Origin of the sequence: Pseudarthrobacter sp. NPDC092439, assembly GCF_044754945.1 — a bacterium.
Classification (GTDB): Bacteria; Actinomycetota; Actinomycetes; order Actinomycetales; family Micrococcaceae; genus Arthrobacter.
The window spans coordinates 57,369-169,905 of the sequence record NZ_JBIVQB010000007.1 but is presented as its reverse complement, the minus strand read 5'-3'; the positions used below and the strand labels follow the sequence as shown (position 1 = coordinate 169,905).

Here is a 112,537-nt window from a genome sequence, read left to right as displayed (position 1 = left end):
AGGCATCCGGGTTCGTCGCCACCAGGCGCGCCCGGCGGTGCTGCCAGAGCGCATCGAAGGCGATCTGGAGCTTGCGGTAGTCGAAGCTCCGGTCATAGCTCGCCACCACGACGTCGATCTCGCGGGGGTCCTCCGTCAGCCGGAAGCCGGCCGAGCGGATGGCCTCCTGGAGCGGCTCTTCGCCGATGACGAAGACTCCTGCCTCCGGCGCTTCCTTCCGCAGCCACGCGACGATGGTGACCAAGGGGTTCACGATGCGGTCGACGGGAGTGGGAAGGCCCAGCCTGGTCAGCTTGTCCGCGTACATCTGCGGGTTCTTCGTGGGGTTGTTGGAGAGGAACAGTGTTTCCCGTCCGGCCTCCCGGAGGCCGTGCACCAGCTCCGCGGCACCCGGCAGCAGCTCGTCGCCGAGGTAGATGGTGCCGTCCAGGTCGAAGAGGTAGCCTGCGTAGGCCCGCACGGGCCTGGCGGTCAGGGTGGTCGGGGCCGTCATCGGGTTGCCTCCGCAAGTTTGGCGAATACAGCCCGGTTGGCCGGGTAGATATCGCGGTAGACGTCGTAAAGCCGCTCATAGGCTGCGGCCGCGGCGGGTTGGGGCTCGTAGGAGAGCCCGGTTCCGCTCATCGCCTTTGCGGCGGTGTCCACGGAGTCGTGGATGCCGACGGCGGCCGCGGCCAGCATTCCCGCGCCCAGGCAGGTGCTTTCCGGGTCGCGCACCACGGACACGCTGCGCTGCATGACGTCGGCGATGATCTGGCACCATACCGGGCTGCGGGATCCGCCGCCCAGGGCAACCACTTCGGCCACCGGTTCTGCCAGGGCCTTTTCCGCGCCGGTCGTCAGGAGCCGCTGTTCGAACGCGAGGCCCTCAAGCAGTGCCCGGTACACGTGCGCCTTGCCGTGAATCCCCGTCAGGCCCACCAGGGCACCACGTGCATTGTGGTCCCAGTACGGGGTGAGGGCACCTGTCCAGTACGGCAGCGCCAGCAGGCCTTCGGAACCCGGGGGCAACGCCGCCGCCGCGGTTTCCAGTATCTGCTCGGGGCTCAGCCCCAGGCCGAGTCCCTGGGCGTCGAGCCCGGAAAACTTCTCGACGAACCAGCCCAGGTTGATGGTCCCGCCGCCGATGAAGGTCTCGAGAGTATAGGCCCCTGGGACCGCAGCCGAGAGTGTCCTGTACTCCCGCGCATGGGAATAGTGGTCCGAGAAGGTCCCCGACACGATCCCGCTGCCCAGGTTGAGGTAGGCCCGGCCGCCGGTGGTGGCGCCGGCACCCAACTGCGCGCACTGCCCGTCCCCGGCGCCGGCCACGACGGCAACTCCCGACGGCAGGCCCAGGCGCGCGGCGGCGTCGTCCGTCAAATTGCCAAGGACGCTGCCGGGTGGCCGGAGCCCGCTGAGCTGACCACGGTGGAGCCCCACCGCGGCGACCAGGCCGTCGTCGTAATCGAAGGTGGACATGTCCACCAGGCCCAGCGGGTCTGCCGATGCCCACGAGGTGAGCCACGCGCCGGTGAGGCGCTGGACCAGGAACCCGTGGACATCCACTACCTTGCCGATGCGGGCCATGGTGTCCGGTTCATTGGCCGCGAGCCAGTGCAGCTTGTACCAGGCCGGGGTGGGGTTGGCGGGTTTACCGGTGAGGCGGTGCACCTCGTCGGTGCCGAAGGCGGCCACCTCCGCGGTGGCACGGGTGTCGAGCCACAGCATCGCCGGCCGGAGCGGAATGCCGTCGTCATCCAGGCAGACAAAGCTTTCCCGCTGATGGGTGATGCTCAGGGCTCCGATGCGGGAGGTGTCCACCGTCTGGGCTGCCCGCCGGATCGCTTCAGCCGAGGCAGTCCACCAGTCCTCCGCGTTCTGCTCGCCCCAACCGGGCCGGGGCTGGCTGAGGCCGAAGGCGCAGCGCGCCTGCGAGAGGGCTTCTCCGCGCGCGTTCCAGACAACGGCCTTGGCCGCCGTGGTGGAGCAGTCGACGCCGATCACATAGTCAGGCTGCACGGTTTCAGTTCCTTCCCGCTTCGGCAGCTGCGGCGGCGCGGGCGGCACGCTCCAGCACCTCATCCACGTCCGCGCCTTCCCACCAGCCGAGGAGCGTCAGCATGTCCACCACGGTGAAGCGGTTCCGCATGAGGGCGCAGTTCTCCACCGCCCAGCGGCCCAGTTCGGCGTCCACCGACGGCTCAAGACCGGACAGTGTGACGGCGGCTCCGGCGCCCGCGAGCGCCGCGGCGAGGGAGTCTGCGGGCCGGACGAGCCCGCGGAGTTCGTCCCGGACGTCGGCCCAGCCCTCCAGCAGCGCTCCGACGCGGGGCAGCCCGCGCCCCACGGTATCGAGTTTGGCGGAGTAGTCGCGCCAGCATTCTTCGGCCACGCGCAGGGTCGGATCGACGCGTTCGAAGGCGCCGAGGACCTTCCGCCTTGCGGTTGCATGGTCCAGGGTGGCCACGTCCGGCCGGGTTCCGGGCGCCGCGGCGAGCCTTTCGAACAGCATGTCCCAGGCGCTGGCGGCGATGACGGAACCGGCCCCCACCTGGGCGCCGTGGAAACCGATGGGCTGGTCGTGGGCGCCATGGTACTGGTCGAGCATGTGGCTGATCAGGTGTTCCACGCCGGAAAGGACTGCGGTGGTCCCGGCGACGCCGGTGACGATGCCGCGCAGGGCCAGGGCGCGGGCGAGGGCACCCACGGATTCCGGCTCTGCCTCCCGGACGCCGGAGCTCCAGTTTTCCAGGTCCTTGCCCACCATGCCGAGCAGGCGCACGGCGCTGGGCTTGTAGGTCGGATCGGTGCCCACCAGGTAAGCCAAGCGCCAGTCCGCCGGGGCAACCAGCATGGACGTCATCTCTCCGAACCCGGCACGGTTCATGGCTTCGGGCGCCTCTGCGATGACGTCCGTGTCGGAGATAACGGCGTCGGGCCAGCACGAGGGGACCGTGCGCTTCACGCCGTCCCGCAGGACGACGGAGACGTCGTCGGTGTAGCCGTCCACGGAGGCCGCCGTCTGTACTGACACCAGGACCGGCGTGGTTCCGGCAGCCCCGGCGCGCTGGACGGCCACCTTTGCGATGTCGCTGATGGTTCCGCCGCCGACGGCGACCACGGCATCCGCGCCGAGGACCACGCCGGCAGCCTCGTCGAGCACGCTGTCCACGACGTGCAGTTCGGCGTGCCCGTCGTCCAGCACGGTGCGGACCACGGCGAACCGGGCCGCGAGCTGGGCCTGGATCAGGTCTTTGACGTCCTCCCCGGAGCGTACGATCCGGGTACGGTCCACCAGGAGCGAGACCCGGGGCCGCGTGCCCTGGTTCTCTGCGCCCTGGCTCTCCGTGCCCTGGTTCTCTGTGCCGTCAGGCTGCGCGGCCGGCAGGAGCCGGGTGACCTCGTCGGCCACTGCCGCAACGGCGCCGGGGCCGATGATGAGCTGCCGGAGTCCGCAGGGGGCGAGCGTCTGGTCGGGGTCGGCCCCGGCAAGCAGTTCCTCTATGGGCTCTACGACGTAGGTGTCGGTGGTCATGGTGTCCTCTCGGAACAGGGGTGCGCCGTCAGGCGCCGTGTCGGGAGCGGCTGGCCCGGTCGGTCAGGACGGCGATGATGATCGCGACGCCGATGACCACCGGCTGCAGGTTCGGGGAAACGTTCAGCAGCGACATGCCGTTGTTCAGGACGCCGATGATGAGGAGCCCGATGAAGGTGTTCAGCATGCCGCCGGAGCCGCCTGAGAGGCTTGCGCCGCCGATCACGACAACGGCAATGACGTTCAGGAGGTCGGCTGTACCGGCCGTGGGCTGGGCAGAGTCGAGCCGGGAGCCGACGATGACGCCGGCGAGGGCTGCGAGGAAGCCTGCCACAACGTACACGCCGATCTTGATGCGTGTGACGTTGAGCCCGGAGAGGCGCGCCACTTCGGCGTTCCCGCCGATGGCGTAGAGGGCGCGGCCGGAAGGACGGAAGCGGAGCCAGTACGCCGCGATGAGGAACGTGGCCACCATGATGATTCCCTCAAGCGGGAGACCCAGGATGTCGTTGCTGGTGATGGCCAGGTACCACTCCGGGAAGCCGTTGATCGGGTTGCCGTTGGTCAGGTAGAGCGCCAGGCCGGCGGCAGCGGACATCGTGGCCAGGGTGGCAACGAAGGGCTGGATGCGGCCGTAGGTCGAGAGCACGCCGTTGATGAAGCCCACGGCCGCGCCAACGGCGAGACCGAGAATGACGCACAGCTCGAACGGCAGGCCGGCGGAACGGTAGAGCCATGCACTGGTCATGAGCGACAGGGCCAGCGTGGACCCCACGGACAGGTCGATGCCGCCGATAAGGATGACCAGGGCTGCGCCAACGGCCATGATGCCGATGTCCGCGTTTTGCGTGATCACGTTGGAGAGGTTGCGCCACGTCAGGAAGTACGGCGACATGATGGACAACGCGACCATCACGGCGACGAGGCCGATGAGCGGCCCCGGCACGCGGCGGAGCACACTGGCGGCAATCCCGCCGGGGCCGCGGCCCGCTGCCCCGTCCCGCCTGCTGTCCGTTCCCGAGCCTTCCGGGGCCGGGCCTCCGCGTCCTGGGGACCTCTTTTGGATGGAGTGATCCGTTGTGGTTCGCATGGCTGCTGCTCTTTCTACTGCTGGGAACTAAGGGGGGAGGCCGTTGATTCCGAAGAGTGCACGGCGAGTGACATGACGGACTCCGGGGTTGCTTCGCCCCGGCGGAGGATTCCTTTTTGCCGGCCCTGCGACATCACCAGGACCCGGTGCGAGAGCCCCAGGACCTCGTCAAGCTCGGAGGAGACGACAATGACGGACATCCCTTCAGCCGCGAGGGAGCGGATGATTTCGTAGATGGCCATCTTGGCGCCGACGTCGACGCCGCGGGTGGGTTCGTCGATGATGAGGACCTTCGGATCCTTGACCAGCCATTTGCCGATCAGGACCTTCTGCTGGTTGCCGCCGGACATCGACTTCACCGGGAGGGCCATGTTGCCGCGGACATCGAGGCGCCGCGCCTGTGCCCCGGCGACGTCGCGCACCACCTTGCGGGTGATCAGGCCCTTGCGGGCGAGGTCGCGCTCCCAGGGAAGGGTTACGTTTTCCTCTGCCGTGCGGTCCAGGTTGAGGCCCTGGCCCTTGCGGTCCTCAGGAACCATCACCACTCCGGCACGGATGGCCGACTGGGGGCTGCTGCAGGGAAGCTTGCGGCCCTCCAGGAGGACTTCGCCCGAATCCGGCCGGTCCACACCTGCGATGGCCCGGACCACCTCGGTCCGTCCTGCACCGACGAGGCCCGCAATCCCGAGGACTTCCCCGGCCGCCAGTTCGAAGTTGATGTCCGCGAACACGCCGCGCCGCCCGAGATCCCTGACCTCCAGCACGGTGGTTTCGCGGCTGGGCTGCGGCGGAACGTGCTCGTAGGTGAACTCGCGTCCCACCATCGCGTTGATGATCTTTCCCTTGTCCACGTCTCCCGAGCTCCAGGACTGCACCCGTGAACCGTCACGCAGGCACACGATTTCGTCGGCCACCTCCCGGACCTCGTCGAGGCGGTGGGAGATATAGACGACGCCGGCGCCCGCGGTCCGCAGGGCACGGATCCGGTCGAGGACGTGCTCGGTTTCCGACTCGCCAAGCGAAGCTGACGGCTCGTCGAAGACGACGTACCGCGGGCGGCGGCTGAGGGCCTTGGCGATCTCGATTTCCTGCTGCATGGCCATCGAGAGGCCGCGGACTGGGCGGCGGACGTCGAGGTCCACGCCGAGTGAATCCAAGGCCTTCCGTGACTCGCGGCGGACAAGTTCCCAGTCCACCCGGCCGAAGCGGCGCGGGAGGCGTCCGAGGAAGATGTTCTCGGCGACGGAGAGGTCCTGGATGAGGCGCGTCTCCTGGTGGATCAGCGCCACACCCTGCCGCAGGGCCTCGGCGGGGCTGGACGGAGCGTATTCCGCCCCGTCCAGCCGCATGGTGCCGCCGTCGGGCTTCACCACGCCGGTGATGATCGAGCTGAGCGTGGACTTGCCTGCGCCGTTCTCGCCCACGAGTCCGACGACCGTGCCCGGTGCGACCCGGAAATCGACTGATTTCAGGACCGTCACCCCGGAGTAGGCCTTCATCAGGCCGGTGCCCTCGAGGCCGGCAGAAACTGGTTGAGTGGTCATGGCAGGATCACTTGAAGGACTGGGCGTCCGGGCCGTAGAAGTCTTCGACCTTGTGCTTGGTGACCGTTTCCTTGTTGATCAGCACCGTGTCCTGGTACTGCTCCTTCGGGATGTCCTGGCCCTTGCCCTCCATGAGCGCCACAGCGTTGCGCACGGCGAGCTGGCCCATCATGTAGGGCTGCTGTGCCATGGTTGCCTGGGTCAGGCCGCTCGCGACCGCATCGAACATGGTGGGGAAGCCGTCGATGCCAACGGAGAAGATCTTCTTGCCGGCGGCCTTGGCTGCCTTGGAGGCACCGAGGGACATCGCGTCGCTCTCGCCGAACACGGCCTTCAGGTTGGGGTTCGCCGTGAGGATGTTCTGGGTGGCCTTGTAGGCTTCGGTCTCATCCCAGTTCGCCGTTTCCTCGGCGACGACCTTGATCTCCGGCGTCTCCTTCAGGGCCTTCTGGCATCCCTCGGTGCGCTGGATCTCCGCGGTGGACCCGAGCACGCCGTGAAGGATAGCGATCTCGCCTGAGCCGCCGATCTGCTCAAACATCCACGTGCAGAGCTCGTAGGCGGCCTTGACGCTGTCGGTGGCGATGTAAGTGGCGAGATCACCCTGTCCGGACTCAGGCCGCTGGTCCACGGCAACCACCGGCACGTCGGCCTTGTTGGCAGCACGGACGCCCGCAGCCGCCGCGGTGGAATCCTGGGAGGTGAAGATCAAGGCGCCGATCTCCTTGGTCAGGAGGTCGTTGACCTGCTTGACCTGGGCCGAAGAGTCGTTGTTGGCGGAAGTGATGTTCACCTCGTAGCCGAGCTTTTCCGCCTCGTCCTTGATGCCCGCCACCTCAGCCACATAGAAAAGGGACTTCTGGTCCGCCACGGAGACGCCGATCACCTTTTTCTGGCCCTCGGCAGCCGGGCCGCCCCCTGTGCCACAGGCCGCAAGAGAGAACGCCGTGAGTGCGGCGGTGAGAGCGGCGCCGCCCCAGCGGACCATCTTTTTGGAAGTCATCTTTGTCTCCTCATGCCGAGCGACAGGTCGTCGCTGAAATTTTTATGCAGTGCACCAATTACTATGCACTCGATAATGAGGCCTGGGTCACATCCCTGTCAAGACGGTGGGGAAACCGTTGCCTGTGAGCCGTGAAGGGACTGGCTTCTGACACGCAAAAGGCGGGTGCCGCCGTCGTGGATTCACGACGGCGGCACCCGCCTTATGCTGGTTGCGTCAGCCGAACAGCGCGGCCACCCGCGTCAGCGTCTGGAAGACGCCATAGGCCAGCGGGATTCCCACCAGGGTCCAGGCAATGGCGAGCCTCCCGGCGGAGACTTTGACGGGCGCCTGCGCCCCGGGCGTGTATTCAGTGCTCATCTCAGGCCTCCATTGCAGCTTCGGGTTCCCGGCCGCGGTCGTGGCGGGGTTCATGGAATCGGTGGTCAACGGGCTTCACCATCAGGTTCGCCAGGAAGCCGATCACCAGCAGGGCCACCATGGTCAGCAGCGCCGGCTGGTAGGACGCGGCGGTCAACTCGCCCGGCTTGCCCTGGGCGTCCAGGAACGCATTGACGATCAGCGGCCCGGCCACGCCGGCGGCAGACCACGCGGTCAGCAGACGGCCGTGGATGGCGCCCACCTGGAAAGTGCCGAACAGGTCCCGCAGGTAGGCCGGAACGGTGGCGAACCCGCCGCCGTAGAAGGAAATGATCACGAAGGCCAGCGCCACGTAAAGGACCGTGGTGCTGGAGCCGGCCAGCGCCAGCACCGTGTACAGGACGGCACCGACACCCAGGTAGACCATGTAGATCCGCTTGCGGCCGGTGATGTCCGAGGTGGAGGACCACACGAAGCGGCCCACCATGTTGCCGATCGAGAGCAGGCCCACGAAGCCGGCGGCGACCGCGGCGGTCACCGCGGAGACGCCGTCGGACTGGCGGAAGAAGTCCTGGATCATCGGCGCGGCCTGCTCCAGAATGCCGATCCCGGCGGTGACATTGCAGAACAGCACAATCCAGACCAGCCAGAACTGCCTGGTCCTGATCGCATTCCTGGCCGAGACGTTCTCCGTGGTGACCAGTGCGGCCTTCTTGACCTTGGCCGGGTCGAAGCCGGCAGGCCGCCACTCTTCCGCGGGGACCTTGATGGTGAACGCGCCGAACAGCATATAGGCCAGGTAAACGACGGCCAGGGTCAGGAAGAGCTTGCCCACGGCGTCACCGCTGGCAACCCAACCCTGGGCTCCGGAGCCGGGGTCGTACATCTTCAGGAGGGCCGTGGAGACCGGGCTGGCGATCAGCGCGCCGCCGCCGAAGCCCATGATCGCCATGCCGGTGGCCAGGCCCGGGCGGTCGGGGAACCACTTGATCAGCGTGGACACCGGCGAAATGTAGCCGATGCCCAGGCCTATGCCGCCCACTACGCCGTAGCCGAGGTAGACCAGCCACAACTGGTGCGTGAAGATGCCCAGTGAGCCGATCAGGAAGCCACTGGACCAAAAGACAGCGGACGTGAACATGGCCTTGCGCGGGCCCTTCGTGTCCACCCAGGTGCCCATGATCGCCGCCGACAGGCCCAGCATCACGATGGCGATCGAGAAAATAATGCCGATTTCGGTCAGGCTGGCTTCGAAATGCTTGACCAGCGCCGTCTTGTAGACGCTGGTGGCATAAGCCTGGCCGATGCACAGATGCACCGCGAGCGCCGCCGGCGGCACGAGCCAGCGGTTGAAGCCCGGCGGGGCGATGGAGTGGTCACGGTCCAGTAAGCCCATACATTTTCTCCTGTTTATCGACGGCGTCAGAGGCCAGTGTGCCAGAGGCGAAAGACCCTGATTGGCCCACGCCTCACGCAATCATGATGCAGATCACACACGAATGCATGGCAGCCGCGCCGAGCGGTAGGAATTACACGACGAACGGCTCCTCAGGGCGCGGGGCACCTCGGGGCGTCCGCCCCACCGGCTTGAGTTCGGAGGCCATCCGCAGCGCGTCCCCGAACGCAACCCCGTCCAGCCGTTCCACCAGGCGCTTTGCCTGGCGGACCACCCTTCGGGTGTGCGCCGAAGCGTCCCCCGACACCGCGTCCAGGACCGTGTCCAGGCGTTCCCTCGCCGCCCCGTCGATTGGCGCAGACTGGTCGCCAAGCCAGGTGCCGGCGTCGTGCAGCAAGCCGTTCAGCGCATCCTGGACCTCCGGCCGCTTTGCGGCAATGTCCGCGAGCGCCGGGCTAGCCGTCGTGAACTCCGCCCACCATGCTCCCAGCCCGGGAAATTCGCGGAAGCCACCTTCCCGGAAGGCCCGCATCGCCTCGAAACTGCCGGTCTGTGCGGCATCCTGCGGGGAGCCGCCGGCAGCATTGACTGCGAACAGCGACTCGAGGCTGCAGTCCACCTGCGGAAAGCCCCGGAAGACCCCGCGCAGCTCCCAGTCCCCGTCGCCGGACTCGTCACCGGACCAGCGCCGGCTGAAGTTGATGGCCGGGGTGTCCACCAGTTCATCGGTGGTGGTGGTGAACGCCTCTGTACCCACGCTGTCGTCGTTATTGCCGAAGGTGCCGTACCAGATGAGCTGCCAGCCGGACATGGCGTTCTTGACCGCCGCACGAACCGAAGACGCCGCGGATTCCTTCACCACCTCGATCTGGTCCTTGATCTGCTGCGGGGTGGGCGCGGCCAGCGCGCGCTGGAAGCTGGCGGCCACCTTCACCACCGCAAGATGGACCGCGTCCACGAACGCCGCATAGCCGGTGTCGGCCAGGGAATCCGGCCAGCCGTCCTCCTCCATCACCGAAACCACGACGCCGGCAATGGCGGGAACGTCGTCAGCGCCCAGGAGGGAGCGGAGGACCGCGTCGTTAATGGGTATGGGTTTGAGCTTGGTGGACCAGCGGCCCACCGCATCCGGAACCGGCACGTCGTCACCGGCATCCACGTCGGTATCACCGAGGTTTCCGTGGCTGCCGCTGCTGGACACGATTGTCGGCGAACCAATGAGGCCGGAACCGGCCTCGACGGCGAAATTGTCGCCGTCGACTTTGAAGAACACCGTCCAGATGTACGGCTCGGCGTTGCCCAGGCCGTCTCCTTCGTCGTGGCAGTGCAGTTCCTGCAGGACGGTCTCGAGGTTCAGAGTCGGGCGCATGGGACTACTGCCCCGCCCCGTCGCCGGGCGACCGCTGGTCCTTTTCCTCGACCAGCGGGCGGTGCACCGGCCTGCGAATTTGCCGGCGGGCAGTCGACTGGATGCGCGGGAGGGCGGCGGTGACGCTCAGGCCTGAAACGGCGGAGCCCTCACAGCGGCCGGAGGAGCTCAGCTGGCTGGTGAAGCACATCCGTCCGCCACCGTAATGGGTAGTGCCAAAGATGCCGAAGGAAAAAGCCCACCACGTATAGAGGGTGCCGTTTTCACAGCCCTTCAGATGGCTGGCCACTCCGTACCCGGTCTCCTCGACCCAACTGAAGTCGTAGCACCACTTGGTGACCTGGCGGGTGCAGGTGTCGAACCATTCCCACGGCCAGCCGCCAGGACACCAATAGCGCTCGGTAACAACCACTTGCTGCGGCATTGCCGCCTCCTGAGAAAAATGTGCGCGCCACTGGGGCCGGGCGGGCAGCCCGGGACGGCGGATCACGCGAATGAATTACAACCGGTTCCTGTGACGGAGCCGAGGCAGGCGAAGAAGCCTGTTCAGGAAGGCTGCGCGCTGTTCGCAGCCCGTGCACGGCGGAATGCCGGCCAATGTCGTTAGGTCTTTGACCGCATCGCCCAGTCCGATGGTTTCGCCACCGGTGATCCGAGTCAGGGATATGCGCCGGTCTTGCCAGTGGCGTGATCTCGCGGGCCATTCGCGGACATTTTTCTGGACCATTGCCCATCCCCTACGGACACCATGTGGGGTGGTTTCCTGCCCTCCGGCTACCGCCCCTGCTTGAAATCTTCCTCCGGGCAGTGGTACCCGTCAACAGTTTTTTCCATCGATTTACTAAAGTCATGGTCCACTCTTGTTTCGCCTGGCCGGTTGCTTCGAAGGGCGCTTGGGAGCATACTGTTAGCGAAGCTAATTAGCAGTGCTAACCATTAAGGAAGCGCGCCTCCTCCATGACCCGGAACCCCAACGACACCCTCGCCATTGACCTCCGCACCGCCGTGATGCGCACCTCGCGCCGGCTCCGCGTCGAGGCCACCGGCGAGGCCATCACCCCCGGCCAGTACACCGTTCTGGCCGTGCTGAACGAAGACGGACCCCGCACCCTCCGCGCTCTCGCCGAGCGGGAACACGTGCAGGCTCCGTCCATGACCCGGATTGTCAACGCCCTCGCCGGCCAGGGTTTCGTCACCCGGAGCACCGATCCCGACGACGGCCGCCAGGTCCAGGTGGAGATCACCGACGCGGGACGCACCGTCCTCGAGGAGGCCCGGAACCAGAGGACCGCCTGGCTGGCCCGGCGCGTGGCCGGCCTTAGCGAAGACGACCGCCGCACCCTCAGCCGCGCCGCCCGCATCATGCAGGAACTGAGCGGCAAATGACCCCTATGTTCCGCGCCCTGGAAAACCGCAACTACCGGATCTGGGCAGGCGGAGCACTGGTGTCCAACATTGGGACGTGGATGCAGCGGGTGGCCCAGGACTGGCTGGTCCTGACCGTCCTCACCAACCACTCCGGCACGGCCGTGGGCTTCACCACCGGGCTCCAGTTCCTCCCCATGCTCCTGCTGGGTCCCTACGGCGGCGTTCTCGCGGACCGATACCGCAAACGCATCCTCTTGCTTTGGACCCAGCTGGCCATGGGAGTCACCGGCCTGGCCATCGGCCTCCTGGTGGTCACCGGCACCGCACAGCTCTGGCATGCCTATCTCGCCGCGTTCAGCCTGGGCATGGCCAGTGCCCTGGACGCCCCGGCCCGGCAGGCTTTCGTGTCCGAACTCGTGGGCCAGGAGAACGTCTCCAACGCCGTGGCCCTGAACTCCGCGTCCTTCAACACCGCCCGCCTCACCGGTCCCGCCATCGCCGGGGTGCTCATCGCGTGGGTGGGAACCGGTCCTGTATTCCTGCTCAACGCAGCCAGCTTCGCCGCCGTCGTGGTTTCCCTCTTCCGCATCCGCACGGCCGAGCTCTCCCCCGCAGCACCGGCCGTCCGCGGAAAGCGGAAGGTTGCCGAGGGCCTGCGCTATGTGCGGCGGCGGCCGGACCTGATGATGATCATGATCCTGGTAGGCGTGCTGGGTGCGTTCGGCATGAATTTCACCATCATCAACGCGCTCATGTCCACCACCGAATTCCATGCCGGCCCGGGCGAGTTCGGCCTGCTGGGCTCGATCATGGCGGTGGGCACGCTGGCCGGTGCACTGCTGGCCGCCCGACGCGCCGGACCCCGCCTCCGGTTCCTCCTGGGCGGTGCGCTGGGCCTCGGTTTCTTCACGCTGTTGGCCGGGGCTTCGCCGTCGTTCTGGCTCTACGCCGCAGCGCTGGTCCCGGTGGGGCTGGCAACCATCACCTTCCTGAACAGCTGCAACACCAGCATCCAGCTCTCCGTCGAACCGCAGTTCCGCGGCCGGGTGCTGGCGCTGTACCTGGCGGTCCTGCAGGGCGGGACCGCGCTCGGCGCGCCGCTGATGGGCTGGGTGGGCGGCGAATTCGGCGCGCGCTGGGCCGTCGCTGCCTCAGGTGCCGTGGTGCTGCTGGCCGGGTCGGCGGCCGTCGTGGCGGTGACAAGGCGCAGCCGGCTCACCCTCCGCGGCGTCTTCCGGCTGGCGTTCGGGGGCTGACCGGCGTAAACCGTACCGCCGGGCTGCCCCGCCATCCAGCGTGCAGGCAGCTGAGCTGCGGCGACACAGTTCCGGAACCGGGCCCGCGGTGTGATAGTCCGGAGGTATGCTTCCCGAATCCAAGCCTTCCTCGCCGGCGACCGGCGCCGAAGAACGCAACGCCCGCATCGCCGTCACCCTGTTCCCGCTCCTGATCCTGGCGGGAGGAGCCATAGCCCTTGCATCGCCGTCGTCCTTCACCGGGCTGGCACCGTGGATCAGCCCGCTGCTGGGGCTGATCATGTTCGGCATGGGCCTGACGCTGACGCCGCCGGACTTCGCCATCATTGCCAAGCGGCCGGTTCCGGTGGTCATCGGCGTGGTGGCGCAGTACGCGGTCATGCCGTTCCTTGGCTGGCTGATTGCGGCGGCGCTGGGCCTGCCGCCCGCGCTGGCGGCCGGCGTCATCCTGGTGGGCTGCTGCCCGGGCGGCACGGCGTCCAATGTGGTGTCCTACCTGGCCAAGGGTGACGTGGCACTGTCCGTGGCGATGACCAGCGTGTCCACTCTGATCGCTCCGCTGCTGACCCCGGTCCTGGCGCTGTGGCTGGCCGGCCAGTACATGCCCGTGGACGCCGGCGCGATGGCGTGGTCCATTGCGCAGATCGTGCTGTTCCCCGTGATGGTGGGCCTGGTGATCCGGCATTTCGCCCCCGGACTGGTTTCCAAAGCCCTTCCCGCCCTGCCGTGGATTTCGGTGCTCGCAATCACCCTGGTGGTCACCGCGGTGGTGGCCGGCAGCGCGAAGGCGATCTTCGCCGCCGGCCTGCTGGTGCTCGCCGCCGTCATCCTGCACAACGGCCTGGGATACGCCCTCGGCTACGGCGCCGCCCGGCTTTTCAAGCTTCCAGTCCCGGCCCGCCGCACCACGGCCATCGAAGTGGGAATGCAGAACTCGGGGCTCGCCGCAGGACTCGCCCGGCAGTATCTCACCCCGGAAGCAGCCCTGCCCGGGGCCATCTTCTCGGTATGGCACAACGTGTCCGGTGCCGTGCTGGCGGCCTATTGGCGCCGCGGCACCCGGGCCGGGCATGCCGGCGAACCGGTTCCGGTGGCCGTCACCGAGTAGCCCGCGCCCGGTCAGCCCTCGCAGGCCACCCCGTCGCCGTCCCCGTCCAGGCCCGAACGGTAGCCGGGCGATCCGGCATAAAGGGGCGCCGCACCGGCGTCGTACGCTTCCGCGCAGTTGGCGAAGTAGACGTCGGCGGTCCCGGCAGGCGCCACCGACGTCGGCGCCAACTGGCCCGGGCAGCCGGCCAGGACAGCGGCGATCGTGTCGTGTTCGGCCTGCGTGACCCAAAGGCTGTAGCGCGCCTTCACGGACACCTGCCGCGCCACATACTCGCACCGGAAGCCCTTGTTGCCGGGCAGCCAGGTGGCGGCGTCGCCGTCGCCCTTTTGCTGGTTGGTGGGGCCGTCCGTGGCCTGGAGGTTCAGCGGATCGTTGGCGAACGCGGTGCGCACTTCCGCGCTGAGCTGCTGTGCACCCTTCTGCCAGGCGTCGCTGAGGGCTACCACGTGGTCGATCTGGACGGCGCTGCTGGTGGTGGTGCCGCGGACAAAGCTGATCACAGTGCCGGTATACGGGTCGGCGAGGGTGCCCGACTGGACCTTGCACGGAACGCTGTTGACATACGTTTTGTCAGTCAGGTCGCGGTTGAGGATGTCGTTGCGGGTGTCGCAGCCGTTCTGGTCGACGTCCGCCCAGGTGGGCCCGAACAGCGAGCGCTCGTAGCCCGTCTTCGGCGCACGGCCCTTGACGGGGAGAGTGGCCAGAAGGTCGGCGGCCTGGACCGCCGGCTGCGCGTCCGCCGTCGTGCTTTCTGCGAACGCGGGCATTCCGGTGGTGAAGAACCCCAGGAACAGGGAAAGTACGACGGCGGCGGCGCACTTTCTGGCGGCCAGCAGGGCGCGGGAGCCGGGCAGCGAGTGGTGGTTGGGCATGGCAGATTCCCCCAGGTAGGTGCCGTAAATGGTGTCCGGCGCGGACGAGTTCGTCCCGCGCCAGCGACGAGCCTACCGGGCTGCGTCCGCCGGATTGGGCGGTTCTGGCCGACCTTGGCCAATGCTTCCGGACTCCTGCGCGGATCCTGCGCTGCCGGGCACGGGCCGGGAAATTTTCTCCGAGATGTTGATTATCAGCATACTTACTATTAATCTCGAATGAGGGAGTACGCACTACCGCTCCCAGGGGCCGCCCATAGCGGACCCGCCACAACCGGGGAAAACCCCCGGTGCGCGATACGGGCTACTGGGGGTCCGTGAAACGCCTCCCTCTTGCTCTGCCGCGCGTGGTTCAGCAGTTAAGAGCAGAAGGAGAAAGTCAATGCGAAAGCTCTCGATGATCACCTTGGCAGCTGTGCTGACCCTCGGCGGTACTGCCGTTGCCACCCCCGCCCTGGCAGATCAGCCGGGCCCGGGAGACAAGCAGTGCATCCCTGGCCAGAACGGCAACCCGCACCCCGGTTTCAAAGCCGGAGCATGCTCCAACCGCTAGCAGTTTCACGCCGGCCTGGCCGGACACCAAGGGACCCTTCCCCGCGGGGGAAGGGCCCCTTGGCACGTCCGGGCGGCCAGCCTCCGTCAGGACATCGGCAGGTGCCGGCACATCGCTTCCCGCACGCGCGGGGCAGGCGCGGATGGCTTCCGAAGCCTGCCGTTACGGCAGCGACGAGATGTTCAGGATGTTGCCCTCGCTGTCAAGGAACCAGGCTGCCTTCCCCAGGTCCGGGAGCGTGGCAATGCCGTTCTCGGTCTTGAGGCCCGGGAAGTCGTACTCCTCGAAGACGACGCCGCGGCCCCGCAGCTCTTCGACCTCGCGGTCAACGTCGCTGGTGGCCCAGCCCATCTGCGTGTTTTTCGCGGTCCCGGCGTTATCCGTCCGGTAGAGGAGGAAGCCGGAGCCGTTGCCGCAGCGGTATATGAGGTTGTCCTCGTCGACGACGGTGGCAGGCTCCAAACCCAGCTTGTCCCGGTAGAAGTCCCTGGCCCGGTTAATGTCCTTGGCCGGCAACACGGGCATGACATCCAGATCTTTGAGCATGACGATTCTCCTTGCCGCATGTAATGGCGATGCTCTCCCCCGGTTCGGTCCCGCCGTTGCAGCGGCCCGGGCCGCGAGGCCGCCCGTCGCGCCGTTTGCCGGGGCGGCCACCTGCTTACGAGGCCATTATGGGACTGAACGCGTGCAAGCGGAATAGCCACCGCAACGTAGGGTCAGGGGAGCACCACGTTGACCGGGTCCTTGCCCTCCTGCAGCAGCCCGATCTGCTTCCGGACCAGCTTGACCATGCGCGGCAACATGGCGGAACTGGCGCCCCCGACGTGCGGGGTGATCAGCACACCGGGGCTGGTCCAGAGCGGGTGGTCCGCCGGCAGCGGCTCCGGGTCGGTAACGTCCAGGGCCGCACGGAGCCGCCCCGAGGAAGTCTCGGCCAACAGCGCGTCGGTGTCCGCTACGGGTCCGCGGGCCACGTTCACCAGCAGGGCACCGTCCGGCATCGCCGCCAGGAACTTGGCATCCACCAGCTGCCGGGTCTGCTCGCTCAGCGGCACGCTGACCGCCACGATGTCGTGCAGGGGCAGCTGTTCGTACAGCGAATCGATCCCGTAGATGGTCCCGGCGGCGTCCTCGCGGGCCCGGCTGGCCATCCGCGTGATCACGGTTTCGAACGGCAGCAGCCGCGCCTCGATCGCCTTGCCCACTCCCCCGTAGCCCACCAGCAGCACCCGCCGGTCCGCCAGGCTTGGCCGCTGCGCGTTGTCCCAGACACCTGCCGCCTGGTTGCGCGCGAAATCGGGGAGCCCGCGCTGTGCGGCGATCATCATGCCTACGGTGAGCTCAGCGGTTGATGTCTCATGGACCCCCGCCGCGTTCGCGAAAACGCAACCCGGGGGCAGGACGTCCGCCACACCGTCGTACCCGATCGACTGGCTCTGCACCAGCCCCACGTCCACGCCTTCCAGCGCGGCCAGCACGGACGACTTGCCCATGTACGGCGGAACCACCAGGTCCAGCCGGCCTTCGGGCGCGGGACCGGACAGATCCCACAGCACAAACTCCACGCCGGGCATCGGCTCCAGCGCCTCCAGCAGGTTTTGTTCAGGCAGGCTGACCCGCAGCGGCGCGCTCACGCTGCCGCCTCCCCGAAGCAGCCCGGAACTGGTGGGACAAAGTGCATGGTGGCCTCCCGGCGTCGGCAGCCCGCCGCTTCCACAGCGGGCGCGGTCATCCCCTCCAACTTACTTTGAGCCGCCTTGGAATGACAGGCGTAACACGGCTTAGCGGAGGCTGTCATGTCCTGACGGTCCCGCCGGTGATCGCACCGGCCGGGAAACACACATACCCGCCCGGACCCCGCGGCCAGGCCTGGCCGGACCCGCGGCCGGTCGCCAGGGTATGACAACTTCGTCAAACTTTTTTCTAAAACCCGTAACCCCAGTGACCGGATTTTCGATCCAGTAAGTGCGGGGACATCCCGCGAAGTTGAACGCAATCCATAAAATTCGTCAACGGAGGGTCTCATGTCTTACTTCACCTTTTCAGGCAACAAGCTGGTTATGACCGCACTCGCGGCGGGCGCACTGGCCGTCGGCGGCACTGGGGTCGCGGCAATGGCCGACTCACACGGGGACACCCCGGTGGCGCCGATTACGGAGTCACCGGCGCCCGATCCCACTGAAACTGAAGCCCCGGAGCCCACCCCCACGGAGACTGAAACCGAATCTCCGGACCCGGAACCGACCGGGACCGAAACGGCTGAGCCGGAACCTACCGATGCCCCGGAACCCGAGCCCACGGAAACGGGTGACCCCGAGGAAAGCCCCACCGCCACCCCGGTTGGCCCTGACGTCACCGGACCGGCAGCCGTGGGCCTGTGCAACGCGTTCGAGCACGGCGGCCTGAGCTCCACCTCCACCGCCTACACCGTCCTGATGGAGGTGGCCGGCGGCGATGAGGCGATCGTCGACTACTGCGCCACCATCCCCGCCCCGCAGGACATCGATGACGGAAGTGTCGACGACGGCACGGACGACGGCACGGATGACGGTGAGGGCACCGTGCAGCCGCAAAACGTTGAGTTGCAGAACGAAGGCGCGCCGGCCTCCAATGGCGCTAACGGCGGCCACGGTTCGCCCGGCTCCAGCGGTGGCGCAGGCCACCAGGGCAACAGCGCCAAGCACTCCCACCACGGCTAGGAGTAGCCTGCTTTAAGGAGCGGGCACGCCGCACCGGGGCGGTTTTTTCCTCCCGGTGCGGCGCCATCCCAACGATGTCCCGCAGGGGTATCTGCCGCAGGGGGGCGGATGCAAGAAGAGATCAGCCATGAGGCACAGGCGCAGCGCCAGGCCGGTGAGGGCGCCTTTTGTGCTGTGTACAGGGAGCTCGCTCCGGCGGTCCTGAGCTACCTGCGCGCCCGGGACGTCGAAGATCCCGAGGCCATGACCCAGGAAGTATTCCTGGCACTCTACCCGCAGTTGGACGGGCTCGACGGCGGCGCCCGCGGAGCCAAATCCCTCGCCTTCTCCATCGCCCACGCCCGCTACGTGGACGAGTGCCGGCGCCGGGTGAAGACCCCCTTCAGCACCGGTTACGACCCCGATGCCGACCCGCGCCGTGCCGCTTCCGCCGAGGACCAGGTGGTGGCCGCCGCGTCCACCGAGAACGTCAAAGAACTCCTGGGGACTCTGCAGCCGGACCAGCAGGAGGTGCTGGCACTGCGGATCGTCGCCGACCTGTCGCTCGAAACCACTGCCGAAATCATGGGGAAAACCACCGGCGCAATTAAGCAGCTCCAGCGCCGCGCCCTCTGCCGGCTCCGCAAACTCCGTCCCTCTTTGAAGGAAGACGCGTCATGACCAGTGAACACACCAGGCGGAGCCGCCGCCTCGAGGACGGGCTCTACGTGGACGCGCTTCTCGCCGAAGCGGGCTTCGACGCGCGGTCCGCGGACGACGACGGGCTGCGGGACGCGCTGCTCCGGCTGCGGTCCTTCCGGACTACTGAGGTTCCGGTGCCGTGCGCGGAGCTGGCGGCGTTGATGGACGGGGCCGAACCCGGTTTCGCAAAGGTGATCCCGCTGGCAGGCCGGACACGGAAGCGTCCGCGGAAGAAGCAGGCGGCCCTCACCAGCCTGGCCGTGGCCGCTTCGCTGGGCATTGCCGGCGGAGCTGCCGCGGGGAACGAAACCGTCCGGCGCCATGCGGAGGGGACCATCGACACGATCGTCCGGTCGTTCTCCCCGCCGGTCCGGACTCCGGCCCAGGCGCCGGCCCCGGCCCCCGCACAGCCGGCGGAAATACCTGATCCGGCTCCCGACGCCGTACCTTCCCCTGCAGCAGTCCTGCCGCCGGGGACGTCCGCACCCGACGTAACTCCGGGCCACATCGGAACCCCCGGCGGCGCCGGTGCAGGCTCGGGCAAGGAGCCCTCCGCGGAAGCGGAATACGTCCCGGGCAGGGCAGCCGCGCCGTCGCCACGCGCACAAGAAGCGGACGGGATTCGCAAGCCCTCAAGCGGCACCGCACCCGGGACACCGGGCCAGCCCGGCACGCCGCCAGCGGCGGCAGTTCCGCCGGCGGCAGCAGTTCCGCCGGCGGCAGAGGACGTGCCGGAACCGAAGGTCAGTCGCGGTACTTCGCCACGGTGAACAGGAATGTCGAGTCCTCCTCAGCGTCCAGGCTGTGCAGTCCCGGCGGAACGATCAGCAGGTCCCCGGGCTTGCCCTGCCAGGACTCGGCCCCCGCGTGGAGCCGGATGCAGCCGCTGATCACATAGAGAGTGGCGTCGCCTGGATTCTTGTGCTCGCTGAGCCGGGTCCCGGCTTTCATGGCGAGCACCGACTGGCGCAGGATCTTCTCGTGGCCCCCGTAAACGGTGTCTGCGGCGCGGCCGTTAGTGGCGGCGAGCGCCGCGCTGAGCTGCTGACGGGCCAGGGCTGCGATCGATATTTTCTGCATGCGCCCAAGGCTACCCGTGTCTTGACCCTCCCGGGGCGCCGCCAGATACTGGGAGTACTGCCGCAGTTGAGCGCCGTTCCTTGCGCTTCCCCTTCCGAGATTCCGGCCGGACCAGCGACGCTCCGGCAACCAGTGGCGAGGCCACCCATGGACCTGACAACACCGCCTCCTGCAGAAGACCACACCGCCGAGGTACTGAATAATCTGCGGCAACAGCTCAGCGGACCGCTGCTCGAACCGCACGACCCAGGTTATGACGAGGCCCGGCGGGTGTGGAACGGCATGCAGGACCTTCGCCCGCGCGCCATCGCCCGCGCCGGCTCCATCGCAGACATCGATCCCGTCCTGGCCGCAGCCCGCAGCACGGGCCTGGTGCTGGCCGTGCGGGGCGGCGGACACAACATCGCGGGCCACGGCAGCGTGGAGGGCGGCCTGGTGCTGGACCTCGGCGGGCTGCGGCGCGTCACGGTGGACGCCGAAGCGCTGCTGGTCACCGCTGAACCCGGTGCCACGCTGGCGGACATTGACCAGGCCACGGCAGCCCACGGCCTCGCCGTCCCTGTGGGCGTCATCAGCCAGACGGGAATCGCCGGGCTCACCCTGGGCGGCGGCGTGGGATGGCTGACCCGCAGCAACGGCCTGACGCTGGACAACCTCGCTTCCGCCGACGTGGTGACGGCCACCGGTGAACACCTGCGTGCCGGCCCGGAGGAAAACGGCGAGCTCTTCTGGGGACTCCGGGGCGGCGGCGGAAATTTCGGCGTCGTGGCCTCCTTCACCTTCAGGGCACGCCGGCTGCCCGGTCCCGTCCTGGGCGCCAACCTGTTCTACCGGCCCGAGCACTGGAAGGAAGGCCTGCAGCGTTTCGCGGCCTGGGCCACGGACCTGCCGGAGGACATGAATCCGATCCTCAGTTTCCTGGTTTTCCCGCCGGAGTTCGGGATGGGCGCGGCACCTTGGATGATCATCGGCTGCGCCTGGGCGAACGCGGACCATCAGCCCGGGCTGGAACTCATCGGCAGGCTCCGCGATGCGGCACCCCCTGACCAGGACGAGGTGGGACCTGTGTCCTGGCCGGAGTGGCAAAGTGCGATGGACGGGCTCTTTCCAAAGGGCTCGCGTGGCTACTGGAAAAACGCCTCTTTTTCGCGCCTCGACGATGAAGTCATTGACGTGGTGATTGGCTTCGCTTCCAAGGTCGCCTGGCAGGGCACCGGAATCGACATCCACCTGCTGGGCGGAGCCTTCGCCCGCGTCCCGGAGCAGGCAACGGCCTACCCCAGCCGGGCGTCCCGCTACCTGCTGAACATCTACGGGTTCTGGCCCAGCTCCGAGGACGACGCCCGACTCACCGAATTTGCCCGTGCGGCCCACGGACGGATGCAGCCTTTCGCCGAACAGGGGGAATACCTTAACTTCCTGGGCAGCGAGGAGCGGCCGGACGTCCAGGCGGCACGCCTGACGTACGGCCCCGATAAGTACGGGCGTCTCCTCAGCCTCAAGCAGCGATACGACCCGGACAACCTCTTCAGCCGCAACCACAACATCGTGCCATCCCGGTTGCCTGACGCTTAGCCCCGATTTCGCCCCGCACGCGGCCGGTTGATAGTGATTAAGGGATGCGAGACCTACTCAACCCCGCCATGCCCTTCATCGCCGTGACGGTTGCGGTGGCTGCCGGGCTGGTCCTGTCCTGGCTGCTCCGCCGGATCGTCCTCCGGCTCAACCGCAAGCGCCCCGGGCTGCGCACCGCCTCCCGGGTGGCCCGCCAACCCCTGCGTCTGGCACTGTGCCTGGTCGGCGTCCGCGCCGCGCTGGGACTGACGGCGGCGCACGAAAGCTGGCACGCCGCCGTCGACCATTTCCTGCTCATCGGCCTGATCTCGTCCCTGGCCTGGCTCGCGGTGGCGGTGCTGCTGATCCTCGAGGCGGTGGTGCTGGACCGCTACAGCGTGGACGTGGCGGACAACCGCAGGGCCCGGAGGCTGCGGACGCAGACCATCCTGGCGCGGCGCATCGGCGTAGCCCTCGTGGTGGTCATCGCCGCGGGCTCGGTGATGCTGACGTTTCCCGCCATCCAGGCGCTGGGCGCAGGGCTGCTGGCGTCCGCGGGGGTAATTTCCATCGTGGCGGGCCTGGCCGTGCAGACGTCCCTGGTGAACGTGTTCGCGGGCATGCAGCTGGCGTTTACGGACGCCATCCGGGTGGACGATGTGGTGGTAGTCCAGAAGGAGTGGGGCCGCATCGAGGAAATCACCCTTACATACGTTGTGGTGCATATTTGGGACGACCGGCGCCTGATCCTGCCCTCGACGTACTTCACGACGACGCCGTTCGAGAACTGGACCCGCCGCCAGTCGGCCGTCATGGGCACGGTGGAATTCGACCTCGACTGGCGCGCCCCCGTGGAGGATATGCGCGCCGAGCTCCGCCGGGTGCTGGCGGACACCGACCTCTGGGACGAGCGCGTGGGCATCCTGCAGATTACCGACGCCACCGGCGGATTCGTCCGCGTCCGCATCCTGGTCAGCGCCGCGGACAGCGCCGCACTTTTCGACCTGCGCTGCCTCATCCGCGAAGCCATGGTCACCTTCCTGCAGCAGGGCCACCCGGAGTCGCTTCCCCACCAGCGCTGGGAAAAGTACGACGGCGGTACCTCCTCCCGGCAGGGTTTGGAACGCCGCCCCGACCGGGGTGAGTCGCAGCTGTTCACCGGGTCGCTGGAGGCCGTGGAACGTTCGCGCGCGTTCAGCGGCCCCGGCGAGGAAGTGTTCGAGGACCGGGACAAGCACCTGGCTGCGCGCAACTGACGTGGGCTGGTACGGCCTCGGTGGCGCCGCCGGCCGGTGCGCAGCTTCCGCTGGCCGGTCCGGCGGCTATTCCGCCCGTGGCCGCCACACCAGGAACACCGCAAGCGTCGCCGCGCAGAGGGCCAGCATGGCAGCCACCATGCGCGCCCAGCTGTCCTGGTGCACGCCGTCGGACGCGAACACTCCGATCATCACCGTGGCCGTGATCGCACCGACATACCGGCACGTCTGGTAAATTCCGGCAGCGACCCCACGCTTCTGCGGACGGCTGGAGATGAACATGCCCTGGTTCGTCGCGATGCCGAGCACGCCGTAGGGCATGCCCATGAGCGCCGTGAGGACCACGACGACGGGAATCACCAGCGTGCTTGTCAGGAGCCACATCAGGGCGGCCACCAGCGTCAAGAGGACGACGCCGGCAATCAGCACGCGCCGGACGCCGAACCTTCCCATGGCGCGCACGGCCCAAGGGGTGGCCACGACGGACATCGCCGCGAGCGGCAACATGAGCAGGCCCACGACGGCTGGGCTGTATCCGCCGGACTCCTGCAGGAGCTGCGGCAGGCCGAAGAAAACGAAGTAGTAGACGCTGCTGAACACCGCGAAGCCCAGGTAGACCAGCATCAGCGGCCGGTTCCTGCCCAGCAGCCGCAGGTCCAGGAACGGCTTGCCGAACCGAAGCTCACGCCAGGCGAACAGTCCACCGATGACAGTTCCGGCGGCGAGCATCCACCAGCGGTAGTCCGGCGCGACATTCAGCGCCGACATCATCACCAGCAGCATCGCCGCGATGAAGGCGGTGATCCCGGGAATATCCGAGTCCCGCAGCAGCTCGGCCATGCTCCCCCGCTCGCGGGAACCGTCCGGCGGCGCGGCCTTCCGGACAATCAGCAGGGCCGCGAGCGCCAGCGGCACGTTGATGAGGAACAGCGCCTCCCAGCCGACCAGGCCCACCAGCAGCCCGCCTGCCACCGGGCCGACGGCGGCCGCGGAGGTGTTGGCCATCTGGATCCTGCCGAGCGGGCGGGCGGCTTCAACTTTGGCCCGGGCGGCGATGGCCCCCACCATCACCACGGCACTGGGATAGGCGGCCGCTGTGCCCAGCGCCATGACGGCCCGCGCGACGCACAGCAGGCCGAAGTTGGGCGCGAACGGCGCCAGCGCGCACGTCACGGCGACCAGGGCCATCCCCAGCAGGAACATCCGGCGGGGCCCGAACCGATCCGCGAGGCGGCCCATTACGGGCTGCCCGGCGGCGGAGGCGAGGTAGAAGGCCGTAATGACCCACGTGACACCGGCGACATCGAGCCCGAAATCGGCGCGCAACACCACCAGGGCCACGGCAATCATGGACGAGTTCAGCGGGTTCAGGGCCGTGCCCAGGCTCAGGCCGGCGACGGCCAGTGCGGTCCGGGGCTCGTTGCTCACGGTAACAGTCTGGTCTACGCGGGACTCCCGGGCGAGTTCATGACCCGCCCCCGACGCGCCGATCCGCCTTCGCCCCACATATGCGAAAGCGCACCTCAGATACGAGGTGCGCTTTCGGATACGCCTGTCAGCTCAGGTAACCGTTCGGGTTCAGGACGTACTTCGTTGCAGCGCCCGCGTCGAACTCCGCATAGCCCTTCGGTGCGTCCTCCAGCGAGATCGCCTTGGCGTTGACATTCTTGGCAATGTTCACCCGGTCATGCAGGATGGCCATCATCAGCTGGCGGTTGTACTTCATCACCGGGCACTGGCCCGTGGTGAAGCTGAGCGATTTGGCCCAGCCAGTGCCCAGGCTCAGGCTCAGCGACCCCTTCTTCGCTGCTTCGTCAACACCGCCGGGATCTCCGGTGACGTAGAGCCCGGGAATGCCCAAGGCGCCACCGGCAGCCGTGATATCCATCAGGGAGTTCAGCACCGTGGCCGGAGCTTCCTCCGCGTCTTTTCCGTGTCCCTGCCCGCGCGCCTCAAACCCCACCGCATCCACACCACAGTCCACCTCCGGGACGCCGAGGATCTGTTCGATCTGTTCGCCCGGGCCACCCTTGGTCAGGTCAACGGTTTCACAACCGAAACTGCGGGCCTGCGCCAACCTGTCAGGGTTAAGGTCGCCGACAATCACGACGGCGGCGCCCAACAGCTGCGCGCTGGTGGCCGCAGCAAGGCCTACCGGTCCGGCACCGGCGACATAGACCGTGGAACCGACGCCCACGCCGGCTGTCACGGCACCGTGGAATCCAGTGGGGAAGATGTCTGAGAGCATTGCCAGGTCAAGGATCTTCTCCATGGCCCGGTCCTTGTCCGGGAACTTCAGCAGGTTCCAGTCCGCGTAAGGCACCAGCACGTAGTTGGCCTGGCCTCCCACCCAGCCGCCCATGTCCACGTAGCCGTAGGCACTGCCGGGCCGGTCCGGGTTCACATTCAGGCAGATGCCGGTCTTGCGCTCCTTGCAGTTGCGGCACCGCCCGCAGGCTATGTTGAAGGGCACCGAGCAGAGATCGCCGACCTTGATGAATTCGACATCGCGGCCGACTTCAACCACTTCTCCCGTGATTTCGTGTCCGAGCACGAGGTTCGCCGGTGCCGTGGTGCGGCCGCGCACCATGTGCTGGTCCGAACCGCAGATGTTCGTGGCCACGGTCTTTAGGATCACCCCGTGCGGCACCGGGCGACCCACGTTGTCCGGATTAACACCCGGCCCGTCCTTCAGTTCAAAACTTGGGTAGTCAATGTCGATAAGTTCGACCTCGCCGGGAGCCTTATACGCGACTGCCTTGTTCCCTGTCATTTGTCTCTCCTCTGGCCAGGCTGACCGCGTGCGGACAGCCATGATTACTGGGTAGTGACGCGCCCCTTCGGCCAGGACTGCGAACCGGGCACCAGCCGTTGTCTTCGGCTGGGTCGTGGCGGGACGCTCTCACCGGCGCGGCCGATGGTCAGTGGGGTCCGCCCAGTCTAGGCACGGAGGAGCGGCAGCGCCAGAGGTAGTAAGCCGGGCTTCCTATCGACACGCAGATTCGGGTTCGACGCGCATGCGCAAAGGCGCACCTCAGATATGAGGTGCGCCTTTGAATAGCCACGTCGAGAGCAACTTTGCGCGTCCAAAACGGACGTTTCCGGAAGCGGCTAGGCCCCGCCGGGCTGCTCCCGCACCAGCCCGAACGGCACGGCGGGGTGGGCACGGACCACGTAGCAGCCGTCCCCCACGTCGGTGATCATGATGCCGGTGCCGTAGCGCTCGGCCGCCTCCTCGACGGTCCGGACCGCATCCGCCAGGGCCTGCTGCAGCTGGGCCTTGTCCTTGACCCGGACCTCCACCATGCCGGCGCTTCGCGCTTCCGGGGCAGCGTTGACCCCGGTGGATGGAGGAACCTGGGCGGCGCCGGTGGCAGGACTGCCACGGCCGGCGCGTCCCGCCGTCGTCCGCGGACGCCCCTCGGCGCGGGGACGCTCACGCAACCTACTCACCTCCGGCTCCACTGCCGCCGCCGGCCAGGCGCTCCGCCGTCAGCCCGGCCGCAGCCGCCCAGGCCTGCGGGGAGCCGGCGTGGTGATACGTGACCGGGACCGGGAAGCCGGTCCGGGAGAACCCGCCGAACAGCTCCGGGAGCGTATTGCCGAAGTGCGCGGCAGCATCCCGCATGCCGCCGGCCACCTTGCGGGCCTCGTCGAGGAAACCGTAGGCGGCCATGCCTTCGGCGGCGAGCATCGTGTCGTGCGGCCACACGGACCCGTTGTGGTAGGACATCGGGTGGTAGTAGAACTGGCCCTCGGCGAGGGTCCGGATGCCCCAGCCGGTGAAGAAATCCGGCTCGAGCAGCCGGGTAGCCACGGCGCGGGCGTCCTCCGGGTCCAGGATTCCGGCCCACAGCAGGTGGCCCGCGTTGGACGCCAGGGAATCCACCTGGGCACCTTCACCGTCCACGGCGAGAGCGGGGAAATCGTGGACCTCCATCCAGAAAGCCTTCCGGAAACGGGCTTTGAGCTCGTCGGCGAGGACGCGGAGGGTCTCCGCCCAGGCGGTATCTCCCCAGTGCTCCGCAGCGACACGGGCGCATTCGCGCAGGCCCCGCCACGCATAGCCCTGGACCTCCGCCAGGGCGATGGCACCCTCGGGCTGGCGGCCGTCCGCTCCCGCCACGGCGTCGAACGAGTCCTTCCAGCCCTGGTGCAGCAGCCCGTTGGGGTCCGGGGTGTAGCGGAGGAAGCCGGTGGCGCGGAGGCCGCCGTCCCCCAGCATCCAGTCCACGGCCGCGCGTGCCGGCGCTTCGAGTTCGCGCAGCAGCGCCGGGTCCTTGACCTGGCCCAGAGCCATCAGGAACAGCGGCGTTGAATCCACGGTGCCGTAGTAGCGGCCGTAGGGAACGGCGCCCAGCTGGGCCAGTTCGCTGATACGAACCTCGTGGACCATCTTGCCCGGCTGTTCCACGCGGGACGGATCATCGACGGTGCCCTGCGTCGCCGCCATGGCCCGCAGGACGTCGGCCAGGAGTTCAGGCCGCTCCGCCCGCGTCAACAGCGTGGACAGCAGCGAATCCCGGCCGAACAGCGTCAGGAACCACGGAAGGCCGGCTGCGGGGATGGTCAGCTCCGGCTTGACGGGGCAGGGCATGAGCAGCGAGTCGAGATCGGTCAGGCACTGCCTGCGGAGGGCGCTTCCCTCAGGGTTGCGCACGACGCCGGCACCGGCTGCCGTCCGGTCAGCACCTGCGGCTGTGGCTGCGTTGGCCGTGCTTCCGGCTGCGGTGGACCGCGCCGCAATGCTGAGGCTGCGGGACTCGCCCGGGCCCACCGGCAGCTCCCAGGAAAGCACCGCGCCCACGAAGCGGTCCGCTGCCGGCTCCCGGCGGACCGACGGCGGGATGCTGGCGGTTACCCGGGTACCGGCGGTGAAAGTACGCCCACGGTAGGTGTGCCGGTAGTCGAAGTTGAGGGAGCCGTCGTCGTCCACGGAGAGGCTGCTGGCCGCGCCGCTGAGGTCGAAGGTGCGCCCGTCCGTCCGGACCGTGAACTGGTCCGCGAAGTCCGTTCCGGCGCGCAGCACCAGCCGCGTCGTGATCGGTTCGCGGCCCAGGTTGCGGATGGAGAGGGTCTCGGTCAGGCCTGCCGCGTCCAGTTCCTGGCTGCGGAAGACGAAGAGATCGTGGGTCTGGTTGCGGCGAGCCACGGGGCTGAGTGCGGTGTCGCGGCGGCCCGGGCTACGGACTGTTCCGACGTCCCAGAAGGTGGAGTCGTCGATTTCCAGGATCCAGCGGGACAGCAGTCGGGTGTCCGCCACGTAGAGGCCTTCGGTTCCCTGCGCCGGCGCGTCGGCGGTGCCGACGCTGCCGTCCGCCGCGCCGCGCATCATGGCGCCATGGGCCACCAGGACCGAGACGGCTGAGGGAGGAGGAACGGCGGTCATGACGGGCTCCCGTGGTAAGTGGTTTCGAGGGCGAGGGCGGCGGTCCAGCTGAAGCTCCGGGTGCCGTGCGCGGCCCCGGTCCAGGGGTCCACGTATTCGGGGAAGTCCTGCTCCGCGGCAAGCCGGGCAATGTTGTTGCGGAGGAAGGCGGCCTTCCCGGTGTGGCCCTGCTGCTCCAGTGCGACGGAGACCATCCAGCTCATGTTGAACCAGGCCGGGCCGCGCCAGTACAGGGCGGGGTTGTGGTCCTCTGCCGTGGCATCGTAGCTGGGCACCATGAGGGCGTTGTTCCCCATGAAGCGCGGGCCGTAGAGGGTCTCCAGCAGGGCGTCCGCGTGCGGCAGTTCCGTGAGCAGCAGCGGGATGAGGCCGTTGACGGTGGCTTTGTGGACCATGGTTCCGTCCGTGGCGTCGCGGGCGGAGTAGCAGCCCAGTTCCGGAACGTAGAGTGCCTCCAGCGCAGCGCTGATCCGGCCGGCCCGCTCGAGGTGCGCCTCTGCAGGCAGCCCGAGTTCAGTGGCGATCTCCGCCAGCGCCAGTTCCGACACCGCGAGGAGGGTGTTGAAGAGCGGATCCTCCATCAGGAAGGGATAGTCCGGATCCGCGTCATCGCAGTTGTGGTCGCGGTAGCGCTCCGCCATCCAGAAATATTTACCGTACTCCTTCTGGCTGGGGCGCTCGCCGGCATCCGCGTGCTGCAGGTCAGGCCGGTTCAGGACGGTCTTGCAGTCGCCGGGGATACGCTTCATCACGGTGTCCCACAGCGGGGAGTTGTCCGTGCCCGACTCCCAGGGGTGGACGATGCATGCCAGCCCCGATCCGTTGCGGTCGCGCCGCCCGGAGAGGTATTCGTGCCAGTGCACCAGCTTGGAATAGTTCCGTTCCAGGAAGGAGCGGCGCCTTGATTCCGCGGGGTCGGCCTGGTGGATCTTCCAGACGGCCCAGGCGTGGTTGGGCGGCTGGACCAGTCCGGCAGTTTCAACGTGCTTCGGGGCGCCGGGGATCCGGCTGGACTGCCAGAACGAGGCGCCGGGGGCGTAATCCGCGTCGCGGTAGGGATCGAAAATGATCTGAGGCAGCCTGCCGTCGTCCCACTGGCCGGCGAAAAGGGCGTCCATCTCCTGGCCGGCCCGCCGCGGGGAAATCCGGCTCAGGCCGATGGCGATGAAGGCTGAGTCCCAGCTCCACTGGTGCGGGTACAGGCCGCCGGCGGGAACCGTGTGGGTCGTGCGCCAGTTGGCTTCCAGGACGGCAATGGACCGGGCGGCAATCTGCCGTGCGCCGACCGCAGCCGCGGCACCCGCGGCCGTTCCGCCGTCGTCAGTTGTGGCAGGGGTGTTCACAGGTACCTCCCCAGCAGCGCGGGGACGCGCGGGAGAACGTCCGATGCCGGCCCGGACAGCCGCGATTCAAGCGCCACGGTTCCCTGGTAGCCGATCGATTTCAGGGTGGCGCCGAACAGCGCCCAGTCGATGTTTCCTGCGCCCGGCTCGAGCCGGTTGGAGTCGCTGGCCTGGACGTGGCCGATGAAGGCGGCGGCGGCCTGGAGCGCGGCGGCCGGGTCGCTTTCCTCGATGTTCATGTGGTAGGTGTCCGGGGCGAGCTTCACGGACTCCAGCCCGACGAGCTTCAGCAGCCGCACGCCGTCGGCAAGACGGTTGACCATGTGGTCCTCGTAGCGGTTCAGCGGCTCAAGGTAGATCTCCACGCCCTCGGACGCGGCGTGCTCCCCCAGCGCGGTGAAGGCTTCCACCAGGACGGCGGTGTCCTCCTCGTCGGTGCGGGGCGGGACGAACGGCGGGAGGCGCTTGGAGAACATGCCGTAGGACGCGGGCGTCATCACGCCGCGGCCGCCGATCTCCGCCATGACGCTCAGCTGGGATTTGAGCTGGGCGACGGCGTCCTTCCGCAGGTCAGCGTCGAACGCGCCGACGAAGTGGGTCATGTCCACACAGGCGGTGGGCATGACGACCCCGGCCTGGCGCGCCCGGCGCAGTTCCGGCAGCCGCGCCTGGAACTGCAGGTCCCCGGCGGAGCGGAGCTCGATCCCGTCATAGCCCCAGGCCACGGCCTGCTCGAATTTCTCTTCCAGGCTGATGCCTGGAAGGTGCTGCTCCTGCACGGTGATGAGGGTCATGGGAACTCCAATACAACCTGGAGGGCGGATGCGGCATCCGTGTCCAGGAGTTCGTAGGCCTTGGCTGCATCAGCCAGGGGGAAGGTGTGGGTAACAAGCGAGGGGGCGTCCACCAGCCCGCGGGCGAGGTGGTCCGCAACCGTCTGCTGCAGCCGGGGGACCGTCCAGCGGGAACGGAGCCGATTGGGGACGGAACCGATCTGTGAGGCCAGGAGCTGGACCCGGTTGTGGTGGAACTCTTCACCGAAGCGAACACCTGCAGCCTCGCCCTGGTAGAACCCTGCGGCGATGACGGTACCGTCAGCTCCCACCGCGCGGGTTGCCTCATGCAGGGCCCTGTAGTTTCCGCTCAGCTCGATGGCCACGTCCACGCCCGCCCCTGCGGTGATCCGCCGGATGCCTCCCGCGAGCTGCGGAGTGGGCGCAAGCGCATGGCCGGCACCCCATTCCAGGGCCTTGTTGCGCCGCGCTTCGATGCCGTCCACGGCTATCACGTTGGCGCCATTCAGCACCGCGAAGCGGGTGGCCAGCAGGCCAATGACTCCTTGGCCGAAGATGGCCACCGTGGAACCCGGTCCGAGGTCGGCCGCAAGCACAGCACTCAGTGCGATGGCGCCCACCCGGACGAACGCCCCGGACATCGGGTCCACGCCGGGTGGCAGGACGTGGCCCCGCAGCTGCTCTGCCGCGAGGATTCCTTCGTCCCGGTGGCCCCAGATGCCCCAGACCACGTCGCCGGGCTGGACGGGCGGGTCCGCTTCGGCACCTTCAGTTCCGGCGCGGACAGACGGGGCAACCTCCACCACTTCGCCCACTTCCGAGTAGCCCCAGCCGTCCAGCGGATATCCAAGGGACTCCTGGCCGGGCTCGAAGAGGCGGGACTTTGGGTCCCACACGGAGGTCAGGTAGGGGTTGGTGCCGCGATAGGCGGTCAGCTCGGTGCCGGCGGAGATACCGGAGTAAATGGTCCTGATGCGGACCTGGCCCGGCTCAAGCGGCGCGGGAGGCTGATCAATGATGGCGACGCTGCGGGGCGCCGCTATTCGCAGGAATCGGGACACTGTGGGGCGGTCCTTTGACGTCGGAAAGAGTGGATGCACTCATGTGATGCAATCGACATTAGCATAAGAACTAGCCCACTTGTGTATAGAAATTATGCAGAATCTGCAGTACGTTTTTCCCATGACTTCCTCCCCTGCTCCTGCCCCCTCAGCGGCCAGCTATCCCCCGGTCCGGGTCGGCTTGGTCGGCGCGGGCCAGTGGGCCGCCACCATGCACGCTCCGCTCCACACCGCCGGAGCCGAAACGGAGTTGGTGGGCATTTGGTCCGGCGGCGGCCGCAGCTCTGCCGCGCTGGCCGCGCAGCACGGAGTCCGCGCATTCGAATCCTTCGAGGAATTGCTGGCTTCCTGCGAGGCGGTCGACTTCGCAGCTCCGCCCACCGTCCAGGCCGCGCTTGCCCCGCGGGCAGCCGATGCCGGCCTGGCGCTGCTCCTGGAAAAGCCGCTGGGCGGCTCGCTGGAGCAGGCGTCAGCGGTGGCCGAGGCCGTGCGGCGCAACCGGACGCCGAACGCGGTCGTCCTCACCAAGCGGTACCACCCGCGGACCCGGTCCTTCCTGGCCGCCGCTGCCGAACTCGGCGAGGAGGCGCCGGTGCTGGGCATCACCGGAACCTACCTTCACGGCGGTTTCCTGGCCGGCGGCTTCCTGAGCGCAGGTCTGCCTTCGGGCCAGCGAAAGACGGGCTGGCGGGACGAGCTCGGCGCCCTGTATGACCTTGGCCCGCACCTGCTGGACCTGATGGAGCTTGCGGCAGGACCGATCGAGGCGGTCAGCGCCCACGGCAGCCGGGACTACGCAGCGCTGACGACCTTCCATGCCGGCGGTGCCACCGGCCAGGCGTCACTGTCCGGATCCGTGCAGCTGCCGGCGGTCAGGACCAGACTCAGCGTCTACTCCCCCGCAGGGACCCTGGACTACACCACCGAGGGGATGGACCATGCAGAATGCTGGCCCATCCTTCGCCGGGAGTTCGCCGACGCTGTCCGGCTGGGGAGGACGCCCACCGTCGATGTGGAGCGGGCCGTGCAGATCCAGGCGATCGTTGAAGCCGCCGCCCTGTCCGCCCGGGAGGGCGGCCGCCGGATCGCAGTTGAGCGGACCTAATAGCTGTGCACGCTGACCGGCAGCTGGACCACCCGCGGTTCGGGACCCGCCTTACCTTCCAGCCGCTCGAAGAGCATCCTGGCGGCCGCGGCCCCCAGTCGCCGCGGATCGTGGGACATCACTGTGAGCGGAATGCCCAGGAGGTCGGCGAGCTCCACATCATCGAAGCTGGCCAGCGCCGGCACGCCGGCATCGTGCCCTTCCGTGCGCCACTCGCAGATGGCGCGCAGCGCGCCCACCGTGGTCCGGTTGTTGGCCGAAAAGAAGGCTGTGGGCGGCTGGCGGCAGGCCAACTGCCGGTGCACGGCGGCTGCCGCCAATGCCGTGTCCCTGACGGCGGCCAAAAGGCCTTCATCAAACGCCGTGCCGGCGTCCTCGAGGGCCTGCCGGAATCCCTCGTAGCGCCGCTGCGCCGTGGACGTGCCCGCGAGGTCGCCGATGAATCCGATCCGCCGATGGCCCTGTGCCAGCAGCACCGCGGTTCCCGCCGCAGCCCCGTTCACGTCGTCCACGAGGGCGGCGTCGTATTCCGTGTTGCCGACGGTCCGCGTGGCCAGGACCACGGGAAGCGCACCGGCCCCGGGAAGGGCCCTCGCTCCGGGCACGCTCTGTGCGGCAAGGTCCCGCCCCGCGGGCACCAGGATCACGCCTTCCAGCTGGCGGTCCGCGAACTCCGCCAGGAGCCGGTCTTCCTTCCCGGGATCGCCACCGCTGGTACCCATGACGATTTGCCTCCCGTATGCGGCCGCAACCTCCTCGACACCGAGGGCGAACTGCCCGTAGTAGGGGTTGGCGAGGTTGGTGACAGCCACCCCGATGAGGCCGGTGGGCTTGCGCAGGCGGGTGTTCCGCGCGCTCTGGTTGGGCCGGTAGCCGAGTTTTTCCACCGCAGCGCGCACGCGGTCCTGCACCTCGGGGCGGACGTTGCGGCCGCCGGCCATGGTCCGGGAAACCGTCATCGGGCTGACACCGGCCAGGGCTGCGACGTCCCGGACGGTGGGCGCAGAGTTGGCAGTGGTGCCGGACATTTTTTCACCCCGAAGACTTGCAATGGACGTGCGCCGCGGCCGCTTCGCGCCGGACGCTGTCAACGTTACCAACAGCCAGGAGACACCGCGTGAACCATCCCCTTCCACCAACACCCGTGCTGGAAATTGGCGGCACGCATGTAACCGCCGCAATGGTCCATGGTCCCGGTGGCGGGTGGCGGGTGGCACAGGACAGCATTGTGCGGCGCGGCCTCGATGCACATGCTCCTGCTGGCGGCCTCCTGGACGCGATCGCGGCGGCAGCTGCGGGTTTGGGCGCCGCCCACAGCGGAGCCTGGGGGGTGGCGCTGCCGGGGCCCTTCGATTACGCGGCCGGGGTGGCGCTGTATGAGCACGTGGGAAAGTTCGATGAGCTCAAGGGCGTGGATGTAGGTGCGGAGCTGGCCCGAAGGCTCGGCACGACGGCCCGCAGCATCAGCTTCCTCAATGACGCCGACGCCTTCGGAATCGGCGAGGTGGCCCTTGGCGCTGCGGGCGGCAGCCGGCGCGCCGTGTGCATCACCCTGGGAACCGGCGTGGGTTCGTCATTCCTGGCCGACGGAGTCCCGGTGAAGAGCGGCAGTGAAGTACCGCCGGAGGGAAGCTGCTACCTGTTGACGTATGGCGGGCTCCCCCTCGAGGACACCGTCTCCCGGCGTGCGATCCGTCGGGCCTACGCGGCCGCAGCCGCGCCCGGGGAAAACCACGACGCCGGCACCCCGGACGTGCGGGAAATCGCCGGAGCCGCCCGGGCCGGGGACCCTATGGCGGCAGCGGTGCTGGACCATGCCTTCGGGGCGGCCGGCGCCGCCGCCGCTCCTTACCTCAAACGTTTCGGGGCAGAGGTGCTGGTGGTGGGCGGGTCCATGACCGGATCCTGGGACCTGGTGGAACCCTCCCTCCGGCGGGGCATCGCCTCGGTGGAGCCGGGCCTGGTCCGACTCCCCCTCCGCAAGGCCGAACGCTCAGAGGAAGCCGGGCTGGTGGGTGCCGCCTACTGGGCGAGGGCGGCCGGCAACGCCGTCTGAGTCCCGCGCACAAAGGCCTTCACGGTACCCAGCTTCCGGCCCACGCCGCTGCCGTGCGGACGGATCGTGTAGGCACCCACCGACGCCGGGATGATGAACGTTTCGGCGTAGCTGACCACGAAGGGTTCAAACGCGCCGTCCGGGCTCTCGACAACCGCCTCGGGGCCTTCCACCAGGTTCAGCACATTCACCGTGCCCTGCGTATGGTGCTCCACCACATCGGTGAACCAGTGCCTGCGAACCTCGATGAATTCCAGCTCGTGCAGGCCGGTCCGTTCCTCAGTCCAGCCCGGCCCCGACCCGATCTGTTCCACTTGGTCAAGGAGCTGTTCGCGGGCCCATTCGGTGTCGCGTTCCCACTGGATGTTCCGGCTGGCGTGGTCCACGTGGATGGGCCTGGGGCGGCCGTCGAGTCCCAGCCGGCCCCAGTCCCACATCTTAAACGTAAAGATGTAGGGCGTGGCCGAAATCTCCAGCACCATCGAATTGGCACCCGAGCAGTGGACTGTCCCGGCGGGAATGGAGAAGTGGTCATGCTTCTTGGCCGGGAACGCGTTGACGTAATCTTCGGCCGGGAAGGATGTGCCGCCGTCGGACGCTTTCCTCAAGGCCTTCAACATGTCATCCGGATCCGTACCGGATTTCAGCCCCAGATACACCACCGCGTCGTCGTCACAGTCCAGGAGGTAGTAGCTCTCATCCTGCGTGTAGTGCATGCCGAAGCGGTCCTGGATGTAGTCCGTCAGCGGATGCACCTGCAGCGAAAGGTTGCCGCCTTCCATGGTGTCCAGGAAGTCGAAGCGGATGGGGAACTCGGCGCCGAACCTCGCGTAGGTCTGCTGGCCAAGGAGCGCCTTGGGCTGGGTGAACACGACGTCGATGGACGGCAGTTCGATGACTGTCCCTCCGACGTCGAGCAGGATGCTGTTCTCCTCCGGCACGCAGTCAAAGCACCAGGCGTAGTTGTCCGCGTCGCTGTCCAGGCCGATGACATGCTTCATCCACTGCCCGCCCCATACGCCGGGGTCGAAGAAGGGCACCACCCGGAACGGCGCCGACGCCGCGGCCGCCATTCCGCGGTGGAACGTGTTCCCGGTGATGAGCGTGGCCTTGGAGGTGCTGCGGTTGGTGTCCAGGACGTAGTCCAGCTCGCCGAACAGCTGCCGCTTGTGCCGGTCCGCCACGCGCCACTCAACGAAGAAGCTGCGCTTGTACTTGCGCAGGTTGTCCTCGCCGCCGTTGTCGCAGCGCCAGTTCGGAGCACCGGCACGTTGCCGCTGCTGCAGTTCCCAGCGGGCCATGTCGGCCAGCACCAGGGTGCGTTCCGGCAGCGGCACCAGCGCCGCCCCCCAGCCCACCAGGACCACGGGAGCGTCCGCCGACGACACTTCCGTCGCGAGCGCGGCAAGCCTTTCGGCGTCGTAGAAGTCGCGTAGGGTGTGGTGGCTGAGAACGCCGAAGACCCTGTCGTCGGTGAGGTTGGCCTCGATCAGGGCGTCGATTTCCGCGATGGGCCGGGCCGCCCGCTCCTCTACGTCGAGAAGGCGGTGGCCGGGGAGTGCCTCGGCGATGCACCGCTTCAGTTCCGGGAGGTCCGTGCCAGGGTAAGTGTCCACCACGATGGTCCGGGTGCCCCGGGCGGCAATTTCCCGCCAGGCGTCTGCGCCTGACCAGGCGCGGTGGTCGCCTGGAACGGTCACGGTGGGGAACTTGTCGTAGCGCCGGGGAGGATTGTGGCTCATGGTCTTCCGATCGGTTTGCTTGGTTTGATAACGTTACCAGAACCGCCCGGCGCCTGCCGGACGGAGCCAGGAGAAGGGTGGTTGCCGCAATGCGGCTGATGGTTTCCTACGGACATTCGTGGATTGACGGGGACGGCGCGTCCGCACCGGAAACGTGCCTGGCGGCCCGGGTGGCGGCCGGTCTGGGACTGGAGCTGGACAACCGCGGCGTCGGCGGCAGCAGCAGCACCGGAACGGCCGGCCTGGTACTGGCTGACCCTCCCCCGCCGGCCGCCCTCTACCTGCTGATGACGGGACTGAACGATCTCCGCCTGGCCGGGCAATCGGCGTCGGCCCTTGCGGACTATGCCGAGTCGCTGCGTACCGTCCTTGGCGCGGTCCGAACGGCGGCGCCGGAGGCTTTGGTAGTGGCCGTGGTCCAGCCGCCCCTGCTGGACTTCAGCCTCTACCCCCCGCACAACCAGGGCTCCAACATACTGGTGGACACCTACAACGAAGCACTGCGGCAGGCCATAGCCGGAAATTCCCAGGCGGTGCTGGCGGAGGCTCCCGACTGGGACGCGGCCACCATGCTGGACGACGACACGGTGCATCCGAACGACGCGGGCCATGCCTGCCTGGCCCGCGCCGTCCTCCGCGTGGCTACTGCTGCATGGCAATGACCAGGCCCGCCCAGCTCTGGGGCACGGCGCCGAGGCCGCGCCCGTTCTCCGGGTTCCAGTATTCGGCCCAGCCGCTGGCCATGGCGCCCTTCGCCGTGACCTCCGCCATGGCCTCGGCTTCCCGCGCCATACCCTGACCGAGGAAAGCCCGCTGGAACAAGTAGTTCAGCGGGGGCCAGGCCGGGCCGCGCCAGTAGGTGTCCGGATCGTAGGCCGGGTGCTGCCGGGCCACGTTCGCCGGGCCGAACTCGGCCCCGAAGCGGACCGGGTCCCACAGCTGGGACAGGGCGGCGCGGGCTTTGTCCGGATCGGCGGTGACCAGGGCACCCATGACGCCGTCGCTGATCGGGATGGCGGCCGAAGGTCCGCCGCCGACCACTGCCAGGTCGGACCACAGCTGCTCGCCGGCATCCCACAGATGCTCGTCCATCGCAGCCGCAATGGCGTCCGCCCGGTCCGCCAGTTCCTTGTCTCCGGTCACCAACGCCAGTTCGCGCATGTTGAAGGCCGTGTAGGCGTTGAACGCCGCGGGGCACGCTACAAAGCTGGTGGACCAGCTTGCGGCCCCGTCATCGGAGAACGTTACCTCCTTCATCCGCTCTTTGTTCCAGGCCGTGCGGGCCGGACGGCTGTACCCTTCCCTGGTGCGGCCGGGGGCACCCCAGTCGTCCCAGCGCGGCGAGTGGTCGTTGCCCGCTTCCCAGGGATGGACCACGTAAATGAGGTCCTCGGGGGTGCGCCGGTTGTCCCACAGCCAGTCGAGCCCGGCCTTTGCCCTGGCCAGCGTTTCCGGAGCCAAGGCGATGCCGGCGTCCGCCAGCAGTTTGATCGTGTGGCCAAACATGGGCGGCTGGGTGAGGGAGGACGTCCGGGTGAGGGGGCCCAGCCAGGTGTCCGGGCCTTCTCCGCCATACCGCATGTGCGGGACCATCCCGTTCTCCAGCTGCCCGGCCAGGACAGCATCGAGTTCCTTGACGGCGCGGGCATCCCCCAGCTTCGCCCAGATGATGGCGTGGAAGCAGGAGTCCCACAGCCACAGATGCGGATAGGTGCCGGGGTTCGGCACCGAGTAGCCGTGCTCCGGCCGCCAGTGCGCCTCGAGAAGGTTCCGCACCTCTTCGGTGAGCGCCGCCGTCGTGCTTTCCTGCATGTTTTCCTGTGCGTGTTTGCCCGTCACCCCTTCTCAGCTCCCGCTGTCAGGCCCTCGGTGAGAAGTCGTTCGGCGGCGAAGAAGATAATGATGATCGGCAGCGTGAGGATCACGGAACCGGCCATCAGGACCGTGGCAGGCACCTCAATACTGCCGGCCAGCTGGGACAGGCCCAGTGAGACCGTCCAGTTGGGGCGCGAGTTCACCAGGAACAGCAATGCGAACAGGAATTCGTTCCACGCGATCATGAAGACGAACAGGCCGTTGCTTACGATGGCCGGCATGGCCAGCGGCAGGCTGATCCTCCGCAGCACTCCCAGGCGGCTGCAGCCATCCAGCGCGGCGGCTTCCTCAAGGCTGGTGGGGATGGTGTCGAAGTAGTTCCGCAGCATATAGATGGTCACCGGAATCACCTGTGCCACGTACACAATCAGCAGCGCCACCAGCTGGCCGCGGAGGCCGATTCTGGTGAAAAAGGTGAATAGCGGGATGGCCAGCAGGATGCTGGGAAACAGGTAGACCGCCAGGAACAGGCCGCTCACCTGGCGGCGGCCGAAGAAGTTCAGCCGACTGATGGCGTAGGAACCCGGGATAGCTACCAGCAGCGAGATCAGCACGGTCCCCAGCGCCACGATCGCACTGTTGCCCATGAACTTCAGGAAGCCATGACCGCCGTCCTCCTGCGTGGCCATGATGGACGTGTAGGCGCTCCAGTTCAGTTCCTGGAATGGAATCACCAGGGAGCCGGGGTCGCTCAAGAGCGATTCCAGCGGCCGGATGGACAGGATGAACATGTAATAGAACGGGAAGAGCGTCACCAGCAGCAGCCCGATGATCACCACCCACCGCAGGACGCCGAACACCTTGGTCTCCACTACATCGCGGGACAGCCCGGGGCGCTCCGCCCTCTTAGAGGAAGTGCGCCTGGTCTCAACGGGTACCGCCATCAGGAGACCTCCTCTTTCCTGGTGAAGAACTTGATGTAGATGCCGACGAACAGGCCCAGGATGAGTGCAAGGACCAGCGCCTGCGCGGACGCCGCACCGATGTCGCCGCGGGCAGTCAGGAAGTTGTAGACCGTCACGGCCACCACTTCCGTGCCGGCGCCGCCGCCGGTGAGCAGGTAGATGTCGTCAAAGCTGTTGAACGTCCAGATGAAGCGCAGCACCGACAGCATCGCGATGGTGGGCAGCAGCTGGGGAAGGATGATGTAGAAGAACCGCTGGATGGGTGTGGCGCCGTCCACGCGGGCGGCTTCCTCCAGGCTGTCCGGCACCGCGTGCAGGCGGGCCGTCAGGAAGAGGAAAGCGAAGGGGAAGGAGCGCCAGGCCTCGAAAAGAATCACGGCGATGAGGGCCGTGGGTACCTCAAGCTGCATGCCCAGGAAGCTGACTTCCCGGACGCGCTCACTCAGGAAGGGAATGGACTCCTCCCAGCCGAAGAGCCGCTTGCCCCAGTAGTTGACCACGCCGAACTGCGGGTCAAGCATGGTGGCCCACGTGAACGTGACAGCCACGATCGGTGCCACGTAGGGCAGCAGCATGGAGGCCCGGATCAGCGTCCGGCCCTTGAAGGGTTTGCGAAGGGCCAGCGAGGCGACCAGGCCCAGCAGGATAGCGCCGGTGGTGCCCAGGACGGAGTACGCCAGGGTAGTGCCCAGCGCCTGGAAGAACGAGCCCGAAAAGACCTGGTCAAAGTTGGCCACCGTGTACGGGCCGAAGAGTCCGACGGAGCGGATGTTCAGAATCCGGACCTTCTGGAAGGCGAGCAGGATGGTCCAAAGAATCGGCAGGACCACCATGACCAGAACCAGGACCAGGGTGGGCGAGAGCAGGGTCAGGCCGGCCCGCTGTTCCTCCCTGGCCATGGGGGAACGCCGGGGCCGGCGCCCCGGCAGGGCGGCGGCGCGTGCCGCCTGCCCTGCCGGGGCGTCCTTATTCAGTTTCACTTCAATGAACCCTGGATGGAACGAAGGGTCTCGGCGGCCTGCTTGGCTGCCTTCTCCGGGTCAACGCCGCCGGAGGTGACGTCACTGACGGCCTTGGCAACCGGGAGTTCACCCAGTGCCGCGCCCACCAGGTCGCCCTGGCCCTGGGTGATGCCCCAGCGCTTCAGCTCGTCCGGGCCCTTCTGGAGGATGGAGAGCACGTCCTCGGAGTAGAACTTGCCCAGCGGTTCCTTGCGGTCAACGCCGGCAGGCATGTCCTTCCACTTGTCCGCGTACTCGGTGCCGTTGTCGGCGTTGCCGGCACGGACCGGGAGCCGGCCTTCGGGAGCGATGGACAGCCAGTCCGCGTAGCCCGTGCTCATGAAGTACTCCACGAACTTCTGGGCGGATTCAGTGGCTGAACCCTCCGTGATGGTCCAGGAGACGACCTCACCGAACTGGGCCGGCTGATCGCCATCCGGGCCCTGGATGCCGGTGACTACGCCGGTGTTCTTGGACAGGAAGGCGGGGTCGGCCTTGCACTCGGGGCAGGTGGGCATGGCGTCGTCGCGGAGTCCGGCCATCTCATCGAGGATGAACGTGGACCAGATCGCCATGGCGGCCTTGCCGGAGAAGTACGCCGCACGAACGGTGTCCACGTCCTGGGCACCGGGTACCGAGTAGTTCTTCAGGGTGTCGCGGTAGAACTCCAGTGCGCGCACGCACTCGGGGCTGTCGAAAGTGATGTCCCCCTGGTCGTTGACCATTTCGCAGCCATTGCCCTGGGCGATGTGCTCGAAGGTCTGCTGGGTAAAGGCTTCGCCCGGCTTGTTGGCGGCCACCAGGCCGGCAAGTTCCGGGGAATCCAGCTTCTCGGCTGCGGCCTTGATGTCGTCGTAGGTCTTCGGCGCCGTGATGCCGGCCTTGTCGAAGAGGTCCTTGCGGTAGTAAAGCAGCTGCTGCCAGGACGAGTCCGGCACGCTCAGCTGCTCATCGCCGTCGCGTGTCAGCTCGAGGGCGCGCGGGGTGAAGGTGTCTTCACCGAGGGTTTCCACCACAGCCTTGTTGGCGGCGGGGTCAACCAGGTCGTTGGCAGCGAGGGTGCGGACCTGGGCCAGCGAGATGGAGCCGATGACGTCCGGCAGGTCACCGGCCGCTGCGGAGGAGGTCAGGACCTGGTTGAACTGGTCCTCCGGAACGCCGACGAGTTCAACCTCAACGCCGGTTTCCTCGGTGAACTTGGCGATGATTTCCTTGGTCTTGGCCACACGGTCCGGGAGGGTATCCGCGGTCCAAACGGTAATAGCTTCAGCGTTGCCGCCGTCGGTGGAACCGCCGTCGGATTCACCGCCCTGCGTACAGCCTGCAAGCATTGCCACCGACAGCGACGCTGCGGCGAGCACGGCCAGTTTTGATCGGCCTCTGGTTATGGTCACTTGGATGCTCCTGTCTACGGCGGCACCAGCACCGGTGCCGCGGGATTCGCGCCTCAGCTTCCGCTCCTCCGCCCGGACCGCGCCGGCCGGATGGAATGACAGTTACTGGAAATTTCCGGCAGTGAGCGCAGTCACAGTCGGAACTTGTGCCTAAAGGCTATCCAAATGTTGTCTAGCTGTCTAGCATTAGCTGCAGAATGATTCGGCTTGAAGATCGCCGCCTTCTGCGCTTCAACAGCGTCAAACCCCTAGGATGGCAGGAATGCCTTGCGACAAAAGGAGCCGCAAATGTACGTGGGACCCGGTGATGTCCTGCACCTGATCCGCTCCGGCAGGGCGCGGACCCGTGGGGACATCCAGGAAGAGACCGGCATGTCCCGGATGACGGTGGCCCAGCGCGTGGACGCGCTCCTTCGCGCCGAACTGATCCGGGAAGCGGGCTCGGCCCGGCCCTCGGGCGGCCGCCGGCCCACCGACCTCGCCTTCAACCTACAGCACTCCTGCACTCTCTCCGCTTCCGTGGAGACGCGTTCCAGCCGGGTGGCCCTCACGGACCTCGGCGGTGAGATCCTTGTCGACGAGCATCTGGACATTGCCGTCACCGACGGCCCGGAGAAGGTCCTGAACGCCATCACCGCCGCCGGGCAGCGCCTGTTGAAGCGCGCCAAGGTGCCCATGGCAAAGATCTCGGGCGTCGGACTGTCCATCCCCGGGCCCGTGGACCCGCAGACGCTTCGGCCCAGCCAGCCTCCGATCCTGCCTGGGTGGGATGCCTACCCCATCGTGGAACTGGTCCAGGAGTCATTCCCCGTTCCGGTCCTGGTGGAGAACGACGCCGATGCCATGGCTGTGGGTGAGTACAGTGCAGGGTTTGCCGGAGTCAGTTCGCTCTGCCTGGTCAAGGTGTCCACCGGCATCGGCACGGGCCTCGTCATCCATGGCCGCGTGTACCAGGGCGTGGACGGCGGCGCCGGCGACATCGGCCATGTCCGGCACCCTGCATTTGCCGGGCTGGTGTGCCAGTGCGGCTCACTCGGCTGCCTGGCCGCCGGAGCCAGCGGCGGGGCCGTCGCCCGCCAAATGACGGACCTCGGCATTCCCGCAGAGTCCGGCCGCGACGTACGCAGGCAGCTGCTGGCGGGAAACGTGGACACGATGCGCCTGACCCACGAGGCCGGGCAGCGGCTGGGCGAGGTCATGGCCACCGTGGTGTGCCTCCTCAATCCCGCCGTTCTGCTGATCGCCGGGGACCTCGCATCGTCTTCCCTGATAGGCGGCATCCGCGAAACGCTTTATCCCATGTCGCTGCCCCGCGCCACGCGGCACCTGGACGTGCGGCTGGCGGCCCTCGGTGAGGACGCCGCCATCCGCGGCATGTCGTCGCTTCTCGTGAACGAGGTCTTCTCGCCGGCGGCAGTCAACGCCCGGCTCGGCTGAATTTCGCGGGTCCTCGTCCGGGAGTCCGGTGACTTCTTTGCCGAAGCCTTGTAGTGTCGGCGTCAGTACGGCGGGCCTCGACAGGCGGCCCGCACCCAAGCGTTGAAGGAGCGGAACATGGCTGTGAGTGAGCACGAAGCCCAGGTACTTGACCAGTGGAGCAACCGGCTGGCCCAAGCACTGCAGATCCTGGACCTCAAGGTGGACCAGGAACTGCTCCTCGACCTGGCCCGGGAGTCCGCGGATTCCGTGATCCATGCGGCAGCGCCCGTCACCACGTTCCTGGTGGGCTACGCGGCCGGACTCGAAGCCGGCACAGGCAGCGCTGGTTCGAAGGACGCGTCAGCCGCCGCGGTGGAGAAGGCAGCGCGCGTCGCCTTTCAGCTTTGCAGCGACGGTGCCGACGGCGGTCCCGCCAGCCGTGGCTGGGCGGACACGGCGCAGTAAGCCATTCAGCCCGTACCGGCGGGGCTCAAAAGCATGAGCGGCGCCGGCCCGCACAGTCCGTGCTGGCCGGCGCCGCTCATTTCCGCGGTCCGGCTCAGCCCACCGGTTCCAGCTTGACGATGACGGCCTTGGACACGGGCGTCTGGCTTCCTTCGGCCACGCTTTCCAGCGGCACCAGGACGTTGGCCTCCGGGTAGTAGGCAGCGGCACATCCGCGCGCGGACGGGTACGAGACCACCCGGTAGTTCCTCAGGACGCGCTCCACATTGTCTGGATGAACGCCCCGGACATCCACATGGTCGCCGTCCGAGATCCCCAGTTCAGCCAGGTCCTCCGGATTGACGAACACGACTTCGCGGCCCTTCTTGATGCCCCGGTACCGGTCGTTGTGGCCGTAGATGGTGGTGTTGAACTGGTCGTGGGAGCGCATGCTCTGCAGGATCAGTGTGCCGTCCGGCCGCTGCACGTGTTCCAATTCGTTGACCGTCAGGATGGCCTTGCCGGTAGGGGTGTTGAACGTCCGCGAATCCCGGGGACCGTTGGGCAGGATGAACCCGCCGTCCTGCCGGATCTTCCGGTTATAGTCCTCGCAGCCGTTGACCACGCGGGAAATGTGCTCACGGATGAGGTCGTAGTCCTTTTCGAAGCCGGCCCAATCGGCCGTGGTCCGGCCGCCCACCGTCGCTTCGGCCATCCTGCAGACGATTGCCACCTCGGACAGCAGGCCGGGGGCTACGGGTTCCACGGTGCCGTGCGAGGCATGCACCGCACACACGGTGTCCTCCACGGAGACAAACTGCGGGCCGGACTCCTGCCGGTCGATCTCGGACCTGCCCAGTGTCGGAAGGATCAGGGCCTCGGTGCCCGTTACCGTGTGCGAGCGGTTGAGCTTGGTGGAGATCTGGACTGACAGTTCGGTGTTTTCCATGGCGGCCTCGGCCGCCGTGGTGTCCGAAATCGCCCCCACGAAGTTGCCGCCGAGGGCGATGAAGGCCTTGATGCCGCCATCGGCCATCCGACGCACTGTCTCCACGGCGTCATAGCCGTGGCTTCGGGGCGGTTCGAAGTTGAATTCCTTGCCCAGGGCATCCAGGAAGGCCGGCGGCATCTGTTCCCAGATACCCATGGTGCGGTCGCCCTGGACATTGCTGTGGCCGCGGATGGGCGAGGCGCCGGCCCCCGGTTTGCCGATATTGCCGCGCAGGAGCAACAGGTTGATGATCTCCTTGATGGTGGCGACGCCCTTTTTCTGCTGGGTGATACCCATGGCCCAGGTGATGATCACCTTGTCCGCTGCCAGGTAGCGGGCAGCAAGTTCGTCAATCTCTTGGGCCCGCAGGCCGGTGGCCTCCAGGACCGCTGCGTCGTCCAGGCCCGCCAGGTGGGCGCGGAGTTCCTCCAGGCCTTCGCAGTGCTCTTCCAGGAATGCATGGTCCAGCACGGTGCCAGGATTGGCGGCCTCGGCGTCCAGCACGCGCTTGGAGACCGCCTGCAGCAGCGCCATGTCCCCGCCGATCCGGACCTGCAGGAACTGGTCCGCCAGGTCAGTGCCGCGGCCGATAATTCCTTTGACCTTCTGGGGGTTCTTGTAGCGCATCAGCCCGGCCTCCGGCAGCGGGTTCACTGCCACGATGCTGCAGCCGGCTTCCTTGGCTTCCTCCAGGGCGGTCAGCATCCGCGGGTGGTTGGTTCCCGGGTTCTGGCCCATGATGATGATGAGGTCGGCCTTGCCGAAGTCGTCGTAGGACACGGTGGCCTTGCCGATGCCGATGGTCTGGCCCATGGCCCAGCCGGAGGATTCATGGCACATGTTGGAGCAGTCCGGCAGGTTGTTGGTCCCGTACGCGCGGATGAACAGCTGGTACAGGAACGCGGCCTCGTTGGACGTGCGGCCGCTGGTGTAGAAGGCGGCCTCATCAGGGCTGTCCAGTGAAGTGAGCTTGTCCGCCACGATGCGGAACGCCTCGGCCCAGGTGACGGGGCGGTAGTGGTCCTCCCCCGCCTTCCGGTACACCGGTTCGGTGAGGCGGCCCTGCATGCCCAGCCAGTATTCGGACCGCTGCCGCAGTTCGCTGACGGGATGCCCGGCCCAGAAGTCGCTGCCGATGACTACCGGGGTGGCTTCCCAAGTAACGGCCTTGGCGCCGTTCTCGCAGAACTCGAAGGTCTTGCGATGGCCCGGGTCTGGCCAGGCGCAGCTCATGCAGTCGAAGCCGTCCTTCTGGTTCAGCGCCAGAAGCGTCTTTCCCGCCCGGCCCACGCCCATATGTTTGAGCGCCGGCTGCATGGAGTAGTAGACCCCGGGAACCCCGGCAGCCCAGGTTTTGGGGTGCCCGCTGACTTCCAGTTCGGACTCGTCGGCTTCTTCGACCTTCGGGTTTTCACGCGTCACGCGACATGCTCCTTGGCTTGGTCCTGGCCCGGGTACCCGCGGCACATGCCGGCGGACCAGATTTCTCCAGACTTGTTCAGGGTGCGCAGGAAGTCAAGGAGGGCCCACGGTGCGCGGCGGCCGGGTTGCAGACCAATTCACGGATTTTGTCCACATAGCGGATTTTCCATGGCGACGACGGAACCTGGCCCGCGTACGCTGGATTCCACGGCTGAAGCAAGCGGCCGCTGGAACCACCGTGCGGAGAAGCCAGATGCCGGACCACCATGACCTCAGCGCCCTCGCGGCGTCCGCCTTCAACCTGCCGTGCCTGCGTGAGGGCCAGCTGGCCGGCATGGCGGCCCTGGCCGCGGGCCGCGACGTCCTCGCAGTGATGCCCACCGCGTACGGCAAGTCGGCCATTTACCAGGTGGCGGCCCTGTACCTGCACCAGGGCGGCGGAAGAGCCGAGGGCGCTCCCGCCGTCGTCGTTTCGCCGTTGATTGCCTTGCAGGAGGACCAGGTGGACGGGCTGCTCGAGGACCTCGGGACGGACGCCGCGGTCGCCATCAATTCTTCCCATGGCGACGCGGAGGTGGAAGCAGCGTGGCAGGCTATGGAGTCGGGAAAGGCAACGTTCCTCTTCCTGGCACCGGAGCAACTGGCCAAGCCCGCCACGGTGCAGCGTATCGCAGCGCTCGGCATTTCGCTGTTTGTCGTGGACGAGGCCCACTGTGTCTCGTCCTGGGGCCACGATTTCCGCCCCGACTACCTCAGCCTGGGCGAGGTGCGCAGGCAGCTGGGGAATCCGCCGGTCGCAGCACTGACAGCTACGGCTTCCCCGCCGGTACGCGACGAGATCGTGGAACGGCTGGGGATGGCGGACCCGCTCATCCTGGTCCACGGGTTCGACCGGCCCAACATCAGCCTGGACGTGATCCGACACCACGAAGACAAGATCAAGCGCCAGGCCGTCCTGAGCCAGGTGGCTGCACTTGCGGGCGACGGCCACGGCCTCCTGTACGCTGCCACGCGCAAGGACACGGAAGTTTACGCCTCCGGACTCGTCGCTGACGGGCTGCGCGCAGAGGCCTATCACGCAGGCCGTCCGGCACGGGAACGCGAACGAATCCATGAAGACTTCCTGGCGGACCGCCTGGACGTGGTGGTGGCCACCACTGCCTTTGGCATGGGAATCGACAAGCCGAACGTGCGTTTCGTGGTCCATGCCGACATTCCGGAATCGCTGGACGCCTACTACCAGGAGATCGGCCGTTCGGGGCGGGACGGCGAACCTGCGGCGGCAATCCTGCACTACCGCTCGGAGGACCTGGGGCTGCGAAAGTTCTTCACCACCCGCGCTCCGGACCCGGACGCCCTGCTCGCGGTGCTGAAGGCGCTCAGGTCAGCGGGCGGGCCCACACCCCGGAGCGCGCTCGCGGAACAGACCGGCATGCCGGCGCGGCGGATTACCGGCCTGGTCAACCAGCTCGAGGAAGCCGGAGCCGTGGCGGCAGGTAAGAGGGGCGTCCGCCTCATGTCGGCGGAGAACCTTCCCACTGTGGTGCGCACCGCCGTCGAACTTTCCGAAGCCCGGCAGAACGTCGAGCATTCCCGGCTGGCCATGATGCGCGCCTACGCCGAGACCGATGGCTGCCGGCGGCAGTTCCTGCTGGGGTACTTTGGCGAGGATCTGCCACAACCCTGCGGAAACTGCGACAACTGCGTGGAAACGGCTGCCGCCAGCAGCGCCAGGGAACCGGCAACGCACGGCGCCGCCGGGCCGGGAAGGGAGGCCGGGCTTACCGGCGCAGTGGATCCGGCGGTTGCGCAAGCTTTTCCCCTCCAGTCCGCAGTGGTGCACAAGGAGTGGGGCCCGGGCCTGGTGATGCGGCATGAGGATGACGTCATCACCGTGCTCTTTGAGCAGGAGGGCTATAAGACGCTTTCAACCCCGGCCGTCATCGAGCACGAACTTCTGAAGCCTGCTTAGGTACGCTGGTAGGGACTCCAACGAAAGGTCCGCCGCGTGGAAGTACCCACTTATGTCTGGACGCTGACCGTCGCCGGAATCGTGGCGCTGCTGGCGTTCGATTTCTTCTTCCACGTGCGCAAGGCCCACACTCCTTCGCTGAAGGAGGCGGCCATCTGGTCGTCCCTGTATGTGGGCATCGCGCTGCTTTTCGGGCTCGGCGTGCTGCTTTTCGGCGGAACCACCATGGGCGCCGAATACTTCGCGGGCTACATCACAGAGAAGGCGCTGTCCGTCGACAACCTCTTCGTGTTCCTGATCATCATTTCCAGCTTCAGGGTGCCCCGGGCTGACCAGCAAAAGGTGCTGCTGTTCGGCATCGTCTTTTCGCTCATCGCGCGGACGGCCTTCATTTTCCTTGGCGCTGCCCTGATCAACAGCTTCGCCTGGGTGTTCTACATCTTCGGATTGATCCTCCTGATCACGGCCGGCAACCTGCTCCGCCCCGACGACCACGACGATGACGCCGAAGGCCTGGTGGTGCGGCTCGCGAAGAAGTTCCTGCCGGCGTCGCAGCACTATGACGGCGACAAGCTTTTCACCGTGGAAAACGGCAAGCGCGTGCTCACCCCGATGCTCCTGGTCATGGTGGCGATCGGCGGCACCGACATCCTGTTCGCACTCGACTCGATTCCCGCCATCTTCGGGCTCACCCAAAACGTGTTCATCGTGTTCACGGCGACTGCGTTCTCACTGATGGGACTGCGCCAGCTCTTCTTCCTGATCGACGGACTGCTGGACCGGCTCATCTTCCTGTCCTACGGCCTGGCGGCCATCCTGGGCTTCATCGGCGTCAAGCTGATCCTGCACGCACTGCATGAAAACACGCTGCCGTTCATCAACGGCGGCGAGCACGTGGACGTCGTCGAGGTCAGCACCGGCGTATCCCTCACTGCGATCCTGGGAGTGCTGCTGGTCACCGTCCTGGCGTCGATCTTCAGCCCCAAGGGCAAGGCCAAGAACGCCGTCTCCAATGCCCGCCGGCACGCTACGGACTACCTGGACCTGAACTACGAGACGGACATGGTGGAGCGGGACAAGATTTTCGCCCGCATGGTGCGGGAGGAAGAGCAGATCCGCAACCTGCCCGAGAAGTACAAACGGCTTATCCGGAACGAAACGGAATTCACGGACCTGCTGCGCCGGGCCCGTGCCGAGCATGACAAGGCCCAGGTGCGCGCCGCCAACGGCGGCTAGCACCAGCGCCCCGGTCCACACCCGAACAGCGGCAGCGGGGTTCGCAGGCGCGCGCTGGCAGCCGAGGTCTTCGGGCGCTGCCCGCTTTGTCAGTGCCGGTTGCTACGTTTATTCCAGGGCCCGGGCAACCGTCCGCCGGCCCGGCTGTCGATGGGGAGGCCCCGTGTTTCTGCTCGAAGCCGCCGGCAACGGCGGCCCCGGATCACCGCCGGACCTGGTGTTTTCCGCCAGCGACCTGGTGGCGGCCAGCGAATGCGAATACCGGACCCTGCGCATCCTGGATGAGAAGCTGGGCCGCTCTCCCAAGGCCGGGTTCCCGGCCGACGATATGCAGGCACGTGCCGGCGTCCTGGGCGACAGGCACGAACAGGAGGTCCTGGCCAGCCTCACCGCCAGGTACGGAGTGTGGGACGCGTCGCGGGGTGCCGGGGTCTACTCGCTGGAGCGCGGGCCCAACACCCGCGGCGATCTCCAGGCGAGGCATGCCGAGACGGAACTCGCGCTCCGGTCCGGGGCCGACGTCGTCTTCCAAGCCACTTTCTTCGACGGTGAGTTCCTGGGGTATGCCGACTTTCTGGTTAATGAGGCCGCGGGGTCCGGGACGCCGGGGCGTTATGAAGTCTGGGACACCAAGCTGGCGCGGCACGCCAAAGTGGGCGCGCTGCTGCAGTTGGCCGCCTACGGTGACCAGCTCATCGGGATGGGCCTGGACCCCTCCCCCGTCGTCACACTGGTGCTGGGCACCCGCGTAGGCGACGACTGGCTGCGCAGCACGCACTCACTTCCGGACCTGCTTCCGGTTTTCCACGAACGACGGCGGCGCTTCCGCCAGCTGACGGCCACCCACCGCGAGAGCGCGGGGACGGTTCAGTGGCAGCAGCCGGGTGTGGTCCACTGCGGCCGCTGCGATTACTGCGCCGAACAGGTCCAGGCGCACCGCGGCCTGCTCATGGTGGCGGGGATGTCCGTGGTGCAGCGGCGGAAGCTGCTCGCCGCGAACATCGCCACCATCGACGAACTGGCCGACATGCCGGCTGCCGTGGCACAGGGGGCCGTGGCCCGGCTTCGGGCCCAGGCGCGCATGCAGCTGGGCCTTGACCCGGTAGCCGGGTCGCGCACCTTCACCAAGGACGGGGAGCCCCACACGGTGTCCTTCACGGTGTTGCCGGAGAACAGCATCGGCTCCCTGCCTGCCCCGAGCCCGGGTGACATTTTCTTCGACTTCGAAGGCGATCCGCTGTGGCAGGACCCGGCCACAGGAGTGTGGGGCATCGAGTACTTGTTCGGGGTGGTCGAAGCACCCGCGCCCGGGACCGGCAAATGTCCCGGGGCCGGAACGGAACCGGTCTTCCGGCCCTTCTGGGCCCATTCCCGTTCCGGCGAGCGCAATGCATTCCTCGCCTTCCTCGCCTACGTGGAAGAGCGGCGGGCCGCGTACCCGGACATGCACGTCTACCACTATGCGCCGTACGAGAGGACTGCCCTCCGGAATCTCTCCCTGGTCCACCAGGCCGGGGAGGACACCGTGGACCAGTGGCTGCGGGACGGCGTGCTGGTGGACCTCTACGCCACGGTCCGCCATTCGCTGCGGATTTCCGAAGCCTCCTACTCCATCAAAAAGCTCGAACCTCTCTACATGGGCGACAACCTCCGCTCGGGCGATGTGAAGGACGCCGGCGCCTCCGTGGTGGCCTACGCCGCTTACTGCGCGGCACGGGATGCCGGGCGGCAGGAGGAGGCCGAGACGGTCCTGGCCTCCATCGCGGACTACAACCGTTATGACTGCCTGTCCACGCTGCGGCTGCGGGACTGGCTGCTGGACATTGGTGGAGCAGCCGCAGGCACGCCCGGCAGCGAAACGTCAGGGAAGGCCTCCAGTGATCCAGCCGGTGAGTACCCTAAGAATCCCGGCACTGAGTCCACGGGGGAAGCCGCGGACGGAATCCTCACCGAGTCCGGCGGGGAATCCCGGCTGCGCCGTTACCTGTCAGTGCTTCCGGACGATCGTCCGTGGACGGACGACGAGCGTGCCATCGCCATGGTGGCGGCGGCCACGGGCTACCATCGGCGTGAGCGCAAGCAGTTCTGGTGGCAGCACTTCGACCGCGTCGAAGCGCCGCTGGAAAGCTGGTCGGAGCAGCGGAACGTGTTCGTTGTCTCCTCCGCCGAGGTTGAGCAGGACTGGGCTCTGGCGAAACCTCGCGAACGGATGCGCAGCAGGGTGGTGCGCCTGCGCGGCACCATGACGGAGGGATCGGATTTCCGCGCCGGTTCCACCTGGTGCCGACTTTTCGACGCTCCCCCGCCGCCGGGCATGGCCGCCCCGGATGCTGCCGCCGATGCCCGGGCCTATGCCTTCGGCACCCGGATCACCGACCTCGTGCCGGCACAGGACGACCCCGCTCAGGTCCTGGTTACGGTAGTGGAGCGTGAGACCGGCAAGGTTGCGGCGTACCCGGACTTTCCCGTGGCCCTGACGGAGGACCAGCCCATTCGCACCCCCGGCATCGAAGCCGCCCTTGCGGAGATCGCGGACAGCGTTGCCGCCACATTCCCGGACCTGCCCGCCCACCCGGGCCTGGACATCCTGCGCAAACGGCCGCCCCGGTTCCACACGCTCACCGCCCCGGTCCCGGTGCGGTACAGCCCGGACGGCACGGCCGGCTACGCCGCCGCCATCGCGGAATCATTGCTTGACCTGGACCGGTCCTTCCTGGCCGTGCAAGGGCCGCCCGGTACCGGCAAGACCTTCGTGGGAGCCCACGTCATCGGCAGGCTGGTGGCCGAGGGATGGAAGATCGGCGTGGTGGGCCAGTCCCACAACGTCGTGGAAAACCTGCTCTGCCGGGCCGTCGACACCGGCGGCGTCAGCCCCGCAGTCGTCGCCAAAAAACTGGCCGACCGCCACGAGGTGCCGTGGAACCACACACGGGACGGGGACGTCGCCGCGCTGCTCGCGGCTCCCGGCGGATGCCTGGTGGGCGGAACCGCGTGGGTCATGACCGGCAAGGAAGTTCCCGCAGGCTCCCTGGACCTGCTGGTCATCGACGAAGCCGGGCAGTTTTCCCTTGCCAACACCCTGGCAGTGTCCCGCGCGGCACGGCGGCTGCTGCTGCTGGGCGATCCGCAGCAGCTGCCGCAGGTCACGCAGGGCGCGCACCCGGAGCCGGTGGACGAGTCAGCACTCGGATGGCTCGCTGCCGGACATGCCACGCTGCCGGCCCCGCTCGGGTACTTCCTGGCTGACTCATGGCGGATGCATCCGGATCTTTGCGGCAAGGTCTCGCGGCTGAGCTACGACGGCCGGTTGCAATCCGCCCCTGCGGCGTCGCTCCGGTCCCTGGAAGGACCGGCCGCCGGGGTGGAAACTGTCTTCGTGGACCACACGGGTAACACCACCTCCTCCGTCGAGGAGGCCGGCGAAGTGCTCCGACAGGTTCACCGCCACCTTGGCCTGAAGTGGGTGTCCGGACCCGACGCGGAGCCGCGCCCCCTGGACCAGCAGGACGTGCTGGTAGTGGCCGCCTACAACGCCCAGGTCCACCTCATCCGGAAGACCTTGGCCGACGCCGGACTGCCCGGAGTACGGGTGGGCACAGTGGACAAATTCCAAGGCCAGGAAGCGCCTGTGGTCATCGTGTCCATGGCCTGTTCGGCGGTGTCGGAAGCTCCGCGCGGGGCGGATTTCCTCCTGAACAGGAACCGCATCAACGTCGCGGTGTCACGCGGCCAGTGGCGTGCCGTGATCGTGCGCGCTCCGGAGCTGACCAGCTACATGCCGCACAGACCGGCGGCCTTGGAAGAGCTGGGCGCGTTCCTGGGGCTCAGCGGGCGCTGAACTCCCGGAACGTACCCTCTGCCGCGGTAAACGACTGGTCCACCCGTTCAACTCGTCCGGGCGCGTGGCTGGAACGCAGCCAGTCGAGGAGGCTGGATACCTGCTCTTCCGGCCCTTCGGCCACCACGGAGACGGAACCGTCGGCGAGGTTTTCCACCACGCCGGTGAGGCCCAACTCCTCGGCTTTGCCCATGGTCCGGAAACGGAATCCCACGCCCTGGACCACGCCGTGGACCCGCGCGCTCATCCGCACCGCGCCGTCTGACGGACCGCTGTGCCTGCCCATGGTGCTCCCCTCCCGCGCCGGCCCCGGCTGCTCAGGTGATGATGACCTGCTAGTTGATGGTGATGTCGCGGGTGCTGTGGTTGTAGCGGATGGTCACCGTGCCACCGCTGTGGTGCAGTTCGTGGTTTGCGCCGTCGAAGGTGCCGAATGCGCCGTAGTTCTCGTCCCAGGACCGGTTGAGGGCGATCTTGAACGTGTAGTACCCGGCGGGGAGTTCAGCGCTCTTCTTCCAGAGCTGGTCCAGGAAGTCGAATTCCATTTGGGCTTCGTCGTACTGCGGTGCCCAGTTTTCCGGGGCTCCCAGGATCGTGTTGAAGTCGCCGGCTACGGCCACGGCCTCAGGCTGCGGCAGGGTTTCGACGTCGGGACCCTCAAGGGGCTCGGCGGCGGCGCCCGGAGCGGCGGCTTCAGCCGGCGCTGCCTTGCCCTTGCGCACGGCTTTCACCACGGGCTCGACGGCGTCCTCGATAACCTTCGCTGCCTTGCCCACCGCCTCGGCGGCCTTCTTCGCCGGGGTCCGCTTGGCGGTCTTCTTCGCAGCTCCCTTGTCCGCGGCCTTTGCCGCGTCCGCACCTGCGCCGGTCGCTGCTACCGGAGCGAAGCTGCGGACGAATCCGGCGGGAGCCTCGGGAACGGGAGTACCGGCCGGAACCGGGGTGCCGGCGTCGAGCGCGGTGGCGAAGGAGACCGCATCCGGGAAGGCGACCGTGGCACGCATTCCGTCCTCGGTGATGGTCCAGCCGGAACGGCCCTTGACCAGCCAGCCGGCCTTGACCAGCTTGGCCGTGGCAGCGGTGAGGGTCTTGTGGCCGCGGGGAATGCCACCGCTGAGAAGCTCGGCCTCATGCTCGTTGAACGGCACCCGGGCCGTGGCCTCGGCCAGGACCTGTCCGGCGTTCAGCGCATCGCCTGACCACACACCCTCGGTCAGGACATCCAGCACCGTCTTGAGTCGAAGGAAGGTGTTTTCTGCGGTGGACTTGGCCATGATTCCCCTTTTATAAAGCGATCGGTCTTAGGCATCTTGCCAACTGCCGGTTAATTCGCGCGACTTGAAATGGTTAACTCTGCGTGTCATGACCATCTATGAAGCGGTCATCGCAACAAGTGAGGCGGAGATCCCGGTAGGGGCTGACTGCACAACCCGCAGACATGGGTGCCGCCCTGCACTCTCCAGACACGCCTGCGGGAACCAGTTTAGCGGCATCGCGCACCGGTTGTTGCGTAGGACACAGGACAGGGCGGCAGTGCTGCGCGGCGCCCTACAGCCCGTTCAGTTCGTCCAGCAGCTGGGCCTTCCGCTCCTCGCTGGCGAAGGACGAGTGGACGGAATTCGCGGCGAGCCGGGCCCGATCGAAATCGGAGAGCTCTAAAACGTCCTGAAGCTGGGCGAAGTTATCGTCCACATAGCCGCCGAAGTACGCGGGATCGTCTGAGTTGACCGAAACGTTCAGGCCTGCGGCGAGCATGGCCGGCAGGGGATGGTCCGCGAGAGTGTCTACGGCACGAAGCCGGACGTTGGAGAGCGGGCAGACGGTCAGCGGGATGCGGGCATCGACCAGGCGTTCCACCAGGTCGGGGTCCTCCATGCAGCGGATGCCATGGTCGATCCGTTCCACGCCCAGTACATCCAGGGCCTCGATAATGTACGACGGCGGACCCTCCTCGCCTGCGTGCGCGGTCAGCCTCAGGCCCGCCTCGCGCGCCCGGGCAAAGACCCGTTCGAACTTGGCTGGCGGGTTGCCCACCTCTGCCGAGTCCAGGCCCACGGCCCCGATGGGAGCGCCCATGGCCAGCAGTGCCTCCAGGACCTCCAGCGCGGAGTCCTCCGGCAGGTCCCTCAGGAAGGCGGCAATCAGCATGGTGGAGATTCCGTAGTCCTGCATGGAGCTGGCCAGGACGGAGGCGACACCATTGACGCAGGTCTCCAACGGAATGCCACGGGACAGGTGCGCCTGCGGGTCCATCATGACCTCCGCATGCCGGACACCCGCAGCGGCAGCCCGTTCCAGGTACGCACGCGTCATGTCCGCGAAGTCCTGCTCCGTCTGCAGCACCGCCATGTTGGCGTAATAGAGGTCCAGGAAGGACTGAAGGTCGGTGAACTCGTAGCGCCGGCGCAGCTCGTCCAGACCGGCATAGGGCAAGTCGATGCCGTTGCGCTCAGCCAGGGCAAAGATCAGTTCCGGCTCCAGGGTGCCTTCGATGTGAAGGTGGAGTTCGGCCACCGGAAGCAGTTTGGCGGGAACGGCCGCCTGGTCCGGGAGCTCTGACACAGCCGGGCCATCCGCAATGTTATCCATCCGGTCAGGATAGTGCGCCCGGACGGATCGTGCCTCGTCCAGCCGACCACCAGCTTCCACCCAGGTTTGATCTCGATTTGATAACGGCCCCGCCATGTCCTAGCGTGAAGTGCATGCCCGCCCGGCGGGCCCATGAATGCCCGGCGCTGCCTTCACCCAACTGCCCAACGGCAGCAGCCGAAGTTGACCTCTATTCGTCAGGGGCGGGCAGTGGCGCGATCATCTTCGGGGACGGAGCCAGCGCTGGTGGCCTTCAGGAGCATCACCATCATGAAAAACACCACTTTCCGTACTGCCGCGCGCCGCGGGATGACCGTAGCTGCCATTTCCGCAGCAGGCCTCGCTCTCTCCGCCACTGCCGCAAACGCCACCACCAGCTCCTCCACCTGGGATGCCCTGGCCGAGTGCGAGAGCGGCGGCAACTGGTCGATCGATACCGGCAATGGCTTCAGCGGCGGACTGCAGTTCACCGACTCCACCTGGTCCGCATACGGCGGCACCGGCGCGGCATCTGATGCCACCCGCGAAGAGCAGATTGCCGTAGCTGAGCAGGTCCAGGCTTCACAGGGCTGGGGCGCCTGGCCCTCCTGTTCCGCCCAGCTGGGCCTGAGCGGCGGCGCGACGGGCACGGTCCAGGCAGCCCCGGTTGAAGCCGCTCCGGTCCAGTCAGCCCCGGTGGAGAGCGTGCCGGTACAGAACGCCCCGGTGGGCACCCCTGGCGCCGCGCACGCAGCCGAGGTGGCACTGAGCGGCGAGACCCACACCCTCGCCGCCGGCGAAACGCTGAGCATCGTGGCTGAAAAGCTGGGCATCGAAGGCGGCTGGCAGCACTTGGCCGACGCGAACGCGGACACCATCGCTGACCCGGACCTCGTCTTCGAAGGCCAGGTCCTGCAGCTCCCCGCGTAATCCAGCACCCGCGGCTGCGCCAGCAGTTGCACCGCCCGCCCAGGGCGACCCAATATCGGGCCGGCGATAGACAAATTCCGTTGGCCACAAAGCACGACGCCGGCACCCCCAAACGGAGGTGCCGGCGTCGTGCTTTAACTGTTGCTGCCCCGAACCGGGACGGCCAGGGGAAACGGATGTTGGGCCAGCGCGTCAGCCGGCTGCGGGAAGTTCCCGGACGATGCGCACTTTCCAGGCGGAGTCGTCGCTGGTATCCAGCAGCGCCACCGTGCCGTGCGCAAGGTTCAGGGCAACTCGCTTGACGGCAAGCAGTTCAAGGTAGAGCTGCTCATTCATCCGGCTGGGAGTGTCGATCATGTACTTCACGGCGTCCCGCACCTTGCGGTAGTTGGCACTGCGTTCGCGGTGCATGTGCAGTTCCAGCGCGGAGCGCTGGCGGATCCTGGGCTCGTGCCGGTTGATGAGGGTCACCGCCACATGCACGCCGACCACCAGCGCCAGCGAAACGCCGTAGATCCACCAACCGCTCGAGAGCAGGAACAGGGGGAGGTTGCCGATGGCGACGATTGCGACGATTACGCGGAGCGCTGCGATCCTGCGCACGGTGCGGGCGACTGCCGCCATGCCGTCACGGAAGCGGTGCTGCTCGTGGAGCGCGGCGGCCGGGTCCAGGGTGAACTCGTCAAGGACCAGGATGCCATTGGCCTCCGGGGCGAGCATTTGGCCGTAGCGGGGCAGCGGGGCCGGTGCTTTTTCAGGGATAAATTGGGATGCAGTAGTCATGGGAAGCTTCCAAAACGCTGGGGTGGTTGCGGAGATCTTAGTGCACCCGAAGCGCCGCCGTATGCGTGCGTCCATTATTCGGACACCTCGCGCAAGGATGTGTCCGCGGGCACTGCAATTGGAACATCGGCCGGTTGCCGTCAGACTGAATGGATGCAAACCTTCCTCCCGCACCCTGATTTCCGGCAAAGCGCCGCCGCCCTGGACACCGCCCGGCTCGGAAAGCAGCGCGTTGAGGCGCTCCAGATCCTGCGTGCACTGGTCATTCCGGAATACGGCTGGCAGACCCACCCCGCCGTGCGCATGTGGATGGGGCACGTGCCCGCGCTCACCATGTACGGGCTGGCGATGGTTGAGGAGTGGGAGCAGCGCGGCCACCCGGATAACACCCGTGCCAACATCACCGAGTTCGCGCCCCAGGCCGCCCACCCGGACTACGCTGCGAAGATCACCCTGCCGCCGTGGCTGGGTGATCCTGATTTCCACCTGAGCCACCGCTCGCGGCTGCTCCGCAAGGAACCGGCCTTCTACGGCTCCGTCTTTACCGATGCCACCCCGGACCTGGATTACGTCTGGCCCGAACCGCGGCACGAGTTCCTGCCCCAGGAGCCGGAGGGTGAGATCCTCTGGATCCTCCGTTCCCCGCACGACGATGTCGACCCCGCCACGCTGGACACGGTCGCCCTGCCCTTCGTGAACCGCAGCGCCGCTGCCGCGGCTGAGGAGTACTCCCCGGTCTACATCGAGGACGGTTCGCGCCGGCCGTCGAAGCAACCCAAGAAGGCTGCACCCAGGCCCAAGCTGAAGAAGCCCACCCGCAAGCGTCAGGCGCAGGAGGAAGCGTTCTCCACCCTTCCGGGCAAGACCCCGGTGGCTGTGCCGTTTGAAAACGGCTCCAAGTTCGCCGTGGGCCAGGTGGTGGGCCGGCCCATCACGCTGGAGGATGGCCGGTTCGGCCGGAACTTCACGGTCACCGAGATCATCGACCGATCGGCCTTCACCTACCCGGCATTGTTGCAGGACCCACGGGTGTTCTTCCCGGTGGAGGCTCCGTAATAGCATGACGATCCTCTTGGCCGGCTGCGGAGACCTGGGCGCCGAGGCAGGGCTGCGGTTCGCCGCGCAGGGGCACCGCGTTGTCGGGTGGCGGCGCAGCCCCGCGAAACTGCCGCCTGCCATCGAAGGCGTGGCGGCTGACTTGAGTGCCCCCGATCTTCCCCGGGTCCCGGCCGATACCAACGCCGTCGTAATTGCCGTGGCAGCTGACTCCCCCAGCGAGGAGGCCTACCGGGCCGCCTACCTGGGCGCTGTGAACCACGTGCTGGATGCGTTGATGCGTGACCGCGTCGCGCCGCAACGGGTCCTGTTCGTCTCTTCCACCGCGGTGTACGGCGACGCGGGCGGCGACTGGGTGGACGAGAGCACCATGCCGAACCCCGGGGGATTCTCGGGCCGGGTCCTGGTGGAGGCGGAGGACCTGCTGCATACCCGGCTGGCGGGCACCGGGACTGCGGCGGTGTCGCTGCGGCTGGGCGGCATCTACGGGCCGGGCCGCACCCGGCTCATCGACCAGGTGAAGACCGGATCCGCCGTCATCCCCCGCGACGTCCGTTACACGAACCGGATCCACCGGGATGACGCGGCAGCCTCGATTGTGCAGTTGTGCAGCATGACGGCGGACCCCGCGCCCCTCTATGTGGGGGTGGATGACGCCCCCGCGGACCTGGGCTCCGTATTGCGGTTCCTGGCAAACGAACTGGGACTCGCTGAACCGCCCGTGGGCGACGCCGGGCCTGCCCGAGGTGGCAATAAGCGCTGCCGGAACACCCTGCTGCGGAGCACCGGCGTGGACTTTGTGTTTCCCACCTTCCGTGAGGGGTACCGGAGTGTCCTGGCGGGGCACGGAACCAGGCACCCTTAGGAGAACGCCGTTAGCGGCCCCGGAAGCTACCGGACGGCTGCCGTGGCAGCCACCCGGTGACACGTCAATGTCCCCGTCCGGGCGGGTTGTCCACATAGGGAAATTGGCCGGTGACGGCGGGCGCTGCCGTTTGACAGGGTTGAGTCGTGGAAGCATTCGGGCAAGCTCTTGCGGGGAATGGCGCGGACGACGCCGGCACGCGGCTTGGCGTGCCGGGCCGCCTTCACGCCGTGGCCGTCTCCGATTTCGGGGGCGCTGACCCGGCTGAACCGGAGCTGGGCCCTGATCTGGCCCGTTGGGTGGAGCGCGCTGGTGTCCTGATTTCGGCGGCAACTTCCGTGGCGTCGGCGTCGCTGGATGCGGTGTCCTACGTGGAGGCTGCCCACACAGCCGGCATGGTGGAGGAACTCGCCCGGAGGGTGGAATACCTCCAGCTTCTGGCGGCGGGCGCAGTGGAGCGGACCCGGACCCGGGCCATCAGTGTGGCAAATGCAGCAAGCGCAGCGGGCCGGCCGGACGGGACGGCCAGGACTTCCCCCGCGGACGACGGTTGCCGGGACGCTTCCGAATTCCTCCGAATCAGCCTGCGGATCCCCAGGCAGGAAGCGCGCCGCCGGCTGGCCTTGGCGTGCCAGGTCCTGCCAGCCACCGCCCTGACGGGCGAGATTGTCCCGGCCTCCCGAAGCCATCTGGCTGCCGCACTTATGCCAGAGGTCTGTGGCCCTGAGCAGCTGCCCTCCCCCGACACGGCGGACGAAAAACTGCCCCGCCTGGCCGCGCCACAAATGTCCTCATACGCCGGAACCGTCATCAGCGCCACTTTGGACCGGCTTGAACAGCTCACCACTCCGGCGGTCCTGGACCGGATCGAACAAGACCTGAGCCGGACCGCAGGGTCCGCCGACCCGGACTTCCTGGTACGGGTGGCCCGGCGCTGGGCCGAGACCGTCGACGCCGATGGCACCGAGCCCAGCGAAGAGGCCCTTCGCCAAATCCAGGGTGCGTTCATCCGGAAGCCCCGGCACGGCCTTCACCACATCGAGGTATTCGCCACCACCGACCAGTTCGAGCACCTTCTCACGGTCATGAACGCGGCGACCAATCCGCGGGCGAACGTCGAGGCAGGTGGGGCCAAGGAGGCGATGGAACCCCGGAGCTTCTCCGACGGCAAACCTCCCGGGGCCGAGGTCCGGCTCGACCTTCGCTCCCGCCCGCAGAAGCAGCTGGATGGGATCGTAGCTGCGGTCAAGGCGGGACTGTCCACCGATGCACTGCCGGCAACTGGTGGGCGCAGGCCGCAAATTATGGCCACGGTCCACTACAGGGACCTGTTTCCGCAGGAGCCTCATGTGGGGGCCGGCACCGGAGCGTTCGCCTTCACAGGACCGGTGGCCGCCGCGAGCCTCCGCAAGCTGGCGTGCGACGCGGACATCCTTCCGGTCCTCTTGGGTTCCAGCAGCGAAGTCCTCGACCTCGGCCGCAGGACAAGGCTGTTCACGACGGCGCAGCGGACTGCGCTGACGGCCCGCGACCAGGGCTGCACGTTTCCCAACTGCACCATGCCCGCTCCCTGGTGCGAGGCACATCATGTCCACTACTGGTCCCGGGGCGGCGCCACGTCGGTAGACAACGCTGCGTTGCTTTGCTCCCATCACCACCACGTCATCCACAAGGAGGAGTGGGGTATCACCATGCGCAACGGCATCCCGTGGTTTACCCCGCCGGGCCATATCGATCCCAGGCGGACGCCCCAGCGGAACCGGTATTTCAGTCCGCCGCCGCTGCCGAGGTCCACTTAGCTTTTTGCGCGGCTTTTATGGCTCTCCGGTCGCTTCGTCCTGCCAGCCGAAGCCTTCACGGAAGGTTGCTACCAAAGTTCCCACTCCGGCTTGCAGTGAGTTGGACGGGTCAAAGTAAAGGGACCCCTCCGTGGCGCGGCTGTGTCCGATGAGCTGTTCGGCTTCGAGCTTGGCTTCGGGGACCGTGGCACCGACGATGCCGGTGCGTGCAGGCAGCTCGGAGGCATGGACGTGTTCGGCGCGGGTCTCTGACAACGGGATGGTCGTGCCGGAATTGATCTCATCATGGGGAAACTCGAACTCGTCCGCACCGGCAGGGGCAGGAATTGTGTACTCCAGGAAATAGGTCATACGCCCACCATTACAGAAAAACCCGCACTGCCGAAAGTCGAACACCGCTCCTATACTTGCGGCATGTTGATGTCGTTGTGGTTCGGCGTCATTGCATCCAGTGCCCTGTTGCTGGGTGCCCTCATCGGTGTACGCTTCGAGCTTCCAAAACGGCTGCTGGCCATGCTTCTGGCTTTCGCTGCCGGTTCGCTCATTACTGCCTTGGCGTTCGAACTGTTCCAGGACGCCTACGAACGCGGCGGCATCATCAGGGCTGCCGCAGGCTTGCTGCTGGGGGCCGTGGTTTTTACTGTGCTCAGCGCATTCCTTGACCGCTGGGCCCAGCCAGGACCCGCGGAAGAGGCCGCCCCTGCGGACGAGGTGCGAGGCAGTGCGAAGCTGGACACGGGAGCCGCCGTCCAGGAGAAGCCTGCAACCGCAGCCTCAACGCAGGGCGCCGCCGGGCTGGCCTTGCTGGCGGCAGTAACCCTCGATGGAGTTCCGGAGAACATAGCGCTCGGGGTCTCACTGGGGGAAGGGACCGGCGGGCTGGCGCTGTTGGCGGCCATCTTCGTCTCGAATCTCCCCGAGGCGTTGGTCGGAGCGGCATCGATGCGCAGCCAGGGCCGCTCCGCCGGGAGCATTATCGGGCTCTGGGTGGCTTGTGGCATCCTGCTGGTGGCCGCCGTCGTCATTGGCGCCGGCCCACTGAGCGGGACAGACCCGGAAGCCATCTCCCTGCCATTGGCGTTCGCCGCCGGGGCCGTGATCGCTTCGCTCGCGGACACCCTGATGCCCGAAGCCTACGAACACGGAGGTCCGGCGGTGGCACTCAGCACTGCGGCCGGCTTCGTCCTCGCCTTCGTGCTTTCGCTCGCCTGACATCTAGCCCGACGGGCGACTACTTACCCAGGCCAGCCCTGCGAAGCGCCTCAGCCATGGCCGTGTTGGCCGGATCCGGATCCGGATCCGGATCCGGGACCGCCCTGCCGGGGGCCTTTCCGGGAGCCTTTCCGGGGGCCCGTGAAGGCTTCTTGCCGGATCCCGTTCCGGGCCTTTGGGCCAGACCCGTGCCGGATCCCTTCGGGCCCGGCTGCCCGACACGGGAGTCATTTCCGCGCTGCCGCGAGGCATTGCCGGAAACGGCACCGGGCTCGTCGTCGAGCCTCAAGGTCAGCGAGATCCGCTTACGTTCAGGGTCCGCTGCCAGGACCTTGACGCGGACAACCTGGCCGGACTTGACCACCTCACGGGGGTCGGCGACGAACCGGTCGGCCAGCGCCGAAACGTGCACCAGTCCATCCTGGTGAACACCGACGTCCACGAAGGCACCGAAGGCCGCCACGTTGGTGACCGTCCCTTCAAGCACCATTCCCGGCCTGAGGTCCGAGATCTTCTCAATGCCTTCAGAGAACGTTGCCGCAGCAAAGGCCGGGCGGGGATCGCGCCCGGGCTTGTCGAGTTCCGCCTGGATGTCCCGGACGGTGGGCAGCCCAAACGTGTCGTCCACGAATGCGGCGGGATCCAGCGAAGCGGCAGGCGCCGAGCCGGCGGCCGCGCGGATCCGCCGCGCCACAGCGTACGCCTCAGGGTGCACGCTGGACGCGTCCAGGGGCTCGGCTCCCCCCGTGATGCGCAGGAACCCGGCGCACTGTTCAAAAGCCTTCGCACCTAGCCGGGGGACCTTCTTCAAGTCTGCGCGTTTGGCGAAGGGGCCGTTCTGGTTGCGGTACGCCACGATGTTCTGGCTAAGGAGCGGCCCGACGCCGGCCACCCGGCTCAGGAGCGCCGGCGAGGCTGTGTTCACGTCCACGCCAACGGCATTCACGCAGTCCTCCACCACAGCGTCCAGGCTGCGGTCCAGTTTCGCCGCCGTGACGTCGTGCTGGTACTGGCCCACGCCAATGGATTTCGGGTCGATCTTGACCAGCTCGGCCAGCGGGTCCTGGAGGCGCCGGGCAATTGATACTGCACCGCGCAAGGACACATCCATTCCGGGCAGCTCGGCGGCGGCGAGCGCGGAGGCCGAGTAGACGGAGGCGCCAGCCTCGGACACCACGAGCTTTTGTGGCTTCCGGTCCACGTCCGGCAGCAGTTTGATGAGGTCAGAGGCCAGTTTGTCCGTTTCGCGGGAGCCGGTGCCGTTGCCGATGGCGATAAGTTCGACGTTGTGCTGCCGCGCCAGCCGGGACAGGGCGGCGAGGGCTTCGTCCCATTTCCTGGCCGGTGCGTGCGGGTAAACAGTATCCGTCGCCACCACCTTTCCGGTCCCGTCCACAACGGCTACCTTCACGCCGGTGCGCAGGCCGGGGTCCAGTCCCAGGGTTGAGCGGTTGCCGGCCGGGGCAGCGAGGAGGACGTCGCGCAGGTTGGCGGCGAAGACGCGGACCGCCTCGTCTTCCGCGGCGGCAAACATCCTGCCGCGCAGGTCAGCCGTGAGACGGGCCAGGACGCGGGAACGCCAGGCCAGCTGGGCGGTCTGCACCAGCCAGGCATCGGCCGGCCGGCCGCGGTCGGCAACCCCGAGGAACCTGGCTACCGCAGACTCGTAGCGGGTGCGGGCGGCGGCCAGGGCGCCGTCGTCCGCGGGGTCTGCTTCAGCCAGATCGAGGTCAAGGATCCCGTCCTTCTCACCCCGAAGCAGCGCCAGCACCCGGTGGGAAGGCATGCCGGCGGGGGCCTGCGCGAACTCGAAGTAGTCGGCAAATTTTTGACCTTCAGACTCCTTGCCCTTCTTCACCCGGGAGACGAGCCTCCCCTGGGTCCACAGCCGTTCGCGGAGGGTCTCGGCAAGGTCTGCATCCTGCGCGGCACGCTCCACGAGGATGGAACGGGCTCCGGCAAGAGCGGCCGCAGAGTCATCGATGGCGTGCTGTGCATTGCGGTACTTGGCGGCCTCACGCTCGGGGTCAAGGTCCGGATGCTTGACCAAGGCGTCCGCGAGCGGTTCCAGCCCGGCTTCGCGCGCGGCCTGTGCCTTGGTCCGGCGCTTGGATTTGAACGGGAGGTAGATGTCCTCCAACCGGGACTTGGTGTCAGCGGAGAGGATTGCCTTCTTCAGTTCGGGCGTCAGCTGGCCCTGCGCGTCAATCGCATCGAGGATAGTACGACGGCGGTCCGCCAGTTCGCGGAGGTAGCGGAGGCGTTCGTCGAGCTCGCGGAGCTGGCCGTCGTCCAGCGTCCCGGTGGCTTCCTTGCGGTAGCGGGCAATAAACGGAACGGTGGATCCGCCGTCGAGCAGTTCGACTGCCGCTTTGACCTGCCATGGCTTTACGCCGAGCTCATCGGCCAGCTGGGCGTGGATTGCCCCGTCTGGGCGGTCTGTCGACGTTGACGTTGGGGCTGGGGTGCGCGGCAGTTGGGTCACCAGAACATCTTGCCGTATGCGTCCTGCGCGCTCCACCGGGGCGCCAGGTCTCCTGCTGCTGGGGGCTGTTCCGCTGCGGCACCAAAAGTGCTGTGATGGAACTGCCGTCACCGGCTCCGCTGCTCGAGGAAGAGGCACCCATGAGGGAACTGCTGGTCGTATTTCAAGAGGGGTTCGAGGACGCCAACATCACCTTGACGGTCAATGGCAAGCAGGCGCGGAGGGATGTTGGGGTGTCAACAAATCCTATTCTGGGCATCGCTGCGGAAGTCTCGGTGGAGCTCCCGGCAAAGGGCGCACAGGTGGGAGTGGAGGTCACTAACCGCGGGCTGAAGGCCATCAAGAAAGTCACTGGCAGGCCAAGGAGCGTCCTCGTTTCCGTCGAGGACGGAAAACTGGTGATGCGGGAGGGGACCGGCCGGGAAGCGTTGCTTTAAGGGCTACCCGGCCGGCAGGTCAGCCCCGGTAGGCCGGGTAGTCCGTGTAGCCCTCGGCGCCCGAGGCGTAGAAGGTGGCGGCGTCCGGCTCATTCAGCGGCAGGCTTTCCCGCCAGCGGCGGGCGAGATCCGGGTTGGCGAGGGCGGGCCTGCCCACCACCACGGCATCTGCGTGGCCGGAGGACACCAGACCGGCTGCCTCGTCCCGCGTAGTGACAACAGCGAAGCCGGTGTTCACCAGAAATGTGCCGCTAAAGCGGGCGCGAAGGTCCTGCACCAGCTCGCCCGATGGGTCGTGGTGGAGGATGCTGAGGTAGGCGAGGTTCAACGGTGCGATGCTGTCCACGAGCACTTCGTAGGTGGCGCGGACATCACCCCGGTCCGTTTCGGCAATGCCCTGGACGTTGTGCTCGGGCGAGATGCGGATACCCACCCGGTTGGCACCCAATGCGGCCACCACCGCGTTAACGGTTTCGATGACGAAGCGCGCCCGGTTCTCCGGAGAGCCGCCGTAGCTGTCGGTCCGGACGTTCGAGTTGGGCGCCAGGAATTCGTGCAGAAGGTAACCGTTGGCGGAGTGGAGTTCCACGCCATCGAACCCTGCCTCCACAGCATTAAGCGAGGCTGTGACGATTTCCTGGATGACCACCGGAAGTTCATCCGTGGTCAGGGCATGCGGCACGGGGTACGGCTGCTTGCCCGACGGGGTGCGGACTTCGCCCTCGATGGCCACCGGGCTGGGCGCGACAACGTTCTGGCCGCCCGTGATTTCAGGGTGCGAGACCCGGCCTCCGTGCATGATCTGAGCGAACATGCGGCCGCCCTCGGCGTGCACGGCGTCCGTGACCTTCTTCCAGCCGGCGATCTGATCTCCAGTCGCGATGCCGGGCTGGCCGGCGTAGGAGCGGCCGGCGATAGTGGGATAGATTCCCTCGCTGATGATGAGTCCCAACGAAGCACGCTGACGGTAGTGTTCCGCCACGAGCGACCCGGGAATGCCGGCCTCACCGGCTCGGAGCCGGGTCAGGGGCGCCATGACCAGACGGTTGGGAAGCTCGAGTTCGCCAAGGATCAAAGGGGAAAACAGCATGCGCGGTTCCTTTCAGGGACAGAAGCGGTACTGCCATTGCCAACCTCACGGACCGGGCTGCTATTCCGGGTGGGACAGGGGTCACAGGGGTGGGCCGGACGCCCGAAAGGTTTTAGGCAACGCCAGTTCCTACGAACCCGGACAACCCTGCCCACTCGGATTCACGTTGCAGTCGTCTGCGTAGTTACGCGTGATTGAACGCCAAACGCTGATCGTTTGGGGGGCGGCACTGAACTGGCCTTCTCCAGGAATCGGCAGCGGAGGTCCGTCGTTGACGGAGTACGTCCCCCGGAAACTGGTGGTCATGACGACTTGGAAGTCCCCTGTAGCCCCGTAGGCGTGGCTGGTCCTGGTTTTCTCACCCCAGCGATCCTGCGGTAAGGGTCCGCCCATGGAAGGCTGGGGCCCAAAGACCGCTCCATCGCCGTAATTCCATGTGTACTGAACTGGCGTGGCCACGACATGAACCTTCTGGCCGAACATGGTGATGTCGAACTGTTGCTCTCGAGCGTCAGCGTAGAAATTGGTCTCCGCTCCCCGCAGCGTGTGCGGGCTCGGCTGGGCAACGACGGCTCCAGCGTCAACCGGCAGGGCTTCGAATCGTTTCTGGATGGCACCGGCAATCCGCGGAAGAACGTCTTCCGGCTTCGGATCATAAAGGCATGTGGGACCCGAATGGCGAGCCCAGACAGCACCCGGAACCCCTCGGGGCTTCGACAGCCACACAACCGGGATTCCGTCCTCATCGTTGGGGCCGTTGGTACATTTCAGTTGAGTGCGGAGGCACACCGAGTCGAAATCCCCGTCGCCCAAGTGGCACTGCAGCTCGTATTTGTAATCGTTTGGGTCCGTGGGTGCTTGGCCTGGAGCCAGCCGCACCGGAAACCCGGTTTCCTTGTCAAGGATCCATTTGTCTGCGCCAACATGAATCCCACGGTCTACGTAACCAAAATCGATTTTCTTCTCATCGCCAGCCACCGCCTCGTCCGCCAAGACCAGTTCTCCGCTGGTACTGATGAGAATCAACGCAAGTAGTGCCGCGCCCAGGCTACGCTTATTCATCGCGTCTAGCCTATGAATCCGATCTCATCCATGGCCCAGCCGTCAGGGCCAAAAGTGGCACTTGCGCGGCTACCACTGTTAGTGGAGGGCGTCGGATCTTGATACAGAGTTCCGTCCGGCCTTCTTATTTCAACATCCTGCTGAATTACCTGCACGACTGAATATGCGTCCTGTCCCGGCGCAAGCCGGGCCGTTATGGCAGGAGTCTCAATCTTGCCCCCGACCACCCAACGGCCCTCGCCCCATGCTTCCTCAATACCTTCACGAAGGCCAGCGCAAAAACGGCACCCCGGCGCAGAAGCACCCGCGAGAGGTCGGGTATCACCAGTCTGATAGCCGTAGTCGAGAAGCTGATACCAATACTTGGTAAACGCTTCCAGCCCCTCTTTAGTCTTCGTCTTTGCGACGGCCGGAAGTACTGGCACCGGCACATTCTGCGCCGGCCCGGATGCACTGGCCGGTTTATAGGCAGGAGCGGCCGTCAGGGTCGGCATCGGGGAGGGTGAAGCGCTCGCTGCCGCAGACTGGGTGCTCTCGGGGCTGGCTGCGGGACCAGGTGCAGGGCCAGCGCATCCAGCGAGCATCAACGCCGCTGCCGCAACCACTGCGACGCCGCCAAGCGATGCATGCTTAGAGATAACGTGCGTTGTCATGGGCCGCTACTCCCCCAATAGTCTTCAAAACGGCGTGCTCCGGACGGTGATTCAAGAGTAGCCCAGCTCACATTCCCTCAGTCAAAGTTATCCACAGCCACTCGTCCTCGGTTCTACCACCCCGGCGGCCTAGGAGGAAGTCACATTCGGATGCCGCTGCGAGGCAAACCGCAATACAAACCCTTCCCCGCCGGCTTGTGGCCCTCCAACAAAAACAGCCCACCCACCCCAAACTACGGTCAGAAAGAGAGACTCACTGCCCCACCAGTTAAGGAACCTCAATGACGATGCCCCCGCAGCAACTCACCCACCCGATCCTCGAAACAGCGCGCCGGCAGGTCCTCGAAGACGGGGTCGGCCTCAGCGAGGCGCAGCTCATCGACGTCCTCCGCCTCCCGGACGAGGCCCTACCGGCCGCCCTGGACCTGGCCCACCAGGTCCGCCTCCGACACTGCGGGGTAGACGTCGAAGTCGAAGGCATCATCTCGATCAAGACCGGCGGCTGCCCGGAAGACTGCCACTTCTGCAGCCAGTCCGGCCTCTTCGATTCCCCCGTCCGCAGCGTCTGGTTGGACATTCCGGAACTGGTCAAAGCAGCGAAGGAAACCGCCGCCACCGGCGCCACGGAGTTCTGCATCGTCGCCGCCGTCCGCGGCCCGGACATCAAACTGATGAACCAGATCAAGTTCGCCATCGACCGCATCAACGAGGAAGTGGATATCAACATCGCCTGCTCCCTGGGCATGCTGACCCAGGGCCAAGTGGACCAGCTCAAAGAATGGGGTGTGCACCGCTACAACCACAACCTCGAAACAGCACGCAGCTACTTCCCCAAGGTCGTCACCACCCACACCTACGAGGAGCGCCTCGAAACCTGCAACATGGTCAAGGACGCCGGCATGGAACTGTGCTGCGGAGCCCTGATCGGCATGGGCGAAACAGTCGAACAGCGCGCCGAACTCGCCGCCCTCGAACCCCACGAAGTTCCGCTCAACTTCCTCAACCCGCGCCCCGGAACCCCGCTGGAAAACCAGGAGATTATGGACGGCAAGGACGCCCTGCGCGCCATCGCCGCCTTCCGCCTTGCCATGCCCCGCACGGTCCTCCGCTACGCTGGCGGCCGCGAACTCACCCTCGGCGACCTCGGCACCCGCGAAGGCCTCCTGGGCGGCATCAACGCGGTCATTGTCGGCAATTACCTCACCACCCTGGGCCGCCCCGCAGACGCCGATCTCAGCCTCCTCGTGGACCTCAACATGCCCATCAAGGAACTCCAGAAGACCCTATGAACCGTCCCGTGACCGTTCCCCAAACGCCCGCCGCACCGCGTTATTGCGGGCACTGCGGCGGGGACCTGCAGGAGGAAGCGTACGACGGCGGCGTTGTCCCGCCGTCGTACGCCCACCAGGCAGCCGCCCACCCAGGGTGCGCCCACCACCTGGAAATGGAACCGCCCCGGTACTGCGGCGAATGCCGCCGGCGCCTGAAAGTGCAGGTGTCCCCGCTCGGGTGGCGCGCGGAATGCAGCCGGCACGGCATGATCCTTTCCTGACAGGCACAAGATGAAAGAAGGGACTTCCGGCACTGGCAAACTTCTACCGAACGTAGAAGGATGAGTCCATGATGTTCGAACATGCAGATGCAAATCCCGTACTGGAACTCAACGACGAGCAGTCCTGGAAGCTGCTGGAAGGCACAAGGCACGGCCGGCTGGTGGTCTCCGTGGCCGGCGAACCTGACATCTTCCCCGTCAATTACCTGGTTTCCAACCGGAAGGTGTACCTCCGGACGGCGCCGGGAAACAAGCTCGCCCAGCTGACCATCAACGCCAAGGTTCTGTTCGAAACAGACGGCATCCTCTCCGAGGAGGCCTGGTCCGTCGTCCTTCGCGGCACCGCCCGGGTGCTGACCAACTCGAGCGAACTCGCCGCCGTGGAGGAACTCGGCCTGAAGACGTGGGTGCCCACCCTCAAGGACTTCTATGTGGAGATCGAGCCGGTCTCCATCAGCGGCCGCCATTTCGTTTTCGGCGAGCAGCCCGAGCGGGAGATCTGAATCCTCCTAGACTGGATCCATGGCGGACAAGCTCACACCTGAGCAGCGCAGCTGGAACATGTCCCGCATCCGGGGCAAGGACACGAAGCCGGAGCTGCTGGTGCGCCGGCTGCTGCACGCCAAGGGCTACCGTTACCGGCTCCACGGGCGGGCCGGGAGCCGCCGCCTTCCGGGCAACCCGGATCTTGTGTTCGCCGGCCGACGCAAGGTCATCTTCGTCAACGGCTGTTTCTGGCACTTCCACGACTGCCGCGCGGGCCTGCACGCTCCTCAAGCGAACGCCGCCTTCTGGGAGGCCAAGCGCACCCGCACCCGGGAGCGCGACGCCCGCCAGCGCAGCGAACTCGAGGCCGCGGGATGGGAAGTGCTCACGGTATGGGAATGCCAATTGAAGGACAGTTCGGCGTTGGAGAACCGACTGGTGCAGTTCCTGGACCTCCACCTCAACATAAGCCCGCAATCCCATCAAGAAACCCACAATTCTCTGCCGGACCATCCCCAGGCCCCGGGATCGGACCTACCCTGAGATGGAGCGGAGGGCCTCCGCCGACCGCTTTGTTCCCCGGCTGGTCTCGCCGCAGGACACCGGACCCGAAAGGACCGTCGTGGGCGCAGCTGATGATGTCTCCAGGCCCTTGGTGGACCAGTCCGTGCTGGACCGGTTGCGCGAGGAGCTGGAAGATGACGAAGGTTATTGCAGGATGTTCGTGGCTGACTTCATCCAGTGCCTGCCGCAGCGGATCGGCCGGCTTCGCCTGGCGCTCACCACCGGGGATCTGGACGGGTCAGTGGATGCGGTCCTGAGCCTGAAAACCTCCAGCCAGATGGTGGGCGCCGAGCGCTTGGCCGGCCTGGCCACCGAGCTGGAAAGCGAGATCCGCACGGAAGCCCGGGAAGCCGACGTAGCGGTGGCCCTCCCCCGGCTCGCAGCCTCGTTTCTGCGGCCCATCAGCCAGTGCAGCCGGCTGACCACACACCGGCTCCAGACTCAGTGTTCGGCCGGTGGCCCGCCCGGCGCCAAGCGGTAACCCACGCCGCGGACCGTCTGCAGCCAGCGGGGGTGCTGCACCGAATCGCCCAGCTTCTTCCGGAGGTTTCCCATATGGACTTCCACGGAGCGTTCGTCCGCCTCGCTGATATAGCTTCCGACGTCGTAGTCCTCCTCCCGCAGGCGCCGGACCAGGTCCGCTTTGGTGCGGACAGTCCGGCCGGCTTCCAGGATGGCGCGAAGGAGTTCGAATTCGGTGCGGGTCAGGTGCATTTCCTCCCCGTCGACGGTCACCGTGCGGGAAGCGTAACTGAGTTCAAGGCCGTTGTGGCTGTAATGCCGGTCGCCGTTCTCCACCGGATGCACAGGGTCCGTGCCGCCGGCGCGTGCAGCGGCTCCGGAAAGCCCGACGGCGGCGGCATCACCGGAGGCTCCGGCACCGGCCGGGATGGGCACGGCAGCCCGGGGCCGGCGCATCATCGCAGCCACGCGGGCCCGCAGTTCGCGCGGACGGAACGGTTTAGTGAGGTAGTCGTCGGCACCGGATTCCAGCCCGATCAGCGTGTCCAGCTCTTCGGCCCGCGCGGTGAGCATCACGATGTAGGCATCAGAGAATTCGCGGATCTGCCGGGCTACTTCGAAACCGTCGATATCCGGCAGCCCCAGGTCCAGGGTGATCACGTCGGGGCTTAGCCCGCGGGCGGCGGCAACGCCTTCCGCTCCGGAGCTCGCGACAGTCACCTCAAACCCGGCCTGGGTCAGCACCGTCCGGACCAGCTCCCGGATATCCTGATCGTCCTCAATGACAAGTCCCACTCGTGCGTCACCCATAGCGTCCCCTCACAAGCCAACGTCAGCAGTATAACTGTCACCTGCCCCGCTGCTCCGTGCTTGCCGCACCACTTCGCCCCAGGATTGCTGCGCAAGGTCCGAAATGGCCGCCAGGATTTCCGACGGCGGCCGGGAAAGGTCCAGGGGAAACTCCACAATGTCAATGTCGGTATTGAGGATTCGGCGCAGTTTGACCTCCCCCGCACCGGCATACACCAGCCACGCTGTGGGCACCGCGAGGGCCGTGCAGTGCGCCAGCATCTGGTAATGGTCGGCCGTCAGGGAGGCGCCCGTGTCCGTGGCTGCTTTGTATTTGGCGTTGTACACAACCACCGGCCGACCACCCAGCAGGTGCACCACGTCCGGCCGCACCGAGAGCCGATCGGCGTCCCGCACGGCTTCGCTGAGCAGGGCGTTGTATTTAAGCCGCAGTTCTCCCGGGAACGCGGACATCGCCTCGCGGAGGGCCGCCCCTACGAAGTCCCGGAACACCTCCCCCATGTCCACAACAAAGGAAGCGGTCTGCTGTTTCCCCTCCCCTGACTCGGCAGAGGAATTTCGCAGGATGAGTTCGGCCAGGCGCAGAACCGGGTGGTAACGGAGGTTCATCCGGGTGGGTCTCCACGGCGGCAGTGGGGCGCCGGCGGGGAGGCGCGTGACGGCGTCGAGCTTTCCCTTGAGCTGGCGCAGCCTGCTCAGCACTTCCGGCCGGACCCGCGGCACCTGCCCCATGCGTTCCAGCGCTGCCCGGAGGATGCGGTTCTCCGCGATGTCCTCGGTGAATTCGTCGTACGACACTTCCAGCGGCACCAGCATCCCCGGGCGGCGGGAGATCTGGTCCGAAATCCGGATCCGTCCCTTCACGGTCCGGAGTGATTCGTCCACGGTCAGGTAACCCTGCAGCACGCCGCGGCCCAGCGCGCGCTCGGCCAGCTTGGCCAGCGATTCGGCCAGCGCCCCCCACAGGTCTTTCTCCTCCACCGCCGCCACGGTGTCGGGCCGGAAGCCCTGGTCGCCGGCATAGCTGAGGAGGAACAGCAGGCGGCTCAGGTCCAGCCGGTCCTTGGGCCGAACATCCAGCTGGACAGTGGGTGTGCGGACCGATCCCACCTTGCCCACCGGTTCGAGCCGGTACAGTCCCATCCCCATGGGCGAGGCCTTGGCCAGGCCGCTGGAGTTCAGAAAGGAGGCACTGGCCGGATCCAGCCGCTCCACGATTCCGCGGGAAAGTTCGTCCAGTACCAGGTGCCGGACCGTTCCACCGGGTTTAACCCGTTGCAAGGCGCCCCAGCAGCTGTTCCAGTCCGAATCGCTCCTCCAGCTGCGCCCGTGTCAGCTGGCCGTGATAGTGCTCCTCGAGCAGCGGCATGAGCTCGTACTTCCAGATCCGGCGCAGCCCGGCCGGGGTCTGGGCCGCCGGTTTCATGAAGTAGGACGGGCCGATCATCAGGTCCCGGTCCCACTCGTCGATGGCCGCGTTCAGGGCATCCAGCAGCAGCGCGGGCGTCAGGTCCAGCTTCCGTGCCTGAAGGAACCGGAGCAGTGATCCCTTCACTGGCTCCGTCTGCGGGTGAAGCTCGATAAAGGAGAAGCGGCGGCGGATCGCGGCATCCATCATGGCGATCGACCGGTCGGCCGTGTTCATGGTGCCGATGATGTACAGGTTGTCCGGCAGCGTGAACGGCTCGTTGGGGCTGTACTGCAGGTAGATCCGGTCGTCCCGGTACTCCAGAAGGAAGTACAGCTCGCCAAACACCTTTGCCAGGTTGGCCCGGTTCATCTCGTCGATGATCAGGAAGTACGGCTTGTTCTCGTTCCCCGGCTTGGCAGCTTCCTCGGCCAGGCGGCGCAGCGGCCCTGCCACGAGTTTGAAGGAAACCTGGCCTTCGTCCGTCTTGTCCGGCCGGTAGCCTTCGAAGAAGTCCTCGTAAGCGTAGGACGGGTGGAACTGCACCAGCTTTACCCGCTCATCCGTGGTGTCATTGGCGAGTTCCGCGGCAAGGTGCTTGGCCAGGTACGTCTTTCCGGTGCCGGGCGGGCCATAAAGGACCAGTTGCCGGTTTTCCTCCAGCAGGTCCGCGATCTCCTGGAGGGGCTCAAGCTCCATGTGCAGCGACGCGGCGAACTCAGGCGTCAGCGGGCGGAAACCTTCCTGCACCACCGGGATGAGGCCGGTGGCCTCCACGTCCTCGTCCGGTTCTGCCTCGGCTTCGGCCGGCACCAGGGCCTGCAGCGCCTGCACCACCCGGGTTACGTCCACCACGATGCCGGGCGTCGCCAACTGCCGCTGCACATGGCGGGGCAGGTCCGTGGTGGTGTGCCCTTCATCAAACCAGCGCACCTTCCGGCGCAGCCGCCGGTTGTCGTCGTTGTGCTCCGGCTCGCCGAGCACCACACCCAGCCGCACCGCACCCGAATGCTGGTACAGCACCAGGTCGCCGGGCTTCATCACGGTCAGGAAAGCGAAGACGGCGGTCTTGGTATCTTCGCGCTCCACATAACCCAGGTGCTTATAGTCCTCGTCCACAGAATGCTGCACCAGCCCGGCAGTAACGCCGGGGTCAAGCAGGCGGAGATGTTCGACGTCGAGGGTCACCTTCTCCTCGCCACGCCAGGCCGTGAGCAGTTCGGTGTTGTCACTGTGCGTGCGAAGCAGCCACGCCCGCCGCCCGGGGTCCCCCACCTTGCGCCACTGGCTCACCAGCTGCCGGGAATACCAGTCGATGCGCTGGCCGGCCTGCTCGTCCAGGTGCCGGCGGATCCGGTGGATGTCCGCGGTGATGTCTTCCTCGGCGTCGCCCTTGGCACCCCCGACCAGGGAGGCGAAGGCATCCCGGATCTCCTGGCGCTCCACGTCAGCCACCACGGGCTCGAAGTAGCTGGGCCAAGTAAGGAACTCGATGCTGCGGCGGATCGCCGGCTGGTCGTCCGGCGTAGCCGCGGCCAGACGGTGGAATGCGAGAGGGTCATGCAGCGCAGCGGCGATGGCCTGCGTGGGCTGCTGGTCCACGTGCTGCACGAACCGGCACAGCCACTTCAGGTGGTCCCAGATGGTCCAGTTGAACTCTGCCGTCCGGTCCCTGATGACGCCGTGGTCCGTCATGCCCTGGTACAGCTCCTCGGGCAGTTCCAGCGGCGGTTCGAGCCAGGACGCGGCCTCCGCCACCCGGGCCCGCTTGACCTTCAGGGACTTCACCTCGTGTGCCAGCGGAAGGGACTGCAGGAAGAGCAGCTCAACGGCCAACTGCTTGGCCTCGCGGGAGGCACCTTCGAGGTTGTGCCGGAGGTTGGTCATCATGGGAGCCTTGGGGTCCGGAGTGCCCCGCTCCAGCCGTTCCAGCAACTCCGCGGCGGCGTCCGCAGTCCAGGTCAGGGTCCGGCCGTCCAGCGCGGAGGGCTTGCCCAGCATCCCCGGGCCCAGCACAAACCATGCCGCGTCCTCAATCTCGCGTGAGATACCTGGGGCACGTGTCATGGCAGCAGTTGAGACGGGGGTCATGTTTCAAATTTACAGGGTCAAACTGGACAGCCGCTCAAAACCGCCGGCAGGAGCCCGGCAGCAGGCCTCAGACGTGCGGAACCGGCCGTTTGCGTCCCAGGACGAAGTAACCCATCGGGCCCACGAAGTTAATGAAGGATGCTGCCCGCCACGCAGCCTTGGGCCCATTGATCAGTTCGGCCGGCCGGCGCGAAATATCCCGCTGGGCCGCCAGCAGCAGCGAAACCTGCGCAATGCCCACCAGGATGAACCCGGCGCGCGCCGACGGCGACATTTCTTTCCAGGTCTTCTTCTGTGCCATGTCGGGACTCCTTCATTCTCGGGTGATGCCTATTGTCCGACACCAGGTGACTCCCGCACAGTGCCTTCCGCCTCTAATGGGTGAAGGGCGCCAGCCGTTCCTTCTGCTCCGGCGTGAGCCGCTGGACCCGGCCGGAGGCTTCATCCACGAAAGCCAGGTGGCTGCTGGCTTTGACGCATTCCTCACCCGTGACGGGATCCTTGATGAGGTAGTGGATGTCGAAGCTTGCCCCCTTCACGGCGCCGATCCACACCTCCACCACGGCGGGGATGTTGCGGTATTCCAGGGTGCGGACGTAGCGGATCTTGTGGTCCACCACCAGCGCCATGGTCCCCTGCGGGACGTCGTTGAACAGGGAGACCTGCGGTTCCACGCCGGGGAGTCCGGCGCCTCGCGGGGGCCCGAAGGCACCAATCCGTGCCTCTTCCAGCATGCGGACAATCTGCACGTTATTGATGTGACCATAGGCGTCCATGTCACCCCACCGCATGGGAACCAGCACCTCGATCCGCCGGGGACCGGAACTCAGCCGGGTCTTTGGGCCTACCCGCGCCTGCGCACCCGCCTGCGCACCGCCGTCGGGCAATTGGTAGCCGGTCTCCCCCAGGGGCCCGTCCTGCTTCACGCTGCTGCCGTTGTCCATGAGCAGAATCGTATCGGCTCGCGGATGGCGCCGGGCGCGGCGCAGATCCCGTCCCCATGTCGGCGGCCAGCGCAGCAATGGTGGCTCCTCAAATTCTTTGCCCTAAGCAACTACGGATGCAAAGGACCCCGGCTCCTTTTGGGAGCCGGGGTCCGCGGTGATGCTGCAGGTTAGTCGCCCAGATGGGTGGGGGCGAACATTTTCAGGAGCGTTTCAACCACGACGACGTTGGGTCCGTCTGCGGCGAATCCCGCCTTCAGCGCGTCCCCGACGTCCTCCGGCGCTACCCGGGTTGCCGGGACGCCGAACGATTCAGCAAGCTTGACGAAGTCCGGGCGAGCCAGCTCGGTGGCGGTAGCCTTGCCGAACGCACCCATCATGTACTCGCGCAGGATTCCGTAACCGCCGTCGTCCACGATCAGCCAGGTGACCGGAATGTTGTGCTGCCGGGCCGTTGCCAGTTCGGAAATGGAGTACATGGACGAACCGTCGCCGGAGACCGCCAGCACGCGGCCGGGCTTGCCCACGGTTTCCAGTCCGACGGCTGCGCCGATCGCCGCCGGGAACCCGAAGCCCAGGCCGCCCGCGCCCTGCGCCGAGTGGAATTCGCCCTCGCGGGCGTCCCAGCAGCTCCAGCCCCAGTAGGCGGCGATGGTCATGTCCCAGAAGGTCTGCATGTCCGCGGGAACGGCCTCGCGGATGTCCGCCATGAACTTCAGCTCCTTAGCGAGATCCTGCCCTTCAAGACGGCCGCGGACGCTCGCCAGCGAGTCCTTCACCAGCTGTTCCGGGGAAGCGCCGTGCCAGTCCGGCTGCGCGTTGCGGTCCCTCCGCAGCGCCTCATCGAGGGCATCGTCCAAGGCGGCGAGCGCCTGCCCGGCGTCGGCACGGATACCCAGGCCCGGCCGGTTGGACTCGAGGACCCGGGGCTCGGCGTCGATCTGGATGATTCGGCCGCGCGGCTCGAACGTGAAGTAGTTGGAGGTCACCTCGCCCAGGGACGAACCGATCACCATCAGGACGTCAGCGTCCTCCAGCAGGTCCGTCATGTAGCGGTCCTCGATCCAGGACTGCAGGGACAGTTCATGGTTCCACGGGAAAGCCCCGTTGCCGCCGGGCGTGCAGATCACCGGTGCCCGAAGCTTTTCGGCAATGGACAGCAGGGACTTTTCGCCCCGGCCACGGCGCGTGCCGCCGCCGGCGATGATGGCCGGCCGCTTGGCTGCCGATAGCCACTTCACGGCTTCGCGCACCAACTCCACCCGGGGCGGGTTGTCCGCGGCTTCCGCGAGCGCATCCTCCACCGGCGGCACCATGATGGGATCCAGCAGCACGTTCTGCGGTATTTCGATCCACACCGGGCCCTGCGGGGACGAGATGGCTTCCGTCCAGGCGTCCTGGATGGCGGAGGGAATGCCGGAGGCGTGCTGGATCAGCCGCTGGCTCTTGGTGACGTTGGCGGCGGAAGCCTTCTGGTCATCGAGCTGGTGGAGCATGCCCTTGCGCCGCGCGCCGAGCCCCTCCAGCGGGATTTGGCTGGCCACCACCACCATGGGCACCCCGGTGGCGTACGCTTCCTGCAGCCCGGCCAGGGATGTCAGCGCGCCCGGGCCGGTGGAGAGGAACAGCACGCCCACCTCGCCGGTGGCGCGGGAGTAGCCGTCGGCGGCGAAGGCGCTGTTGTTCTCAACCCGTGACGAGACGAACTGGAGATTCCCGCGGCCCATGGCGTCGAACAGGCCGAGCGCGTGCTGGCCGGGAATGCCGAAGACTGTCTTGGCACCCAGGGCTTCCAGGGTTTCGACGACGAGGTCCCCGCCGTTGCGGACATCGGTACCCTTCGTGGGGGCTGCAGTGCCGGGATCGAAATCGATCATAGTGACTACTCCTTGATTCCAGCGGCGAATCCGGCAGGCTGCCGGACTTCCTGGCCGAGGGCCTGGGCGGCGTACCCGTTGGCTGCCCCGAAACGGTCGCCTTCTACTGCGTTGTCGGCCATGAGCGTGACGAGTTCGTAGGCCACGTGGCTGGCTGCGACGCCGGTGATTTCCGCGTGGTCGTAGGCCGGTGCCACCTCCACCACGTCCGCGCCCACCAGGTTCATGCCGCGGAAGCCACGGATGATTTCCAGCAGTTCGCGGCTGGTGATGCCGCCGGCCTCGGGGGTTCCGGTGCCGGGTGCGTGGGCAGGATCCAGGACGTCGATGTCCACGGAGATGTACAGCGGACGGTTGCCGATGCGGTCCCGGACCTTGGCCACGGTTTCAAGGACGCCCTGGTAGTACACGTCCGCGGAGGTAACGATGCCGAATCCAAAGCGGTGGTCGTCATCGAGGTCCTTTTTGCCGTAAAGCGGGCCGCGGGTGCCGATGTGGCTGATGGCCTCCGTGTCCAGGATGCCTTCCTCCACCGCGCGGCGGAAAGGTGTGCCGTGGGTGTACTCGGCGCCGAAGTAGGTGTCCCAGGTGTCCAGGTGGGCGTCGAAGTGCAGCATGGCGACCGGTCCGCCCGCGCGCTCGGCGGCTGCGCGGAGCAGAGGCAGGGCGATGGTGTGGTCGCCGCCCAGGGTGACCAGCCTGCTGCCACCGGCCGTGAGATCCAGGGCGTTCTGCTGGATGGTCTCGATGGCTTCATTGATGTTGAACGGGTTGACGGCCATGTCCCCCGCGTCCGCCACCTGGACGTTCTCGAACGGACTGACATCCCAGGCCGGGTTGTAGGGCCGCAGAAGACGGCTGGCCTCGCGGACATGGTTGGCGCCAAAGCGGGCGCCGGGCCGGTAGGAGACGCCGGAGTCGAACGGGACACCCACAACGGTGACGTCCGCTTTGGCCACCTGGTCGAGGCGTGGCAGCCGGGCGTAGGTCGCTGCACCGGCATACCGGGGAATCCGTGATGAATCAATGGGGCCAAGGTTGCCGTTGGCTTCGATGCGGAGCTCTTCCACTGAAGGCCTCTCTGCGGAGTGGATGTGGTGTGATAGCCATCATACACCCTTGTTTTCCTCTGGGCACCAATTGTTTACCAAAACCCGTCCCGTCGGCTCTAACCGTGTCGGGTTTAGCGGCTGGCGGCGGGCACCAGAACCCAGAGCACCTCCACGGGCTGGCCCGTGGGGTTGATCCAGGTGTGCGGTTCCCGGCCCGGGAAGGTGACGGTATCGCCGGCACTGAGGTCGAATTCCTCGTTGGTGAGGATCAGCCGGAACTCGCCTTTGATCACGTGCAGCACGTCAACGTCGCAGTCCACGGCGTACAGCTCGGACTCGCCCCGGCCGTGCGGCTCGATGACCGCCTGGATGATCTGCACCCGCCGCTCGGAACGCGCGGTCAGCAGGCGCTCCACGATGCCGTGGCCGCCCAGCGAAATCCGCGGGCCGTGGTTGCGCTTGGTGAGATGGGTCTCAGGGGCGGCAAACAGTTCGCCGATGGAGATGGACAGCACCTGGCACAGTGTCACCAACGAGGCCACCGACGGCGAGGTCAGGTCGCGCTCCACCCGGCTAAGGAATCCCTTGGTCAGCCCGGTGGCGTCCGCAACCTGTTCAATGGTGAGCCGTTGCGACTGCCGGGCGGCGCGGATCCGGGAGCCGATGGCCACCGGAATATTGCTCGGCTCAACTGGCAGTGCCTTCATCTACGAACCTTTCATCGCCGGCTGACCGGGCCGCTCTGGAGCAATACTAATGGGCCGGCCGCCGCTGTGACGCGATCGTGGCGGACTCCCCCGCCGCGGCGGCTGGTTCATGACGCACGACGGCGGCACCTCCTTCCGCGCTCAGCGCAGGGAGGTGCCGCCGTCGTCCGTCCTATTCGGTCTCGCGCTCCCCGTCATCCAGCGGGACCACCCGGTCCTCGGCATCGACCACGACAGGCGGCGCCTGGACTACGGGTTCTTCCTCGTCCAGGAACTCGTCCTCGGTGTCCCACTCGTCCTGGTCGACCGGTGCGTCCTCGGCGTAGTCGTACGCCGGATCCGCTTCTACGGCGTCCAGGTGCGGCATGTCCGGGTGCTGTCCGGTGGTGCTCATCTTCCTACCTCCGATGGTTCGCCTGACGTGCTTTTTACGGTGGGGCGCGGACGCGCCACACTTTCATCTCAACACCGGGCCGCAGGCGGGTCAAGAGCGGCCGGCGGGGGCACCCGGACGCCCCGGCGCACCGTTCCAGGTTGAGGTTTACCGAAACCGCCCACGCAGGTTTACCGGCCAAAAATCCGCGGAAATCCGCAGTAAGCTGGCACTGCAACGGGGCCGAAACCATGCCCTTCCAGTCCAGGAGCTCCCGTGTCCAACCCTGCAGAACCGTTCCGCCCGGCAGATCCGGACCACTTCCTGGCCGGCGGACCCCGGGGCGTCCAAAGCCCGGGCGAAGACGCGGAAGCGCAGCGGCAGCCTTCCTCCGCGGATATCCGGCGCTGGCGCCAGTACCTTGCGGACGAACGCGCCGAAGCCGCCGTCTACCGCGACCTCGCACAGAGCCGCCATGGCGAAGAGCGGGCAATCCTGCTGGCATTGGCGGAGGCGGAAGGCCGGCACGAGGCGCACTGGCTGGCACTGCTCGGGCAGCACGCGGGAAAACCCCGCCGCGCCTCCGTCCGCAGCCGGCTGCTGGGCTTCCTGGCCCGGAATTTCGGCTCTGTGTTCGTCCTGGCGCTGGCCCAGCGCGCCGAGGGCCGCTCGCCCTATGCCAAGGATCCGAATGCCACCGACGCCATGGCGGCCGATGAGCAGATCCACGAGGAAGTGGTCCGCGGCCTTGCCACCCGGGGCAGGAACCGTCTGGCCGGAACCTTCCGGGCCGCCGTCTTTGGCGCCAACGACGGCCTGGTCAGCAACCTGTCCCTGGTGATGGGCATGGCCGCCTCCGGCGTGGCCAGCAGCGTGGTCCTGCTCAGCGGCATTGCGGGCCTCCTGGCCGGCGCCATGTCCATGGGCGCCGGCGAGTTCATCTCCGTCCGGTCCCAGCGGGAACTGCTGGCGGCCACCCGGCCGACGCAGATCACCCTGGCCGCCGCACCCAAGCTGGACCTGGAGCACAACGAACTGCTCCTGGTGTACCTTGCCCGCGGAATGACCCAGGAGGCGGCCCGGCACCGCGTGGCCGAACGCATGGGCCTCCTCTCCTGCGACTGCGACCCCAGCCTGTCGCTCCAGCCGGAACTTCCCGACTCCGGGGACCAGCACGAGGCCGTAGGAACCGCATGGGGGGCGGCGCTGTCCAGCTTTGGTTTCTTCGCCTCCGGCGCGATCATTCCGGTGCTCCCGTTCCTGTTCGGAATGACCGGAATGGCTGCGCTGGTGACGGCCGGGGTGCTGGTGGGCATTGCCCTGCTGGCAACGGGCGGCACGGTGGGTCTGCTCTCCGGCACTTCGCCGCTGACCCGCGGCCTGCGGCAGCTGGGCATCGGACTGGGCGCTGCCCTGGTCACCTACCTGCTGGGCCTGGCTTTCGGCACGGTTGTGGGCTAGGCGCTTGGAGCTTAACGAGACCCGGACACCGCGGCATGTCGATGCCAACGCGCGTAAGCGCAGTTCCGCCACGGCGGTACGGATCCTCCTGGCCGGACTCCTGTGTGCAGCAGCGGCCTTCGGCGGCGCCGCAGCCCTGGACGATCCCCGCATCCACGAACTCCTGGACATCAGGATCGGCACCGCACCAAGGGCCGTGGGGGTTGCCGGGAACGACGGCGCCCAGCCGGCCAGCGTGGCACCGGAAACGCCCCCGCCCGGTTTCGAGGAGGCTGACGAGCCCCTCTCCACCCCGGCCCGGCCGGCCGTCGCCAGCGATTCCTACCGCTTCCTGGCGGTCAACGGCGACGGCAGCCCCGTGGGCTACTCCCCCTGCCGGCCGCTTCATTATGTGGTCAACGCCGCACTGGCCCCGGCGGGTGCGGAACACCTCGTCCCGGACGCCATCAGCACCATCTCGGCCGCCACCGGCATCACGTTCGTCTACGACGGCACCACCGCCGAGCAGCCTTCCGCGCAGCGCCGCCCGTACCAGCCCGAAGCTTACGGCGAGCGCTGGGCACCCCTCCTGATTTCCTGGACCACCCCGGAAGCAGCCCCGCAGCTGAAGGGCAAGGTCATCGGCACCGGCGGCAGCACGCATTTCGGGTACGACGGCGGACCCAAGACTTTCGTGACCGGCGGCCTGGACCTCGACGCCCCGCAGATCGCCAACGAGCTGCAGCACCCGGACGGGCCGATGTACGCCACGGCGGTAATCCTCCACGAGTTGAGCCACGTGATGGGCCTTGACCATGTGGAGGACCACACCCAGCTGATGTACCCGGAGATCGGCCTGCCGGAAGGTCTCTCCGACGGCGACCTCAACGGGCTGTTCCAGCTCAGCAAGGTCCCCTGCCGCAAGGACCTCTAGCCGCAAGCCGGCCAGCTGCCCAGCTGCTCAGCTCCCCAGGACCTCCACGGCCTCCTCGACCGTGTCCACCAGGAAGATGCTCCCGGCCATGGCGCGCCCCTCCGCCAGGCTGCGGAGCATGGGCCACGCCGGGTACCGGTTTTCCCAGTGGTCCCGTCCCACCAGGACCATGGGCGTGACTTTTTCGCGGGCGCCGTAATAGTTTTCGCAGGCGTCCTGGAAGATTTCCTGGACGGTTCCGGCCGCGCCGGGCAGGAAGACGATGCCGCCGCGGCACAGCTCCAGCAGGATGGCCTCGCGGATGGCGTTGGCAAAGTACTTGGCGATGTGGCTGGCAAAGTAGTTGGGCGGCTCGTGCCCATAGAACCAGGTGGGGATCCCCAGCGACGGGGTGCCTGCCGGGTGGCGTTCGACGACGGCAGCCGCCGCGCGCGCCCACGCCGACACCGAGGGACGGAACCCCGGGACGGCGGCGAGGGTCTCCAGCGCGGCCTGGACGTCGCCGTCGGACGCCGCGCTGAGGTAGGCACCCAGGTTGGCCGCCTCCATGGCTCCCGGCCCGCCGCCGGTGGCCACGAGGCGCCCGGACTGTGCGAGGAGCTGGCCCAGCCTCGCCGCCTGGGCGAAGTCCGCGCTGCCGCGCTGCGCCGCGTGGCCGCCCATCACGCCCACTATCTGGAGGCCGGACCACTCGCCGGTTCCGGTCAGTTCATCCAGGGCATCGCCGATGGCGTGGTCGTGGAGGGCGGAGGCGAGAGTCGCGTCGACGCGGTGGCGCTGGCCCGGCCGAATGCTCCACTGGTAGATGCGCGCATCGGGCAACTCCTCATAGGGGGCGTCCGCCAGGCCGGCGTACAGTTCCTGCGGGCTGTAGAGGGCGGCGCGGTACGGGTTGAAGGGCACGCCGTCCAGGCGGGGAAAGATCAGGGCGCCGCGGCGGCGCAGGGAGTCCTCCATCCCGTCGTCGAACGTGCAGCCCAGGAAGATGGCGCCCTCAACCTGCAGCCGCTCCAGGTCCGCGGACCTGCCGCGGAGGTCCAGCGACTGCGCATGCCAGCCATGCATGTCCACGGACCCTGCCGCCACCATGCGGTCAAAGCTCGCCAGGTCCTCAACCTCAAGGCTGTGGGGGTGGGGGCCGAGGCTTCCCGAGAGGTTCATGGGCGCCGCCTTCTGCTGGTCATTTTCCCAGCGTAGGCCACCCGCCCACGTAACGCCGGGTCATATCCTGCGCTCCGGAGGCCCGGAACCGGGCAGCGTCTGGCCCTGCGTTGCGGTGAGGGAGCGGCCCCGGCCCCGGCGCAGACCAAGGCTCCCCTCATGCCCTTGACCGGCCGCGTCGGACTGCTACGATCTAGTACAAACATATGTCCTATCAAGAGAACATATGGCGGCAAAGCAGCCAGGTGCCCGACCGGGTCCAGCGGCAGCCGCAACCTAGAACAGGAAAAGAACGTGGCGAACAACCTGGGTCTCAGCATCGACCGCTCCTCCCCCGTACCCCTTTACCACCAGGTGGTGCAGGGTATCGAGGCGGCCATCTACAGCGGAGTACTGGAGCCGGGCAGCAGGCTGGACAACGAGATCGACCTTGCCGCCCAGCTGAACCTCTCCCGGCCCACCATGCGCAAGGCCATGGACGAGCTGGTACGGTCCGGACTGCTGGTCCGCAAGCGCGGTGTGGGCACGCAGGTAGTCTCCAGCCAGGTCCGCCGCCCGCTGGAACTGTCCAGCCTCTTTGACGACCTCACCAACAACGGCAAGAAGCCCACCACCGAGGTCCTCAGCTTCGCCCACGTGGAAGCGGACGAGGCCACCCTGGCCACCCTCCAGCTGCCCGCCGGCTCCAAGGTGTACCACTTCACCCGGCTCCGCAAGGTGGGCGGCACGCCGCTGGCGCTCATGGAGAACTGGGTGCGCGATGACATCGCAGAGATGGACGAGGCCATGCTGGTCGCCGAAGGGCTCTACTCCATCCTCCGCCGCGGCGGCGTCAACTTCCGCCTGGCCAACCAGCGGATCGGCGCCATGATCGCCAACGACTACCAGGCACCCCTCCTGGACGCAGCCCCGGGCTCCGCCCTGGTCACCATGGAACGCACGGCCGTGGACGACACCGGCCGGCGCGTGGAGACCGGCCACCACGTTTACCGCGCGGACTCCTACAGCTTTGAAATGACACTCGTACAGCGATAACGCAAAGGAACTTCTTCATGACCAATTGGGTCTACCCGCTGGGAACCGCCGCCGAGGGTGCATGGGACGTCTCAATCGGCACCTCCGACTCCGCCCTCGCCGTGGACGGGTGGGCACACACCGGACTGAAGGTGGCCACCTTGGCCGCGGGCGACGCCGTCGAACTCCCTGCCGCCGATGAGGAACGCATTGTGGTGCCGCTCAACGGGGCATTCACCGTCACGGTCGACGGCACGGACTACGCACTGGGCGGGCGCCCGTCCGTTTTTGCCGGCCCCAGCGACGTCCTGTACTCCGGCGCCGGGCGCGAGGTCGCCATCAGCTCGTCCGACGGCGGCCGCGTCGCCGTCGCCACGGCGCCCGCCCGGGCGTCGTACCCCACCCGCCTGGTCAGCGCTGCCGAAACGCCGGTGGAGCTGCGCGGGGCGGGAAACTGCTCCCGCCAGGTGCACAATTTCGGCACTCCCGCGGCTCTGGAAGCCGACCGCTTCATCGTCTGTGAAGTCCTGACCCCGGCCGGCAACTGGTCCTCCTACCCGCCGCACAAGCATGACGAGGAAAAGGACGGCGAGACCCAGCTCGAGGAGATCTACTACTTCGAAACGCAGGTCGCCGCCGGCTCCGGGGCGCCGGCTGACGCGGATGCGATCGGCTACCAGCGCGTTTACGCCTCGGACGAGCGGCCCATCGACGTGGCCGCGGAGGTCCGCACGGGTGATGTTGTCCTGGTCCCGTACGGCTGGCATGGTCCGGCGATGGCCGCTCCCGGCTACGACATGTACTACCTCAACGTGATGGCCGGGCCGGGTCCCGTGCGCGAATGGCTGATCAGCGACGACCCCCACCACGGCTGGGTCCGGCAGGGCTGGGAGGCCCAGGACATCGACCCCCGGCTGCCGTTCGGAGCCTGAGGCCGGCCGCGGCCCGCAACTGGCATCGTTGGCTTCCGTGAGGACCTCCTCCCGCACCGCCGCCTTGGACGACGTGGCGCGGCAGGCTATACCGGCCCCCGGATGAGGCGGAGGGCGCGCTGCGGGGCGACGGCGGACCAGCCCGCCGTCGCCGAAAAGCTCGAGCCGGCGCCGCAGGTCAGGAGCTCAACTGCCCCGCCCCGGACCTGACCGCTACCGGCCCGCCAGTGGCCAGGGACTCCTGCGCCGCGTCGGCCACGCGCGAGGCGGCGACCGCGTCCTCGGGGGTGCACGGGTTTTCCCGCAGCCCCAGGACCAGTTCCACAAAGGCCCGCAGTTCTGAGCGGTAGGCCTGGTCGAAGCGCTCGGCGAAGGTCCGGTGCGGGGTGCCGCCCGGGAAAGTGACGCCGGCTTCGGCCGAGCGCAGGGCTGCCTTCCCGTCCAGCCCCACCATCAGCGATCCTTGAGAGCCCTGGATCTCAAGCCGCACGTCGTGCCCCGCCCCGTTGTAGCGGCTTGCAGAGACGCTGCCTACCGTGCCGTCGTCGAACGCCACCACGGCGAGCGCCGTATCCACGTCTCCCGCTGCACCTATGGCGGGGTCGCCGTTGTTTGAGCCGGTGGCGTAGACGGAGACAATCTCGCGCCCGGTCAGCCAGCGGAGGATGTCGAAGTCGTGCACCGAGCAGTCGCGGAACAGCCCGCCGGAGGTGGCGATGAATTCCACCGGCGGCGGGGCCATGTCGCAGGTGACGGCCCGGAGGGAGTGGATCCAGCCGAGTTCACCGGCCTGGAAGGCGCGCCGCGCTTCCAGGTAGCCGGCGTCGAAACGGCGCTGGTGACCGATCTGCACCACGCCGTTCCGGGCACGGATGTAATCCAGCACGGGCAGGGACTCGTCCACGTTCATGGCGACGGGCTTTTCGCAGAACACCGGGATCCCGGCATCCACGCCGGCGCGGATCAGGTCCGGATGCGTCGCGGTCCCGGTGGCGATCACCAGCCCGTCGATGCCGGATCCGATCAGCTCCTCCACGGTGGGCAGGAACTCCGCCCCCAGTCCGGCCGCGACGGAACGGGCGTGCTCCTGCGCGACGTCGGTCAGCCGGAGCCGGACGTTGATCTCCGCCGGGTTCAGTTCGGTGTTCAGGGCTGCGATGTTGTTGGCGTGCATGACGCCGATGCGCCCTACGCCGACCAGTCCGAGGACCACGTCTTTCATGCTTGTTCCTCCGTTGCAGGGATGGTTGGTGGGGCCAGGGGTTTTCGCAGCCCCTGCCGCAGCCTGTTGCCTGCCGGTGCTAGGCGTGCCGCGCGTGGCTGCCGTTCGAGGCTTCCGCTGTCTCGGCAACCTCGGCCTGTACTTCCTTGACGATGTCGCCATGGCCGCCCAGCTGCTCCAGTTCGTGGGCCAGTTCGGCGAGTTCGGCGCCGCCGGCCATTTGGGCCGTGAGCTCGTCCAGGGTGATGTCCTTCTTGTCGTAGTAACCGATCGACTTGCCGCGCTTGAGCAGGAGGAACCGATCACCGACAGGGAAAGCGTGGTGCGGGTTGTGGGTAATGAAGATGACCCCAAGGCCGCGGTCCCGTGCCTGCAGGATGTAGCGCAAAACCACACCCGACTGCTTCACGCCGAGCGCCGCCGTCGGCTCGTCCAGGATCAGGACCTTGGCGCCGAAATACACAGCCCGGGCAATGGCCACGCACTGACGCTCGCCGCCGGAGAGCTGGCCGATGGGCTGTTCCACATCGCGCAGGTCGATGCCCATGTCCGCGAGCTCTTTCTTGGTGATGTCCTTCATCTTTTGGACATCGAGGCTCTTGAACGGGCCGAACCCGGTGGTGAGCTCCGAGCCGAGGAAGAAGTTCCGCCAGACCGGCATCAGCGGGACTACCGCAAGGTCCTGGTAGACCGTTGCGATGCCGACGTCGAGGGCATCGCGGGGGGAACCGAACTTTCGCTCCTCACCCATGATGTTCAGCGTGCCTTCATCGTGCTGGTGCAGGCCCGCGATGATCTTGATCAGGGTGGACTTGCCTGCCCCGTTGTCACCGAGCACGCAGGTGACGCGGCCATTATCCACGGCCATGGTGACATCCCGCAGGGCCACGATGTTGCCGTAGTGCTTGCCGACGTTGTCGAGGGAAAGCAGGTGCACGGGCGTGTGCGTGAGCGGATCTTTTTCGTTTTGAAGCAGCGTCTGCTGGTTGATCTCTTGCGCGTTCATGATCTCCATGCCCCTTACTTCAGTTCCGCACGGCGTTTGACGATGAGGTTGACGATGGTGGCCAGCAACAGCATGAGGCCAAGGAAGAACTTGAACCAGTCGGGGTTCCACTGTGCGTAGACGATGCCCTTGTTGGCCATGCCGAAGATGAAGGCACCGATCGCACCGCCGACGGCTGAACCGTAGCCACCGGTGAGGAGGCAGCCGCCGATAACCGCGGCGATGATGTAGAGGAACTCATTGCCCACGCCCTCCCCGGACTGCACCGCGTCGAAGGCGAAAAGGTTGTGCATGCCCAGGATCCAGCCACAGAAGCCCACGGCCATGAACAGCCCGATTTTGGTCGCCTTCACCGGAACGCCCACGGCGCGGGCCGCGTTCGCGTCACCACCCACGGCGAATATCCAGTTGCCCACCTTCGTGCGCAGCAGCACCCAGGACGCCACAGCAACCAAGGCGATCCAGATGAAGACCGTGTTGTTGACGTCCACCCCGGCGATGTTTACCGAGGAAGCAAAAATGGCACGCGCGGCCTGGTAGCCGTCCATGTCGGATATGGACGGGGAGGACACTCCGCCGCCAATCATGCGGGTCAGGCCGAGGTTCAGGCCCGTCAGCATCAGGAACGTTGCGAGCGTGACGATGAAGCTGGGCAGCTTCGTCTTCATCAGAATCCAGCCATTGATGTACCCGATGCCGAGCGAGACCACGAGGGCGAGGGTCACGCCGACCCACACGTTCATGCTGAAGTACCAGCTGAACATCGAAGCGGTGAGGGCGGAACTGATCACTGCGACGCCGGTGGAGAGGTCGAACTCGCCGCCGATCATCAGCAGGGACACGCCCACTGCCATGATTCCGATGGTGGAACTGCCGTACAGCACGGTGGCGAAGGCATTCGGCTGGATGAACGTCTGCGATACCGAGGCGAAGAAGACGAAGAGGACGATTGCGCCCACCAGGGCGCCAACTTCCGGGCGACCGAGCAGCTTCTGCAGAGGGTTTCGTTTAGCAACGCGCTCATCTGCCACTGCTGGTTTTGTGATCGTTGAGGTCATGGTCATGATGGTTCTCCTTGCTTCCGGGGCCCGGCGTCAGCCTGCCCCCGGCTAGCGGGCTGTTAGCGGACGCCGTCCTTGGCGAACTTGAGAACGTCGGCGGCTGCAGCCTTGTCGACGATGGACGGGCCGGTCAGTACGGGCTGCCCGCCGCCGATTTTGAAGCCCCCGCGCTTAGCCTGCCACAGGGCGTCGATTGAGCCGTAGCCCTGCAGCCACGGCTGCTGGTCAACCGTAAAGATCACTTCTCCGTCGGCAATCTTCTGGGCGAGTTCGGGGTTCATGTCGAACGAAGCGACCTTGGCTTTGCTGCCGGCGCCGGCCACCGCCTTCAGGATGGTCAATGTGTACGGCGCTCCCAAGCCAATGATGGCATCAGCATCAGCCGTGGCCTGGAGCTTGGCGGTCACGGTGGAGGAAACCTGGGCCATGTCAGTTCCGGGAACGTAAAGGATCTCCGTTCCGGCCACCTTTTCCTTGACCCCTGCGCACCGGGCTTCCAGACCCACGTGGCCCTGCTCCTGGATTACACAGATGGGGTGCTTCAGGCCCAGTTCGCTGAGTTTGGTTCCAACTGCGGCGCCAGCGAGCTTTTCGTTGGACCCGAAGTGGGTGAAAGCGCCCAGTTGGGCAGAAACGGATTCGCCGGCATTGAGGCTGACTACAGGGATGCCGGCTTCCGCGGCCTTCTTAAGGGAGTCCTTCAGTGCATCCGGCTTAGCCAGCGTCACCGCAATGCCGTCCACCTTCTGGTCAATGGCCTGCTGGATAAGTTGCGCCTGGCGTCCGCCTTCGGGGTCCGAGGTGTAGAGCAGTTCCACGTTATCCTTTGCGGCGGCCTCTTCGGCCCCCTTGCGGACGATGTCCCAGAAGGTGTCTCCGGGAGCAGCGTGGGTGATGAGGGCGACCTTCATGCGTTCCGTTGCAGCGACCTGGCCGCCTCCGGCTGCGCCGCCGGCCTCCTCGGTCCTGCCTCCGGTGCTTGAGCAGGCGCTGAGCGCCATCATGGGCACGACGGTTGCCACCACGGCCGCCTTCCGCCAGGAAAACTTCTTCACGATCTATCTCCTTTGATCCGGACTGAACGGCGCCTCATTACGCCTATTCATTTTGCCTTCCCCACGATCATGAGTGACCCGCCTCACCAATGTCAATACTTTGTACTGACATTAGGATGTTATGACGTTGCAACGGATGCAGGGCGGCCAGTGGGGCTCGAACGACGGCGGGGCCCTCAGCCAGTGGCTGGGGCCCCGCTGCGCGGCGTACCGTCGACACACGCCGCCAAGGCGGCAGCTGCCTACTCCATGACCTTCTGCACGTACTGCTTCATCGTCTCCAGCTGGTAGCGGGAGATCTCCCGGGCGTTCTCGTCCTCGGCAAAGACGCTGGAAACCATTACCGTGTCATCCCGGTCCAGGAATCCAATCTCCTTCAATCCGCCGAAGAATTCATCCCAGTTCACGTCGCCGTCGCCGATCTTCAGGTGCTGGTGGACGCGCACGGGGTTGCCCGGAGGGTTGGTGATGTAGCGCAGGCCGTGCGAGGCGTGGTGGTTCATGGTGTCCGCCACATGGACCAGGCGGAGCTTGTCCCCCGCTGCCCGCATGATGTCCAGCGGTGCGTTCTGCATGTGGAAGCTGTGCGAGGCCACATAGACCAGGCCCACCTTCTTCGAGTTCAGGCCGCGAATCACACGAATGGCAGCCAGCCCCTCCTCCACGAAGTCATCCGGGTGTGGATCGATCAGCAGGTCGATCCCTTCCCGTTCAATGATGGGCAGCAGCTCCTCCATGGAGCGGTAGAACGCGCGTTCAGACTCTTCAGCCTTTTCCGGCCGGCCGCTGAACTCTGTGTTCATCGTCTTCACGCCCAGGTCCACGGTGATCTGAATAGCGCGTTTCCAATACCGAACGGCGGCCTCGCGGGCGTCCTCGTCCGGCCCGGACCAGCGCAGCACCGGAAGCACGGAGGCAATCTCGATCCCCGCTTCCCGGCACGCTTTGTTCAGCTTGCCCACCAGTTCGTCATCTGCCTTGGGGTGGTTGTAGAACGGGATGAAGTCCGCGTGCGGGGTCATCTGCATGTACTTGTAGCCGAGGTCCGCCACAACCTTCGGGAACTCCAACAGGCTGTGCGAGTGGTGGAACGGCGTGGGGTCAAGGGCGATTTTCACGTGAACACTCCATAGAAGATCAGTCAGGCCGAACCGGCGCGCTAGTTGTAGAGGTCCGGCTTGGCGGCCAGCTTCACGGCCACCTTCTCGCCGTTCTTCTGCGCTTCGACGCCTGCCTCGCAACACGCGGCGGTGGCGTATCCGTCCCAGGCGGAGGGGCCGCCTATTTCGCCCTTAAGTGCCGCGTCCACCCATGACTGGATTTCGACGTCGTACGCAGCGCCAAAGCGCTCTTCGAACCCGGGCGTGACCTTGCCGCCCCAGCGGCCGGCGCTGCGGGTGTAAGGGCCCTTGTCGCCGCCGATGCTGACGATGCCGTCCTCGAAGGATGCCTGCGTGGCCACCTCGTAGCCGTACTTGGCATTGACGAAGATTTCGACGTCGGCCAGGACGCCGGAGTCGGTCTCGATCAGGACATGCTGGGGGTCGTGCTGGCCATTGGGGGCGTTCCTGGTGGGCTTGCCCAGGCGGACCTGGACGCTGGTGATTTCCTCGCCGGTGAAGAACCGGACCGCGTCGAACTCGTGCACCACGGAGTCATTGATGAGCATCTCGTTGGTGAAACCCTCGGGCGTGGTGGGGTTGCGGTGCTGGTGGTGCAGCATGAGCAGCTCGCCCAGTTCGTTGTCCCGGATGATCGAGCCCAGCGCCGCGTATTCGGCGTCAAACCGGCGCATGAAGCCTACCTGGATGCGCTTGCGGCCCAGTTCCACCTCGGCTTCGACGATCCGCCAGGAGGATTCGGCGTCGGGGGTCAGCGGCTTCTCGCAGAGGATGGGGATGTCCTTGGCGATTGCCTTGAGCAGGATGTCCTCGTGCAGGAAGCCGGGAGTGGCGATCAGGACGGCATTGACGTCGCCGTTGTTGAGCGCTTCCTCGGCGTCGGCCAGGGCCACCGCACCCGGGATGCCTTCGATAGCGGCCTGGGCGCGGGCCAGGTCAACGTCCACGACGGCGGCCACTTCGGCTCCGTGGATGCGCGTGTTCAGGCGCTGGATGTGGTCGGCGCCCATGCGGCCGGCGCCGATGACGGCCACGCGGAGGGTTTCAGTCATGTTCTGTCCTTTTGGTCTGTAAGGGGTAGTTGTCAGCGTGCCGTCAGTTGACGGCGGTGCGGGAGCCGCAGGACAGCAGGTAGTTGCGGGTCCGCTTGGCGATGGGCATGGGCACATCGAAGGCCACCGGGTACATGTCCTGTTCCACGATGCCGAAGATCGGCCTGTCCAGGGCCTCCACTGCTTCGATGACGGCGCACAGGTCCGGCAGGCCATTCGGCGGTTCGGTCATGACGCCGGCCAGGTTGGCGGCGGCCCAGGTCATGTTTTCCTCGTTGACCTTCCTGAGGATGTCCGGGTTGACCTGCTTCAGGTGCAGGTAGCCGATGCGGTCCGGGTAATTCTTAATCAGCTCCAGGCTGGAAGCCCCGCAGTATTCGGCGTGGCCGGTGTCCAGGCAGAGGTTCAGGTACTTCGGGTCCGTTGCACCGAGGAGCGTTTCGATGTCCTTCTGGGCGCCGACGTGGGAGTCAGCGTGCGAGTGGAACTGCTGCTGCAGGCCGAAATCCTCGAGCAGGGTCTTGCCCAACCGGTTGTGGCCGGCGAACAGGTCATCCCAGGCCCGGGGGCTCAGCGTCCCGCTCTCCACGGCCTCGCCCGTAACGTCGTCCCGCCACATGGCGGGGATGACCACAATGTGTTCGCCGCCCATTGCTGCAGTGAGTTCGGCAACCTTGCGTGCGGGCTCCCACGCCGTTTCCCACTGGTCCAGGCCGCGGTGGAAGGCGGTGAAGACAGTGCCGGCAGTGACCTTGAGGTCGCGCTGCTTCAGTTCCTCGGCCAGGCGGGCCGGGTCCGTGGGGAGGTAGCCGTACGGGCCCAGTTCGATCCACTTGTAACCGGACTCGGCCACTTCGTCCAGGAAGCGCTCCCAGGGGGTCTGCTTGGGATCGTCCGCGAACCAGACGCCCCAGGAGTCCGGAGCGGTGCCGATGATCAGCTTGTTCTCAGTCATGACAGCGTTGTCTCTCTCTGGTGTCAGTTGGACGGGAAGTTGTAGGAAGCGCCGGAGGCGTGGTGGGTCTCGGGCCAGCGTGAGGTGATGACCTTGCCGCGCGTGTAGAAGGAGACGCCTTCGGGCCCGTAGATGTGCTTGTCGCCGAAGAGCGAGGCCTTCCAACCGCCGAAGGAGTGGTGCGCCACGGGGACGGGCAGAGGCACGTTGATGCCGATCATGCCCACGGTGACGGAGCGCTGGAACTTCCGGGCCGCGGCGCCCGAGGAGGTGAAGATGGCGGTGCCGTTCCCGTAAGGGTTGGCGTTGATGAGCCGGATGCCGTCTTCGAGGGTGTCCACCCGGACCACCACAAGGACGGGGCCAAAGATCTCTTCCTGGTAGGCGGTCATTTCCGTCTTGACGTGGTCGATCACGGTGGGCCCGACCCAGAAACCGTCCTCGTGGCCCGGGACCACCAGGTCGCGGCCGTCAACCACCATCGCGGCGCCGGCTTCTTCGGCTTCGGTGACAATCCGGACGATTCGTTCCTTGGAGGAGGGGGTGATGACCGGGCCCATTTCGGCGTCCGGTGCGGTGCCGTTGTTGACCTTCACGGCACGGGCGCGGTCCTGGACCTTGCCCACCAGGGCGTCGGCGGCGTCACCGACGGCGACGGCGACGGAGATGGCCATGCAGCGTTCGCCGGCGGAGCCGAACGCGGCGGCGGCGAGGTGGTCGGCGGCGTTGTCCAGGTCGGCGTCCGGCAGGATGATGGCGTGGTTCTTCGCCCCGCCCAGGGCCTGGACACGCTTGCCGTGCTTCGTGGCGGTCTCGTGGACGTACTGGGCGATCGGGGTGGAGCCAACAAAGCTGATGCCGTCCACGTCCGGGTGGGTTAGCAGCCCGTCGACGGTTTCCTTGTCGCCGTGCAGGACCTGGAACACACCGTCCGGCAGGCCGGCATCCTTCCAGAGCTTGGCCAGCAGCAGCGAGGCCGAGGGGTCCCGCTCGGAGGGCTTGAGGATGAAGGCGTTGCCGGTGGCGATCGCCATCGGCGCCATCCACAGCGGCACCATCACGGGGAAGTTGAACGGGGTGATGCCTGCGACGACGCCGAGCGGTTCGCGGAACGAGAACACGTCGATGCCGGTGGACACCTGGTCCGAGTAGTCCCCCTTGAGCAGCGTGGGGATGCCGCAGGCGTACTCGATGACCTCCAGGCCGCGGCCGATTTCGCCCTTGGCATCGGAGATGACCTTGCCGTGCTCGGCGGTGACCAGCTGCGCAAGCTCTTCGACGTGCGCGGCGACGAGCTCGCGGAACTTGAACAGCACTGCGGTGCGCTTGGCCAGCGATACGTCCCCCCAGCTGTCGGCGGCGGTGCGGGCCGCCGCAACGGCGGCGTCCAGGTCCGCCCGGCCGGCCAGCCGGAGCTGGGCGGAGACGGCACCGGTGGCCGGGTTATAGACGGGGGTGGTGCGGTCACCTTCGCCGGCGGTTTCGGCGCCGTTGATGAAGTGGTTGATGACGGTTTCGGTGGTGGTGGCAGTCATGGGGCTCTTCCTTGAGTAGTAAAAAGCGTGCTTAGCCGAGCAGCTTGCGCTGGCGTGATTTATGGTCGACGTAGGTCTGGAAGGCCTGCTTCGTGGAGTCCAGCTCGGAGACTTCGGAAACCGGCACGTCCCACCAGGACTCGGAGCTTGGCGCGTCCAGGAGGGGATCGGATTCGACGTGGATCAGGATCGGACCGCCCCGTTCGGGTGCCGCCTTGGCGTCGCGGATGGCCTGCTCGAGCTCGGCGATGACCTTCTCCCCCGGTTCGATCCGGATGACCTTCACGCCCAGGGACTCTGCGTTCAGGGCCAGGTCCACGGGGAGGGTTTCGCCCTCGTCGAAGCTGTGCTGTTCCTCGTTCAGGGCCCGGTACCGGGTGCCGAAGCGCTGCGAGCCGAGGGATTCGGAGAGGGACCCGATGGAGGCGTAGCCGTGGTTCTGGATCAGCACGACGATCAGTTTGATGCGTTCGGCGACGGCTGTGACCAGTTCGGTGTGCATCATCAGGTAGGAGCCATCGCCCACCATCACGACGACGTCGCGCGCCTCTGCGCGTTCCCCGCCTGCCGCCGTCGTGCTTGCCGCTTCGGCCAGGGCCGCGCGCTTGACACCCAGGCCGCCGGGAATTTCGTAGCCCATGCAGGAATAGGCGTATTCGACGTGGTAACCGAACGGGTCGCGGACCCGCCACATCTTGTGCAGGTCGCCGGGGAGCGATCCCGCGGCGCAGATCACTACGTCCCGGGCGTCCATGGCCCGGGAAGTGGCGCCGATGATCTCGTTCTGCGCCGGCAGCGGCGTGTAGCGGGTGTCGAACGCCTCGTCCACGGTGGCGTCCCAGCGCTGCTTCTCCGCCGCGACCTTCTGTTCCAGGTCGGCGCCAACCCGGTACCCGCCCAAGGCGGCGTTGAGCTTAACCAGGGTTTTCCGGGCGTCGGCCACGATGGGCAGGGAGGTGCCGTGCTTGTACGCGTCGATCGGGGCCACGTTGATGTTGATGAACTTCACTTCGGGGTTCTGGAACGCGGTCCGCGAAGCGGTGGTGAAGTCCTCGTAGCGCGTGCCGATCCCTATGATCAGGTCCGCCTCAGCAGCAATGGCGTTCGCCGCCGTCGTACCCGTCGAACCGATGGCGCCCAGGGAGAACTTGTGGTCCCACGGCAGCACACCGACGCCTGCCTGCGTGTTGCCCACCGGGATGCCGGTCAGTTCCACGAGCTTGGCGAGTTCGTCGTTGGCATAGGCGTAGAGGACACCGCCGCCGGCGATGATCAGCGGCCGCTTGGCGGCACGGATGGCCGCGACGGCGCGGGCGATGTCGGCATCATCCGCTTCGGGGCGGCGGATCCGCCACTCCCGCTCGGCCAGGAACTCGACCGGGACGTCGAAAGCCTCGGCCTGGACGTCCTGCGGCAGCGAGATGGTCACGGCACCGGTTTCCGCCGGGTCCGTCAAGACACGCAGGCCGTGGTGGAACGCGGAGAACAGCTGCTCGGGGCGGGAGACGCGGTCGAAGAACTTGGACAGCGGCCGGAATGCATCGTTGACGGTGAGGTCGTAGGCGTAGGGCTGTTCCAGCTGCTGCAGCACGGGATCCGCCGCGCGCGTAGCGAAGGTGTCCGAGGGCAGGAGCAGCACCGGCAGGCGGTTGGTGGTGGCCAGCGCGGCACCGGTCAGCAGGTTGGAGGAGCCCGGGCCGATCGAGGTGCTGACCGCAAAAGTCTGGCGGCGGCGGGTGTGCCGGGCATAGCCTACGGCCTGGTGCACCTGGGCCTGCTCGTTGCGGCCCTGGTAGTACGGCATAATCGTCGGATCAATTTGCTGGTACTGCTTCAGGGCCTGGCCCACACCGGCCACGTTGCCGTGCCCGAAGATGCCGAACGTTCCCGGGATCAGCCGCTCACGGTATTCAACGCCGTTGACCGAGTCCACGGTGTACTGCTTGGAAAGGTATTCGACGACGGCCTGGGCCACCGTCATTCTGCGGGTTCCTGTTGTTGTGACCATGGCTAGTTCTCCGGTGTTTCTGAGGTGTGGTGCAGCAGCGAGGCAGCCGTGGCGACGGCGGCGGCGACGTCCCCGTCCTGGGGGTAGAGCAAGGTGCGTCCAACAGTCAGGCCCTGGACACCCGGCAGCGCCAGGGCAGCCTGCCAGCTGGCGAAGACCTCGTCCTGGGTTCCTTGCGGGTCACCGCCCAGGAGCACGGTGGGCATGGTGGTGGCGGCCATGACACGTTCCATGTCCGCGACCACCGGCAGCTTCATCCACGTGTAGGCGCTGGTGGAACCGAGGCCTTCGGCAATGGCGATGGATTTGATGACCGCATTGGTGGACAGGTCGTTGCGGACGCGGCCGTTTTCCCTGACCGACAGGAAGGGCTCCACCATGGCGATTAGCTTACGCTCGGCCAGGGAGTCGATGGCCTTGGCCGTAGCCTCCAGGGTCACCACGGTGTCCGGATCGCCCAGGCAGATCCGGGTCAGCATCTTCCCGCCGTCAGCACCGAGCGCCTCCAGTGCCGCGGCGGTGTGGCCGGTGAACCGGTCATCGAACTCGTTGACCAGCCCGGAAAGCCCGCCACGGTTCATCGACCCAAAGACCAGCTTGCCATCCAGCGCGCCCAGCAGCAGCAGGTCGTCCATGACATCCGGGGAGGCCAGCACACCGTCCACGGCGGGATTGGCCAGCGCGATCTGCAGCCGGTCCAGCAGCTGGCGGCGGTCCGCCATCGCTACCGGATCATTCCCTACCGCGAGGGCGCCGCGGGCGGGATGGTCGGCGGCGACAATGAAGTTCTGCCTGCCGGACTTCGGGCCGGGGTGGCGGCGGCGGGACTTTGCTGCCCGTGCCACGGCCTCCGGGTCTTCCAGGCGGATGGTGCTCAGGTGCTCGTAGCGGCGGGGATCGTCATCCACGTCCATCCCGACGGTGCCGGCGGCAGCCTCGGGGCCGCTGGAGATATTGATGGTCACAGTGCTGCTCCTTCGGTGGCAAGCTGCGGAACGGGACGGCCGCGTTCGGCCAGCAGTGAAGTGACCTCTGCGGGGGTGGGCATCGCGTCTGCGCAGGAGAGGCGGGAGGCGACGATCGCCCCGGCGGCGTTGGCGTAATCCAGCACCTGGGCCAGCGGCCAGCCGGACAACAGCCCGTGGCAGAAAGCGCCGCCGAACGAGTCCCCGGCGCCCAGGCCGTTCACGGTTTCCACCGGGACCGGCGCGGATACCACGCGTTCCGTGCGGGTTTTGGCCATCACGCCTTCAGCGCCAAGCTTGACGACGGCGATCTCCACTCCCGCGGCCAGCAGGCGGTCTGCCTGCTCATCCGGGGTTCCCTCGCCTACGGCGACGGCGCATTCCTTGTCGTTGCCGATCGCGACAGTCACATGGGGCAGGATCTTTGCCACCTGGGCGCGTGCTTCCTCTTCCGAAGCCCAGAACATAGGCCTATAGTCCAGGTCGAGCACGGTGAACTGGCCGTCAGCCAGGCCGGTGCGCGGCCGGGCCTCGTGAGCGGCAAGATGCGCGCTGCGGCTGGGCTCCTGGCACAGGCCGGTGACGGTGGACCAGAAGATTCCTGCGTTCCGGATGGCGTCCAGGTCCAGCTCTTCGGCGCTGATTTGGAGGTCCGGGGCCGTGGGAAAGCGTCCATAGAAGTAGAGCGGGAATTCGTCCGTTGCCGGCTTGATCGCGCAGAACGTGACGGCTGTGGGGTATTGCCGTACGGCGGTCACGAAGGAGTCGTCCACGTTGAATTTGCGCAGTTCCCGGTGGAGGTACTTGCCGAAGGCATCATCCCCGGTGCGGGTGATGACGCCTGCGCGCCGGCCGTGCCGGGCTGCGGCCACCGCCACGTTGGACGGGGAACCGCCGAGGTATTTCCCGAAGGACGTGACATCCTCCAGGTCCACCCCGATATCGTTCGGGTAGATATCAACGCTGATGCGCCCGATCGTAAGAAGCTCGTGGGTCACGGTGATCGTGGACCTTTCTGGTGTGGAAACCCTGGACCTTTTGGACAGGAATCCGGCTCTGTCTGCGGTGGCGTGGGCCACACGCACTACTTTGCCCTAGATCGGATGTCCTGTCAAAGGTTTGTACTGACATACTTACAACAGGCTATGCCCCGGCCGCCCTCGCCACCTTAAATGGCAGCGCGGGGTCACCTTCGGCCCAATCCCGGGGGATTATTGGGCGGAAGGTGACCCCGCGTTGCTTTAGGGGGCGGCGGGAAGTGAGGCTAGATGTTCAGCGCGGAAGTCCGTGCCACGCCGTCATACCCGCCCGCGGGCGGCCTGAGCCCGTAGATGCTGCCCACAGTAGGCGCCACATCCACGGTCCGGGCGGGCTCTGAGGACGTGGCTCCGCCCACCACCAGCGGACTGCCGCCGGAGATGAAGAACGGAATGGGCTCCGTGGCCGGATGTCCGTGGTTCCCGGGGATGGGGTTGGACATTACATAAGGGTCCGCGAAGCGCCAGCCGGCACGGCAGTAGGCAACCAAGTCTCCCGCTTCGGGGCCCAGCCGCAAACCCGTAGGCACGTCCACGGAGAGGACTCCGGGGTGGGCCGCCACCAGTTCCGCCACGGCAGCCATGCCGGCGGCGCGTTCAGCATCGGCGCCCGTCCAGTACAGCAGATCCGCGCCGCCGTTCTGCGCAATCTTGACGTTGGCCTGCAGTTCCCGGCGGGACTGCAGGATCAGATTGATCGACACCACATTCGCGGGGATGGACCAGTCCATGGAATGGTCGGCCAGCACCGTCAGAACGCTGGACTCCCACTTACCTGCACTCTTGAGATGTTCCACGAACCGGCCCACCTGCAGGTCGGTCTCAGCAAGGGCCGCCTCGCGGGCGGCACGCAGGGTGGTTCCGGACAGGTCGGAATGCCCCACCCGGTCAATGTCACCCAGATTGGTGAACACCACGTCCGGGTCCGGGCCGCCTACCATCGCCAGCAGGGCGTCCATCGTGGCCACGTCCGGCGCATGTCCGGTCACCGGCAGCAGCGGCTGCGGTTCCCAGCGGTAGGTGGCGCGCTCCCCGAAAATCCCGAACAGGTACCTCTTGCTCAGCACCGACCCCGTGGTCAGCCCGCGTTCCCGCAGCCGCTCGAGCAACGTGGGAAAACGAAGGTCCGCCGGCCGGTCCAGGTCGCGGACCACACCTTCGGCGCGGTCGAAGACGGAATTCGCGGGAACGCCCGACCGGTCCGGCCGCACTCCGGTCATCATCATTACGTGGTTCGGAATGGTTTCCATCACCGGCAGTGACCGCGCGGCCGGAAAATTCGTCCCGGCACCCCTGAGCGCCGCAAGATTTGGCGTCAGAGCAGGCGTGATCTCGTCCGGCCGGCAGCCGTCCACCACCAGGATGTAACTCCGGACGCGCGGAGGCTCTTTCCCGGTTGCCGGAGCAGCCCAGGCTTCCCCTTGCGCCGAGGAAAGCACGACGGCGGCGCCTCCTGCCGCGGCTACCTTCAGGAATTGCCGGCGGCCCGGCGTCGGGAGGGCATGCGTCGCCTGCCCGCCTTTCACAGCGCACCTCCCGCCGCGGGAACGGCCTTGCCGGTCCCGGCGCCCACAGTGAAGGACGTGGACAGTGTTGCCGGGGACCCTGCTGAAGTCCTGTCAGCGAGGACGTACCAGTCCATGCGAACGCCTGCGGGGGTGACGTCCAGGACCGAATAGCCGTGGGAATCGAAGTCGAGGTGCTTGACGTGCGGGTTTGCCGCCCTGATGGCCGCTTCCACGGAAAGGGATCCCGTGCGTGGCGGAACGTTCAGTATGTCGTCCAGGTTGTCGCTCGTCACTGAAGTGCAGACAAGTTCGGCAGCCACGGAGTCACCCGTGGCCGGATAGGTTGCCGGGTCGGCGGGAATGTCACATGCCCAGCCCGAATGGATGTCCCCGGTGAGGAACACGGTGTCCTTCACTGCGTTGTCCCGCAGGTGCCGCACTACCCTGCTGCGGTCCGCTTCATATCCGTCCCACTGGTCCACGTTGTAGGGGACGCCGTCGATGGTGGTCCCGCCCATAAGCTCCTGGACACCGGCCAGCTCGCCGGCGCTGAGCGTCGACGGGACCTTAACGGGCGTAATCATGACAGGGTTGCCCACCAGCTTCCACTGCGGGCCGGAGGAGTTGAGGTTGTTCAGCAGCCAGTCCATCTGCGCCGTACCTGTAATGGTCCGGGCGGTGCTGTCCGCTGCAGGGTCTGCACCGCTGGAGGCCTGCAGGTCCCTGTAGGAGCGAAGGTCCAGCATCGAGAGGCTGGCCAGCGAGCCAAAGTCCAGGCGGCGGTACAGTTGGCCGCCCGGTTCGTAGCGCACCGGCATCCACTCGGCGTAGGCCTGCCGCGCTGCGGCCGACCGGTCGCGCCAGGCCCCTTCGGCACCCTCCGTATGGTTTTCCGCGCCGTCCTTCCACGCATCGTTAGCGGACTCATGGTCATCCCACGTGACGATGAACGGTGCCGCTGCGTGCAGTGACTGGAGGTCTGGATCGGTCTTGTACTGGGCGTGCCGGCGGCGGTAGTCCTGCAGCACGGTCATTTCCCGGGCCGGGTCGTGGGGCCGGACCACGACATCGCGCGCCTGGTACTCACCGGGCGCGTACTCGTAGAGGTAGTCACCCAGGTGCAGGACGGCGTCAAGGTCACCCCGGGCGGCGAGGTGGCGGTAGGACGAGAAATAGCCCGCCTGCCAGTTGGCACAGGACACCACCCCGAACTTCAGCCGGTCGACCGACGCGCCTGCCGACGGGGCTGTACGCGTCCTGCCCACAGCCGATAAGGCCTTACCAAACTTGAAGCGGTACCAGTAGGTGGTCCCCGGTGCTAGCCCGTCGGCGAGGACCTTGACCGTGTGGTCGCGTCCAGGGCCGGTGGGCGCGGAGCCCCGGGCAACGATCTTTCGGAACCCGCTGTCCGGTGCCACCTCCCAAGTCACCGTCACGTCGGGCCCCCTGCCGCTGCCCGGAAGGGCTTCCGCCACTGGCGTGACGCGGGTCCACAACAGTACGCTCGCGGGCATCGGGTCCCCTGAGGCGAGGCCGTGGGCAAAGACGGTGCGGTCAGCAGCATCCAAGGCCCAGGCAGGAGCGTTGGCGGTAGCGGCGCCAGCCGCACCGGCTACAGCAACGGCACCCGCGGAGCGCAGAACTTGACGACGAGTAAAGTTGTTCATCAATCCAGTATCCGGACGGCCAGGGGCATGAACCGCCAATTTCGGCCGCTGTTCTCTGGGCGTTCACCAACTGTTCCCCCGCGCCCTTCCTTCCCGGCATCCACGGGTATAAAGTTAAACAACCGTTTGGTTGATAAACAATTTAGTTGATTAGGTGGCCTGCATGAACCCCGACCAGACCGGTCTCAATGGTGCTTTCATGGCCCTTGCGGACCCCGTGAGGCGGAGCATCATCGCCCGGCTGAGCCGGGGACCGGCCACCGTAAATGAGCTGGCGGAACCTTTCGAAATTTCCAAGCAGGCGGTTTCGAAGCACATCCAGGTCCTCGAGCAGGCGCAGCTGGTCACCCGCAGCCGGGAGGCCCAGCGCAGGCCCGTCCACCTGAACCCCGCACGGCTGGAGGCACTCACCGCCTGGATCGACCAGTACAGGCTGGTCCGCGAAGAGCAGTTCCGCAGCCTCGATGCCGTGCTTCAATCCAGCGCCGGGCACCACGGCGCCAAGGCAAAGGAAACGCCATGACCAATCCCCTGAAGCTCTCCGTCCCCGAGGGCCTGCCCTTCATAGATTTCGAGCGCGAATTCGATTTTCCGGTCGCGGACGTGTTCCGCGCCCACAAGGATCCGGGGCTCATTGCCCAGTGGCTCGGCCCGCGCCGGATGAAGATGGACGTGGACCACTACGAGTTCCGGACAGGCGGGTCGTATCGATATACCCACACCGGTCCCGAAGGAGTGCCCTACGAGTTCCGCGGAGTCTTCCACACTGTCCGCGAGAACGAATTCGCCCTGCAGACGTTCGAATTCGGCGGCTACCCGGACGTGGTCAGCCTCGAATCCATGACATTCGAGGACCTGGGCGGCGGCAGATGCCGTATCCGCGGCCATGCCGTCTACCCGAGCCTGGAAGCCCGGAACGGCATGGCAGAGTCCGGAATGGAAGGCGGCATGACCGAAGGCTATGAGCGCCTGGACGAGCTGCTCTCAGCTTAAACAGCAACGCGGGGTCACACCGGGCCCAATCCCGAGGGATTGTCTGGCCTGAGGTGACCCCGCGTAGCGGGTAGGAACTACTAGAGCGCTGCGTAGACCTCGCGCAGCAGCTTGGCGGTCTCGGACGGCGTCTTGCCGACCTTGACGCCTGCAGCCTCCAGGGCTTCCTTCTTGGCCTGGGCGGTTCCGGCGGAACCGGAGACGATGGCACCGGCGTGGCCCATGGTCTTGCCTTCCGGAGCCGTGAAGCCTGCCACGTAGCCGACAACCGGCTTGGTGACGTTGGCCTTGATGAAGTCGGCGGCACGCTCTTCGGCGTCGCCACCGATCTCGCCGATCATGACGATTGCCTTGGTCTCGGGGTCAGCCTCGAATGCGGCCAGCGCATCGATGTGCGTGGTGCCGATGATGGGGTCGCCGCCGATGCCGATGGCGGTGGAGAAGCCAAGGTCGCGCAGTTCGTACATCATCTGGTAGGTCAGGGTGCCGGACTTGGAAACCAGTCCGATGGGGCCCTTGCCCGTGATGTTGGCGGGGGTGATGCCCACCAGCGCCTCGCCCGGGGTGATGATGCCGGGGCAGTTCGGTCCGATGATGCGGGTGACCTGGTTGCCGTCGGCGTCCACCTTGGACTGGGCCAGGGCCCAGAATTCGGCGGAGTCCTGGACCGGCACGCCTTCGGTGATGACGACTACCAGGCCGATGCCTGCTTCGATGGCTTCAACAACGGCGTTCTTGGTGAATGCCGGCGGAACGAAGACGATGGAGACGTCGGCGCCGGTTTCCGCCATGGCTTCCTTGACGGTGCCGTAGACGTTGATTTCCTGGTCGCCGTGCAGGACCGTGGTGCCGGCCTTGCGGGCGTTGACGCCGCCAACAATGTTGGTTCCGGCCTTCAGCATCAGGGCGGTGTGCTTGGTGCCTTCGCCGCCGGTGATGCCCTGGACGATGACCTTGGAGTCCTTGTTCAGATAGATAGACATGGTGCGTCCCTTTACTTAGCTGCGTTGGCGAGCTCGGCGGCCTTGTCGGCGCCCTCGTCCATGGTGGCGGCCAGGGTAACCAGCGGGTGGTTGGCCTCGTTCAGGATGCGGCGGCCTTCCTCGACGTTGTTGCCGTCAAGGCGGACTACCAGCGGCTTGTTCGCGGTGTGGCCGAGCTCGGCCAGTGCACCGACGATGCCCTTGGCGACGGCGTCGCAGGCGGTGATTCCGCCGAAGACGTTGACGAACACGGACTTGACCTGCTCGTCGCCGAGGATGACGTCCAGGCCGGCAGCCATGACCTCGGCGGAGGCTCCGCCGCCGATGTCAAGGAAGTTGGCGGGCTTGACGTTGCCGTGGTTTTCACCAGCGTAGGCAACAACGTCGAGGGTGGACATCACGAGGCCGGCGCCGTTGCCGATGATGCCGACTTCGCCGTCGAGCTTGACGTAGTTGAGGTCCTGCGCCTTTGCCTTGGCCTCAAGGGGATCGGCAGCGTCCTTGTCCTCAAGCAGCGCGTGCTTGGCGTGGCGGAACTCTGCGTTCTCGTCGAGGGAGACCTTGCCGTCAAGGGCGATGATCTCGCCGGCGCCGGTGCGGACGAGCGGGTTGACCTCCACCAGGGTTGCGTCTTCCTTCTTGAAGACGTCCCAGAGCTTGAGGATGACGTCGGCCACCTTGCCGCGCAGTTCCTCAGCGAAGCCTGCCGTGGCGACGATTTCGTCCGCCTTGGCCTGGTCGATGCCGACGGCGGGGTCGATGGCTACCTTGGCCAGCGCCTCCGGGCGTTCGACGGCGAGCTGCTCGATTTCCATGCCGCCTTCAACCGAGCACATGGCCAGGTAGTTGCGGTTGGCCCGGTCCAGCAGGACGGAGAAGTAGAACTCTTCGGCGATGTCCGCACCCTGGGCAATCATCACCTTTTTGACGGTGTGGCCCTTGATGTCCATGCCCAGGATGTTGGTGGCGTGCTCAAGTGCCTCGTCAGCGGACTTTGCGACCTTCACGCCGCCGGCCTTGCCGCGGCCGCCGATCTTGACCTGTGCCTTGACGACGGTGACGCCGCCAATCTTTTCGGCAGCTGCCTTTGCTTCTTCTGGGGTGTACGCCACGATGCCGGCCAGCACGGGTACACCGTGCGCCTCGAACATATCGCGCGCCTGGTATTCAAACAGGTCCACGGTTTAGTGTCCTTCTACGTCGAAGTAGTTTCTATACAGTCGGACACCATCGATAGACGATGACCGGGCTGCGGATTGCACGCACCGGCGGCCTGTCTGGAAACGAGCCACGCGGCGCAATGCTCCTCTGGGAACTCTAGTCCTTTATGGGGACCGGCCCGTCCCAGACTACCGCTTATGTGAGTAAGGACACTATTCTATGAAGCGTAGAAAAAACCGCGGATTTCCGGGGTTTTTGGCCGCTTCTCAGGCGTCGAGCTTGGTCAGGGGGGCGTAACGCAACAGCAGCCGCTTCTCGCCCACGCTGAACTTGACCTTCGCCACCGTCTTGTCACCGGAACCCTCCACCGCCAGTACCGTTCCGTCGCCGAAGCTGTTGTGGTTGACCTTGTCCCCCACGCTAACGGCCACGATTTCCTTCTGCGGCTGCACCCTGGTGCGGGCCACGACCGCGGGTACATCGGCGTTGAATCCGGCAGATGAATCGGCGGCGGCCCCGCGGGCGCTGCCTGCACCCCAGAACGAGCCGCTGTAACGGCCCGAACCGATGGAGCCACTGCTTCCCCACCCCGCCTGGCGCGAGGTTCCTTCACGCTTCCAATCGAGGAGTTCGGCCGGGATTTCCTCCAAGAACTGGCTGGCCGGGTTGTACTGGCTTTGCCCCCACATGCTGCGCACCTCGGAACGGGTGACGTACAGCCGCTTCCGCGCCCTGGTAAGGCCCACGTACGCGAGCCGCCGTTCCTCGGCGAGCTCCTTGGGGTCCGTGGCCGAACGCTGGTGCGGGAACAGCCCGTGTTCCATGCCGGTAAGAAAGACGACCGGGAATTCCAGGCCCTTGGCCGTGTGCAGGGTCATCAGCGTGACCACTCCCAGGCGTTTGGCTTCTGCTACGGCGGCGTCGATATCCGCGCCGGGGGCGTCGGGGATCTGGTCTGCATCCGCAACGAGGGACACCTGCTCCAGGAACGCTGCAAGGGACCCTTCCGGGTTGTCCCGTTCATATTCGCGGACGACGGCGACCAGTTCCGCGAGGTTTTCGACGCGCGACTCATCCTGTGGATCCGTACTGGAGCGCAAGGCCGCGAGGTAACCGGTCTGTTCCAGCACGGCCTCCAGAGCGGCGGCCGCACCGGAGCCCTCGGCCACCTCCCTGAGGTCATCGAGCAGCTTCACGAAGCCCAGGACGGCGTTCACGGAGCGGGTGGCCATGCCGGGGGCCTGCTCCGCGCGGCGCGCCGCAGCCATGAACGAGGACCGTTCCCGTTCGGCAAGGGCCGCCACGGCGCCCTCCGCGCGGTCGCCGATTCCGCGCTTTGGTTCGTTCAGCACCCGGCGGAGGTTGACGTCGTCGTCCGGGTTGACCAGCACGCGCAGGTAGGCGAGTGCGTCCTTGATCTCCTTGCGCTCGTAGAAGCGCGTGCCGCCCACCACCTTGTACGGCAGGCCTACGCGGACCAGGACGTCCTCGATGGAACGGGACTGGGCATTTGTGCGGTAGAAGATGGCGACGTCGCCGGGCCGCAGGTTGTCCTCGTCCTGGAGCCGGTCGATCTCCTTGGCGATGAACTGGGCTTCATCATGCTCGTTCTCGCCCACATATCCGATGATCTTGTGGCCCTCGCCCTCCGCGGTCCAGAGCCGCTTTTCGGGCCGGTTGGGGTTGCGGGAGATGACCGAGTTCGCGGCGCTGAGGATGTTCTGCGTGGAGCGGTAGTTCTGCTCCAGCTTGATGGTCCGGGCCTCGGGATAGTCCTTCTCGAACTCCACGATGTTGCGGATATCCGCGCCGCGGAAGGCGTAGATGGACTGGTCCGAGTCGCCCACCACCGTCAGCTCAGAGGCGCCGGGGCCCTCCCCCACTATCTCGCGGACCAAGGCGTACTGGGCGTGGTTGGTGTCCTGGTACTCGTCCACCAGTACGTGCCGGAACCGGCGTCGGTAGGACTCGGCGAGCGCAGGGAACGCCCGGAACATGTACACCGTTTCGGCGATAAGGTCATCGAAATCCATGGCGTTGGCCTGGCGCAGCCGCTGCGTGTATCCCTTGTAGACCTCGGCCACAGCCTGCTCGAAAGGATCGTTGTAGTTCGCCGAGGATGCGTAGGAATCCGCGTCGATGAGCTCGTTCTTGAGCGCTGAAATCCTGTGCAGGATGGCCTTGGGTGCAAACTTCTTGGGATCCAGGTCCAGGGCCTTCGACACCTGCGTGACCAGGCGCAGCGAATCCGCGGAATCATAGATGGAGAAGTTGGATTTCAGCCCCACGTTCGCGGCTTCCTGCCGCAGGATCCGGACGCAGGAGGAGTGGAAGGTTGAGATCCACATGATCTTGGCGCGGCCGCCCACCAGCGCCTCGATGCGTTCCCGCATTTCCGCGGCCGCCTTGTTGGTGAAGGTGATGGCCAGGATCTCACCGTGGTGGGCGCGGCCCGTGGCGATCAGGTAGGCAATGCGGTTGCTCAGGACGCGGGTCTTGCCCGAACCGGCGCCGGCAACGATAAGCAGCGCGGAGCCTGCGTGCCTGACCGCTTCCTCCTGCTGCGGGTTCAGGCCCTCCAGGAGCTGCGCGGCGTCCGGCCGCGGCGATCCATGGTGTCCGCTTCCGCCCGGGCCCGCCGCCGTGGCCACCCCTTCAGGGCTTGCTGCAGTGCGGGCGGCAACTGCGGGAGCAGCCGTGAACGGTCCGTCAGAGTACGGGTCAAACAACATATCCATGGTGCCTACAAGTCTAGGCTGTGGGACCGACACCCGGTCCCGGCCTGTGGATTACTGCACCGAACCGGACTCCAGCGCGGCACGCAGGCCGCGGACCGCCGTCGTTCCTCCTGCCATGAACCACTCGAGGCCGTTGACCGTGACGGTGTCCACCGCACCCCCGGCAGCGCGAACGATTGCCTTGCCCGGCAACCAGTCCCATTCAGGACAGCTGTGCTGGAACCAGCACCCCAGCTGCCCGTCCGCAACGCGGCCAAGGTCGCAGGAGCCGGATCCGAGCATCCGGAGCGCCGCCGCGGACGTTGCCGCAGCATGCCACGGCATGGCGCACAGCGGGTCCATCAGCCAGGTGGGATGGATGTAGGTGGCGGCGCCGAGGGCGGCCACGGGTACGGCGTTGCGTTCTCCCTCCTCGTCGCGGAACGCGGTGATCGGCTCGCCGTTCAGGGACGAAGCGTGGTCCTGGCCGCCCAGCCAGAGCTTGTCCTCCTCGGGCTGGTAAATGGCGCCGAGCAGCACGTCGGAACTGTCCTTGAGGGCGATGGCGGAGCACCAGTAGGTGGATCCGTGCAGGAAGTTGTAGGTGCCGTCCACCGGATCGATCACCCAGGTGCGGCCGCTGGTTCCGGCCACGGAGGCACCCTCCTCGCCGAGAATGCCGTCAGCGGGGCGGCACCGCTGCAGCTGCTCCAGCACGTACGCCTCGGCCGCGTGGTCCGCGGCGGTCACAACGTCGGAGACGGAGCTCTTTTGCTTCGACTGCAGTCCGGCCATCCGCATCAGCAACGCCAGCTGCCCGGCTTCGCGGACCAGGGCCGCGGCCAGTTGGTAGTCGTCCAGGGAAGGGTCAAGTTGAACAGCGCTGTGCCTGCCAATGGTCATGGCTTCAGTTTATGGGGCCCGATAATGGTGCCATGGCCAAAACCCCCGCCCAGCGCATCAGGAAGCACGGTTCCAAGGCGGCTGTTCCGCAGCACCATCTGCCGCCGGTGATCAACCCCACCACCGCCCGGACACCGGAGAAGGCGCAGAACAACAGCAACCTGATCCTGATCGCCGGCGTGGTGGCCAGCCTGTTCCTGTTCTGGTACCTGCACCTCCTGACGCTGAACCAGCTCACGGATCTGTCCGGCGGATTGGCCATGCCGGATTCGCTGGTGGGCGGCTTTGACCCGGCCTACATCGCGCAGCTGCAGGAGGCCATGGACGGCGACGCCCGCGGCCAGCTCAACTACCTCCACAAAACCGCAGGCACGCTTTTTCCGCTGATCTTTGGCTTCACCTGGCTGCTGCTGATCGGCACCAGCGTTGCCCGCCGGGCGGTTCGGTGGGCGCTGTGGGCCGTTCCCCTGCTGTTCGTGGTGGTCCGTCTCGGGGGCAACGCCGCCATCGACGCGATGATGGCCTCAGCCGGCGCGGACGCCGGCCAGGTTGCTCTTGCCTCGGGCCTCACCGTTGCAGGCTGGGTGCTGCTCGTACTGGCACTGGTGGCCGGCGCCGCCGCCGTTGCAACGCGGGGTCGCATTAGGCCACTCCGGGGCGGTTCACTGGGCCGGAAGTGACCCCGCGCTCCTTTTGGCAACCGCGCGGAGTTCCTTCCGGTGGCGGTGCACCCTGCGGGCGATGACCAGGCCCGCCGTGGCCATCCCCACCGTCACGGGGTAGCCCATCAACCGTTCCAGCGTGCCGGGCTCGGGGACCGCCATGCGGGTGATCCCGCCGGTGGCCAGCGCCGCCAGGGACACAAGGCCGCAGGCCAGGATGAACCAGGCCATCGGTGTCTTTCGGACCCACAGAGCGCCCAGGACCACCAGCGCCGCGGCGCCGGCCAGGAAGTACATGACTGCGCCTGCCAGGTGCCAGCCGGAGCCCGCATCTTCCGGCACCAGCCCTACTATCACCGTGCCCGTGCCGGCCGCCCCCGTGAGCAGGCGGACCCAAAGCGCCGCAAGCCAGGGCTTCCGGGTGCCGGGACGGATGCGCAGGTCAGCCCGTGCCGCCACGCACAGGAGCGCCGAGCTCAGCAGGAGGGCGCCCACCACCATGCCCAGCCCCTGGACCACAAATGAGGCATTCATCAGCCAGTTGAGCGGCGAGCAGACCTGGCGTCCGTCGAAGACCCCGCAGTGCAGCGCGCCCAGATCGCTGATGTAGCCCGTCCTCAGGTCGTAAGGCCGCGCCCCGGCCCAGGCGCCGATTGCCGCGGCTTCGGCCGCGAAGTACTGGAGCACGCTCAGCACCGCCCAGGCGCCGATGTATTGGCGGGTCGATGCAGTATCGGGAATGAACACCGCCGCGGGGGCGGCCTGCCGGGCTGGACTCATGCCTTGAGCGTAGTACGCGCCCGCACCTTGTATGCTTGTATCCGTGTCCGCCCGGACCGGCCCCGCCGATCCTTCGGACGCCCGCCCTCGTAGCTCAGTGGATAGAGCACGGCTCTCCTAAAGCCGGTGTCGTTGGTTCGATTCCAATCGAGGGCACTTGAACCTTCCTTCCCCGGAGTTCGACCTCCGCGCCTACCTCCTGGGCCCCGGCGATCCCGGGCCCGGCAGCTGGAGCGTGGACCGGGACCTGCTGGACCGGACGCAGGGCACCCGGGGAACCTTTTCCGGCGTCGTACGCTTCGTTTCCACGCCCGACGGCGGCCTTGCCCTGCGCGAAGACGGCACTGTGCGCTGGCCTTCTTTCACCGGGCCCGCCTTCCGCGAGTACCTCCTGCGCCCGTCCGGGCGTCCCGACGCGCTGGACGTGTTTTTTCCTGACGGCCGGCCGTTCCACCTGATGAGCTTCTCCCCGGACGCCAACCTGGACCGGCACTGGTGTGATCCTGACACATACCGCGTGACGTATACCTTCGAGGGGGTCCAAAGCTTCACTTACAGCTGGGACGTGACCGGACCGCGGAAGGACCTGCTGCTCGCATCCCGCCTGACCCGCCTGGAGGACGTGTGAAGGACCGGATCGTCGTTTCCGCCGTTTGCGTCTTCGATGATGCCGGCCGCCTGCTGACAGTCCGCAAACGCGGGACCCGGATGTTCATGCACCCCGGTGGCAAGCCGGAACCGGGCGAGTCGGCAGCCCAGGCCGCGGCGCGCGAGCTGGCCGAGGAGGTCGGGATCGTTTTGGAACCCGCAGCCTTGTGCCTGATGGGCGTGTGGATCGCGGACGCCGCCAACGAGGCCGCCACGGTCATTGAGGCCACGGTGTTCCTGGCCCCGGGGACCTGGACGGCGCTCCCGTCCGCCGAGATCGAAGAGATCCGCTGGCTGGACCCGGCCGACCCGCCCACGCCGGATCTCGCACCGCTGCTCACGGACCACATCCTGCCCGGGCTCACCCGCTCCCGGCCCCGGGTTGCCGGCCGGCCGTAGCCTACAGCTCGGGAACGGCTTCCTGCGCCACCGCGGTGGCCTCGGCGAACTGCGTCCGGTACAGCTCCGCGTAACGTCCGTCCGCAGCCAGGAGTTCGGTGTGCGTGCCGCGTTCCACGATCCTTCCGTCCTCCACCACCAGGATGGCGTCCGCTGCCCGCACTGTGGACAGCCGGTGGGCAATAACCAATGCCGTCCGTCCTTCCAGTGCGGCACCAAGGGCGGCCTGTACCGCGGCCTCGTTCGTGGAGTCCAGCGCTGCGGTTGCTTCGTCGAGGATGACCACCCGGGGCTGGGCGACCAGCAGCCGGGCGATGGTAAGCCGCTGGCGTTCCCCACCGGAGAGCCGGTAGCCGCGCTCCCCCACCACGGTTTCCAGGCCGTCCGGCAGGGACCGGATCATGGCTTCCAGGCGGGCCTGCCGGATGGCTTCCCACATGTCGTCCTCCGTGGCATCCGGTCGGGCCAGCCGCAGGTTGGAGGCGATGGTCTCGTGGAACAGGTGCCCGTCCTGGGTCACCATGCCCAGAGTGTCCCGGAGGGACTCGAACGTGGCGTCGCGGACGTCCACCCCCGTTCCGGACACGGATCCGCCCAGGCGCACCGCCCCCGAATCGACGTCGTAGAGGCGGGCGAGCAGCTGCGCGATGGTGGACTTGCCCGCGCCGGAGGAGCCCACCAGCGCCACAGTCTGGCCCGGTTCCACCCGGAAACTGATCCCGTGCAGCACTTCCTCGCCGCCTCGGGTATCCAGCGTGGCCACCTCTTCGAGGGAGGCCAGTGACACCTTGTCCGCGGAAGGGTACGCGAAGCGGACGTCGTCGAACTCCACGGAGACGGGCCCTGCGGGAACTGCCTTGGCGCCCGGCTTCTCCTGGATCAGCGGCTTCAGGTCCAGGATTTCGAAGACGCGTTCAAAGCTGACCAGCGCGCTCATGATCTCCACCCGGGCGTTGGAAAGTGCGGTGAGCGGTGAATACAGGCGGGTCAGCAGCAGGGCGAGGACCACCACGTCGCCTGCCGCCAGCTGGCCCGTGAGCGCGTACCAGCCGCCCAGCCCGTACACCAGGGCAAGCGCGAGCGCTGACACCAAGGTCAGGGCCGTGACGAACGTGAACTGCAGCATCGCGGTGCGGACGCCGATGTCGCGGACCCGGCCCGCCCGGACGGCAAACTCGCGGGACTCGTCCTCGGGCCGGCCAAACAGCTTGACCAGGGTGGCGCCGGGCGCAGAAAACCGCTCGGTCATCTGGGTGCCCATGGCAGCATTGTGCTCGGCGGCCTCGCGGCGCAGGTCAGCCAGCCGTGCTCCCATCCGGCGCGCGGGAACCAGGAACACGGGCAGCAGGAGCATGGCCAGCACGGTCACCTGCCAGGACGTGCCAAGCATGACCACCAGGGTCAGGGCCAGCGCCACCACGTTGCTCACCACGCCGGAGAGCGTTCCGGCAAACGCCGACTGCGCGCCGATGACGTCGTTGTTCAGGCGACTCACCAGCGCCCCGGTGCGGGTGCGGGTGAAGAACGCGATGGGCATCTTTTGGACATGGTCGAACACCCGGGTCCGCAGGTCCACGATGACGCCCTCGCCGATGGTGGAGGACAGCCAGCGGCTCACCAGGCCCAGCCCTGCCTCGGCAACAGCCACGACGG

103 protein-coding genes and 1 tRNA gene (2 of these 104 only partly in view) are annotated in these 112,537 nt (G+C 66.8%); 38 read left to right on the top strand and 66 right to left on the bottom strand.

Annotation, left to right across the window (positions count from 1 at the left end):
• The 10 genes from ACIQCM_RS14500 to ACIQCM_RS14455 all read right to left on the bottom strand — a co-directional run.
• A protein-coding gene (locus ACIQCM_RS14500; RefSeq protein WP_400607947.1) for an HAD-IIA family hydrolase crosses the window boundary here: on the bottom strand, positions 1–493 show its 5' portion. Its footprint begins 344 nt before the window's first position; the window shows 493 of its 837 coding nt (coding positions 1–493); its start codon is at positions 491–493; the stop codon falls past the left edge of the window.
• The gene (locus tag ACIQCM_RS14495) at positions 490–2,001 is read right to left on the bottom strand and encodes an FGGY-family carbohydrate kinase (protein ID WP_400607949.1); all 1,512 of its coding nucleotides are present in this window, start codon (positions 1,999–2,001) and stop codon (positions 490–492) included. The genes ACIQCM_RS14500 and ACIQCM_RS14495 overlap by 4 nt, the downstream gene beginning before the upstream one ends.
• Before the next feature lie 4 nt (positions 2,002–2,005).
• Entirely contained in the window at positions 2,006–3,517 is a 1,512-nt protein-coding gene (locus tag ACIQCM_RS14490; protein ID WP_400607951.1) for an iron-containing alcohol dehydrogenase, read from the bottom strand.
• Between the two features lie 28 nt (positions 3,518–3,545).
• Positions 3,546–4,607, bottom strand: a complete 1,062-nt coding sequence (locus tag ACIQCM_RS14485; RefSeq protein ID WP_400607953.1) for an ABC transporter permease — start codon at positions 4,605–4,607, stop codon at positions 3,546–3,548.
• A 14-nt stretch (positions 4,608–4,621) separates the two neighbouring features.
• Entirely contained in the window at positions 4,622–6,151 is a 1,530-nt protein-coding gene (locus ACIQCM_RS14480) for a sugar ABC transporter ATP-binding protein (RefSeq protein ID WP_400607956.1), read from the bottom strand.
• 7 nt (positions 6,152–6,158) lie between these two features.
• Positions 6,159–7,154 (bottom strand): substrate-binding domain-containing protein, encoded by a 996-nt coding sequence (locus ACIQCM_RS14475; protein ID WP_400607959.1) that lies wholly within the window; start codon positions 7,152–7,154, stop codon positions 6,159–6,161.
• Positions 7,155–7,370: 216 nt separating this feature from the next.
• Positions 7,371–7,514, bottom strand: coding sequence for a hypothetical protein (locus tag ACIQCM_RS14470; RefSeq protein WP_400607962.1), 144 nt, complete (start codon positions 7,512–7,514; stop codon positions 7,371–7,373).
• Between the two features lies 1 nt (position 7,515).
• Positions 7,516–8,910: an OFA family MFS transporter gene (locus tag ACIQCM_RS14465; RefSeq protein ID WP_400607965.1), complete on the bottom strand. Its 1,395-nt coding sequence runs from the start codon at positions 8,908–8,910 to the stop codon at positions 7,516–7,518.
• 133 nt (positions 8,911–9,043) lie between these two features.
• Entirely contained in the window at positions 9,044–10,279 is a 1,236-nt protein-coding gene (locus ACIQCM_RS14460) for a hypothetical protein (RefSeq protein ID WP_400607968.1), read from the bottom strand.
• A 4-nt stretch (positions 10,280–10,283) separates the two neighbouring features.
• On the bottom strand, positions 10,284–10,703 hold the full coding sequence (locus tag ACIQCM_RS14455; protein WP_400607971.1) for a hypothetical protein: 420 nt from the start codon (positions 10,701–10,703) through the stop codon (positions 10,284–10,286).
• Between the two features lie 533 nt (positions 10,704–11,236).
• On the opposite strand from ACIQCM_RS14455, the gene ACIQCM_RS14450 reads away from it, so the two are divergent.
• From ACIQCM_RS14450 to ACIQCM_RS14440, 3 genes are all read left to right on the top strand, one after another.
• Entirely contained in the window at positions 11,237–11,665 is a 429-nt protein-coding gene (locus ACIQCM_RS14450) for a MarR family winged helix-turn-helix transcriptional regulator (RefSeq protein WP_400607974.1), read from the top strand.
• Positions 11,662–12,903 (top strand): MFS transporter, encoded by a 1,242-nt coding sequence (locus tag ACIQCM_RS14445; RefSeq protein WP_400607977.1) that lies wholly within the window; start codon positions 11,662–11,664, stop codon positions 12,901–12,903. Before ACIQCM_RS14450 ends, ACIQCM_RS14445 begins: the two co-directional genes overlap by 4 nt.
• A 106-nt stretch (positions 12,904–13,009) precedes the next feature.
• Positions 13,010–14,011, top strand: a complete 1,002-nt coding sequence (locus ACIQCM_RS14440; protein WP_400607980.1) for a bile acid:sodium symporter family protein — start codon at positions 13,010–13,012, stop codon at positions 14,009–14,011.
• A gap of 11 nt (positions 14,012–14,022) precedes the next feature.
• Here the strand turns inward: ACIQCM_RS14440 and ACIQCM_RS14435 are convergent, their stop codons facing one another.
• Positions 14,023–14,886: a DUF1524 domain-containing protein gene (locus ACIQCM_RS14435; RefSeq protein ID WP_400607983.1), complete on the bottom strand. Its 864-nt coding sequence runs from the start codon at positions 14,884–14,886 to the stop codon at positions 14,023–14,025.
• A 382-nt stretch (positions 14,887–15,268) separates the two neighbouring features.
• Between ACIQCM_RS14435 and ACIQCM_RS14430 the strand changes: the two genes are divergently transcribed.
• Positions 15,269–15,439 carry a hypothetical protein gene (locus tag ACIQCM_RS14430; RefSeq protein WP_400607986.1) on the top strand — a complete coding sequence of 57 codons (171 nt, stop codon included), beginning with the start codon at positions 15,269–15,271 and terminating at the stop codon, positions 15,437–15,439.
• A gap of 162 nt (positions 15,440–15,601) precedes the next feature.
• Here the strand turns inward: ACIQCM_RS14430 and ACIQCM_RS14425 are convergent, their stop codons facing one another.
• Positions 15,602–15,985: a VOC family protein gene (locus tag ACIQCM_RS14425; protein ID WP_400607989.1), complete on the bottom strand. Its 384-nt coding sequence runs from the start codon at positions 15,983–15,985 to the stop codon at positions 15,602–15,604.
• Between the two features lie 173 nt (positions 15,986–16,158).
• Positions 16,159–17,076, bottom strand: a complete 918-nt coding sequence (locus tag ACIQCM_RS14420) for a 2-hydroxyacid dehydrogenase (protein WP_400607992.1) — start codon at positions 17,074–17,076, stop codon at positions 16,159–16,161.
• Positions 17,077–17,466: 390 nt separating this feature from the next.
• Between ACIQCM_RS14420 and ACIQCM_RS14415 the strand changes: the two genes are divergently transcribed.
• The 3 genes from ACIQCM_RS14415 (at position 17,467) to ACIQCM_RS14405 (ending at position 19,592) form a co-directional block, all read left to right on the top strand.
• A complete protein-coding gene (locus ACIQCM_RS14415; RefSeq protein WP_400607994.1) occupies positions 17,467–18,141 on the top strand; it encodes a hypothetical protein in 675 nt (224 codons plus the stop codon).
• Positions 18,142–18,249: 108 nt separating this feature from the next.
• Complete coding sequence (locus ACIQCM_RS14410) at positions 18,250–18,801, top strand: RNA polymerase sigma factor (protein WP_400607997.1); 552 nt, start codon at positions 18,250–18,252, stop codon at positions 18,799–18,801.
• The gene (locus ACIQCM_RS14405; RefSeq protein WP_400607999.1) at positions 18,798–19,592 is read left to right on the top strand and encodes a hypothetical protein; all 795 of its coding nucleotides are present in this window, start codon (positions 18,798–18,800) and stop codon (positions 19,590–19,592) included. The genes ACIQCM_RS14410 and ACIQCM_RS14405 overlap by 4 nt, the downstream gene beginning before the upstream one ends.
• Here ACIQCM_RS14405 and ACIQCM_RS14400 read toward each other — a convergent pair.
• The gene (locus tag ACIQCM_RS14400; RefSeq protein ID WP_400608002.1) at positions 19,567–19,902 is read right to left on the bottom strand and encodes a cupin domain-containing protein; all 336 of its coding nucleotides are present in this window, start codon (positions 19,900–19,902) and stop codon (positions 19,567–19,569) included. The two genes, ACIQCM_RS14405 and ACIQCM_RS14400, sit on opposite strands and share 26 nt — an antisense overlap.
• Before the next feature lie 147 nt (positions 19,903–20,049).
• Here ACIQCM_RS14400 and ACIQCM_RS14395 point away from each other — a divergent pair, with 147 nt between their 5' ends.
• Entirely contained in the window at positions 20,050–21,477 is a 1,428-nt protein-coding gene (locus ACIQCM_RS14395; RefSeq protein WP_400608005.1) for an FAD-binding oxidoreductase, read from the top strand.
• 44 nt (positions 21,478–21,521) lie between these two features.
• Positions 21,522–22,712 (top strand): mechanosensitive ion channel family protein, encoded by a 1,191-nt coding sequence (locus tag ACIQCM_RS14390; protein ID WP_400608008.1) that lies wholly within the window; start codon positions 21,522–21,524, stop codon positions 22,710–22,712.
• Positions 22,713–22,778: 66 nt separating this feature from the next.
• Here the strand turns inward: ACIQCM_RS14390 and ACIQCM_RS14385 are convergent, their stop codons facing one another.
• From ACIQCM_RS14385 to ACIQCM_RS14355, 7 genes are all read right to left on the bottom strand, one after another.
• A complete protein-coding gene (locus tag ACIQCM_RS14385) occupies positions 22,779–24,140 on the bottom strand; it encodes an MFS transporter (protein WP_400633686.1) in 1,362 nt (453 codons plus the stop codon).
• A 127-nt stretch (positions 24,141–24,267) separates the two neighbouring features.
• Positions 24,268–25,485, bottom strand: coding sequence for a formaldehyde dehydrogenase, glutathione-independent (gene fdhA / locus ACIQCM_RS14380; RefSeq protein WP_400608014.1), 1,218 nt, complete (start codon positions 25,483–25,485; stop codon positions 24,268–24,270).
• A gap of 338 nt (positions 25,486–25,823) precedes the next feature.
• Positions 25,824–26,165: a hypothetical protein gene (locus tag ACIQCM_RS14375; protein WP_400608017.1), complete on the bottom strand. Its 342-nt coding sequence runs from the start codon at positions 26,163–26,165 to the stop codon at positions 25,824–25,826.
• The gene (locus ACIQCM_RS14370; protein WP_400608019.1) at positions 26,158–28,101 is read right to left on the bottom strand and encodes a glycogen debranching N-terminal domain-containing protein; all 1,944 of its coding nucleotides are present in this window, start codon (positions 28,099–28,101) and stop codon (positions 26,158–26,160) included. Before ACIQCM_RS14370 ends, ACIQCM_RS14375 begins: the two co-directional genes overlap by 8 nt.
• On the bottom strand, positions 28,098–29,444 hold the full coding sequence (locus ACIQCM_RS14365) for an MGH1-like glycoside hydrolase domain-containing protein (protein ID WP_400608022.1): 1,347 nt from the start codon (positions 29,442–29,444) through the stop codon (positions 28,098–28,100). The genes ACIQCM_RS14370 and ACIQCM_RS14365 overlap by 4 nt, the downstream gene beginning before the upstream one ends.
• On the bottom strand, positions 29,441–30,238 hold the full coding sequence (locus ACIQCM_RS14360; protein WP_400608025.1) for a sugar phosphate isomerase/epimerase family protein: 798 nt from the start codon (positions 30,236–30,238) through the stop codon (positions 29,441–29,443). Before ACIQCM_RS14360 ends, ACIQCM_RS14365 begins: the two co-directional genes overlap by 4 nt.
• Positions 30,235–31,299, bottom strand: a complete 1,065-nt coding sequence (locus ACIQCM_RS14355; protein WP_400608028.1) for a zinc-binding alcohol dehydrogenase — start codon at positions 31,297–31,299, stop codon at positions 30,235–30,237. The genes ACIQCM_RS14360 and ACIQCM_RS14355 overlap by 4 nt, the downstream gene beginning before the upstream one ends.
• Before the next feature lie 121 nt (positions 31,300–31,420).
• On the opposite strand from ACIQCM_RS14355, the gene ACIQCM_RS14350 reads away from it, so the two are divergent.
• The gene (locus tag ACIQCM_RS14350; protein ID WP_400608031.1) at positions 31,421–32,404 is read left to right on the top strand and encodes a Gfo/Idh/MocA family protein; all 984 of its coding nucleotides are present in this window, start codon (positions 31,421–31,423) and stop codon (positions 32,402–32,404) included.
• On the opposite strand, the gene ACIQCM_RS14345 is transcribed toward ACIQCM_RS14350, so the two are convergent.
• Positions 32,401–33,432, bottom strand: coding sequence for a LacI family DNA-binding transcriptional regulator (locus ACIQCM_RS14345; protein WP_400608034.1), 1,032 nt, complete (start codon positions 33,430–33,432; stop codon positions 32,401–32,403). The two genes, ACIQCM_RS14350 and ACIQCM_RS14345, sit on opposite strands and share 4 nt — an antisense overlap.
• An 89-nt stretch (positions 33,433–33,521) precedes the next feature.
• On the opposite strand from ACIQCM_RS14345, the gene ACIQCM_RS14340 reads away from it, so the two are divergent.
• Complete coding sequence (locus tag ACIQCM_RS14340) at positions 33,522–34,460, top strand: ROK family protein (protein ID WP_400608037.1); 939 nt, start codon at positions 33,522–33,524, stop codon at positions 34,458–34,460.
• Here ACIQCM_RS14340 and ACIQCM_RS14335 read toward each other — a convergent pair.
• Positions 34,427–36,202, bottom strand: coding sequence for a class I mannose-6-phosphate isomerase (locus ACIQCM_RS14335; RefSeq protein WP_400608039.1), 1,776 nt, complete (start codon positions 36,200–36,202; stop codon positions 34,427–34,429). The two genes, ACIQCM_RS14340 and ACIQCM_RS14335, sit on opposite strands and share 34 nt — an antisense overlap.
• Before the next feature lie 77 nt (positions 36,203–36,279).
• On the opposite strand from ACIQCM_RS14335, the gene ACIQCM_RS14330 reads away from it, so the two are divergent.
• Complete coding sequence (locus ACIQCM_RS14330; RefSeq protein ID WP_400608042.1) at positions 36,280–36,864, top strand: SGNH/GDSL hydrolase family protein; 585 nt, start codon at positions 36,280–36,282, stop codon at positions 36,862–36,864.
• On the opposite strand, the gene ACIQCM_RS14325 is transcribed toward ACIQCM_RS14330, so the two are convergent.
• The 4 genes from ACIQCM_RS14325 to ACIQCM_RS14310 are packed head-to-tail and all read right to left on the bottom strand — an operon-like array spanning position 36,845 to position 41,377.
• Entirely contained in the window at positions 36,845–38,014 is a 1,170-nt protein-coding gene (locus ACIQCM_RS14325; protein ID WP_400608045.1) for an MGH1-like glycoside hydrolase domain-containing protein, read from the bottom strand. The two genes, ACIQCM_RS14330 and ACIQCM_RS14325, sit on opposite strands and share 20 nt — an antisense overlap.
• 23 nt (positions 38,015–38,037) lie before the next feature.
• Entirely contained in the window at positions 38,038–38,961 is a 924-nt protein-coding gene (locus ACIQCM_RS14320; RefSeq protein ID WP_400608048.1) for a carbohydrate ABC transporter permease, read from the bottom strand.
• On the bottom strand, positions 38,961–39,962 hold the full coding sequence (locus ACIQCM_RS14315; RefSeq protein WP_400608051.1) for a carbohydrate ABC transporter permease: 1,002 nt from the start codon (positions 39,960–39,962) through the stop codon (positions 38,961–38,963). The genes ACIQCM_RS14320 and ACIQCM_RS14315 overlap by 1 nt, the downstream gene beginning before the upstream one ends.
• On the bottom strand, positions 39,959–41,377 hold the full coding sequence (locus ACIQCM_RS14310) for an ABC transporter substrate-binding protein (RefSeq protein WP_400608054.1): 1,419 nt from the start codon (positions 41,375–41,377) through the stop codon (positions 39,959–39,961). The genes ACIQCM_RS14315 and ACIQCM_RS14310 overlap by 4 nt, the downstream gene beginning before the upstream one ends.
• Positions 41,378–41,665: 288 nt before the next feature.
• Here ACIQCM_RS14310 and ACIQCM_RS14305 point away from each other — a divergent pair, with 288 nt between their 5' ends.
• Positions 41,666–42,814, top strand: a complete 1,149-nt coding sequence (locus ACIQCM_RS14305) for an ROK family protein (RefSeq protein ID WP_400608057.1) — start codon at positions 41,666–41,668, stop codon at positions 42,812–42,814.
• A 117-nt stretch (positions 42,815–42,931) separates the two neighbouring features.
• Entirely contained in the window at positions 42,932–43,261 is a 330-nt protein-coding gene (locus ACIQCM_RS14300) for a DUF6457 domain-containing protein (RefSeq protein WP_400608059.1), read from the top strand.
• A 94-nt stretch (positions 43,262–43,355) separates the two neighbouring features.
• Here the strand turns inward: ACIQCM_RS14300 and ACIQCM_RS14295 are convergent, their stop codons facing one another.
• Entirely contained in the window at positions 43,356–45,653 is a 2,298-nt protein-coding gene (locus ACIQCM_RS14295; RefSeq protein ID WP_400608062.1) for an FdhF/YdeP family oxidoreductase, read from the bottom strand.
• A 253-nt stretch (positions 45,654–45,906) separates the two neighbouring features.
• On the opposite strand from ACIQCM_RS14295, the gene ACIQCM_RS14290 reads away from it, so the two are divergent.
• From ACIQCM_RS14290 to ACIQCM_RS14280, 3 genes are all read left to right on the top strand, one after another.
• The gene (locus tag ACIQCM_RS14290; protein ID WP_400608065.1) at positions 45,907–47,625 is read left to right on the top strand and encodes a RecQ family ATP-dependent DNA helicase; all 1,719 of its coding nucleotides are present in this window, start codon (positions 45,907–45,909) and stop codon (positions 47,623–47,625) included.
• Positions 47,626–47,661: 36 nt separating this feature from the next.
• Positions 47,662–48,861 (top strand): TerC family protein, encoded by a 1,200-nt coding sequence (locus tag ACIQCM_RS14285; RefSeq protein WP_400608068.1) that lies wholly within the window; start codon positions 47,662–47,664, stop codon positions 48,859–48,861.
• A 163-nt stretch (positions 48,862–49,024) separates the two neighbouring features.
• Complete coding sequence (locus ACIQCM_RS14280; protein ID WP_400608069.1) at positions 49,025–52,699, top strand: TM0106 family RecB-like putative nuclease; 3,675 nt, start codon at positions 49,025–49,027, stop codon at positions 52,697–52,699.
• Here ACIQCM_RS14280 and ACIQCM_RS14275 read toward each other — a convergent pair.
• The 3 genes from ACIQCM_RS14275 to ACIQCM_RS14265 all read right to left on the bottom strand — a co-directional run bounded on the left by ACIQCM_RS14275 (position 52,686) and on the right by ACIQCM_RS14265 (position 55,288).
• Positions 52,686–52,985: an acylphosphatase gene (locus ACIQCM_RS14275; RefSeq protein WP_400608072.1), complete on the bottom strand. Its 300-nt coding sequence runs from the start codon at positions 52,983–52,985 to the stop codon at positions 52,686–52,688. The genes ACIQCM_RS14280 and ACIQCM_RS14275 overlap by 14 nt on opposite strands.
• A gap of 49 nt (positions 52,986–53,034) precedes the next feature.
• Positions 53,035–53,973 (bottom strand): glycosidase, encoded by a 939-nt coding sequence (locus ACIQCM_RS14270; protein WP_400608075.1) that lies wholly within the window; start codon positions 53,971–53,973, stop codon positions 53,035–53,037.
• 274 nt (positions 53,974–54,247) lie between these two features.
• Entirely contained in the window at positions 54,248–55,288 is a 1,041-nt protein-coding gene (locus ACIQCM_RS14265; RefSeq protein ID WP_400608077.1) for an adenosine deaminase, read from the bottom strand.
• A 270-nt stretch (positions 55,289–55,558) separates the two neighbouring features.
• Between ACIQCM_RS14265 and ACIQCM_RS14260 the strand changes: the two genes are divergently transcribed.
• Positions 55,559–56,197: a transglycosylase family protein gene (locus tag ACIQCM_RS14260; RefSeq protein WP_400608080.1), complete on the top strand. Its 639-nt coding sequence runs from the start codon at positions 55,559–55,561 to the stop codon at positions 56,195–56,197.
• A gap of 192 nt (positions 56,198–56,389) precedes the next feature.
• Here ACIQCM_RS14260 and ACIQCM_RS14255 read toward each other — a convergent pair whose 3' ends face one another.
• A complete protein-coding gene (locus tag ACIQCM_RS14255; protein ID WP_400608269.1) occupies positions 56,390–56,917 on the bottom strand; it encodes a hypothetical protein in 528 nt (175 codons plus the stop codon).
• A gap of 216 nt (positions 56,918–57,133) precedes the next feature.
• Here ACIQCM_RS14255 and ACIQCM_RS14250 point away from each other — a divergent pair, with 216 nt between their 5' ends.
• The 3 genes from ACIQCM_RS14250 (at position 57,134) to ACIQCM_RS14240 (ending at position 60,700) form a co-directional block, all read left to right on the top strand.
• The gene (locus tag ACIQCM_RS14250) at positions 57,134–58,036 is read left to right on the top strand and encodes an MSMEG_6728 family protein (protein ID WP_400608082.1); all 903 of its coding nucleotides are present in this window, start codon (positions 57,134–57,136) and stop codon (positions 58,034–58,036) included.
• Positions 58,037–58,040: 4 nt separating this feature from the next.
• Complete coding sequence (locus ACIQCM_RS14245; protein WP_400608085.1) at positions 58,041–58,901, top strand: SDR family oxidoreductase; 861 nt, start codon at positions 58,041–58,043, stop codon at positions 58,899–58,901.
• A gap of 146 nt (positions 58,902–59,047) precedes the next feature.
• Positions 59,048–60,700 (top strand): DUF222 domain-containing protein, encoded by a 1,653-nt coding sequence (locus ACIQCM_RS14240; RefSeq protein ID WP_400608088.1) that lies wholly within the window; start codon positions 59,048–59,050, stop codon positions 60,698–60,700.
• Between the two features lie 15 nt (positions 60,701–60,715).
• Here ACIQCM_RS14240 and ACIQCM_RS14235 read toward each other — a convergent pair whose 3' ends face one another.
• A complete protein-coding gene (locus ACIQCM_RS14235; RefSeq protein ID WP_400608091.1) occupies positions 60,716–61,051 on the bottom strand; it encodes a hypothetical protein in 336 nt (111 codons plus the stop codon).
• Between the two features lie 63 nt (positions 61,052–61,114).
• Here ACIQCM_RS14235 and ACIQCM_RS14230 point away from each other — a divergent pair, with 63 nt between their 5' ends.
• Positions 61,115–61,912 (top strand): ZIP family metal transporter, encoded by a 798-nt coding sequence (locus ACIQCM_RS14230; RefSeq protein ID WP_400608094.1) that lies wholly within the window; start codon positions 61,115–61,117, stop codon positions 61,910–61,912.
• Between the two features lie 19 nt (positions 61,913–61,931).
• Here the strand turns inward: ACIQCM_RS14230 and ACIQCM_RS14225 are convergent, their stop codons facing one another.
• Positions 61,932–64,388 carry a Tex family protein gene (locus ACIQCM_RS14225; protein WP_400608271.1) on the bottom strand — a complete coding sequence of 819 codons (2,457 nt, stop codon included), beginning with the start codon at positions 64,386–64,388 and terminating at the stop codon, positions 61,932–61,934.
• Between the two features lie 149 nt (positions 64,389–64,537).
• Here ACIQCM_RS14225 and ACIQCM_RS14220 point away from each other — a divergent pair, with 149 nt between their 5' ends.
• Positions 64,538–64,834 carry a hypothetical protein gene (locus ACIQCM_RS14220; protein WP_400608097.1) on the top strand — a complete coding sequence of 99 codons (297 nt, stop codon included), beginning with the start codon at positions 64,538–64,540 and terminating at the stop codon, positions 64,832–64,834.
• Positions 64,835–64,853: 19 nt separating this feature from the next.
• Here the strand turns inward: ACIQCM_RS14220 and ACIQCM_RS14215 are convergent, their stop codons facing one another.
• The 3 genes from ACIQCM_RS14215 to ACIQCM_RS14205 form a co-directional block, all read right to left on the bottom strand.
• Positions 64,854–65,924, bottom strand: a complete 1,071-nt coding sequence (locus ACIQCM_RS14215; RefSeq protein WP_400608099.1) for an alkene reductase — start codon at positions 65,922–65,924, stop codon at positions 64,854–64,856.
• Between the two features lie 129 nt (positions 65,925–66,053).
• Positions 66,054–66,986 carry a hypothetical protein gene (locus ACIQCM_RS14210; RefSeq protein ID WP_400608102.1) on the bottom strand — a complete coding sequence of 311 codons (933 nt, stop codon included), beginning with the start codon at positions 66,984–66,986 and terminating at the stop codon, positions 66,054–66,056.
• 5 nt (positions 66,987–66,991) lie between these two features.
• Entirely contained in the window at positions 66,992–67,480 is a 489-nt protein-coding gene (locus ACIQCM_RS14205; protein ID WP_400633685.1) for a DUF6318 family protein, read from the bottom strand.
• A gap of 440 nt (positions 67,481–67,920) precedes the next feature.
• On the opposite strand from ACIQCM_RS14205, the gene bioB reads away from it, so the two are divergent.
• The 5 genes from bioB (at position 67,921) to ACIQCM_RS14180 (ending at position 70,722) form a co-directional block, all read left to right on the top strand.
• On the top strand, positions 67,921–68,928 hold the full coding sequence (bioB, locus tag ACIQCM_RS14200; protein WP_400608107.1) for a biotin synthase BioB: 1,008 nt from the start codon (positions 67,921–67,923) through the stop codon (positions 68,926–68,928).
• A gap of 8 nt (positions 68,929–68,936) precedes the next feature.
• On the top strand, positions 68,937–69,191 hold the full coding sequence (locus ACIQCM_RS14195; protein WP_400608110.1) for a hypothetical protein: 255 nt from the start codon (positions 68,937–68,939) through the stop codon (positions 69,189–69,191).
• 68 nt (positions 69,192–69,259) lie between these two features.
• Positions 69,260–69,694: a pyridoxamine 5'-phosphate oxidase family protein gene (locus ACIQCM_RS14190; protein ID WP_400608112.1), complete on the top strand. Its 435-nt coding sequence runs from the start codon at positions 69,260–69,262 to the stop codon at positions 69,692–69,694.
• Between the two features lie 19 nt (positions 69,695–69,713).
• Positions 69,714–70,220, top strand: coding sequence for a very short patch repair endonuclease (locus tag ACIQCM_RS14185; RefSeq protein ID WP_400608115.1), 507 nt, complete (start codon positions 69,714–69,716; stop codon positions 70,218–70,220).
• Between the two features lie 79 nt (positions 70,221–70,299).
• On the top strand, positions 70,300–70,722 hold the full coding sequence (locus ACIQCM_RS14180) for an Hpt domain-containing protein (RefSeq protein WP_400608273.1): 423 nt from the start codon (positions 70,300–70,302) through the stop codon (positions 70,720–70,722).
• Here the strand turns inward: ACIQCM_RS14180 and ACIQCM_RS14175 are convergent.
• From ACIQCM_RS14175 to ACIQCM_RS14135, 9 genes are all read right to left on the bottom strand, one after another.
• Positions 70,683–71,513, bottom strand: a complete 831-nt coding sequence (locus tag ACIQCM_RS14175) for a response regulator transcription factor (protein ID WP_400608118.1) — start codon at positions 71,511–71,513, stop codon at positions 70,683–70,685. The two genes, ACIQCM_RS14180 and ACIQCM_RS14175, sit on opposite strands and share 40 nt — an antisense overlap.
• 9 nt (positions 71,514–71,522) lie before the next feature.
• On the bottom strand, positions 71,523–72,752 hold the full coding sequence (locus ACIQCM_RS14170; RefSeq protein WP_400608275.1) for a restriction endonuclease: 1,230 nt from the start codon (positions 72,750–72,752) through the stop codon (positions 71,523–71,525).
• A gap of 28 nt (positions 72,753–72,780) precedes the next feature.
• Positions 72,781–75,012: an McrB family protein gene (locus ACIQCM_RS14165; RefSeq protein ID WP_400608120.1), complete on the bottom strand. Its 2,232-nt coding sequence runs from the start codon at positions 75,010–75,012 to the stop codon at positions 72,781–72,783.
• 67 nt (positions 75,013–75,079) lie between these two features.
• A complete protein-coding gene (locus ACIQCM_RS14160) occupies positions 75,080–75,313 on the bottom strand; it encodes a hypothetical protein (protein ID WP_400608122.1) in 234 nt (77 codons plus the stop codon).
• Positions 75,314–75,386: 73 nt separating this feature from the next.
• A complete protein-coding gene (locus tag ACIQCM_RS14155; RefSeq protein ID WP_400608277.1) occupies positions 75,387–75,803 on the bottom strand; it encodes an acyl-CoA thioesterase in 417 nt (138 codons plus the stop codon).
• Positions 75,804–76,126: 323 nt separating this feature from the next.
• Positions 76,127–77,833: a thiamine pyrophosphate-binding protein gene (locus ACIQCM_RS14150; RefSeq protein ID WP_400608124.1), complete on the bottom strand. Its 1,707-nt coding sequence runs from the start codon at positions 77,831–77,833 to the stop codon at positions 76,127–76,129.
• Between the two features lie 5 nt (positions 77,834–77,838).
• Positions 77,839–78,903: an agmatinase gene (gene speB / locus ACIQCM_RS14145; protein ID WP_400608127.1), complete on the bottom strand. Its 1,065-nt coding sequence runs from the start codon at positions 78,901–78,903 to the stop codon at positions 77,839–77,841.
• A gap of 113 nt (positions 78,904–79,016) precedes the next feature.
• Positions 79,017–79,592, bottom strand: coding sequence for a helix-turn-helix domain-containing protein (locus ACIQCM_RS14140; protein ID WP_400608129.1), 576 nt, complete (start codon positions 79,590–79,592; stop codon positions 79,017–79,019).
• Positions 79,593–79,764: 172 nt separating this feature from the next.
• Positions 79,765–79,986 carry a hypothetical protein gene (locus ACIQCM_RS14135; protein WP_400608131.1) on the bottom strand — a complete coding sequence of 74 codons (222 nt, stop codon included), beginning with the start codon at positions 79,984–79,986 and terminating at the stop codon, positions 79,765–79,767.
• A gap of 303 nt (positions 79,987–80,289) precedes the next feature.
• Between ACIQCM_RS14135 and ACIQCM_RS14130 the strand changes: the two genes are divergently transcribed.
• Together ACIQCM_RS14130 and ACIQCM_RS14125 are read left to right on the top strand one after the other, a co-directional pair.
• Positions 80,290–81,426, top strand: a complete 1,137-nt coding sequence (locus ACIQCM_RS14130) for a VIT1/CCC1 transporter family protein (RefSeq protein ID WP_400608279.1) — start codon at positions 80,290–80,292, stop codon at positions 81,424–81,426.
• Between the two features lie 4 nt (positions 81,427–81,430).
• Positions 81,431–82,339 (top strand): matrixin family metalloprotease, encoded by a 909-nt coding sequence (locus tag ACIQCM_RS14125; RefSeq protein WP_400608133.1) that lies wholly within the window; start codon positions 81,431–81,433, stop codon positions 82,337–82,339.
• 27 nt (positions 82,340–82,366) lie between these two features.
• On the opposite strand, the gene ACIQCM_RS14120 is transcribed toward ACIQCM_RS14125, so the two are convergent.
• Positions 82,367–83,500: an LOG family protein gene (locus tag ACIQCM_RS14120; protein WP_400608135.1), complete on the bottom strand. Its 1,134-nt coding sequence runs from the start codon at positions 83,498–83,500 to the stop codon at positions 82,367–82,369.
• Between the two features lie 294 nt (positions 83,501–83,794).
• Between ACIQCM_RS14120 and ACIQCM_RS14115 the strand changes: the two genes are divergently transcribed.
• Positions 83,795–84,535 carry a GntR family transcriptional regulator gene (locus ACIQCM_RS14115; protein ID WP_400608137.1) on the top strand — a complete coding sequence of 247 codons (741 nt, stop codon included), beginning with the start codon at positions 83,795–83,797 and terminating at the stop codon, positions 84,533–84,535.
• 17 nt (positions 84,536–84,552) lie between these two features.
• Positions 84,553–85,446 carry a 5-deoxy-glucuronate isomerase gene (iolB, locus tag ACIQCM_RS14110; RefSeq protein ID WP_400608139.1) on the top strand — a complete coding sequence of 298 codons (894 nt, stop codon included), beginning with the start codon at positions 84,553–84,555 and terminating at the stop codon, positions 85,444–85,446.
• 178 nt (positions 85,447–85,624) lie between these two features.
• Here the strand turns inward: iolB and ACIQCM_RS14105 are convergent, their stop codons facing one another.
• The 13 genes from ACIQCM_RS14105 to ACIQCM_RS14045 all read right to left on the bottom strand — a co-directional run bounded on the left by ACIQCM_RS14105 (position 85,625) and on the right by ACIQCM_RS14045 (position 101,638).
• Positions 85,625–86,668, bottom strand: a complete 1,044-nt coding sequence (locus ACIQCM_RS14105) for a Gfo/Idh/MocA family oxidoreductase (RefSeq protein ID WP_400608141.1) — start codon at positions 86,666–86,668, stop codon at positions 85,625–85,627.
• Between the two features lie 79 nt (positions 86,669–86,747).
• Positions 86,748–87,674: an ATP-binding cassette domain-containing protein gene (locus ACIQCM_RS14100; protein ID WP_400608281.1), complete on the bottom strand. Its 927-nt coding sequence runs from the start codon at positions 87,672–87,674 to the stop codon at positions 86,748–86,750.
• A gap of 14 nt (positions 87,675–87,688) precedes the next feature.
• Positions 87,689–88,738 carry an ABC transporter permease gene (locus ACIQCM_RS14095; RefSeq protein ID WP_400608143.1) on the bottom strand — a complete coding sequence of 350 codons (1,050 nt, stop codon included), beginning with the start codon at positions 88,736–88,738 and terminating at the stop codon, positions 87,689–87,691.
• 56 nt (positions 88,739–88,794) lie between these two features.
• Complete coding sequence (locus tag ACIQCM_RS14090) at positions 88,795–89,790, bottom strand: substrate-binding domain-containing protein (protein WP_400608145.1); 996 nt, start codon at positions 89,788–89,790, stop codon at positions 88,795–88,797.
• Between the two features lie 242 nt (positions 89,791–90,032).
• Positions 90,033–90,908, bottom strand: coding sequence for a sugar phosphate isomerase/epimerase family protein (locus ACIQCM_RS14085; protein ID WP_400608147.1), 876 nt, complete (start codon positions 90,906–90,908; stop codon positions 90,033–90,035).
• A 41-nt stretch (positions 90,909–90,949) separates the two neighbouring features.
• Entirely contained in the window at positions 90,950–91,963 is a 1,014-nt protein-coding gene (locus tag ACIQCM_RS14080; protein ID WP_400608149.1) for a Gfo/Idh/MocA family protein, read from the bottom strand.
• A 43-nt stretch (positions 91,964–92,006) separates the two neighbouring features.
• Positions 92,007–92,918, bottom strand: coding sequence for a sugar phosphate isomerase/epimerase family protein (locus ACIQCM_RS14075; RefSeq protein ID WP_400608151.1), 912 nt, complete (start codon positions 92,916–92,918; stop codon positions 92,007–92,009).
• A 23-nt stretch (positions 92,919–92,941) separates the two neighbouring features.
• Entirely contained in the window at positions 92,942–94,453 is a 1,512-nt protein-coding gene (locus tag ACIQCM_RS14070; protein ID WP_400608153.1) for a CoA-acylating methylmalonate-semialdehyde dehydrogenase, read from the bottom strand.
• 31 nt (positions 94,454–94,484) lie between these two features.
• A complete protein-coding gene (gene iolD, locus ACIQCM_RS14065; RefSeq protein ID WP_400608283.1) occupies positions 94,485–96,434 on the bottom strand; it encodes a 3D-(3,5/4)-trihydroxycyclohexane-1,2-dione acylhydrolase (decyclizing) in 1,950 nt (649 codons plus the stop codon).
• Positions 96,435–96,463: 29 nt separating this feature from the next.
• The gene (locus ACIQCM_RS14060; RefSeq protein ID WP_400608285.1) at positions 96,464–97,375 is read right to left on the bottom strand and encodes a deoxyribose-phosphate aldolase; all 912 of its coding nucleotides are present in this window, start codon (positions 97,373–97,375) and stop codon (positions 96,464–96,466) included.
• A 47-nt stretch (positions 97,376–97,422) separates the two neighbouring features.
• A complete protein-coding gene (gene iolC / locus ACIQCM_RS14055) occupies positions 97,423–98,424 on the bottom strand; it encodes a 5-dehydro-2-deoxygluconokinase (protein WP_400608155.1) in 1,002 nt (333 codons plus the stop codon).
• Between the two features lie 266 nt (positions 98,425–98,690).
• Positions 98,691–99,989: an alkaline phosphatase family protein gene (locus ACIQCM_RS14050; RefSeq protein ID WP_400608157.1), complete on the bottom strand. Its 1,299-nt coding sequence runs from the start codon at positions 99,987–99,989 to the stop codon at positions 98,691–98,693.
• On the bottom strand, positions 99,986–101,638 hold the full coding sequence (locus ACIQCM_RS14045; RefSeq protein WP_400608159.1) for an alkaline phosphatase D family protein: 1,653 nt from the start codon (positions 101,636–101,638) through the stop codon (positions 99,986–99,988). Before ACIQCM_RS14045 ends, ACIQCM_RS14050 begins: the two co-directional genes overlap by 4 nt.
• Before the next feature lie 163 nt (positions 101,639–101,801).
• Here ACIQCM_RS14045 and ACIQCM_RS14040 point away from each other — a divergent pair, with 163 nt between their 5' ends.
• Together ACIQCM_RS14040 and ACIQCM_RS14035 are read left to right on the top strand one after the other, a co-directional pair.
• Positions 101,802–102,161 (top strand): ArsR/SmtB family transcription factor, encoded by a 360-nt coding sequence (locus tag ACIQCM_RS14040; protein WP_400608160.1) that lies wholly within the window; start codon positions 101,802–101,804, stop codon positions 102,159–102,161.
• On the top strand, positions 102,158–102,631 hold the full coding sequence (locus ACIQCM_RS14035) for an SRPBCC family protein (protein WP_400608162.1): 474 nt from the start codon (positions 102,158–102,160) through the stop codon (positions 102,629–102,631). Before ACIQCM_RS14040 ends, ACIQCM_RS14035 begins: the two co-directional genes overlap by 4 nt.
• A gap of 80 nt (positions 102,632–102,711) precedes the next feature.
• On the opposite strand, the gene sucD is transcribed toward ACIQCM_RS14035, so the two are convergent.
• The 4 genes from sucD to ACIQCM_RS14015 all read right to left on the bottom strand — a co-directional run bounded on the left by sucD (position 102,712) and on the right by ACIQCM_RS14015 (position 108,395).
• Entirely contained in the window at positions 102,712–103,614 is a 903-nt protein-coding gene (sucD, locus tag ACIQCM_RS14030; protein ID WP_133352068.1) for a succinate--CoA ligase subunit alpha, read from the bottom strand.
• Positions 103,615–103,625: 11 nt separating this feature from the next.
• Complete coding sequence (gene sucC / locus ACIQCM_RS14025; RefSeq protein ID WP_009358168.1) at positions 103,626–104,795, bottom strand: ADP-forming succinate--CoA ligase subunit beta; 1,170 nt, start codon at positions 104,793–104,795, stop codon at positions 103,626–103,628.
• 246 nt (positions 104,796–105,041) lie between these two features.
• Entirely contained in the window at positions 105,042–107,507 is a 2,466-nt protein-coding gene (gene pcrA, locus ACIQCM_RS14020) for a DNA helicase PcrA (RefSeq protein ID WP_400608287.1), read from the bottom strand.
• Between the two features lie 57 nt (positions 107,508–107,564).
• On the bottom strand, positions 107,565–108,395 hold the full coding sequence (locus ACIQCM_RS14015; protein ID WP_400608165.1) for an inositol monophosphatase family protein: 831 nt from the start codon (positions 108,393–108,395) through the stop codon (positions 107,565–107,567).
• Between the two features lie 32 nt (positions 108,396–108,427).
• Here ACIQCM_RS14015 and ACIQCM_RS14010 point away from each other — a divergent pair, with 32 nt between their 5' ends.
• Positions 108,428–109,075, top strand: coding sequence for a hypothetical protein (locus ACIQCM_RS14010; RefSeq protein WP_400608167.1), 648 nt, complete (start codon positions 108,428–108,430; stop codon positions 109,073–109,075).
• Here the strand turns inward: ACIQCM_RS14010 and ACIQCM_RS14005 are convergent.
• Positions 109,058–109,837: a DUF998 domain-containing protein gene (locus ACIQCM_RS14005; protein WP_400608169.1), complete on the bottom strand. Its 780-nt coding sequence runs from the start codon at positions 109,835–109,837 to the stop codon at positions 109,058–109,060. The genes ACIQCM_RS14010 and ACIQCM_RS14005 overlap by 18 nt on opposite strands.
• Positions 109,838–109,920: 83 nt before the next feature.
• Here ACIQCM_RS14005 and ACIQCM_RS14000 point away from each other — a divergent pair.
• The 3 genes from ACIQCM_RS14000 to ACIQCM_RS13990 all read left to right on the top strand — a co-directional run bounded on the left by ACIQCM_RS14000 (position 109,921) and on the right by ACIQCM_RS13990 (position 110,884).
• Positions 109,921–109,993 (top strand) — tRNA-Arg (locus ACIQCM_RS14000).
• Between the two features lies 1 nt (position 109,994).
• Entirely contained in the window at positions 109,995–110,465 is a 471-nt protein-coding gene (locus ACIQCM_RS13995) for a DUF6314 family protein (protein WP_400608171.1), read from the top strand.
• Complete coding sequence (locus ACIQCM_RS13990; RefSeq protein ID WP_400608173.1) at positions 110,462–110,884, top strand: NUDIX domain-containing protein; 423 nt, start codon at positions 110,462–110,464, stop codon at positions 110,882–110,884. The genes ACIQCM_RS13995 and ACIQCM_RS13990 overlap by 4 nt, the downstream gene beginning before the upstream one ends.
• Before the next feature lies 1 nt (position 110,885).
• Here the strand turns inward: ACIQCM_RS13990 and ACIQCM_RS13985 are convergent, their stop codons facing one another.
• Positions 110,886–112,537, bottom strand: the 3' portion of a protein-coding gene (locus ACIQCM_RS13985) for an ABC transporter ATP-binding protein (protein ID WP_400608175.1). 262 nt of this gene lie beyond the right edge of the window; the window shows 1,652 of its 1,914 coding nt (coding positions 263–1,914); its start codon lies off the right edge, out of view — the gene reads right to left on this strand; it ends in the stop codon at positions 110,886–110,888.

What these genes read in the sequence shown, in the direction of transcription:
- ACIQCM_RS14140 (WP_400608129.1), bottom strand. Translation starts at nt 79,592, where the DNA reads ATGAAGGCACTGCCAGTTGAGCCGAGCAATATTCCGGTGGCCATCGGC.
- ACIQCM_RS14455 (WP_400607971.1), bottom strand. Translation starts at nt 10,703, where the DNA reads ATGCCGCAGCAAGTGGTTGTTACCGAGCGCTATTGGTGTCCTGGCGGC.
- ACIQCM_RS14010 (WP_400608167.1), top strand. Translation starts at nt 108,428, where the DNA reads ATGGCCAAAACCCCCGCCCAGCGCATCAGGAAGCACGGTTCCAAGGCG.
- ACIQCM_RS14250 (WP_400608082.1), top strand. Translation starts at nt 57,134, where the DNA reads ATGCAAACCTTCCTCCCGCACCCTGATTTCCGGCAAAGCGCCGCCGCC.
- ACIQCM_RS14210 (WP_400608102.1), bottom strand. Translation starts at nt 66,986, where the DNA reads ATGAATAAGCGTAGCCTGGGCGCGGCACTACTTGCGTTGATTCTCATC.
- bioB (WP_400608107.1), top strand. Translation starts at nt 67,921, where the DNA reads ATGACGATGCCCCCGCAGCAACTCACCCACCCGATCCTCGAAACAGCG.
- ACIQCM_RS14390 (WP_400608008.1), top strand. Translation starts at nt 21,522, where the DNA reads ATGCGAGACCTACTCAACCCCGCCATGCCCTTCATCGCCGTGACGGTT.
- ACIQCM_RS14370 (WP_400608019.1), bottom strand. Translation starts at nt 28,101, where the DNA reads ATGACCGCCGTTCCTCCTCCCTCAGCCGTCTCGGTCCTGGTGGCCCAT.
- ACIQCM_RS14425 (WP_400607989.1), bottom strand. Translation starts at nt 15,985, where the DNA reads ATGCTCAAAGATCTGGATGTCATGCCCGTGTTGCCGGCCAAGGACATT.
- ACIQCM_RS14005 (WP_400608169.1), bottom strand. Translation starts at nt 109,837, where the DNA reads ATGAGTCCAGCCCGGCAGGCCGCCCCCGCGGCGGTGTTCATTCCCGAT.
- ACIQCM_RS14260 (WP_400608080.1), top strand. Translation starts at nt 55,559, where the DNA reads ATGAAAAACACCACTTTCCGTACTGCCGCGCGCCGCGGGATGACCGTA.
- ACIQCM_RS14070 (WP_400608153.1), bottom strand. Translation starts at nt 94,453, where the DNA reads ATGACTGCCACCACCACCGAAACCGTCATCAACCACTTCATCAACGGC.
- ACIQCM_RS14435 (WP_400607983.1), bottom strand. Translation starts at nt 14,886, where the DNA reads ATGCCCAACCACCACTCGCTGCCCGGCTCCCGCGCCCTGCTGGCCGCC.
- ACIQCM_RS14265 (WP_400608077.1), bottom strand. Translation starts at nt 55,288, where the DNA reads ATGGATAACATTGCGGATGGCCCGGCTGTGTCAGAGCTCCCGGACCAG.
- ACIQCM_RS14335 (WP_400608039.1), bottom strand. Translation starts at nt 36,202, where the DNA reads ATGAGCCACAATCCTCCCCGGCGCTACGACAAGTTCCCCACCGTGACC.
- ACIQCM_RS14185 (WP_400608115.1), top strand. Translation starts at nt 69,714, where the DNA reads ATGGCGGACAAGCTCACACCTGAGCAGCGCAGCTGGAACATGTCCCGC.
- ACIQCM_RS14120 (WP_400608135.1), bottom strand. Translation starts at nt 83,500, where the DNA reads ATGAACCTCTCGGGAAGCCTCGGCCCCCACCCCCACAGCCTTGAGGTT.
- ACIQCM_RS14360 (WP_400608025.1), bottom strand. Translation starts at nt 30,238, where the DNA reads ATGACCCTCATCACCGTGCAGGAGCAGCACCTTCCAGGCATCAGCCTG.
- ACIQCM_RS14045 (WP_400608159.1), bottom strand. Translation starts at nt 101,638, where the DNA reads ATGAACAACTTTACTCGTCGTCAAGTTCTGCGCTCCGCGGGTGCCGTT.
- ACIQCM_RS14100 (WP_400608281.1), bottom strand. Translation starts at nt 87,674, where the DNA reads ATGAACGCGCAAGAGATCAACCAGCAGACGCTGCTTCAAAACGAAAAA.
- ACIQCM_RS14430 (WP_400607986.1), top strand. Translation starts at nt 15,269, where the DNA reads ATGCGAAAGCTCTCGATGATCACCTTGGCAGCTGTGCTGACCCTCGGC.
- ACIQCM_RS14490 (WP_400607951.1), bottom strand. Translation starts at nt 3,517, where the DNA reads ATGACCACCGACACCTACGTCGTAGAGCCCATAGAGGAACTGCTTGCC.
- ACIQCM_RS14485 (WP_400607953.1), bottom strand. Translation starts at nt 4,607, where the DNA reads ATGCGAACCACAACGGATCACTCCATCCAAAAGAGGTCCCCAGGACGC.
- ACIQCM_RS14395 (WP_400608005.1), top strand. Translation starts at nt 20,050, where the DNA reads ATGGACCTGACAACACCGCCTCCTGCAGAAGACCACACCGCCGAGGTA.
- ACIQCM_RS14155 (WP_400608277.1), bottom strand. Translation starts at nt 75,803, where the DNA reads ATGCGGTGGGGTGACATGGACGCCTATGGTCACATCAATAACGTGCAG.
- ACIQCM_RS14245 (WP_400608085.1), top strand. Translation starts at nt 58,041, where the DNA reads ATGACGATCCTCTTGGCCGGCTGCGGAGACCTGGGCGCCGAGGCAGGG.
- ACIQCM_RS14440 (WP_400607980.1), top strand. Translation starts at nt 13,010, where the DNA reads ATGCTTCCCGAATCCAAGCCTTCCTCGCCGGCGACCGGCGCCGAAGAA.
- ACIQCM_RS14410 (WP_400607997.1), top strand. Translation starts at nt 18,250, where the DNA reads ATGCAAGAAGAGATCAGCCATGAGGCACAGGCGCAGCGCCAGGCCGGT.
- fdhA (WP_400608014.1), bottom strand. Translation starts at nt 25,485, where the DNA reads ATGACAGGGAACAAGGCAGTCGCGTATAAGGCTCCCGGCGAGGTCGAA.
- ACIQCM_RS14270 (WP_400608075.1), bottom strand. Translation starts at nt 53,973, where the DNA reads ATGGCCAAGTCCACCGCAGAAAACACCTTCCTTCGACTCAAGACGGTG.
- ACIQCM_RS14230 (WP_400608094.1), top strand. Translation starts at nt 61,115, where the DNA reads ATGTTGATGTCGTTGTGGTTCGGCGTCATTGCATCCAGTGCCCTGTTG.
- iolD (WP_400608283.1), bottom strand. Translation starts at nt 96,434, where the DNA reads ATGACGGTGGCCCAGGCCGTCGTCGAATACCTTTCCAAGCAGTACACC.
- ACIQCM_RS14040 (WP_400608160.1), top strand. Translation starts at nt 101,802, where the DNA reads ATGAACCCCGACCAGACCGGTCTCAATGGTGCTTTCATGGCCCTTGCG.
- ACIQCM_RS14015 (WP_400608165.1), bottom strand. Translation starts at nt 108,395, where the DNA reads ATGACCATTGGCAGGCACAGCGCTGTTCAACTTGACCCTTCCCTGGAC.
- ACIQCM_RS14320 (WP_400608048.1), bottom strand. Translation starts at nt 38,961, where the DNA reads ATGGCGGTACCCGTTGAGACCAGGCGCACTTCCTCTAAGAGGGCGGAG.
- ACIQCM_RS14445 (WP_400607977.1), top strand. Translation starts at nt 11,662, where the DNA reads ATGACCCCTATGTTCCGCGCCCTGGAAAACCGCAACTACCGGATCTGG.
- ACIQCM_RS14075 (WP_400608151.1), bottom strand. Translation starts at nt 92,918, where the DNA reads ATGACTGAGAACAAGCTGATCATCGGCACCGCTCCGGACTCCTGGGGC.
- ACIQCM_RS14165 (WP_400608120.1), bottom strand. Translation starts at nt 75,012, where the DNA reads ATGACCCCCGTCTCAACTGCTGCCATGACACGTGCCCCAGGTATCTCA.
- ACIQCM_RS14350 (WP_400608031.1), top strand. Translation starts at nt 31,421, where the DNA reads ATGACTTCCTCCCCTGCTCCTGCCCCCTCAGCGGCCAGCTATCCCCCG.
- ACIQCM_RS14400 (WP_400608002.1), bottom strand. Translation starts at nt 19,902, where the DNA reads ATGCAGAAAATATCGATCGCAGCCCTGGCCCGTCAGCAGCTCAGCGCG.
- pcrA (WP_400608287.1), bottom strand. Translation starts at nt 107,507, where the DNA reads ATGTTGTTTGACCCGTACTCTGACGGACCGTTCACGGCTGCTCCCGCA.
- ACIQCM_RS14060 (WP_400608285.1), bottom strand. Translation starts at nt 97,375, where the DNA reads ATGGACGTGGATGACGATCCCCGCCGCTACGAGCACCTGAGCACCATC.
- ACIQCM_RS14160 (WP_400608122.1), bottom strand. Translation starts at nt 75,313, where the DNA reads ATGGCACAGAAGAAGACCTGGAAAGAAATGTCGCCGTCGGCGCGCGCC.
- ACIQCM_RS14095 (WP_400608143.1), bottom strand. Translation starts at nt 88,738, where the DNA reads ATGACCATGACCTCAACGATCACAAAACCAGCAGTGGCAGATGAGCGC.
- ACIQCM_RS14405 (WP_400607999.1), top strand. Translation starts at nt 18,798, where the DNA reads ATGACCAGTGAACACACCAGGCGGAGCCGCCGCCTCGAGGACGGGCTC.
- ACIQCM_RS14215 (WP_400608099.1), bottom strand. Translation starts at nt 65,924, where the DNA reads ATGCTGTTTTCCCCTTTGATCCTTGGCGAACTCGAGCTTCCCAACCGT.
- ACIQCM_RS14480 (WP_400607956.1), bottom strand. Translation starts at nt 6,151, where the DNA reads ATGACCACTCAACCAGTTTCTGCCGGCCTCGAGGGCACCGGCCTGATG.
- ACIQCM_RS14150 (WP_400608124.1), bottom strand. Translation starts at nt 77,833, where the DNA reads ATGATCGATTTCGATCCCGGCACTGCAGCCCCCACGAAGGGTACCGAT.
- ACIQCM_RS14290 (WP_400608065.1), top strand. Translation starts at nt 45,907, where the DNA reads ATGCCGGACCACCATGACCTCAGCGCCCTCGCGGCGTCCGCCTTCAAC.
- ACIQCM_RS14325 (WP_400608045.1), bottom strand. Translation starts at nt 38,014, where the DNA reads ATGCAGGAAAGCACGACGGCGGCGCTCACCGAAGAGGTGCGGAACCTT.
- ACIQCM_RS14450 (WP_400607974.1), top strand. Translation starts at nt 11,237, where the DNA reads ATGACCCGGAACCCCAACGACACCCTCGCCATTGACCTCCGCACCGCC.
- ACIQCM_RS14300 (WP_400608059.1), top strand. Translation starts at nt 42,932, where the DNA reads ATGGCTGTGAGTGAGCACGAAGCCCAGGTACTTGACCAGTGGAGCAAC.
- ACIQCM_RS14305 (WP_400608057.1), top strand. Translation starts at nt 41,666, where the DNA reads ATGTACGTGGGACCCGGTGATGTCCTGCACCTGATCCGCTCCGGCAGG.
- ACIQCM_RS14345 (WP_400608034.1), bottom strand. Translation starts at nt 33,432, where the DNA reads ATGTCCGGCACCACTGCCAACTCTGCGCCCACCGTCCGGGACGTCGCA.
- ACIQCM_RS14465 (WP_400607965.1), bottom strand. Translation starts at nt 8,910, where the DNA reads ATGGGCTTACTGGACCGTGACCACTCCATCGCCCCGCCGGGCTTCAAC.
- ACIQCM_RS14190 (WP_400608112.1), top strand. Translation starts at nt 69,260, where the DNA reads ATGATGTTCGAACATGCAGATGCAAATCCCGTACTGGAACTCAACGAC.
- ACIQCM_RS14460 (WP_400607968.1), bottom strand. Translation starts at nt 10,279, where the DNA reads ATGCGCCCGACTCTGAACCTCGAGACCGTCCTGCAGGAACTGCACTGC.
- ACIQCM_RS14415 (WP_400607994.1), top strand. Translation starts at nt 17,467, where the DNA reads ATGTCTTACTTCACCTTTTCAGGCAACAAGCTGGTTATGACCGCACTC.
- ACIQCM_RS14105 (WP_400608141.1), bottom strand. Translation starts at nt 86,668, where the DNA reads ATGAAAGACGTGGTCCTCGGACTGGTCGGCGTAGGGCGCATCGGCGTC.
- ACIQCM_RS14275 (WP_400608072.1), bottom strand. Translation starts at nt 52,985, where the DNA reads ATGGGCAGGCACAGCGGTCCGTCAGACGGCGCGGTGCGGATGAGCGCG.
- ACIQCM_RS14080 (WP_400608149.1), bottom strand. Translation starts at nt 91,963, where the DNA reads ATGACTGAAACCCTCCGCGTGGCCGTCATCGGCGCCGGCCGCATGGGC.
- ACIQCM_RS14175 (WP_400608118.1), bottom strand. Translation starts at nt 71,513, where the DNA reads ATGGGTGACGCACGAGTGGGACTTGTCATTGAGGACGATCAGGATATC.
- sucD (WP_133352068.1), bottom strand. Translation starts at nt 103,614, where the DNA reads ATGTCTATCTATCTGAACAAGGACTCCAAGGTCATCGTCCAGGGCATC.
- ACIQCM_RS14035 (WP_400608162.1), top strand. Translation starts at nt 102,158, where the DNA reads ATGACCAATCCCCTGAAGCTCTCCGTCCCCGAGGGCCTGCCCTTCATA.
- iolB (WP_400608139.1), top strand. Translation starts at nt 84,553, where the DNA reads ATGACCAATTGGGTCTACCCGCTGGGAACCGCCGCCGAGGGTGCATGG.
- ACIQCM_RS14255 (WP_400608269.1), bottom strand. Translation starts at nt 56,917, where the DNA reads ATGCTCGCCCCGGAGGCCAATGGCATCCTGGTCCTTGACGAGTTCACC.
- ACIQCM_RS14135 (WP_400608131.1), bottom strand. Translation starts at nt 79,986, where the DNA reads ATGAGCACCACCGGACAGCACCCGGACATGCCGCACCTGGACGCCGTA.
- ACIQCM_RS14475 (WP_400607959.1), bottom strand. Translation starts at nt 7,154, where the DNA reads ATGACTTCCAAAAAGATGGTCCGCTGGGGCGGCGCCGCTCTCACCGCC.
- ACIQCM_RS14205 (WP_400633685.1), bottom strand. Translation starts at nt 67,480, where the DNA reads ATGCCGACCCTGACGGCCGCTCCTGCCTATAAACCGGCCAGTGCATCC.
- ACIQCM_RS14235 (WP_400608091.1), bottom strand. Translation starts at nt 61,051, where the DNA reads ATGACCTATTTCCTGGAGTACACAATTCCTGCCCCTGCCGGTGCGGAC.
- ACIQCM_RS14470 (WP_400607962.1), bottom strand. Translation starts at nt 7,514, where the DNA reads ATGAGCACTGAATACACGCCCGGGGCGCAGGCGCCCGTCAAAGTCTCC.
- ACIQCM_RS14220 (WP_400608097.1), top strand. Translation starts at nt 64,538, where the DNA reads ATGAGGGAACTGCTGGTCGTATTTCAAGAGGGGTTCGAGGACGCCAAC.